Raw genomic sequence first — 110928 nt, forward strand, 5'->3', positions numbered from 1 at the left:
GAGGAGGACCAGAACATCTCGCTCGCCATCCTGATAGGCTCGGTTTTCGTTGCGCTTTCCATCATCATTGCGGCCGTGATCCTGTCGTGAGCGAGACGCCTTCGCCGCGTCTGCGCGAAGTTTGGCTGCTGGCGGCGACATTCCTGATCGCGGTGGCCGGCCTGATCTATGAGCTGATCGCGGCCACCGTTTCGAGCTATCTTCTGGGCGACTCCGTTAGGCAGTTCAGCATCGTGATTGGCGTTTTCCTCAGCTCGATGGGGCTGGGGGCGTGGCTGTCGCGATACATCGAAGAGGCGATCCGTGGCTTTTCATGGGCACAGATCGCGCTGGGCGTTGTTGGCGGCTTCATGGCGCCAGCCTTGTTCTTTGCCTACGCATGGCTTGGCGAAGTCGCGATGCCGCTATATGCCATGCTGATCGCGGTCGGCGTATTGTCCGGGATGGAAATTCCGTTGATCGCCCGAGTATTGAAAAGCATCGGCGTGCCGGATTTCAGGTTTGAAAACGTTCTGACCGTTGACTATGTGGGCGCACTGGCAGCCTCGCTGGCGTTTCCGCTGCTGATTATCCCGCACCTTGGCCTGATGTCCGCGAGCCTTGTCTTTGGCTGCCTCAATCTTTTGGTTGCTGGCCTGTCGCTGTACCTGTTCCGCGAATTCGCAAGCCGCACGCAATGGGCGGCCTGGGCGGTGGCGTTGCTTTGTTCGGTCGCTGCACTGATCGGGGCCGAACGCTTGGTCTCGGTGGCCGAAACGCAGTTGTTCGAGGATGACGTCATCCTGTCGGAGACCACGCCCTATCAGCAGATCACCGTGACCCAGTTTCGGGGCCGTACGCGGCTTTTCCTCGACTATTCGATCCAGTTCGATTCGATGGATGAATACCGGTATCACGAAATGCTGGTGCATCCGGCGCTGGGGCTGGCGCCGCGCGTTGCAAACATCCTGATTCTTGGCGGCGGTGACGGTATGGCAACGCGCGAAGTGCTGCGGCATGCCGGGGTCGAACATGTGACGCTGGTCGATCTGGATCCGCGCGTGACTGAACTTTTCCGGGAACGCCCCGAATTGGCGGCTTTGAACAAAGGCGCTTTCTCAGATCCGCGCGTGACGATCATCAACCGTGACGGCTGGCAGTTCATCGAAAACTCGGATGAGACATTTGACGTGATCATTCTGGATTTGCCCGACCCAAAGAACATCGCCCTGTCCAAGCTCTACTCGCGGCAATTCTACACCCTTGTAGCCGAACGGCTTTCCGCAACCGGGTTGATCGTGACCCAAGCCGGATCGCCATTGTTTGCCCGCCAGGCTTTTTGGTCGATCGCTCATACCTTTACGGAAACCCGCAATCCGCTGGCCCCCGGCGAAGGTCTGTCGATCCTGCCCTACCATGTCTATGTCCCCAGTTTTGGCGACTGGGGTTTTGTCATGGCCAGCTTCGCCCCCTTGGCGCCGCGGACACCTGATCTGCCCGAAGATTTGTCGTATCTGACCGCGCAAACTTGGCAAAAGGCGCAGGTGTTCGGTACCGACACCCAAGAGATCGCAGCCGAGGTCAACGACATACAGTCCCACGCTCTGGTCGGCTATTATCTGGATGGCTGGGACAGGTGGTTTCGATAACTAGGAATCCTGCCGCGCGATTTCGGTGATCAACACGTCGCTGACGATATCGCCAAGCACGGGCCGGGCCGCCTCCAGCAAGGAACTGCGAAGATCGTCCATCCGGTTGCCCGTGGTGAAATTGCCTTTGAAACCGCCCACATTGGCGTGATCGAACATCACCTGCAGAAAGACATCGCGCAGCTTTGGCTCTCTGGCATAGACGGTTTCGGTGGACCCGGTGGTGACCTCAACGCTGAGCGAAGCCACCACCAGAGCCGTCACCTTGTCCGAGCCGACCACCGGAATGACAAACTGGTTGTTCAGTTTGACGTACTCTCTTGTGGAGGGCTCGGCTTCGGCTTCGGCCGGGGTATGGGCCTCGGCAGCGTGGTCCTGCGGCGGGGCGCATTCGACGGCCGCGCCGTCCGCATGTTCCTCTGCTGCGGGCGGCATAAGGAAGAGCCCCGCGCCAACGCCTGCGCCTGTGCCGATCAGGGCCAGTAAAATGGGCAATAGCTTGCGCATGGCTGATTCCTCAGAAAGGCAGGACCGCGTCCAGCACCTGCTGGCCGATCCGGGGTTGCTGCATGTCGCTGATCTGACCGCGACCGCCATAGGAAATGCGGGCCGAGGCGATCTTGTCGTAGGTGATTTCGTTTTGCCGGGAGATGTCCTCGGGCCGTACATACCCGGTCACCAGAAGTTCGCGCAGCTCAAAGTTCACGCGCACCTCTTGAGAACCTTCGATAGCCAGAACGCCGTTTGGCAGCACATCGACAATGGTCGCAGCGACCCGCAACGTCAGTTGTTCGCTGCGTTTGACACTGCCATCACCCCGGGACTGACTGGAACTGTTGAGCGATACCGCGCTGTCGAGGCTGGCACCATCAGTGATGCCTTGGTTGACCCGCTCCGGAATGCCAAACAAGTCCGGGATACCCAGGTTTTCCGAACCCGAACGCGACCGGGCCGTGCTGTTTGAAATGGCGGCTTTCTCTTTGATATCAATCACAACGGTCAGGATATCGCCGCGCTTGATGGCCCGACGATCGCCCAAAAGCGACCCCTGTCCGCCACTCCAAAGCGAAGCGCGCTCAGTGTTTTGCTGAGACAAGGGAATATTCGGAATGCCCTGCGCGATCATCGCCACCCTTTCGGGGCTTTGCGTCGTCGGCGTGAAATCGGGCTCTTTACCAATGTGCTTGGCACGCTCGCAGGCGGAGGTGAGCAAAATCAAAGCGATAAGACAGGATTGGCGCAGCATATTCTTCCTCATTTGGTGACCAGCACAGTGCCATCGGGGGCGATCAGCCCGAAAAGGACCGTCCGAGAGCCGGTATTCATAACGCGAATTCGTTCGCCGACGCCGCCCCGGGCAAGGGCGCGTCCTTCGGCGGCGATTCGAAGACCGCCGCGTGCGTAAATAAGTTCGACCATCTGGTTGCGATCGATCAGGGCCGGTTCTCCTACCGAGCCCTGCATGACCACCCGGCCAGCATAAAGCGCGATGCGGGCTTCTTGCCCGATCACTTCGTCCAGGCTTTGATGTGCCCCATCGACATTGGCCGGATCTATGCGGACATCGCCCGCCGAGATCAGCTCTTGTGGCCGGATGGTACGGGTGGCGATTACCGTATCGGCAAAACCTGGTCCCGCGATAAGGGCGATCATGACTGCGAGCGCACGCATCAGCGGATCTGGCTCGTGGCGGCCAACATCTGGTCAGCGGCGGAAATGACCTTGGAGTTTAGTTCATAGCCGCGCTGAGCCTCGATCAGATCGGTGATTTCCTTGACCGGATCGACGGAGCTTTCTTCAAGGAAACCCTGCCGAAGTGTTCCGAGGCCATCCAGACCTGCCGTGGTTTGCAGCGCCGCGCCCGAGGCCTCGGTTTCAACAAAGAGGTTCGAGCCGATGGCCTCAAGACCCTTGGCGTTGGTGAAGCCGACCATTGTGAATTGGCCCAAAAGCTGTGCCTCGGCGGTGCCAGTGAAATAGGCATAGACCTCGCCATCTGGATTGATCGAAATGCTGCGTGCATCGTCTGGGATCGTAATTTCGGGCGACACAGGATAGCCTTCGGAATTGACGATCAGGCCTTCTCCGGTGCGCTTCAGGGCCCCGTCGCGAGTATAAGCCGCCTGACCTGAGGGCAGGGTAACCTCGAGGTAACCGGAACCTTCGATCGCCACATCCAGATCCCCGCCGGTCGCTGCCAAGGCGCCTTGCGACAGCATGACCGAGACCGAAGACGGGCGCACGCCCAGACCAAGTTGCACGCCGGTTGGCAGCACCGTGCCGTCCGAAGCGTTGACCGTGCCGGGGCGGGCGGCTTGCTGATAATGCAGGTCGGCAAATTCCGCCCGGCGGGCGTTATAGCCTGTGGTGCTCATGTTCGACAGGTTGTTCGAGATCACCTCGACCCGCGTTTGCTGGGCGCTCATACCCGTGGCGGCGATTTGAAGGGCGCGCATGGCTGCCTCCTGTTATTTGATGAATGCCTTGATGGCGGATCTGATGCGTTCGTCTTCTTTATCGAGAAAGCTTTGACCCAACTCGTAGGCGCGCTGCACCTCGACCATCCGCGAAATCTGCAGGATCGGATTGACGTTAGATGCTTCGACAAAACCCTGCATCACACGCGGTTCATCGGTCGGCTCAAAGCCTGCGTCGGCCTTGAACAAGACGCTGCCTTCCCGAACCATCTGCGACGGCTCCAGCGGGCGCACGACACCTATCTGACCGATCGGACGGCCTTGTGTGCTGATCGTGCCGTCGCGCCCGATCGAAAGATCCGTCGCGTCGGGCGGCACAAAGACCGGCGCACCGCCGTTGTCCAGAACCTGATAACCATCGGGCGTGACCAGCGTGCCAGCATTGTCGGGCGTGAAGGACCCGGCGCGCGTCAGGCGCTGACCGTTTGGCGTCGCGATCAGGAAAAAGCCATCGCCTTCGATCGCCATGTCAAAGGTGCCGTTCGTCTGCTCCAGCGTGCCCTGCGCAAAAGAGGTGTTGCGCACCCGTGCGGCGGACATTGCGACCGAAGCCCCGGCATCAGCCTCTCGAATGTACTCCGAGAAGATGATCCCTTGCTGGCGAAAACCGGTGGTGTTCGCGTTGGCGATATTGTTTGCAATTACCTGCATTTCCCGCTTCAGCCCCGAAAGGCGCGAAAGCGCGGCATACCCTGCGGATTCCATGTCAGCCTCCGGTGATGATGGGAATAATCTGGTCCTGAAAAAATTCGACCAGAGTGCGTGTCATAAAGCTCATCGACATCCAGAAGACGACGATGATGGCCATGAGTTTCGGCACGAAGGTCAGCGTCATTTCCTGGATCGAGGTCAGCGCCTGAAACAAGCCGACACCAACACCCGCAATCAGCGCGGCACTGAGAATCGGGATTGAGGTGACCGTGGCGATCCAAAGACCTTGCCGCAGCGTGTCGAAAAAGATGGCTTCTGTCATCATGGGATCAGACCGGCATCCGCAGGATTTCCTGATAGGCCTCGACCACCTTGTTGCGTACTGCAACAACGGTCTCGACGGCCAGTTCAGATTGCGCCAATGCCTCGACCAGCGCATGTGGGTCGGCATCGCCGGACATACTGGCCTGTGCGGTCTGCTCGGCCTCGCGAAGTGTGCCGACAAAATCCTGCGCGGCTTGGGCAAAGCTGCCCTGAAGGCTGGGGTCTTTGATAGCGTCGGGCTCCATTGCGGGGCGCGAGGCTGCGTATTTTTGTGCTGCATATAGCGATCGGACGTCCATTCTGGTCTCCTTTCACGAGTTTCGGAATTTTAGCGTCTGAGAAGTTCCATCAGCCCGGACGACATTTGGCGGGTCTGGTCGAACATCTTGAGGTTGGCCTCGTAACTGCGTTGCGCTTCGCGCGCGTCGGCAATTTCGATCACCAGATCGACGTTCGACCCTCGGTAATTGCCCGTGGCATCGGCAAGCGGATGAGAGGGATCGTAAATCTGCTCCAGTTCGGAACGATCAAGCCGGACCCGGCCGGTTTCAACGCGCGAAAGAACGGTATCGCTTCGGTCAAGTTCAAAGGGAACCGACTTGCGGTGATAACCCGGAGTATCCATGTTTGCGATGTTTTCTGAGACCAGGCGCAGGCGCGTGGCCTGCGCCTTTAGTCCGCTGGCGGTGACACTTAGCGCGTCGGAAAAAGCACTCATTCCTTAGCTCCTTTAGCTGCGGCCAAGACTTGCCCGAATGACGGACAGGCTGTTTCTGTAAATGGCGAGGGCGCGGTCGTGCTCGCGTTTGGCATCGACGGCCTCTAGCATTTCGAGTTCGAGGGAAACCGTGTTGCCATTAGGGTCCATCGCATCGCGGCGCTCGCGCACTTCAACCGAACGCTCTGCCTGCCCGTTAAGATGGCCTGCACGAGTCGCGCGCTGCCCTATCAGAGACCCGCGCAGGGTTTCTTGAAACTCTGGCAGCTGTTTTGCGCGATACCCTGGGGTATCGGCGTTTGCGATATTCTGGGCGCTGATCGCTTGCTTATGGCCTGCGTGCTTGGCCATCGCCATCGCCGTTCTGAAGACGTCCAAATTCTGGAACATCGGGGCTTCTCCCTCGATTGCTTAAATCAAGGCTTAACTCCGATTCCTTTAGAAACGGTTTGCAGAAAACTGAACGGAGCGTTCGATGGACAATAACGACATTGCGGGGCTGAGAGCGCGAATCGCGCAAATGCAACCGGTGCGGAACGTTGGTCGGGTTCGATCCGTTGATGGTACAACGATCTGGGTTACCGGACTGGCTCATACGGCTTGTATCGGTGACCGCTTGCGCCTGTTTCATCCCGGCGGAGTACTAGAGGGGGAAGTGCTTCGGATTCGTGATGAATTGGTGGCCATGCTTCCAGACGAGGCCCCTGAGGGGGTTTCTCAGGGCGACCGGGTGGCTGTAATGGGCGCCCCGGTTCTAGCGCCCTGCGATTCGTGGATCGGCCGGGTCATTGACCCGTATGGACGCCCTTTGGACGGAGCGCCGTTGGTCCCGGGTCCACAACGCCGGCCCTTCCGGGCGAGCCCGCCGCCCGCCGCCGCGCGGCGCAGTCTTGGCGCACGGTTGAACACCGGGCTATGCGTCTTCGACACTCTGCTTCCAATCGTTCAGGGGCAAAGAATCGGGCTGTTTGCCGGCTCTGGCGTTGGAAAATCGCGCCTGCTTTCGCAATTGGCGCAGGGAATGCAGGCCGATGTCGTGGTTCTGGCCCTTGTGGGAGAGCGCGGGCGCGAGGTGCAGGAATTCGTGCGCAACGTTCTCGGTCCGGAAGGCATGGCGCGCAGTGTTGTCGTTGCCGCCACATCTGATCGTTCGCCGATGGAGCGGCGCCGGTGCCCCCTAGCGGCAATGACAATAGCCGAGCATTTCCGCGATCAGGGGAAGCATGTTCTCTATCTTGCGGACTCGATCACGCGATTTGCCGAAGCTCACCGGGAGGTTGCCATCGCATCGGGGGAATTGCCTGCCTTGCGCGGCCATCCGCCCTCGGTCGCGCACCAGATCATGCGACTTGCGGAACGCGCCGGCCCCGGTCTGGCGAATGGCGGAGATATTACGGCCGTGTTCAGCGTTCTCGTGGCTGGCTCTGACATGGATGAACCCGTTGCGGATATCCTGCGCGGCGTTCTCGATGGACATGTGGTCATGGATCGTCAAATTGCCGAGCGCGGGAGATTCCCGGCCATCGATCTGCTGCGGTCGGTTTCAAGGAGCCTGCCCGAAGCGGCAAGCGCACATGAGAACGATCTGATAGCCAAGGTTCGGCAATTGCTGGGTGCCTATTCGCGATCCGAGACTATGGTTCGCGCCGGGCTTTACCGAGACGGCGAAGATCCCGTATTGGATCAAGCGATTCGAGCATGGGACGATCTGGATCGCTTTTTGGCCGAAGAATCTGCGGGGGGACCCGTCAATGCTTTCAATAAGCTGGAGCTGTTGCTGCGCCGTGCCGGAGCGACAACAAATTCATCCGTAACAGCGCAGCCGGGGCGTCGCGCACAAAATTCCGGCGGTCCGGCCGGTGTTCGTTCAAATGGGCCAAATCGCGGATCGTCTTTTCCGGCAAGATAGGGAAACCGTTTCCTGTACGCTGCTTGCCTAGCTCAGGACCCATGGCCAATAGATGACGGTCGCAGCGAATTCGATGTCTGCGAGGAAGACCTTCGGGCACCGGTAATCGCGCGTGGCGACCCGTTGCCAATCCTTGCGCCTGCCAAACATGATCTCGATCATTGTCCGGCAGGGCATTGCATAGCTATGTCACGAAGGGGCAGTTTCGGCGTTTCTGGTGTCGCTTGTCGTACTTTACCGGCGCTTTTCGATGTTTCCTACCGGGGTTACATTCGCATATTTCCTTGTCTTTAAGGGCGTTCCGGATCCAGTCGACATCTGGCCGGCTGTCGTAAAGCACCCGCACTCTGATGTCGACGCTGTGCCGCTGCCCGGCAGGCGATGCCTTCATCGCCGAGAGGGGTTTGCTGCCGTTAAGTACAGGTAAAGTGAACCCCCTGCTGTCGAAGATGGCATGTAATATTCTGTTTCTGTTTCCCTTGGTGCGTCCGATCAGCCGACCAAGCTCCGCTTTTTGACGCCCAGACTGGACGCCGGTTCGAGGGCGTTCGGGAACGTGGCGACGATCATGACCGTCTTTTCCTCGCTGCGAAGGCCAAAGATTCCTCGTAAACGATCGGACCGTAAGGAAGCATTTTACCTAATACTATTCGTCAACTTGAGAAAAACAGCCCGGTTTCAAAGTCTTGGCGCCACGCCTAACCCAAAATTGAAGTCCGCGGGATCGATTGAAGTAAAGAAAGCGCAACCATCCCAGAACCTGATTGAGAAAACTGTTGAACCTGAGTTTGCAACAAGTAGGACTGAACGACCTTTTCCATGATCTCCGGGTCGGCGACTTCGCTTACTTCTGAAACGCCGAAGCGGCTTTGAACCTTGTCGCGGAACACTTCCAGTTGCTGATCAATATCTAGTTGGCCAAAGCCGGTCGGTAAACCAAGCGCGGTTTCAAATACGGTGCGAAGCGCGGTCGTGCCCATAACCCGAAACCAATTGGTGTCCCCACTACTGCCAGAACCGCCGATTTCTGGTAGCGCTCTATGGAAGTTCAGCGCGATGCGCAGGGTATCATCTTGTTCACCAACGGCGACCTCGAAGGATTGTTGGCGATATTTCGAAACGATCTCCTCTCCGAAAAAGCTTAGTTGAGTACGAGCTCCGACCGGGGAATCAAAAGCAAACGCTGACGCCAGTGCCTTGTATCGATCATCTGACATTTTGTTGGCGAGGCTATCGGAAGCAGCTCCGCCTTCCTCCAGAATTTTCTGGATGAAGAACTTGTTGTCGATATCATCCTGTAGGCCAAAAGCCCCAAGGGCAACGCGTCGTAACCTGCGATCCGATACCAGATCCTCTGCTGTTTTGACGTTGCCGATGTTCTTTTTGAAGTAGTCTGTGTCGCGCACCAAATCCGTAGATTTGTCAAAGACAGCGCGCTGCGTGTCCTGTGTGGCCTTTAGAAACTGCCATCCGACCAGTCCGGTGCCGACAATGATGGGTTGAAAGCTCATTGCTGCGACGCGGCAAGAAGCCGGTCCTCACGTGGGATAAGAGCGCGCAGTGCCTTGAGACATTGATAGAATTGCTCGGTCAACAATGCGTTGCTGGCTTGTGCCAAAAGCCTGCGGCTGTCAGGGTCGATCAAGATGTGGCTCAGCTCTTCGATGCGCGGTAGTAACTGCCTTTTCGCGTCGCTTGGTTCAGCGTCACCAGTCAAGATGAGCTGCGCCGTATAGCAAAGGCGGCGTACAGGTGTTTGGGCCTCATCAGGATGGATTGCATCTCGCAATCGCAGCACATTGGCATTTGGTGTTACGATGGATAGTCGGCTTCGGCGATCACCGTTTTCAATCACCGCTCCATTGATCAAAACGCGCTCGCGCGGACCAAGTTTCAGAACCAAACCGCTCATTTGGGTGTCCTCCGGCTGCCCAATCCGCGCAGGATGGCAGCGTTGATTTCCAGAAGTGGCGTGATCCGCTCTTTTTTCATCAAGACCTTGGTGGTGTGCTGCTGCACAAATTCCGCCAAGTAAAAAATGCGGGCCCGAAGGTCTTGTGGCAAGCCGTTGTCATCATCGGCAACGTCAACGGCGAGCATTGTCCAAAGACGTTGATTATCGGAAAGTGCCTCGACTAGTCTTGGATAGGCCAAGGGCCCGGCTTCTGCGGCTGACTTAATGCGATGTGTCACGCGAGCGATCAGCTCATATTCAGTGCCTCGGGCGGTTTTTGTTGTCCGGGCAGTCTGGGAATAGGCGTGCTGGGCAAGGGATTGGGCGTTCACTGCAAAACCTTCTGGTTGTGACGACTATGTATGAATGGCGATCGGAGGCCGGTTTTCCGGCCTCCGACTATGGCCATTAACGGAACAGCGACAGGAGCTGCTGCGGCGCCTGGTTGGCGATCGACAGAGCCTGAACACCCAGCTGCTGCTGGACCTGAAGGGCCTGAAGACGCGCCGAGGCCGCTTCCATATCGGCGTCGACAAGAGTGCCGATGCCGGACTTCAGAGCATCGGTCAGACCGGTGATAAAGTCGGTTTGGGTTTCGATACGGCCCTGGGCCGAACCAAAGTTGGCTGCGGAGTCGATCGAAATCTGGATCAGACCTTCGATTTCCTCCAACGCGGCATCCGCGCCGTCCTGCGTGGTTACGTTGATGTCGCTCAGCCCAGCCAGGCGGCCACCGATTGTGCCATCATTCTCCGACCCATCCAAAGCAGACTGCTGCACGTCAGTTGCGGCAAAGGCGGCGAAGTTGGTGCCGGTGTTGTTGGTGACCGAAATTTCGCCTGCGTTGGTACCAGCAGCAAAGGTGGCATCAACTCCGTCTTCTACTGCCTGCTTGTTCAGAGCATCGACCATACCCGTCACAACGTCTGCCAAGGTGTCACCGTCGCGGGCGACATAGGCCACGTCCGCAGAGAAACCCAACTTGGTCGAACCGGCAGCCTGAACTTCGTAGGAGTTACCAGCGGTGATGCCGCCAGCAGTGTCTTCCTGCAAAGTTGCCATGACGCCGGACGCGCCGGTGGCAACGGTGTTGGTCGAGCCAGCGTTAACCGAAACAGTACCGGCAGAAGACGCGCTGGTGCCGAGGTCTTGCTTGGCAACATTGATGTCGGACGCGGTTACGCCGGTGCCCGAACGGTCAAGAGAAGCCAGAACATTGATGCTGCCCGAGCCGGCAGTGTTGTCGGTGTTGGACAGCAGGTTCAAGCCGTTGAACTGGGCTGCACCTACAACCGCGCCAATCTGATCGCGCAGGGCGTTGATGTCGGTCTGGATCTTTTCCCGGTCGACGTTCTCTTCCTGTGCAGCGACGATCTTGCCTTTGATGTCGGTCAGCAATTCGGTGGTCGTTTCAGCGGCCTGGCGGGCAACTGCAACGGTCGACTGACCAAGGTTAAGACTGTCGGAGATGCCTTTGAAGCCTTTCACGTCGGCTTCCATCACCTTGGAGATCGCCCAAACGGCAGAGTTGTCCTTGGCGCTGGACACGCGCTTGCCAGTCGAGATTTCCGACTGGGTTTGAGCCAAGCCCGAGTTGATCGACTTAAGGGTCTGAAGCGCCACCATGGCGCCGTTGTTCGTCAGGATGCTAGACATGCATTTTGTCCTTGCTTTGATGGCGCTTTTGCGCCGGTTTCATTTGCCGGTTAAGGCATCTCTGACGTCTTTCTGACGTGTGCAGCCAGGATTTGCGGGACTGCGCCACCCTTTCGAGTGCAGCGCCAACATGGGTTTCGAATCCTAACGTTGCGCTAATTCCGTTTTCGCTATTTCCGCGAATTTGAATCGAATGGTCACGCTCGGTGCTCCAGCTTCTTTTCTTCCGGCCCATTAAGGGTCGTCCTGCGACCTTTTTCGTCATATGTATCAAGAGATTTTCGCAGCCGGTTCAAATGACCCAGACGGTTCGCCACGTTGCGCAGACCTGCCAGAGCCTGATCGAAAAGTTCTTGATTCCGGCGCAGCCCATCGCGAAGCGGGGCAACGTCTTCCTCATTGGTGGCCGTCTCGCTAAGCCCAAAGGCCAAATCTTGTTTTTCTTCCATGAGTTCGGCGATTCTTTCGAAATCACCTTCCAGAAGCGCTTTGCGCTCGGCTGCAATCAATTCCTTGAGGCGATCTAAGGTATTAGTATTGTTCATCTAATTTCTCCTTCATTGACTGATAAAGTGTTTCGGCCAGGCCGATTCCGCCTTTGGCCGCCATCGCTCGGGCTTGTTCCTGAACCAGAAAGGACGAGAATTGGTCCTCGCCTGCGCCGCCGCCGAATCCCCCGGGCGTTTTGCCGACGCCTGCGGATTCAAGCATTTCCGCAAGAAAGCTGGCTTCAAGTTCCTGAGCGGCCTTAGCCAGGGCTTTGTTCTGAATTTGACCAGAACTGCCATTAATTGACGGTATGTCCATCCGGATATCTCCAATTCGACTCACTTGAACCAGTTTTCTGCGAAGGCGGTAAAGAACCGGTAAGGATGTTCGATCTACAAAGCGGAGACGGAAGAAATCCCGAGGCAAGCGAATGCTTACACAACTGACCGGTCTATTTGGTTTTGCCCCAAGGGCTGAAACAGCAGACATGACGAAATCTGCGCGACAAGGTTCAGATTTTTCGTCCGTGTTCGAAAATCTTGCCGAGCATGACGTCGAAAAAGACGAGACTTCCCGCGGTTTGCCTACTGAAGAGGAAAATGCGGAAGCCACTGTTCAGGTCGAAGAGGCGGAGGATGGTTTCAGAGACGAGGCGGCCGACGGGGCTGAGGCGGATCTGGAGTCGTTGAACACGCCTGATGGACCAAAGTTGTTTCAAGACGAAGCAACAGACCCTTGGTCGTCAACCGCTTCGGCCAATGATCTCCCGGTTGGGCGGTGTGTTACGGATAGTCAGCCTTTCGCTCATGACTGGGATGCGACCCCAATCAAGGTGCCGGAAAATGCCGTAAATTCGGATCTCAGCACCATGTTCAATCGGTCCGACCCGTCGCAGGGGCCTGTATTGGAGACGGGAAGGAAACCTCCGTTTCCGACCGGAACAGCTCTGAATCATGCGCGCCCTTCAATGGCAAGTGGCGATAGGCAAACGATGATCGACACACCGGTTAGGTTTTCGGAGAAGACCGCTGGTCAAGCCATGCAGGCGCTTCTGACCGAAGTCTCAGAGGGTGGATCCGAACCGCCAACCCTCAGCGATGCCCCCATCGCGTTTACGGGTAGCAAAAGTGTTTTTTCCGGTTCCGAGCAAACCTTGTCGCAAAAAATTGCATCTCATTCAGAAGGAACCGCGCCTATCGTTACCACGGGCAACACAGAAATTGCCCAACCGGGGGCAAAATTTGTGCCTGGGATATCGCAGACGAACCAGACAGGAGTACGTGTTGGTCAGTCCGGTGGAACGGTGGAAGCAGAACAGGAAATCCTTGGTGATGCAGAAAGAGCAGTCACAACGGCGCGGACTCCGCCTTCAGATTTCAGCATTCCAGACAATGGCGCAGCGGACGGCCCGCAAGCTTTTCTCACACAGTTTGGGACACATCAGAGAAGCAGTGTGATTGCGGAACACAAAGGCTCGCCCAACCCTCTGACAGTCGCAACTTCTTCAACGCTTGAGCCACAACCGTCGCACCGCACGGAGGCCATTACCGCAGGGCCGGAATCAGCGCCGCGGTTCAACGGAGATTCGGTTGGCACATTGGATGGACCATCAGATATCCTATCAGGTCAAACAATTGCCAAGCATGGAACCGAGGCAAACGCGCATGGATCAAGCAAGCTGAAGCCGGTTGATTTTCCTATCTTTTTGGGGTCCGAAAACTCCGAAAAACATGATGTGCGAGTGTCATTCACTCCTGGACAATCGGTGACCAACGACAACAAATTGGGGCTGGACCATCCGAAGATGCCCGCTTCGGCGCCCAAGCTTGGCGATCTGGCCAACGCCAAACTTGATATGTTTGGCAAAGCCGCTGTGGAGATTGCTTCTGATCCTTCGGTCAAGGACGTGGCTTCAGAAATTGGGATTGGCCCAAGGCGTGACCGGGTCGCAGCGACGCCCACGTTTTCGGCGGCCCCTTCGCTTGGCGACAGGGCGCAATCAGGGTTTACGGCAGAACCGAAAGAGATCCAAACCGGGCATTTGTCCGGGGGTGAGGTTCGGATGGCAACTCGGAACAATGAGCTATCGGAAAATGCCGATCCTGCGCAAGCTTCTGACAAAGCGATCGAAAAACCGAACGCAGCCAGCACTTTTCTGAGCGCCCCGACAATTGGTCGTGAACAGCCGGCTTCAATCAACCCCTTCAAAGGCAACGAACGATCTGCGCAACCGGAAATAACGAGCTTGCCGGATAGGAATAGGCAAACTGACCGTGGTCTGCGAATTGAGGAGTCGCGTACTTCTATGCACCCGACTTCAGTTCCAATGCGTACGCCTACTCCGGCTCAACTTGCTTACCCACCCGCAATGCGACTGGCCGCTGCGCAGGTTACAAATCCGTCGCTGATGGAGCCAAGTGACTCCTCTTTCGATCCCGAACCGGTCGAGTTTTTTGCGGTCACCTCAGGCGGTGAACCCCGGATGCAGGGCCTTCTCAACCACGGCGGTGATCGCGGCCTCAATAACGCGCGGACCCACGCTGAAGCGGTTATGCGGCAGGTTTCGGACAAACTACCGCGCTTGGCCGAAGGGACGATCGATATCCGACTCGACCCGGAAGAATTGGGCAAGGTTCGCATGCGTTTGATCACTGCCGAGCACGGCATGACCGTACATATTCAAGCTGATCGCCCTGAAACGATAGATTTGCTCCGGCGAAACGTGGATCAACTTGCGCGAGACTTGGCAGACGCCGGGTTTGAGGCTTCTGGTTTCAGCTTTGGCGATGAGCGGGCGCAGAACAATTCCGAAGACGGCGAGCCTGACAGCAACCCAGTTGCCACAAAAGTCGCATCGGCAGAGGCGCGGCAAAGTCCCGGAATCGTCGACAAAAATAGTCCAACCGCCCCGATTGGCGGGTTGGATATCAGGATATGAGGTACCAGAATGGTTGAAGTCAGCTCGGCAACATCGACAGCGGGGATTCAAAACCGCACAACAACCTCCAGTGAAGGTGAAAACGCGGCAAAAACCGCACTCAGTTCGGATTTTGAAACCTTCCTGCGCATGTTGACTGTGCAGGTCCAAAATCAGGATCCATTGAACCCGGTAGATTCGACAGACTACGCAACGCAGCTCGCGACATTCTCGTCGGTCGAGCAGCAGGTTCTGACCAACGATTTGTTAAAGGACATGGCCACGCAGTTGGGCGGCAACGGGTTGCAACAAGCCGGACAATGGATCGGGATGGAGGCTTTGGCTCGCGCGCCGGTATGGTTCAATGACAGCCCGATATCGATCAGGCCTGAATACAACGAAAACACGGATCGCGCTGAATTGTTGGTCCGGAATTCGGCGGGCGAGGTTGTGCAAACCTTTGCTTTGGATGAACTGCCTGAGGATATCGTCTGGACCGGCACGGATGAAGACGGCGCATTGCTGCCAGTTGATGTCTACAGCTTCCAGATCGAACAGTATGAGGGCGAAACCCTTTTGGAAACGTCTACACCATTGAGCTACAACCGCATTGTCGAAGTGCGGGCGGATGGCTCGGACGTTTTGGTAAGGCTGTCCGACGGGACCGAGCTTCCATCGTCAATGGTGACGGGGCTGCGGACGCCCACGATTTGATCCGGATGGCAAACAGGGCTGGCCGTCAGATAAATTGCCAAAGCATCACGCCAGCGACTCCGATTGCCAATCCAAGCGCTAGAAAAAGCAACCGGGATGGCCAACGGGATTCGGGGCGCTTCGCCGGCTCTTTTGATTGGCGGATAAGGGCAGCCTCAACCAGACCGGGGAGGCGCGGACCAAAGCGTGATATGACGCGCAGGGTCTGGCCCAGATCACGCGCAATTGCACGCGGCCCGATCGACTGTTTTATATAGTCTTCAACGACCGGCTGGGCGACCTTCCAGATGTTCATATGTGGGTTGAGCGACCGCGCAACGCCCTCGACCACAACCATGGTGCGTTGCAACAGGATCAGCTCGGTCCGTGTCTCCATGCCAAACCGTTCGGTCACCTCGAACAGATAGGCCAGCAGTTTTCCCATAGAGATTCCGCTGGCGTCCATTCCGAAGATGGGTTCGCCGACGGCGCGCAGAGCGCGTGCGAATTCATCGACGTCACGGTCAGCTGGAACATATCCAGCCTCGAAATGCACTTCGGCCACACGCTGATAGTCGCGCCGGATGAAGCCATATAGGATCTCGGCATAGACGCGGCGCGTGTATTCGTCGATATGCCCCATGATGCCAAAGTCATAGGCAATGATGTCGCCATTTGCCGCGACTTTCAGGTTGCCCTGATGCATGTCCGCGTGAAAAAAACCGTCGCGCAGGGCGTGGTTCAGGAACAGTTGCAAAACGCGTTCGGACAGGAGCACGCGGTCGTGCCCGGCAGCATCCAAAGCGTCATTGTCGCCCAAGGGCAGGCCATCGGCCCAGCCCAGTGTCATCACCCGGCGCCCAGAATGTTGCCATTTGATTTCAGGCAGTTGAAAGCCTTCGTCCCCACCCGTGTTGGCGGCGAACTCACTTGCGGCCGCGCTTTCAAGGCGCAGGTCCAATTCGCCCATGACGACTCCTTCGAAGTGGGCGATCACCTCGGTCGGGCGCAAACGGCGAGAGGCTGGGGACAGCAGTTCGATCACTGACGCCGAGAAGTAGAAGGCGTCGATGTCGCGCCGAAACTTACGCTCAATCCCCGGGCGCAGGATTTTGACGGCGACGATCTCTCCGGTTTCGGCAAGGCGCGCCTTATGGACCTGGGCGATGGAGGCGGCGGCGACGGGATCCGAAAATTCGGAAAAGATTTCGTCAATGGGACGGCCAAGTTCTGCTTCGACGGCGGCTTTGGCCTGATCCACCGAGAAAGGCGGCAGTTTGTCTTGAAGAATGCGCAGCTCTTGCGCCATCTCATCACCAACAACGTCCGGTCGGGTCGAAAGGATTTGGCCGAATTTGATGTAGGCCGGGCCCAATGCGTTCAGCGCACGGACAGGTGCAGGCATCGCGGGATCGCCCTTTTCACCCAGCCATTTGAACGGCCAGCCAAGAACGCGGGCGGCGATACGGAGCGATGCTGGCGCTTCCATCGCATCCAGAACGGCACGCATGGCGCCGGTGCGTTCCATTGTGGCGCCGGTCTGGATCAGACGCCAAATGTTATGAGGGCCGCGCACCTAAATCTTCCAACCCGAATGCAAACAGGCGACGCCCATCGTAAGGTTGCGATATTTGGCGTTTTCAAAACCAGCCGCCCGCACCATCCCCAAAAAGGTTTCTTGATCGGGAAATTTGCGTATTGATTCAACAAGGTACTGATAGCTGTCGCGGTCGTTGGCGATCATCTGGCCCAACCGAGGAATGATGTTGAAGGAATACAGGTCATAGGCCTTTTGCATCAGATCGTTGGGGATCTGGCTGAATTCCAGCACCATCAGGCGGCCGCCGGGTCTGAGCACGCGATAGGCTTCGTTCAGAGCCTCTTGGGGGCGGGTGACATTCCGGATGCCAAAGGAAATCGTGTAAACGTCAAAGCTGTTGTCGGCAAAGGGCAGGGCCATCGCATCGCCAACCACCCAATCGAGCTGTTCGGCCATGGCATCCGCTTCGGCGCGTTTGCGGCCTTCGACCAGCATCGGCTCGGTCAGGTCGAGAACGGTGGCATGGCCGTGGCCTGCGCGCTTGAGAAACCGAAAGGAAATGTCGCCGGTGCCACCCGCGACATCCAGCAATTGCTGACCGGGGCGCGGAGCCAACCAGTCCATCATGGCATCTTTCCAAATCCGGTGGATGCCGAGCGACATGGCGTCGTTCATCACGTCGTATTTCGAGGCAACCGAGTTGAATACGCCCTGCACGCGGCCGGCCTTTTCGCCCTCGGGGACGTCCTGAAACCCGAAATGGGTCGTTTTTTCATCCGGTTCAGTCATGCAATGGGTCCGATCCAGCCATCCTGCGGTCGTATTTGTGCTTAAACTCATGACTGTCAAAGGACAAACGGTCAAATCCGCGCAAATGATGGAGAAGATTACTAAATGACCATGCTGCTGTCGTATTGCATCCTTGCGTTTTTCGCTGTGCCGTTCATGCGCTTTGCCATGTTTCGCAGGTTAATCGGGTTCAAAGACATGCGAAAAGGGGTCAAGATCTTCTTGTCCGAAGAGGCTGGAGATGCACGCACAATCTATAAGGCGGGAACCAAGAAGGGCCCGAAGCAGATCGGCGGCCTGTCGCTGTTCGAGGCGACGTGGGGTGTCAAGTACCTGCCACCCTTGCTGATCGCCTGGATCGTTGTCCTGATCTTCCAGTTGGGGGAAATGCGAAGTGGTTCGGACTGGATTGCGCTGATCGTCTTTCTTGCGGGCAGCGCCTACCTGTGCGCCCTCAATTACCGGATGCGCATCGTTCTGGACGGCAACGAAATGCACAAACTGGATTGGCTTTTCCGGCACCAGACCTATGATCTTGCCGAGCTTGTCCGGGCAGAGCAGGATAGCTCCGAGTCCTACAGACTCGAATTCGAGGATGGGCGCTCGGCCTATGTCCTGCGATGGATAACCGGTCACGAGATGTTCAAGGACTGCATTCTGAAGGCGCTTGAAATCAACAAGAGGTAGCATGCCCGAACTCCCCGAGGTTGAAACCGTCCGCCGCGGCCTTGCCCCCGCGATGGAGGGGCAGGTGATCACGCGTGCGCAGGTGAATCGTCCTGATCTGCGCTGGCCTTTTCCGACAGATATGGCCAAGCGGCTGACTGGCGCGCGCGTTTTGGGGCTTCGGCGGCGGTCCAAGTATATTCTTGCCGATCTCGACCGGGGCGAAAGCTTGCTGATCCATCTGGGAATGTCCGGACGCATGTTGGTGTCCGGCGACCCCTTGGGCCAATTCGTGCATGATCATCCCGCGGCGGAAAAACATGACCATGTGGTGCTGGATATGGAGAACGGCGCACGCATCACCTTTAATGACCCGCGCCGCTTTGGAGCGATGGACCTTTTGGCAACCACCACGGCCGAAGCGCATCCGCTTTTGGCTTCGATCGGGCCCGAGCCTTTAGGGAATGTGTTCAGCGAATCTCATCTGGTTGCGGCGCTGAAAGGGCGCGGGATGCCGATCAAATCGGCACTTTTGGACCAGAAGATTGTCGCCGGATTGGGCAATATCTACGTTTGCGAAACGCTTTACCGTGGCCGAATTCACCCAGCACGCCGCGTCACTCGGATATCCGAGCGGCGCATTGCCGCGCTTGTTCCCATCATCCGCGAGGTGCTGTCAGAGGCAATCGAAGCGGGCGGATCAAGCCTGCGAGATTTCCGGCAAGCTGATGGGGAACTTGGATATTTTCAGCACAGCTTTGACGTCTATGGCCGCGAGGGGGAGCCCTGCAAGACCCCCGGTTGCAGCGACCACATTCGCCGAATCGTGCAGTCCGGGCGATCATCTTTCTACTGCCCCACCTGTCAAAGATAGCTTGAACCGATGCGCGATGATGGTAAGCGTTAGCGCCTGACGGAAATGGACCGGAGCCGAGCAATATGGCCTATGAGACGATCATCGTCGAAGTCGAAGACCACGTTTGCACAATCAAACTGAACCGCCCCGACGCGCTGAACGCCCTGAACTCGCACCTTTTGGGTGAATTGGCCGAAGCGCTGGTTGACGCGGACAAGAACGACAAGGTGCGCTGCATCATTGTGACCGGTTCGGCAAAGGCCTTTGCTGCCGGTGCAGACATCAAGGAGATGTCTGAGAAAAGTTACGTCGACATGTTCCTGTCGGATTTCTTTGGCCGTGAAGGCGAAACGATCTGCCGGACCCGAAAGCCCATCATCGCGGCGGTTGCAGGCTATGCGCTTGGCGGCGGATGTGAACTGGCGATGATGTGCGACTTTATAATCGCGGCCGATTCGGCCAAGTTTGGCCAGCCCGAGATCAACCTCGGTGTGATCCCTGGCATTGGCGGCACCCAGCGCCTGACGCGCTATGTCGGAAAATCCAAGGCGATGGAAATGAACCTGACTGGCCGTTTCATGGATGCCGAAGAGGCCGAGCGCGCCGGGCTGGTGAGCCGTGTCGTCCCAGCCAAACAACTGATGGAAGACGCAAGGGCCACCGCAGAAAAGATCGCGGAAAAGTCGATGCTGACGACCATCGCGGTCAAAGAGGCTGTGAACCGCGCCTATGAGACCACGCTTTCCGAGGGTCTGCTTTATGAGCGCCGCCTGTTCCACTCGCTCTTTTCGACCGAGGACCAAAAAGAAGGCATGGCTGCCTTCACGGAAAAGCGGAGCGCGCAATTCCGGGACCGGTAAGACCGACCGGTAAGTCAATAGGCCACCATGGCAAAACGACCCGGGCTTGATCGCCCGGGTTTTTAATATCGCGGCGGTGCGTCAGCCCTGATTTGGGCCGCGCAATTTGCGGATCGCGGATTGTACACGCCGCCAGACCTCAGCCTCTTCCAGATTTCCGGCTTTCTTGCATGCGCGGTGCCGTTGGGCGGCCTCTGCTTCGGCCTTGCCGCCGCGCACTCGGTAAAGGGCGTGGGCGTATTCGGAGACCCGTATTGCATCAAGCATCTTGATCCTCCCATTTCTCCGTTCTGGTCGGAAACATCCGTCCCGACCGGGGACCCCTTATACTAAAATATGCAGATTCGATCCAGTTCCTGCTGGCTTTGGTCGCTAAGGGCTTTGCAAAGCTGGTGAAAGCCGGTATAGACGCCAGTCATACATGCGTGTGATGCCCGCTAGGCAAGAATCGGTCCGAGGTACGTTCGGGTCTCGTAGGCATTGCGCACTCGAAATTCAGACACGAAAAACCAGGACAGATCATCATGGCAAATTCGCCCCAAGCAAAAAAACGCGCTCGTCAGAACGAGAAGCGTTTTGCAGTCAACAAAGCCCGTCGTTCGCGAATCCGCACCTTCCTGCGCAATGTCGAAGAGGCCATTGCCTCGGGTGACAAAGATGCCGCTACGGCAGCTCTTCGCGCGGCTCAGCCGGAATTGATGCGCGGCGTGACCAAGGGAGTTTTCCACAAGAACACCGCATCCCGCAAAATGTCGCGGTTGTCGGCACGTGTGAAGGCTCTGGGCTGATATACCCACACCATCTTGTGTTACTTTTTGAGCGGCGCCACTATATGTGGCGCCGTTTGTCTATTTGGCAACTATTTGACAGCCAAAGAGATTCTTTTCCACAAATGCCGAGTCAAGATACGAAGATCAGTTGCCCGAAGGACGGCAAGCTTGCTAATTTCACCAAGCGAGTCACATCGCAGGGGGGACAGGTTGCAGGGTTCGAGTCGAAGATTAATCGGTTTCGTATCTGAATGCTGATCATCGCCACGTTGGTAGGTGACAGTTTCGGGAAAGTCCCGGCCATGTCCAAAGACAAAACTTGGGTCGTATTGGCCTTTGCTCTAGCTGCCGCCAGAGCTGCCAGAATGTAAGATCTGGGCCCTAGGCTGATCTCATGCCCGTATGGCATGGGCTGGTCGTGTTTTGTCCGACGTGAAGTGACCGCCGCCGGGTTTGGGTCCGGTGCGGGCGATGGCAGTGAAGACACGGAACGGGGACAGATGACTGACGAACAATGGGGCGCTTTGCAGAGTAATATTTGTAAAACGGTAGGTGACAACAATTACAAGACGTGGATCAAACCACTCAAGTTTTGTGGCCTTGATGGGGGTGTCGCGCAATTTCATGCTCCGACGAATTTTTTCGGGAATTACGTGTCTCAGAATTTTGGAGATTTCCTGATCTCGCAGATTGCAGGGGTGAACCCGAGCGTCAGGCGCCTTGCTTTCAAAGTCGCCGATGCAGCAAATTCCGCAGCGGAACCGCATGCGAGCAAGCCCGAGGTCGCGCCTCAGCCGGCCCGCGAAGAATTGCCCGGTGCGCCTTTGGACAGCCGGTTTACCTTTGACAGCTTTGTCGTGGGAAAGCCAAACGAGCTGGCCCATGCCGCCGCGAAACGCGTGGCCGAAGGCGGACCTGTGACCTTCAATCCGCTGTTTCTTTATGGCGGTGTTGGGCTTGGTAAAACGCACTTGATGCATGCGATCGCTTGGGAATTGCGCGCCCGCAATCCCAATCTTGTCGTACTGTACCTGTCCGCGGAACAGTTCATGTACCGCTTTGTGCAGGCCCTGCGTGAACGCCGGATGATGGACTTCAAGGAAATGTTCCGCAGTGTTGATGTGCTGATGGTCGATGACGTCCAGTTCATCGCTGGCAAGGATTCGACTCAGGAAGAGTTCTTTCACACGTTCAACGCCTTGGTGGATCAGAACAAACAGATCATCATTTCAGCAGACCGCGCCCCGGATGAAATCAAGGATCTTGAGAACCGCATTCGTTCGCGTTTGCAGTCTGGACTAGTCGTTGATCTGCACCCAACAGATTACGAATTGCGCTTGGGCATTCTGCAAACCAAGGCCGAAATGTACCGCGCCCATTATCCAGGCCTGCAGATCGACGACGGCGTTTTGGAGTTTCTTGCTCAGCGGATCAGCACCAACGTTCGTGTGCTCGAAGGGGCGTTGACCCGGTTGTTCGCCTTTGCTTCGCTGGTGGGCAAGCCGATCAACATGGATCTGGTGCATGATAGCCTTGCGGACGTCTTGCGCGCCTCCGAGCGCAAGATCTCGATCGACGAGATCCAGCGCAAGGTGGCGGATCACTACAACATTCGGCTGTCGGACATCGTTGGCCCGAAACGTGTACGCACCTTTGCGCGACCGCGTCAGGTTGCGATGTATCTGTGCAAGCAGTTGACCTCGCGATCCTTGCCCGAAATCGGGCGCCGCTTTGGCGGGCGCGACCACACGACCGTGATGCATGGCGTGCGCCGCATCGAGGAGCTGCGCCAGCAGGACGGGCAGATCGAGGAAGATATCGAGATGCTGCGCCGCGCGCTTGAGGCGTAAAATCGGGCGACTCTGAGTCCTTGGCACAACAGGTTTACAGCGGGGCGGTCTTTGGATCGCCCCTTTGCCTTGACGTCCTTTGACAACCGTTGAACAAATCGCGAAAACGGGCTTGGAGTACGCGCATCCCCGGGCTAGGGTGCGCCTCCGGCTTTGCAGAGGGTAGGGCAATGAAAATCAGCATTGAACGGGCGACGCTGCTGCGCGCCGTGGCGCAGGCACAATCGGTTGTGGAGCGGCGCAATACCATTCCGATCTTGGCAAACGTGCTGATTGAGGCGGAAGGTGACACCGCGACCTTCCGGGCAACCGATTTGGACATCGAGGTGCTGGACAAGGCACCTGCACAAGTCGAACGCGCAGGCGGGACGACGGTGTCTGCTGTCACCTTGCACGAAATCGTACGCAAGCTGCCGGACGGGGCGCTGGTCTCGCTGAACGAGGAACCTGGTACAGGTCGGCTGACGGTTGCTGCCGGGCGATCGAACTTTTCCCTGGCGACCCTGCCCAAAGATGATTTTCCGGTCATGGCGACCTCGGAATATGCGTCGAACTTTACGGCAAAGGCCGCAGTCCTGCGCCGCCTGTTCGACAAGTCAAAGTTCGCGATTTCCACTGAAGAGACACGCTATTATCTGAACGGCGTCTACATGCATGTGGCCGAGTCCGATGGCAGCAAAGTTCTGCGCTGCGTGGCGACTGATGGCCACCGTCTGGCCCGCATCGACGCGCCGCTGCCCGACGGCGCCGGTGACATGCCCGGCGTGATTGTCCCGCGCAAGACAGTTGGCGAGATGCGCAAGCTGCTGGATGACGACGATATGGACATCGCGGTGTCGGTTTCCGAGACCAAGGTGCGATTTGCGACGCCTGAAATCACGCTGACCTCCAAGGTGATCGACGGGACCTTCCCGGATTACACGCGCGTCATCCCGCAGGGGAATACCCGCCGGTTGGAAGTGGACGCGAGCGAGTTTGCCAAAGCCGTGGACCGGGTGGCGACAGTGTCTTCCGAACGCTCGCGCGCAGTCAAGTTGCAGCTGGATGAGGATCGGTTGATCCTTTCCGTGAACGCCCCCGACAGCGGCGCCGCCGAGGAAGAATTGGCCGTGGCTTACGGTGATGAGCACCTCGAGATCGGCTTCAACGCCAAGTACCTGCTTGAGATTGCGTCTCAGGTGGATCGCGAGAACGCTGTTTTCATGTTCAACTCGTCCGGGGATCCGACCCTGATGCGTGAGGGCAATGACACCAGCGCAGTCTATGTCGTCATGCCGATGCGTGTGTAACGCCGAGACGATTTTCCGCGAATAAACAGGCCTCCGCCTCGGGGTGTCTCGGTCTAGATGAAGAAAGGAAGAGGTGCGTAGATGTATCTGTCGCACCTGTCCTTGTCGCATTTCCGGTCGCATCGTTTGGCGCGGCTGGATGTGGATGCGCGCCCGGTCGCGATTTATGGGCCAAACGGGGCCGGTAAGACAAATCTGATCGAAGCAGTGTCGTTGTTTTCGCCGGGGCGGGGGCTGCGGCGGGCCTCGGCGCAGGACATGGCGCGCCGACCCGAAGCTTTGGGCTGGAAAATCACCGGAACATTTCACGGGCCGGATGGGGTGCACGAGATTGCCTTTACATCCGAGAATGGCGCGGCGCGGCAGGTTCAGATTGATGACAAGTCGGCATCTCAGGTCGCCTTGGGTCGCTTGGCGCGCGTCGTTTGGTTGATCCCTGCGATGGACCGCCTTTGGATTGAGGGCGCCGACGGGCGGCGCCGTTTCATTGATCGCATGACCCTGTCCTTTTTTCCCGAACATGCTCAGTCCGTTCTGGACTACGAAAAGGCTATGCGAGAGCGCAATCGCCTGCTGAAAGAGCAGGTGCGCGACGCGCATTGGTATGTCGCGCTCGAAGCTCAGATGGCCAAGGCCGGTGCGGCGTTGCATGCGAACCGCGTCGCGACGGTCGAGCGACTGGCTCTGTCGCAGCAGGAGGCCGAGACACGGTTTCCCGTCGCGAATCTGCAGTTGATGCAGTCTGAGGGTGAGATGCCCCAGGACGAAGGCGATCTGCGAACAGCTTTGGCCGACAGCAGGGGCCGGGATATGGCGGCGGGCCGAACCTTGGTCGGGCCGCATAGGACCGACCTGTATGGTGTTTTTGCAGCCAAAGATGTACCCGCGTCCGAGTGTTCAACGGGCGAGCAAAAAGCGCTGCTGATTTCGCTGATCCTGGCCAACGCACGCGCGCTTTCGCACGATCTTGGAGCGCCGCCCATAGTACTGCTGGACGAGGTCGCAGCGCATTTGGATTCTGGTCGCCGCGCCGCTTTGTATGATGAGATCTGCGCCCTTGGGGCGCAGGCGTGGATGACCGGAACGGGGCCGGAACTGTTCGCCGATCTTGGCGATCGGGCGCAGTATCTTGAAGTCAACGAAGAGGGCGCCGAATCTCTCGTGGCGCGTCTGGCGAATTGATACCAAATCTTGTGTCCAAGACGTGACATTACCCCTTGGGATCGCTATAAATCCGCTCAACATAACAAAGGAAGACGGCATGTCCGACGCTGCAGGCGCCCCCGAAGAGTATGGCGCGGATTCCATTAAGGTTCTCAGAGGCTTGGAGGCTGTTCGCAAGCGTCCCGGCATGTATATCGGGGATACTGATGACGGCTCTGGCCTGCATCACATGGTCTATGAGGTCGTCGATAACGGTATCGACGAGGCGCTGGCCAAGCATGCCGACTATGTTCATGTGAAAATCCACGCAGACAACAGCGTTTCCGTGCGTGATAACGGGCGCGGAATTCCTGTCGATCTGCACGCCGAAGAGGGCGTTTCCGCCGCCGAGGTCATCATGACCCAGTTGCATGCGGGCGGTAAGTTCGACAGCAACTCTTACAAGGTATCCGGCGGTCTGCACGGCGTCGGCGTGTCCGTTGTGAACGCGCTGTCTGTCTGGTTGGAGCTGCGCGTCTGGCGCAAGGGCAAAGAGCATTTTGCCCGGTTTGAACATGGCGAGACAGCCGAGCATCTGCGTGTCGTTGGCGATGCCAATGGTGAAACCGGTACCGAGGTGCGTTTTCTGGCCTCGACGGACACCTTCAGCAACCTCGACTACAGCTTTGAGACGTTGGAAAAGCGCTTGCGCGAACTGGCCTTCCTTAACTCCGGCGTTCGGATCATCCTTGAGGATGAGCGCCCCGCCGAGCCGCTCAAGACAGAGCTGTTCTACGAAGGCGGCGTTAAGGAATTCGTCAAATATCTCGACCGGCACAAGCAGGCTGTGATGGACGAGCCAGTTTATATGATGGGCGAAAAGGATGACATTGGCGTGGAAATCGCCATGTGGTGGAACGACAGCTATCACGAGAACGTCCTGCCCTTTACCAACAATATTCCGCAGCGCGATGGTGGTACGCACCTTGCTGGTTTCCGGGGGGCACTGACCCGGACCATCCAGAAATACGCGCAGGAAACCGGGATCGCGAAACGGGAAAAAGTCACCTTCACTGGCGACGATGCCCGCGAGGGGCTGACAGCGGTGCTATCGGTCAAGGTGCCAGACCCGAAGTTCAGCTCTCAGACCAAGGACAAGCTGGTCTCCTCCGAGGTGCGCCCGGCGGTCGAAAGCATGATGAATGAAAAGCTGCAGGAGTGGTTTGAAGAGAACCCGGCGCAGGCCAAGCAGATCATCAGCAAGATCATCGAGGCGGCTTTTGCGCGCGAAGCGGCCCGCAAGGCTCGCGAGCTGACGCGGCGCAAGACCGCCATGGACGTAAGCTTTAACGCCGCCAAGCTGAAGGATTGTTCGGAAAAGGATCCGGCACTGACCGAATTGTTCCTGGTGGAGGGCGATTCAGCCGGCGGATCGGCGCAGACGGGGCGCAACCGCGCCACGCAAGCGATCCTTCCGCTCAAGGGTAAGATCCTGAACGTGGAACGTGCCCGGTTTGACCGGATGCTGAACAGTCAGGAAATTGGCAACCTCGTGATGGCGCTTGGCACCGGGATTGGCCGGGATGAATTCAACATCGACAAACTTCGGTATCACAAGATCATTCTGATGACCGACGCCGACGTGGACGGTGCGCACATCCGCACTCTGCTGCTGACTTTCTTTTACCGGCAGATGCCAGCGCTGATCGAACGCGGACACCTCTATATCGCCCAGCCGCCCCTGTATAAGGTCGCGCGCGGCAAGTCCGAGGTTTATCTCAAGGATCAGGCGGCGCTGGACGACTATCTCATCCAGCAGGGGATCGAGGGTGCCGGGCTCAAGCTGGGTTCGGGCGAAGTGATTGTCGGGCAGGATCTGGTCCGGGTCATCGACGAGGCGCGTCAACTGCGCCGTGTTCTCGATGCCTTTCCAACGCACTACCCGCGTCACATTCTGGAACAGGCGGCGATTGCCGGGGCCTTTGTGCCCGGTGCCGTGGATGCGGACCTTCAGGGTGTCGCGGACAAGGTTGCGGCCCGGCTCAACCTGATCGCGCTTGAATATGAACGCGGTTGGCAAGGTCGGATCACTCAGGACATGGGCATTCGCCTGGCGCGCATCTTGCGCGGCGTTGAAGAAGTCCGGACAATGGACGGGCCAATGCTGCGCTCGGGCGAAGCGCGCAAGACCGGCAGCTTTACGCAAAGCCTTCAGACAGTATACGACACGCCCGCAATGCTGGAACGTAAGGATCGCCGCCAGTTGATCCACGGTCCGCTTGAGCTGTTGAAGGCCATTCTGGATGAAGGCGAAAAGGGTCTGACGCTTCAGCGTTACAAGGGACTGGGCGAAATGAACCCCGGCCAGCTGTGGGAAACCACACTGGACCCGGATGCCCGCACCCTGCTGCGTGTCACAATCGACGATATGGCCGAGGCGGACGATCTGTTCACCAAACTGATGGGGGATGTGGTCGAACCGCGACGCGAATTCATTCAGGACAATGCCCTGAGCGTCGCGAATCTGGACTTCTGAGCAGATGGAGGATTACGCATAAGGCTGCGTTTGCGCAAAGCGCTGCGCAGTTAGCACAAAGGTTTTCGCGGTGCGTCAGGATGATTGATGGCCCATGCCTCCGCCTAACTTTCCTGCCCTCCACTGATCACGTTTCGCTATTGGTGGGAAGGACCCGACGTTCCGCATCCTACCCGTTTGTCCCGTCCTGAAGCTTGTTAAGAATGGGTTTCACGCGGTGCGTCGGCGGCACCGGGGGCTGTAATCTGGCACTGCCCAGTTCAGCACGGCCAACCCCAAAAGGCTTTCTACGAAGCCAGTCGTTTGCCGCAAGGCATACCGAACACCACTTTCAAGGCTAGGCATGCTTGTATCGCAGCATCGCTGAACTGCAGCTGACGACCGGACTTGCCGTTCGGCCACAGTACCCAGGCCATCTCAGGGTCAAACCAGATCTAAAGAGATCCGCGCTGCTACAACGCTGTGTTATACGAAGCGCCGTTTTTGGTCTTGTACTTCGTCGGGGTCGAACTGCTCAAGCAGTTCAGCCATCACTCTGGATTAAGCCACTGAATCCAAGTCGGAATTTTTGCTACAAAGCCAGATCGAACTCTAAGATTGTGGATGCAATTGCGTGCCCCACTGTGGGCCGTACGCTCGATTTCGGCGCCCTAAAGGACGAGCATGGGTTCATCGGTCGCCACGGTTTTCCGGCCTGTCTTAACCCTGCAGCGACAGACCTTTGCGCAGGGCGGCCAGATCCAGATCCCCCGCGACAAAGACTGCGCCTGCTTCGATTGCCTGGTCTCGGACCTCTTCAGACAGAGTCAGTATGCCCGGCGGCACACCCGCAGCGCGAATACGGCGGATAGAGTCCAGCACGGCCTTGGTGACCTCGGGATGGTTCGGTTCACCCGGATAGCCAAGCGATGCGGCCAAATCGGCGGGACCAACAAAGACACCATCAATGCCGTCAACGGCGGCGATAGACTCGATGTTGTCCATCGCTTCCTTTGTTTCGACCTGCACGATCAGGCAAATCTCATCCCTTGCGCGTTTGTGATAGCCGGGGATTTTGCCGAATTGGGTCGCACGGGTCAGGCCTGCCACGCCGCGAATGCCTGCGGGCGGATAGGTCACTGCCGCAACGGCCTGAGCGGCCTCTTCCGAGTTTTGCACGTAGGGCACCAGAATGGTTTGGGCGCCAATATCCAGCAGCTTTTTGATTTCGGCGGCGTTCAGGCAGGTGGGACGGACAATCGGCGTGACCGGATAGGGCGCCACGGCCTGCAGCAACGGGAGCAGTCCCACCGGGTCCATCGGCGAATGCTCGGTGTCGAACATCATCCAGTCAAATCCGCAGTCGGCCATCATCTCGGCGGCAAGCTGATCACTCATGGTGCACCAAAGTCCGCGTTGCAGTTCCATCCGCTGAAGTGCGGCTTTGAAAGTGTTGGTTTTCAGCTCGGCCATGGCATTTGCTTTCCTAACAGCGCGACAGGTCAATCGCCGATACCACGGCGCTGACCGCCCTGTCCATGCGCCTGCGCTGCGCGCTATAGTTGACGCCTTGGCGCTGTGCGGTCACGCTCTATCCCATTTACAGTAAATGCCAAAAAATGAGGGTAGGTGTTATGCTTTTCCATCTAATGCGAGCAGTTCCACGCGATGGGCCTGCATTCTCAGAAAGGCCTGGTAGTCGATGTCGAACCGGGCCCGAGCTGCAGGGTTGGGGGAAAAAATCGCAGGCTCGTTTGCCATGGCACGGGCAATCCGCCCCAGTTCGTCGGTATCAGTGAGGCAAGCAAAAGCCAGGGTTGCGGTGCCCATAAGCACAGCGTCTTGCCCTTGATGGCGCAAAATGCGCCGTCCGGTTACATCGGAAAACAGTTGAGTCAGAAGATCGCTTTGAACCAGACCGCCGACGATGGCCAGATCACGGGCTTCCTTGGGATTACCCCCGATGTGTGAGATGATCTGCCGAACCCCCAGCGCCAGCGACAGGGCCGCGCGCCAGTAAAGTGCACAAAGTCCGTCAAAGCTGCGATCAAGGGTCAAACCGCTAATCACGCCCTTGGCCATCGGGTCCGACAACGGAGAGCGATTGCCATTGAAGTCGGGCAGAACATGAATGTGCGCGGCGAAATTCGGGCCATGTTCGGCGATCAGAACGTCCAGTCTGGCTATCACGTCTGAATGTGTCGGATGGTGCCCGTTGCGGTTACCCGGCCAACTGTCGAGGATGTAATCCAACAGGGCCCCGGCAGCGGATTGCCCGCCTTCACTCACCCAGCGTTCGGGCAAGATGGCGTCCCGGTAGGGACCCCAAAGACCAGTTCGAAAGACAGGGTCCCGGCTGACCGACATGATGCAATTCGAGGTTCCCGTAATCAGTGTCTGTTGCGACTCTGGCACCATAGTTTCTGGGAACAGCCCATGAGTGCCCAGAGCGCCCGCAAATGCGTCAATCATCCCGGTCGCCACCTTTGTGCCGGGGCCGAGGTCAAGCTCCTCAGCGGTTTGTGGCGTCAGGGTGCCCGCCATCTTGCCGACGGACTGCGGTGCATCGGGCAGATCGGCCTTGGTCCGAAGATCGCCAAGGCCGACGGCCTCCAAAAAATCCTGCTGCCAGCCACCCGAAGCCGGAAGGTAAGGCCATTTGGCTGCGGTGGTACAGGCCGACCGAACGGGATTCCCGGTGCTGCGAAGGACCAGAAAATCGCTCAGATCGCCTGCGTAGCCCAAGGCATCCCAGATTTCGGGGCGATGACGCTTGAGCCACATCAGTTTGGGCGTCTGCATTTCGGGGGACATGGCGTTGCCAAGGTGGCGGATCAGCGGATGGCCGGTATCTGTGCAAATCGCAGCCTCGGCCACGGCGCGATGATCAAACCACGCGATGGTGTTTCGACCATCCGGGCCAAGTGGAAGCGGCCTGTGTTCGTGGTCAAGAAGAACCAGAGAACAGGTGGCATCAAAAGCCAAAGCGCCGATGTCTGTCGCAGCTACCCCGCTTGTCGCAACGCTGGCTTTGACTGCAGCACAGACCGCCTGCCAAATCTGTTCAGATGAATATTCACCGAATTTTCCGTTGCCTTGAAAGACGTTAAACTCGGCGACCTCGCGTGACAGCATCCGCCCGTCCGCTGCAAAGACTCCGGCGCGAGCGCTTAGCGTTCCGACATCCACGGCGCAGACATAGCTTGTCATCTAGTCACCGAGCGTCAGGTCAACTGGTGGATAAGGGGCGGAAGGTCTCGCATGTTTGATATGATTGCCATCGGCGCGAGTTTTGCAACCTTTTCACGCAGATTGGCGGGTTTGGCATGGCCACCTCCCACGAAGGCGACGACCTTCATTCCCGCTGCCTTGGCAGCCCGGATGCCAGCGGGGCTGTCTTCGACCACAACACAATTTTCGGGTGCAACGCCAATTTTTTCCGCCGCATGCAGGAACAGATCTGGCGCGGGCTTGCCGCGTTTGACCATGGTTGCGCTGAAGATATTGGGGTCGAACAATGACAGCTGACCGGTCAGCTCCAACGACAGGCGAATGCGCTCGGGTTGGCTGGAGGAGGCGACGCATGTCAACCATGGCAGCGCGGCGACGCTGTCCGCCACTCCAGAAATCGGCTGCAAGTCTTGATGGAAACGGGCGTAAAGCCGTTGTCGCATGTCGGCCAGACGGGCTTCGGTCAGGTCCATGCCGTGGGTGCGATGCAGCCAGTCAGCGATGGTCGTCAGGGACCGCCCCAGCAGGTGGTCATACCCGTCCTGAACGGTCATCGGGCAATCGGCCTCGGCCAGAATATCCAACATGACAGCCAGCGAAATCGGCTCACTATCGACAAGCACCCCGTCGCAATCGAAAATGACCAAACCGTCTTTAATGGGACCGCCCACAGAGTAATCAGCTTTCCAGATAGCGGCGCAGAACATCCTCGGTCCCATCGGCCCAAAGAGCGTTCAGCCAATGGGCAAAACGTTCGGCAAAAGCACTGTCCTGCGCCAGATCACCGTAAACGGCTTCTTGTTCAAGCCATGCCTGCGGGCGCGTCTTGGCCGCTTGCGCGATAGAGACCAGCTCATCCCAATTCGGATCGTTCGGTGCTATTTCGGCACTACTGTCCGTGGTTCCGGCGCAATAGCGGCACCAAAGCGCGCATTCCAGCGCCAGCCCGTCGAATGCGCTGCCCGCTGCCCGCGCGTCGCGCAGCGCCGGGATCACGAATTTCGGCTGCCGGTTTGAGCCGTCAAGACAGAGGCGACGAATGGTGTCGCCGATTTTCGGGTTCGAGAACCGCTCTTCGATCTTGTCGAAATAGGTGTTGGTGTCCGTGTCGGGCACCGGCGGAATATGCGGGATGATCTCGGTTTCTTCGATCTTGCGAAGAAACGCGCGGATCACCGGGTGTTCCATCGCTTCATGAACGAAATGGATATCCATCAGCCCAGCGGGATACGCGATGATGGCATGGCCCGCGTTGAGGATGCGCAGCTTCATCAATTCGAAGGGGGTCACATCCTCGGCAAATTGAACACCGACTTTTTCAAGCGGCGGGCGGCCGAGCGGGAAGTTGTCCTCAAGAACCCATTGCGTGAAATCCTCACAGAAGACAGGCCAGCCGTCCTCGATTCCGAACTCGTCCAACAGAATGCCGCGTTCGCGGTCTGTTGTGCCGGGTGTGATACGGTCGACCATGGCATTGGGGAAGGCCACATTGGCCTCGATCCATGTCGCAAAATCCGGATCTGACAGACGCGCCAGCCCGGTGAGCGTGCGCCGAGTGACCGAGCCATTGTGCGGAATGTTGTCGCAACACATGATCGTAAAGGGCGCCATCCCCGCGTCGCGGCGCGCGCGAAGGGCACACAGAAGCATGCCAAAAGCAGTCTTCGGCGTTTCAGGGTTGGCCGCGTCGTGCTGGATGTCTGGTCGCGACGGGTCGAAATTGTCCTTCGCGTCAAGGAAATAGCCGCCCTCGGTGATGGTCATCGAAACGATGCGGATATCCGGCTGCGACATCCGCGCAATGATCGCTGCGGCATTGGCAGGCTCGATATAATCGATCATCGAACCTATGACGCGGGCCTCGCTTTTGCCTGCTTCCTGTTCGACCAGCGTTGTCAGCCAGTCTTGCGCTTGCAGGATCTCGCGCCCACGCCTTTCGCCTTCAAAGACACCCGCCCCAACCAAGGCCCAATCTTTGGCCTCGCCCATGTTCATCAGGCTATCAAGGTATGTCGCCTGATGCGCTCGGTGAAAGTTGCCGACTCCAAAGTGCAGGATACCTGCCGACAGGGCCGCCCGATCATAAGAAGGGCGCCCTACCGTTTCCGGAAGCTTGGCGAGAGTGTCATTTGAGAGCTTGAGGGTCATGGGGTCCACCAATATGCGCGTTTCAGGCGATGCGAAGGCCGTTGGCGTCGAAGCGGTGGATCTTGTCCGCTTCGGGCGTCAGCCAGACGTCGTCGCCGTGATGAGCGTTGAATTCGCCGCCGACACGGACGGTCATGGTCTCGGCCAGGCCGGTTCCATGAACGTGCAGGAAGGTGTCAGAGCCTAGGTGCTCGGAAACGCCGACGGTGCCTTTCCATTCGCCGCCTTCCAAGGAGGCCGCAATATGCTCGGGGCGGATTCCAATGGCATGGGCGTTGTGTTTGGCGGCTTCCGGGCCTTCAAAGATGTTCATCTTGGGCGACCCGATAAAGCCGGCGACAAAGCGGTTGCGCGGTGTGTGATACAGTTCAAGCGGGCTGCCCACCTGTTCGATCACACCGGCTTGCAAGACAACGATCTTGTCTGCCATGGTCATGGCTTCGACCTGATCGTGCGTCACGTAGACCATCGTGGTGGCCAGTTTCTTGTGCAGTTCCGAGATCTCCATCCGCATGCCGACACGCAGCGCCGCATCAAGGTTCGAAAGCGGTTCGTCGAACAGGAAGGCGGCGGGTTCGCGCACAATGGCACGTCCGATGGCAACACGCTGGCGCTGACCACCGGACAGTTGGCCGGGGCGGCGATCAAGGTAGTCGGTCAGGTTCAGTGCCTTGGCGGCTGCCGCGATGCGCTTGTCCTGCTCGGCTTGATCAACGCCCGCCATCTTCATCGGAAAGGCAATGTTCTTGCGCACCGACATATGCGGATACAAGGCATAGCTCTGGAACACCATGGCCAGTCCACGCTTGGCGGGGGGCAGGCCGGTGGCGTCCTTGTCGTCGATTTCGATATTGCCCGAGGTGGTGTCCTCGAGCCCGGCGATCAGGCGCAGGAGGGTGGATTTACCGCAACCCGAAGGCCCGACAAAAACCACGAACTCACCATCTTCGATCTGCAGGTCCAGTGGCGGAATGACCATCACTTCACCAAAAGATTTCGTGACCTGCTTAAGCTGAATACGTCCCATTAGTCGTTCCTCACTTCACAGCGCCGAAGGTCAGGCCCCGGACGAGTTGTTTCTGGCTGAACCAGCCAAGGATTAGGATTGGCGCGATAGCCATCGTCGAAGCCGCGCTGAGTTTTGCGTAAAACAGGCCCTCGGGGCTTGAGTAGCTGGCGATAAAGGCTGTCAGCGGCGCGGCCGTTGCAGCGGTCAGGTTGAGCGTCCAGAACGCTTCGTTCCAGGCGAGGATGAAGTTCAACAGAAGGGTCGAGGCGATGCCCGGCACGGCCATTGGCGTCAACACGTAAAGGATCTCGTCTTTCAGCGAAGCCCCGTCCATCCGCGATGCTTCAAGGATTTCGCCCGGAATTTCGCGGAAGTAGGTGTACAGCATCCAGATAATGATCGGCAGGTTGATCAGCATCAGAACAATGGTCAGGCCAAGTCGGGTGTCCAAAAGCCCAAGTTTGATGAACATCAGGTAGATCGGATACAGAACCCCAACCGCAGGAAGCATCTTGGTTGAGAGCATCCACAAAAGGATGTCCTTGGTCCGCTTCGAGGGCACAAAGGCCATCGACCAGGCCGCCGGCACCGCGATGATCAGGCCAAGGATCGTCGATCCGCCCGCGATGAATATCGAGTTCCACAGGTAGCGCATGTAGTTGGAGCGCTCTTGTACAACACCGTAGTTCTCAAGCGTCCAGTCAAAGAACAGGAAGACCGGTGGATCGCTGATGGCCTGCGCTTCTGTCTTGAAGCTGGTCAGGATGGTCCAGAGGATCGGGAAAAAGATCAGAAACCCGATGGTCCATGCGATGGCGGTATTCAGCGCTTTGCGATTGTTCGTAACAGCTCGTGCCATGTCTTGTCCCTCACGCGTCCAGATTTTTGCCGACGATGCGCATCAAGAAGATCGCAACGATATTGGCAAGTATGATGGCATAGACCCCGCCCGCAGATCCCAGGCCGACATTCTGGCTTTCGAGCACACGCTGGAAAATCAGGTACGACAGGGTCTTGGTTCCAAAGGCACCGCCCGTGGTGACGAAGATTTCGGCAAAGATCGACAGAAGAAAGATCGTCTGGATCAGCAACACGATGGTGATCGCCCGTGCCAGGTGCGGCAGGATGATATACCAGAACCGCTTGATGAATGGCGCGCCATCCATTTCGGCGGCTTCCAGCTGTTCACTGTCAAGAGATTGAACGGCGGTCAGCAGGATCAGCGTCGCAAAGGGCAGCCACTGCCAACTGACGATCATGATGATCGACTGCATCGACGCCTGGCTCAGCCATTCAACAGGGGCGGCCCCGAAGAATTTCCAAAGATGCGCCAGCAGACCATTCACCGGGTCCATGAACATGTTTTTCCAGACCAGTGCAGAGACGGTCGGCATGACAAAGAACGGCGCGATGACCAGAATTCTGACAATACCCTGACCCCACATCGGTTGGTCAAGCAGCAGAGCAAGGATGACACCCAGAACGATTGTGATGACCAAAACGCCGCCCACAATAACGAGGGTTGCCTGGATACTGGGCCAAAAGGCACTTGATCCGACAAAGCGGACGTAGTTGTCGAAGCCGGCCCATCCGAGATCCCCACCGCGCAGCGGCAGATAATTTCTGAATGAGAACCATAGGGTCATGATCAAAGGGACAAGCATCCAACCCAAGAGCAGGATAACTGCCGGGGCCATCATGAATCTGGCGGCTGATCGTGATTGCTGGGTCGCCATTTTGCATTCCTTCTCTGTTGGCGGACTCGTCCGCCTCAGATGTCAGATCGTAATGTCTTGAAGAAACTTGAAACTCGTGGGGCGGTCAACGCCGCCCCACGAGCAGGGAGGATGCTTTAGTAGCCAGCGGCTTCCATTGCATCGGTCGTGATGGCCTGCGCCTTGGCAAGGGCCTCATCCACGGTCTGCTGGCCCGCATAGACAGCCGAGAATTCCTGGCTGACGTCGGTTGCGATGCCCGCGAATTCCGGGATGGCGGCAAACTGGATGCCCACGTAGGGAACCGGCTTGACCGTCGGGTTGTTCGGATCGGCCGCCAGAATGCTGTCCAGCGTCATCTGAGCAAAGGGAACCGCCTGGTAGTTGGGGTTCTCATAAAGCGAGGTCCGCGCACCCGGAGGGACGTTGGCCCAGCCTTCGTTCGCCGCGACCAGCTCGATATAGTCTTTCGAGGTTGCCCATTCGATGAACTGCTTTGCAGCCGCTTCTTTCTGGGTCCCGGCCGGAATGCCCAGCGCCCATGCCCAAAGCCAGTTGGCGCGCTTCTCGACACCCTCGTGGTTCGGAGCCAAGGCGAAACCAACATGTTCAGCAACGGTCGATTCGTTGGGGTTGGTCACAAAAGATGCCGCCACGGTGGCGTCAATCCACATGCCGCATTTGCCTTGCTGGAACAGCGACAGGTTTTCGTTGAAACCGTTGGTCGCATAGCCTGCGGGGCCGGACTCAGCCATCATTTCGGAGAAGAAGGTCAGAGCGGCTTTCCACTCGGGCTGATCGAACTGAGCATTCCAATCTTCGTCGAACCAACGTGCGCCGAAGGAGTTTGCAGTCACGGTGATGATCCCGCCGCCTTCGCCCCAGCCGGCTTTGCCGCGCAGGCAGATGCCGTTGATGTCGGCGTCACGGTCGGTCATCGCTGCTGCCGCTTCGCGGATGAATTCCCAGGTCGGTGCCTTTGGCATTTCCAGGCCGGCTTTTTCCATCAGGTCGGTGCGGTACATGACCATCGAGCTTTCGCCGTAGAACGGTGCCGCGTAAAGCGTGCCGTCGTGCGACAGACCATTGCGCATGGCGGGCAGCAGGTCGTCAACGTCGTACTCTGCCGACAGATCGTTCAGCGGAACGAGCCAGCCATTTGCGCCCCAGATCGGGGTTTCGTACATGCCGATGGTCATCAGGTCGAACTGACCACCTTTGGTGGAGATGTCCGTGGTGACGCGCTGGCGCAGCACGTTTTCTTCCAGTGTGACCCACTCGACTTCGTGGCCGGTTTTGGCGGTGAAGTCATCGGTCAGACCCTGCATACGGATCATGTCGCCGTTGTTCACGGTCGCGATGGTGATGGTATCGGCCGACGCCGCGAATGCGGTTGCCGTCAACGCGGTTGCACTCAGGAGAGTGCGGATCGTAGTGGACATAAATTTCCTCCCAATTGTGAGCGAATGCCAAGCTCGTGGGCAATTACTCACATTTTTTAACCTTTAGTCAACCAAATTCGTCGCTGCACCGCGGCGACTGACCAGCAACCCAAACGTAAGCATCTGCAAAATAGGTAAAAATAATTGCCTAAGCCGTGGGCAATTGATCGCCACCACGTATGTCGACATCATCTATCGCAAAAACCGGACGCGAAAAGAGAATCAATTGGCCTCAAAATACACGCTATACGCGAGTCATGAAGTTTGCAATTGTCGTGCACCAACGGCGCTGATCGCAACCATCAAGGCAGCGGTCGCAAGGCAAAGCGGCAGCCCGCCGAGTTGATAGCTTGCGCCGGACAACACTGTCCCAAGCAGTCGTCCGGCGGCGTTGGCCATGTAGTAGAATCCGACGTCCATGGTGACGCGGCTATCCTCGGTGAACGCGAGGATCAGATAGGAGTGCAGGGCGGAATTGACCGCAAAGATCGCTCCAAAGACCAAAAGGCCAATGATCAGCGACACGGTCAACCAGGGCGCGGGTTCAGATGCTGTCCAGACCAACGTCGCCAGTGCCGCTGGCACAGTGACCAACACCCCCGCCCAGGTTTGTGCCTGCGCGATGATTTCGGCGGCGCTGCGGCTTTTGGCGCGCAACAGACGCGGCGCGTTTGCCTGCACGATACCGTACAGAATGACCCAGAAGGCCATAAAGGTGCCGATGGTGAAGAACGTGGCGCGGTTGCCTGACTCTGTACCGTCCGAAAGCACCGCGTAAAAGTAAATCGGGATTCCAACCACGAACCAGACGTCCCGCGCGCCAAACAGGAAGATCCGAGAGAAACTGAGCCAGTTGATATTGCGATTCTTGGAAAAGACCTCGTGGAACTTTGCGCCTTTTCTTCCCCGTGGCAGGCCCGCTGGCATTTTCAGGATCACAGCGACAAGGATCAGGGCAAGAACCGCTGCCATGAACAGCAACGCCTTGGTAAATCCTACCGTCGCCAACAGCGCTGCGCCCAGCAGAAATCCAAGGCCCTTCACGGCGTTTTTGGAACCGGTCAGCACGGCGACCCAACGGAACAGTCCGTCGCCGTCCTTGGGGGCCAGTAGTTTGACGGCTGATTTCGAAGACATCTTGGCCAAGTCCTTGGCCACACCCGATGCCCCTTGCACCAGCATCACGAAGCTGACCGAAACCGCGATGCTCCAATCAGGGTTCAACTGCGTCAGCGCCAAAAGCGCCAGTACCTGAAGGCCAAGCCCTGCATACAGCGTCGAGGTCAGCCCATAGCGCGCGGCAATCCAACCTGCGGACAGGTTTGTGACCACCCCGGCGATCTCGTACAGGACAAAGAGATAGGCCAACTGCACCGGCGAAAATCCAAGCGCATGAAAGTGCAGCAGCACCAGCATCCGCAACGCACCGTCGGTCAGCATAAAGGCCCAGTAGGCCGCCGTGACTGAGATATAGGCAGGCAGGCCCTCTTGTTTCACAAAGCGGCTCCGACCATCAGGGCGACGTCCACCAAACGGTTGGCATAGCCCCATTCGTTGTCATACCAGGCATAGATCTTCACCTGCGTGCCATTGATCACCATCGTCGAGGGCGCGTCGATGATCGATGAGCGCGGATCGTTGGTGTAATCGGTCGAGACCAGGGGGCGGGTTTCGTAACCGAGGATTCCCTTGAGCGGGCCTTCTGCGGCTGCCTTGAACAGGGCGTTCACCTCTTCGGCGGTGGTCTCGCGGGCTACTTCGAACACACAATCGGTCAGCGAAGCGTTTAGCAGCGGAACGCGCACCGCATGGCCGTTCAGCTTGCCCTTCAGTTCCGGGTAGATCAGCGTGATGGCGGTGGCGCTGCCCGTGGTTGTGGGGATCAGCGAATTCAGCGCCGACCTCGCGCGGCGCAGGTCTTTGGCGGGGCGATCAACGATCGTCTGCGTATTGGTCACATCATGGATCGTGGTGATCGAGCCATGTTTGATCCCGATCGCCTCGTGGATGACCTTGACCACGGGCGCAAGACAATTGGTCGTGCAACTTGCCGCCGTAACGATCTGGTGCGCAACGGGGTCGTAAACGTCGGAATTCACGCCATAGACGATATTCGCGGTTGGGCCGTCCTTTACCGGGGCCGAGACGACGACCTTCTTCACACCGGCGGCGAAATAGGGGGCAAGCTTGGCTTCGGTCTTGAAAGCGCCGGTGCAATCAATGACCACGTCCACACCTTCAAGAGGAAGCTCTTCCAACTTTTTGGTATTGTGGATCGGCAGCCGCGTCCCGTTGATGGAAATCGTGCTTTCATCAAAGGCAAACGCGGCATCCCAACGACCATGAACCGTGTCGAATTCCAGCAAATGCGCGTGCATCTCCGGATCACCTACGGCTTCGTTGATCCATGCGATTTTCGCGCCACGTTCCAAAAGCGGGCGCAGGGCAAGCTTGCCCATTCTGCCAAGGCCATTCAGTGCATATACGGTCATTGTCTTCCGCGTCTTTCAGTGTCCACTGGCATGTCTCGTGCCTGCATTATGTGACACGCGTGTGACAAGCCGGAAATCAGGCCGACGGCATCCCCTTGACCTTTCCCTGACGTTTCTGAGCCGCGATACGGAAAGGGGCATTCGGAGCGCCAAAGCCGGAATAGCCACCGACCCTTTGTATGATCTCAAAGAACAAGCCGCCTGCGAAGGCCTTGGAATAGACTTGAAAGAACTCGCCACCGTCGTCGCGATCATAAAGGATGTTCAGCCCCTGCATCCGCTCCATCAATCCCGGCGGGAAGTCAAAGCGGGCGGCAAGGTCGTCATAATAGTTTTGCGGCATGGGCAGGGGTTCAAACCCCTTGGCGATCAGCGCCTCGAGCGTCGAGAAAACGTCGTCGGTGGCCAGCGCGATGTGCTGCACCGGCGCGCCAAAGCTGTCGGAAAGGAACCGCCCGGCCAGCGTGCGATGCGTGTCTGCGCCGTTCAAGGTGATGCGTAGAGCGCCATCCGGGGCCTCGACCACCTGCGAGCGGACCAGCCCATCCGGGTCTATCACGTCGACCATCGGGCTTTTCTTCATGTCGAAGATGGTGCTGTAAAACAGGGTCCAGCTCAGCATGTCCTCATAGCTCATGGTCTGGGCCAGATGGTCGATCCGCGACAGACCAACCCCTTTGGGACTGTCGGTGGCGCCGAACTCGGCTTCCCAAACGCGTTCCAGCCCGCTGGTTGAATCGAGCAGATGCAGCACGCTGCCGGACAGCCCGCGGATCGCGGGAATGTCCAGTTCGCCGGGGCCGATGGGCTGCGAAAAGGGTTCGACCCCCAGCGCGGCAGCCCGGACAGCGGCATCCTTGGCGGACGAAACCTGAAGGCCAATGTCACAAACCGAGGTGCCACGCGCATTCCAGCTGTGATCGGCGTGGCCTTCGGTTTCCTCGTTCAACACGATGCGAATATCACCTTGCTGCCAAAGGGTGACCGCCTTGTTGCGGTGCTGCTCCGCCTTTTCAAAGCCAAGCGTCGCAAGGGTTTGCTCCAGCGCACGGGCCTCGGCGCCGCGCGTAGCAAATTCGACAAATGAAACGCCCTCGGTCCTCACTCGGGAGGGCAGGGCGGGCATGTCGATGTTCAAAGCAGGTTCCGCCCGCGCGACATCATCCATTAGCGAAATCAGCGAACGATAGCCGTCGCGCGCAATTCCGCGCGTTGACCCGCTCCGGAATTGATCGTTGAAAATCTCAAGGCTGATCGGCCCCTCATAGCCGGTGGCCATGACAGCCCGCATGAAGCCGGTCAAATCCAGATCGCCTTCGCCCGGCATGTTTCGGAAATGGCGAGACCAGTACAGAAGGTCCATTTCGATCAGGGGCGCGTCGGCCAGTTGCACGAAAAAGATCTTGTCGCCGGGGATGCGGCGGATGGTGTCGGGGTCAATCTTGCGGGCAAGGGTGTGAAAGCTGTCGACAACCAATCCGATGTTCGGATGTTCGGCGCGGCGCACGATCTCCCATGCGTCACGATGGTCGTTCACATAGCGACCCCAGGCCAGCGCCTCATAGCCGACGCGCAAACCTCGTTTGGCGGCGCGTTCGCCCAGTTCATGGAAATCCGCCGCCGCGCGATCAATGCCGCCAATGGCTTGCTTGTGGCAGGACGAACACACCAGCACAAGCTCGGGTCCCAGTGCCTGCATCAGATCGAACTTGCGCTCGGCCCGGTCAAAGGCCTTGGCGCGCAGCGGTTCTGGCAGGCCTTCGAAATCGCGGAAGGGCTGGAACAGCATGATCTCAAGTCCGTGATCGCGGACCATGCGACCAACGTCCTCGGGGCTGCCGTCGAAGGCGACGAAGTCCTGCTCGAAAATCTCGATCCCGTCATATCCGGCGGCGGCGATTGCCTCTAGTTTGCTGCGGAAGTCACCGGATATCGAGACAGTGGCGATGCCGGTTTTCATGCTGCGGGTTCCTTGTCGAAGGCGGAAAAGGTTGCCCGCATGACGTCCACGTCAGGGGTTTGCCCGGTAAAAAGCTGGAACGCCCGGACCGCTTGGTACAAAGCCATGCTGCCGCCGTTCATGACGAGGCACCCCTTGGCCTTGGCTTCGCGCAATAGCTGGGTTTCGATCGGAAAATAGACGATATCGGCCACCCACTGATCCGCGCGGATCATACTGGTCGGGATGGCCGTTCCGGGCAGTTTGGCCATACCCATCGGGGTCGCGTTGACGATGCCATTGGCCTGCGCCGCGGCGGTTTCAAGGTCTGTCGCCACGCGGCCACCCGTTTGCCCGGCCAGTTCCTGCGCGCCTTCGGGCGAAATATCGTGGATCAGCAGATTCCGCACGCCCATATCCTTGAGCGCATGGGCGACCGCTCCACCGGCCCCGCCTGCACCCAGCAACAAGACGCAATCCATGTCCGCCTTTGGCAAGCCCTGCCGCATCCCTTCGGCAAAGCCCCAGAAATCGGTGTTGTGCCCAAAACGTTTGCCATCCCGGAACACCACCGTGTTCACCGCGCCAACCTTGCGCGCCGCGTCCGAAAGGACGTCGAGATGCTGCATCACGGCCTTTTTGTAGGGAAAGGTAATGTTAAGCCCGGCAAAGCCGCTTGCCTCGGCTTTGCCCAGCATTTGGGGCAGCGTTGGGGGGCTGTCCATTTGCTCGGGGTCGATCAGGTCATAGCGATAATCCAGCCCAATCGCTCGGCCCGCCTGAACATGCATGGCCGGTGTGCGGGACAGCTGAATACCATGACCGATCAGGCCAACCTGAACATGTTTTTTGTCGGTTGATTCTGGCATCTGAAGACTCCGAAGAAGGATCGCTTTGTAGCATCTGGGTCTTCTGAGTCAATCAATTTGTACCGCGAGGTTAAATACGCGGGTGGCGCGATAGATCATGAAAGCGCAGGTTGAGAACAGCGCAAATCCTTCGGAAGGATAAGGTGTAAGCAGGGGCAAGAAGCAGTTTGCAGAGATTTTTCCGGCGTGTCGGTCTTTGGCGCGCTAAATTCTGTGCGCCGCTCGGCGATGCCGGGCAATCACTGCAATGCAAGGGTTGGCTCTGTCCTATGCCCGTAGTTGACGCATGGCGGCAGGCAGGTCGTTCAGGCGGCCACCGTTACCCAAATCCAGCGCCGCAAACCAGACGGTTTTGGCGCGCAGTGCGGGCGTGCTTCTAGGGGTGCCGCCAATCGGCATGGCGCAGTCCCAAGCCGCCTCTGGCAGATCGCGCCATTCAACATTCAGGTGCACTTCGGTGTGGTGGAAAAGATGCCGCAAGGCGCGGGCGGGCAGGTTGGCGCCGAGCGCAATCTCTTTCGCGCTTGCCTCGAACCGAGGCTCCTCGGGCCAATGGCCGGTGCGCGCACCCGCCATCATTACGGCCAAGGCGCGGGCATCATAGCTTACCGTCGCGATGATCCGACGCCTGTCGCGGGTGTCCAGTTCGCTGTCTGACAGTTCGTTCAGTTTGCGGGCAAAATAGGCTGTACCGCGTCGCGCCAGAAGCAGATCGTCGGCAGGGGCGTTCGGCGCATCATAGCGTGCACCTGCCCCCTGCCGCGCTTTTAGTGCGGCAAGCGCATCGCTCATTCCTGCCCCTCAACAGCGGTCCGCATGAAATTCAGTTTTTCCATGATCGGAGCATCGGAAAAGCGGAACAGATCGAATTCCGTCTCGGCCTGCAGCGACCATGGAACCCACGAGGGGATCACGAACATATCGCCTTTTTCCAGATTGTGCGTCTGCCCGTTCAGCACCACCGCACCTGCGCCGTCAAAGACCTGAAACACGGTCGATCCGACCTCGCGGCGCGTCGGCGTTTCACAACCGGCCCGCAAGCGGTGAAATTCGCAGCGGATCGTCGGCATGACGTCGCCGCCAGTGGTCGGGTTCACGTATCGGATCGCGGCATGGCCTTGTTCCACGGTCGCCGGTTGTCCCTCGTCTTCAAGCAACAATTGTTGCGTCAATGCTTGATCAGTGAACTCCCAGCGATAGGCACCGATGGGCGAGGCAACGGTGTCCTGCAACTGCGACAGCGGGCGCAAACCGGGATGGCACCACAGCCGTTCCCCGCGAGAGAAATTCGGCGTGGCATAATCCGTTACGCGGTCGCTGCCGAATTCGAAAAAGCCAACGTCGTTGTGCTGGCTGAACGGTATGTCGAGCCCGTCGATCCACGCCATCGGCTTGTCCGTGTCGTTGTGGTGGCCGTGAAAGCACCAGCCCGGGGTCAACAGAAGATCGCCCCGCGACATCCGCACAGGATCACCGTTTACCACGGTCCAGACACCTTCACCCTCGACCACGAAACGAAAGGCGTTTTGCGAATGGCGATGCTCGGGAGCGGTCTCGCGCGGGCCAAGATACTGAATCGCGGCCCACAACGTCGGCGACACATAGGCTTTGCCGCCCAGACCCGGGTTTGCCAGGCCGATGGCCCGCCGCTCGCCTCCGCGACCTACCGGAACCAGATCGCCAGAGCGTTCAGCCAAAGGAAGCAGCGTGGACCATTTCCAGATATGGGCCACGGCCTTGGGCTTGGGGTGCATGGGCATCAGATCGCCGGTCTGTGTCCAGAGTGGGTTCAGATGGTTGTCCTTGAACCCCTGATAAAGCGCCCGCAGCTCTGGGCTGTCATCCGGCGTCATCGCATGTTCCACGCTGTCGTGATCAAGGTCTTCGTTCATTTCATCCTCCTCCGAGCCTCATTTTCACCTAAGACTGAGCCTATTCGGCGTCTGGCTGGTTGGGCGGCGCGGCCCGTACAAAGGCCTCGTGCTTGTCCAGCGCGGCAAAGATGCGCGCGATGGTTGGCCAGGTCTGCAGGTCGATGCCAAACCGCTTGTTGTTCCAGACCTGCGCGTAAAGGCACAGATCCGCAAAACCCGGTGTATCGCCATGGCAGTAAAGACCTGTCGCGGGCGATCCGGCCAGAGTGGATTCCAAGGCATCGAAAGTTTCGCTGACCCAATGGGTGAACCACGCTTTCTGCGCTTCGGCATCAGCGCCGAATTCCTTGCCGATGTATTGCAAGACCCGCAGATTGTTCAGCGGATGAATTTCGCAGGCGATCATATAGCCCAAGGCCCGCACCCGTGCCCGTTCCTCATGCGAGGCGGGCAGTAGCGGCGGTTCCGGATATGCCTCGTCCAGCCATTCGATGATGGCCAGAGATTGCGGTATCATCGCGCCGCTTTCAAGCTCGAGCACCGGCACCAGACCGGCGGGGTTCTTGGCCAGAAACTCGGGGGTTTTGTGTGCCTTGTCCTTCAGCGCATAGGCGACATAGTCATAGTCCAACCCCTTCAGGTTCAACGCCGCGCGCAGCCGGGTCGAGGTCGAGGACCGAAAGTAGTTGTGCAGGATCAGGGTCATGCCGGATCGCCTATCGTCACCGTCGCGTCGCCCAGCCCTTCGACCGATGCGGTGCAGACGTCACCGAGCACCAGTTTGCCGACGCCCGCCGGGGTACCCGACATGATCAGATCGCCGGGTTTCAGCTCAACCGAGCGGGACAGGATCGAGATCACCTCGGGGATGGTCCAGATCAGCTCCTCAAGGTCGGCGTCCTGTTTGACTTCACCGTTCACCGTCAGTTTGATCGATCCGGTTGCAGGGTGCCCGACCTCGGAAACCGGATGCAAAGGCCCGATCACCGCCGAGCGGTCAAAGGCTTTGCCCCAATCCCATGGGCGGCCCATGTCCTTGGCCACCTGCTGCAGATCGCGGCGTGTCAGATCGTTGCCGGTTCCGTAGCCCCAGACGTGGGACAGTGCGTCCGCCTCCGAGATGTTTGACCCGCCAGTGCCGATGGCGACGATCATTTCAGCTTCGTAGTGAAAATTCTGGGTTTCGGGCGGATAGGGAATTGTCTGCCCATGGTCGACTACGGCATCGGCGGGTTTGGTGAAGAAGAACGGCGCCTCGCGATCAGGGTCCTTGCCCATTTCGCGCGCATGGGCGGCATAGTTTCGCCCGACGCAAAAGATGCGGCGGACGGGAAAGCGGTCTTCGCTGCCTGCAATGGCCACCGAGGGTGTGGGGGCCGGTTCAAATACAAAACCCATGGTCTGTCCTTTGTTCTGTTCGCAAAATTTCTATTTTTGATGCCATTCAAACCGTACAGCCTGTTCAGCTGATTGTACCAGCCCTCTGGGTGCATCCGACAGATTGCAGCCAATCCGACAAAACCGCCGCCAGTAACCAGGTTGGGAAGGTCCGACATGACGCCTCCTCTCGTCTGTCCGGCAATATAGATCGCATACTTACGATTAGCGGGCATACTATCGTTTCGCCAAGAGTTTTTGTAAGATCGGCTCAAACGCTTGAATGCAAAGGGGGCGGTGCGGTGTCAGAAAGCGAAAAGGCATTGGGGATCCACGCAATGGCGGGTCATCTGATTCGCCGCTTGCACCAGATTTCCACCCAAACGTTTCAGGCGCGGGCAAAGGCGTCCGGGGTGGACATGACCCCGGTGCAATACGCTGCGCTTGAGGCGATCGAGGTCAATCCCGGTGTCGATCAGGCGACCGTGGCGGCGCTGATTGCCTATGACCGGGCGACTATCGGCGGAGTGATTGACCGGCTTGAGGCCAAAGGCCTGATCCAGCGCAGGGTCAGCGAAACGGACCGCCGCGCGCGGGTTCTGACGCTGACCGAAGATGGCGCGCGGCAATTGCAGGTCTTCAGGCCAATCGTTGCAGAGCTGCAGACCACGATTCTGCAGGGACTCAACAAAAGCGAGCGTGAAATGTTTCTCACGCTCGCTCAAAAGGCAGCCTACGGGAAGGAAACCTAGGTCAGGCTGCGGCCCGGCGCATCCGACGCTTGTTGGTCCAATACCAGATGCGATAGGTCTCCAGCGCAATCAGTGGCGAGAATTGGATCAATGCGCCCAAGGGATGCCCCCAATTGTGCAGCGAAGCCCAGTGCAGAAGCGTCAGAACCGCTGCACCATAGGTCCAGCGCTGCAGGGTCTTCCAACGCGGCCCCATGATCCGAACGAAGTAATCCATCGAGGTCACGGCCAGCGGCACAAAGATCGCGAAGGCGACCCACCCGGTCCAGATGTAAAAGCGATCGATCTCGCCGATGACGCTGTCCAGCGATCCTTTGTCCATAACGTAGAAAAGCGTGTGCAGCGCCGCATACCCGAATGCCGCGACTCCGAAGTACCGTCGGTTCTTTTTCAGCCACTGCGGTCCGCGCCACCCTTTGAATAGCATCATAAGAGGCGTGGCCATCATCGTGATGATCAATAGCCGCGCGGCCCACTCGCCGGTGGGGTGTACCAGAATATGAATGATCCGCGCATTGTCCGCAGTCATCGCCTCGTAAGACCAAAGTGCGGGTGGCAGGGCCAATACCGCCCAAAGCAAGTAGGGGTTGAATCGAGACATTGAAAACCTGTCCTTTTTAACAGTCGACAAAGGTCTTACGACGCCGCGTAAAAAATCCGTCGCGCCCTTCTGAAATTTTTTCTGCGTGTGCGAAGTGCTTGCGTCGAAGGGGGTGCTATGGCTACTCCGGTACGAACATTCTCAGGAGCGACCCTTGGTCTTTGCCCGTCTTTTCCCGGTTTTGGCGTTTTGTCTGGCGCTCGTGCCTCTGCCGCTATGCGCAGGGCAGGTGACGGTCTTTGCCGCCTCAAGCCTCAAGACCGCACTGGATCAGATTGCCCCGGGGTTTGAGGCCGCAACAGGCCATGATCTGGCAGCGTCTTTGGCAGGGTCTTCCGTTCTGGCGCGGCAAATCGAATACGGCGCGCCCGCTGATGTCTTTATCTCGGCCAACCCCGACTGGATGGATGTGCTGGACGGGCAGGGGCTGATCCTGCCGGAAACGCGCGTTGATCTGCTTGGCAACCGGTTGGTCGTGATCGCGCCGGCCGGCCGCGCCGCTGATCTGCCGGATCTGAGCGTGATGACCGATAGCAACATTGCCATGGCCTTGGTCGATGCAGTGCCTGCGGGCATCTATGGCAAGGCGGCGTTGATTTCGTTGGGGTTGTGGCCGGTGTTCAAGGACCATGTGGTTCAAACCGACAATGTGCGCGCCGCGCTGGCCTTGGTCGCGCTGGACGAGGTTCCCCTTGGTATTGTCTACGCCACGGATGCAAAGGCCGAACCGCGTGTCGAAGTGGTGCAAGAAATCCCCGAGACAGCCCATCCCCCCATCCGCTACCCTGCCGCACGCCTGACCGACACCAAAGCCGCCCGCGCCTTTATCGACTACCTGCAAGGCCCGGAGGCCGCGCAGGTCTTTCAGGATCAGGGCTTTACCATCTTGCATGAGCCCAAGAGATGAGCTGGCTTGGCCCTGATGAGTGGCAGGCGGTTGCGCTGTCACTTCGCGTGGCGTTCTGGGCGGTTCTGGTGTCGCTGCCGATCGGCCTGTTCACCGCTTACGCCTTGGCGCGCTGGCAGTTTCCGGGCAAGCAGATCGTCAACGGGTTGGTGCATTTGCCGCTGATCCTGCCGCCGGTCGTGACTGGCTATTTGTTGCTACTGACCTTTGGCACCCGAGCGCCGTTGGGCGCTGCGCTTCAGGACATCGGCATCGTCTTTGCCTTTCGCTGGACAGGCGCCGCGTTGGCCGCGGCCGTCATGGCATTTCCCCTGATGGTGCGCGCAATGCGCCTGTCCATCGAGGCGGTTGACCCCAAGCTGGAACAGGCCGCGGCCACGCTTGGCGCGTCTCGGGTTTGGGTGTTTCTCACCGTTACCCTGCCGCTGACGTTGCCAGGGATCATCGCGGGCGCGATCCTTGCTTTTGCGAAAGCCATGGGGGAATTCGGCGCAACGATCACCTTTGTTTCGAACATACCCGGACAGACACAGACCCTGCCCTCGGCGGTTTATGCGTTTTTGCAGGTGCCGGGGGGTGAAAGTTCGGCCATGCGGCTAGTTATCGTATCTGTCGTGATCGCCATGGGCGCGCTTTTGCTGTCAGAATGGCTGTCGCGCCGCGCCGCACGGCGGGTGGGCGGCGCATGACTCTGTCGGTTTGCCTCAAGCATCGATTCGCCGGTTTGGCGCTGGACGTGGATTTTCAAGCGCCTTCGGGGCTGACGGTGTTGTTCGGGCGCTCGGGGTCGGGGAAGACCACCATCGTGAACGCCGTCGCCGGACTGCTCAAGCCCGATGCTGGGCGGATTGCGGTAGAGGACCGCGTGCTGTTGGACACGCAGGCCGGGATCTGCCTTGCGCCCAACCAACGGCGGCTTGGCTATATCTTTCAGGAGGGGCGCCTGTTCCCGCATTTGACCGTGCGGCAGAACCTTGGCTACGGGCGCTGGTTTTCCCGTGCCCGGGGCGGAGCGGAGCCCGAACACGTAATCGAGATGCTTGGGTTGGGTGATCTGCTGGACCGTCGCCCCGGCGCGCTGTCCGGAGGTGAAAAGCAGCGCGTGGCCATCGGACGGGCGCTATTGGCCAACCCCGAGCTGATCCTCGCCGACGAACCGCTTGCGGCGCTGGACGAGGCTCGGAAAGCCGAGATCCTGCCCTATTTCGAACGACTCCGGGATGAGGCCGTGGTGCCGATCCTCTACGTCAGCCACGCCCCGGGCGAGGTTGCTCGGCTTGCCACCTCAGTTGTCGCCTTGCAGGACGGACGCGTTGCCCGTCAGGGGCCGGCGACGGAAGTCTTGGGCGATGCCTCGATCCTTCCGGCAGGTGTGCGCGGCGCGGGTGCGGTTCTCGAAGCGACCGTCGTGGCGCATCATGATGACGGGCTGAGCGAGTTGGACGCAGGGGGGCAGCGGCTGCATTTGCCGCGTGTGTCCAAATCTGTCGGCACGATCCTTCGCGTGCGCATCCCCGCGCAAGAGGTGATCCTGGCCCGCCAGCGCCCCGAAGGCTTGTCGGCGCTGAACATCATTCCCGGCCGGGTCGAGGCGATCCGCGAAGGCGGTGGGCCGGGGGCGATTGTCTCGCTCGCGACACCTGCGGGTACAATCTTAGCGCGCATAACCCGTCGCTCGGCACAAAGGCTTGGCCTTGCCGAAGGGGTGGAGTGCTTTGCCGTGCTAAAAACCGTTGCCATCGCGCCGCAAGATGTCGGCGGGGCTTGATACACTCAGCGCTGCCGCTAGTTCCTGCGCATGAAACGGGCGTTGATCATTGGCAGCAGTGGCGGCATCGGATCGGCGATGCAGGCCGTCTTGCAAGCGCGCGACGTCGATGTCATCGGACTGTCGCGCTCGGGTGATGGCTTGGACGTGACAAGCGAAGCCTCGGTCAAAGCGCATTTGCGTGCACTGGACGGGGCATTTGATCTGATCTTTGTCGCGACGGGCGCGCTCGAAATTTCGGGCGCTCAGCCGGAAAAATCGCTCAACACCCTGAATTGGCAGGCACTGATGGATCAATATGCGTTGAATGCCATCGGCCCGATGCTGGTCTTGAAACATGCAGTTCGGTTGTTGCCAAAAGATTGTCCGGCGGTTTTTGCAGCGCTGTCCGCCCGCGTCGGGAGTATTGGCGACAATCGTCTGGGCGGATGGTACGGCTACCGTGCCTCGAAGGCGGCGTTGAACCAGTTGATACACGGCGCGGCGATTGAACTGGCGCGCAGTCATCGGGAGTTGGCCTGTGTGTGCATGCATCCCGGAACGGTGGCGACAGACTTCACCGCCAAATACCTTGGTCGCCACCCAGCTGTGACGCGTGACCATGCGGCCGAGCGGCTTATCAAGGTGATTGAGGGTCTTGGCGCCGCCGACACCGGCAGGTTTATCGACTACGCTGGGCAAGACATTCCATGGTGAGGCGGTTTTCGGTCAAGTAACGCCATGGGCCATCAGTAGTGCGTTCAGGCGTTCGATAAACCGGGCCTCGGACAGTTCGGTCTCGGCAGTTTGTCTGGCGGCTTGGGACATGCGCTGACGCATTGCATCATCCGTCGCCAGCTTGCGCAGGGCGTTCGTGGCGCTGTCCGGGCGGGTCATGTCGATGACAAAGCCGTTCTGACCATCGGTCAGATAGCCCGCAGAGCCGCAGTCTGACGAAATCACCGGAACCGACCCATAGGCCATGGCTTCGATTGGCGAGGTGCCAAGCGGCTCTGCAAAGCTGGGCAGGATGCTGACATCGGCTGAGGCATGGATGTTTCCCATCTGGGGAAAGGGCACGTTCGGGTGCATGGTGATCCAATCGCGCGTGCTCAGGTCTGCCATCAATTGGGCCTGTTCGTACTGCCCGGGTTTATGTTCTTTGGGAGCCGTTCCGATCAGCGTCAGGTGATAAAGGGACTGAAGACCCGCAGCCTCCATCGCCTTGATCAACAGCGGCTGATTCTTGCGCGGCAACCCAAGCTTTCCGACGCAGACCAAGTGCAGCTTGCCCTTTGGCTTGGGCATCGGGTCCGGGCTGGGCAGGGCGGCCACGGGCCACGGCAGGTACATGGCCCATGGATCGTGCCCCACCTGTGGGGGCAAACCTGCCACCGGGGTTACACGGCGGCGCGGCAGGCCTTTCCAAAGCAGTTCGGCCTGCCTCAGGACAGAGGTGTTCTGGATTACTGGCAATTGGTTGTAGAGGAGCGCCGGAACACCTCGCCGCCGCGCTGCGCGGGCCGCGCGTCGTGACAGTGACCAAGCGTTACGGACAAAGACGAAGTCCGGTTTGAAGCTGTCAAAGGCGTCTTCGACAACTGCCATGGTTGGATATTTCCCGAGGGCTTGCGGCGTCAAAAGACTGTGATCTTCGCTGGGCGCGCAATGGTTGACAAGAAGGCAGACCTTGTGCCCCGCCGATTGCATGGCGCGTACGGCGAACCACAGGTTCGTGTGAAACCGCGGTATCGCAAAAAGGATATTAGCCATCAGTTTCCAGAGGCTGCGCCGTCGGTCCCTTGTTCTGCCGGATCGGCTGCCGCAGGCGTTGCGTCGTCACCTTCCTTGCGGGAAAGCGCGCCGTTGATCCATTCGCCGGTGGCCTGTTCGCCACTGGCATAGCGCATGGTGCCGGTGCCTTGCCGTTTGCCGTTGGTGAAAGTGCCTTCGTAGACATCGCCGTTGGCATAGGTTGCAACGCCTTGGCCGGAAATCTCGCCCTTGTTCCATTCGCCTTCGTAGCGAAAGCCGTTGGCCATCACGATGATGCCCTGACCATGGCGCTGACCGTCGCGGAACTGGCCCTCATAGACGGTGCCATCCGGATACGTGGCTTTGCCCGCACCGTGGCGCTGGCCGTTCTGCCAATCGCCTTCATAGCGATAACCGTCCGGATAGGTCATGATGCCAAAGCCCGAGTTCTTGGCGTTCTTGAAGCTGCCTTGGTAGATCAGCCCATTGGCATAGGTCGCGACGCCTTCGCCTTCGATCACGCCATCGACCCAGTCGCCTTCATAGGTCGAACCGTCCGGATAGGTGATCTTGCCCTTACCGTTGGCCAGATCGCCCTGAAACTGACCCTCATAGATCGACCCATCGGGATAAGTGACCTTTCCCTGTCCTTCGATCTGTCCGGTGACCCAATTGCCGGTATAGCGATAGCCGTCTTTGCCGATGAAGGTGCCGATTCCGTGGCGTTGATCGTTGTTGAACTCGCCCTCGTAGATGTCACCGTTGACGTAGGTCACCTTGCCCTGTCCTTCGCGGCGACCATCCACCAGCGCCCCTTGGTAGATATCGCCGTTCGGCTGGGTCAGCTTGCCTTGGCCGTCGATCTGGCCGTCGCGCCATGTGCCTTCGTAGATCAGGCCATCAGTCATGGTCAGCTTGCCGGTGCCTTCGCGTTCGCCGTCGGCAACCCGGCCTTCGTAGACCGAGCCGTCGGGGTAGGTGATCTTGGCCGCGCCCTCTTTGACGCCATTCACCCAGTCGCCCTCGTAGAGATAGCCATTGGGAGAGGTCATCACGCCCTTGCCGTGGTGCAGCGCATTGCGGAAAGCGCCTTCATAGCGCACGCCATTGGCATAGACTGCGACACCCTGACCGGTGATCTTGCCGTCCAGCCATGAGCCTTCATAGGTGCCGCCATCGGCAAAGACGATTTTGCCCATGCCCTCGGGTTTGCCCTTGACGAACTGGCCCTCATAGACCGACCCGTTGGGAAAGCGCGCAACACCCTCGCCCTTGATTTCGCCCTCGACCCAGTCGCCGGTGAACTCATAGCCATTGGGCAGCCGGTACGTGCCAGTGCCGTGCTGCAGTCCGTTCAGAAAGGTGCCTTCGTAGACCCCGCCATCATCGTATTGCTTGGTCAAGACCTCGCCGTTGTCCTGCGCCAAGGCCATAAAGCCGATGGTCGCTGCGAGGGTAAAGGTGATGCCTGCCAGCTTCATGCGCGTATTGCCCCAGTTGGTGCGAAAGGTCTCGTTTGCGTGCCCGGAACGTAAAGGAGCCGATGGGGCGGGGCAATCTCTTTTGGCCGGGTGCACTTCCCCCTGAGCGTGCATCTGCTATTTGGGCGGTATCAAGATCGAAAAGGACGGGTCATGGGTGATCATTTCCGCCTGACACTGGCACAGCTGAACCCCACCGTCGGGGACATCAAGGGCAACATCGCCAAGGCGCGCTCGGCCTGGGAAGAGGGTCGCAAGGCAGGCGCCGATCTGGTGGCTTTGCCGGAAATGTTCGCGGTGGGATATCAGACGCAGGATCTGATTCAAAAACCGGCTTTCGTACGCGACGCAGTAAACCAGATCGAGGCTTTGGCTGCAGACTGCGCCGATGGCCCGGCGCTGGGCATTGGCGGGCCGTGCCCCGGTGAGGATGGCAAGCTGCACAACAGCTATTACATCCTTCAGGGTGGTAAAGTCGCGGCGATCACGCACAAGTTCTTTCTCCCCAACTTCAACGTCTTTGACGAGGTGCGCCTGTTCTCGCGCGATCGAATGATGGGGCCGATCGCGGTGAATGGCGTGCGACTTGGCATCCCGATCTGCGAGGACGCCTGGTATCCGGATGTCTGCGAAGCGATGGCCGAAAGCGGCGCCGAGATATTTGTTGTCCCGAATGGCTCGCCCTATTTCCGCAACAAGTTCGAAACACGCCTGAATCATATGGTTGCGCGCGTGGTCGAGACTGGCTTGCCTCTGGCTTATCTGAACATGGTGGGCGGGCAGGACGATCAGGTGTTCGACGGAGGGTCGTTCGTTCTGAACCCGCACGGGCGCCCGGCGGTGCAGCTGCCCACCTGCGATGAAGACATCACCCATGTGGATTTCGAACGCACGCCCGAAGGCTGGCGCGCGCTGGACGGTGAGTTTGTTACCCACCCTGATGACTGGGAAATGGATTACCGCGTGATGGTGGAATCGCTGCGCGACTACTGCCGCAAGACCGGCTTTGGCAAGGTTTTGCTGGGCATGTCCGGCGGCATCGACTCGGCGCTTGTGGCGACAATCGCGGTGGATGCGCTGGGGGCCGAAAATGTGCGCTGTGTGATGCTGCCCTCTGAATATACCTCAAAGGCCTCACTTGAAGATGCCGAAGCCTGCGCCAAGGCGCTGGGCTGCCGGTATGACTATGTCCCGATTGCCGAGGGCCGGGCGGCCATCACGGCCACTTTGGCGCCGCTATTTCAAGGCACAAAACCGGACATCGCCGAGGAAAACATCCAGTCCCGCCTGCGTGGTCTGCTGTTGATGGCGCTGTCGAACAAGTTCGGCGAGATGTTGCTGACCACCGGCAACAAGTCCGAGGTGGCAGTGGGTTATGCGACGATCTACGGCGACATGTCGGGCGGCTATAACCCGATCAAGGATCTTTATAAGACCCGCGTGTTCGAAACCTGCCGCTGGCGCAACGCCAACCACCGGGTCTGGATGAACGGCCCCGAAAGCGCCGTGATCCCCGAGCGGATCATCACGAAACCGCCTTCGGCGGAGTTGCGCGAGGATCAAAAGGACAGCGACAGCCTGCCCGATTACCCGGTGCTGGACGGCATTCTGGACATGCTGGTGGATCAAGAGGCCTCGGTCTCTGATTGTATTGCGGCGGGCTATACCCGCGAAGATGTCAAACGGGTCGAACATCTGCTCTACATCAGCGAATACAAGCGCTTTCAGTCCGCGCCCGGGGCGCGCCTGACGCTCAAGGCGTTCTGGCTGGACCGCCGCTATCCAATTGTGAACCGCTGGCGCGACGAGCGGTGAACACCGTGCAGCGGGTGTGAAATGCGGTTGGTCCGATCACGCAATAGTTGCCTTGTTGAAGGGCAGCCCGGTCGCTAGGCTTTCCAGTGGGCGCTACTACAGAGAAACTTGAGAGGACTGACCGAATGGCTTGGACGAAAAGCATGAGTCTTGCCGCGATGGCGCTTTGTGTGTTCACGGTCGGGGCCTCGGCCCAGATGATGCATGGCATGCCTGGACACCAACACGGCGCTGACGGCACGGGCCACGACGAGGTGAACATGCCCGGCCTTCAGGGGTTGGACGCCACGCCTCAGGAAAGCGCCGAACTGGCCTTCATGTTCCGCAACTTTCCGTTGATAGAACGGACAGTCGAAAACCTGCCCAACGGCATTCGCACCGTTACCTTTTCGAAAGACCCCGAGCTTATGGATGTGCTGGTCAGTCATGCGGTGGGGATGATTGACCGGGTCGGACAAAAGCGCGATCCGCAGGTCTTTATTCAAAGCCCGACGCTGGACATCTTCTTTGCACGCGGCGAGGGCATCCAGTCCGAGGTCGAGGTCACGGACGAAGGGTTGGTGGTGATCCAGACTTCGACAGATCCGGAATTGGTCGAAGCGTTGCATGTCCATGCGGCCGAGGTCAGCGATATGGCCGAGCGCGGGATGCAGGCAGTGCACGAAATGATGATGAAGCGTGCCTCTCAGTAGTCCGGGGCGGCTACTCCCACCACCTGTCGATGCTCGCGATGTCATCATCCGACCAGCCAAAGTGGTGGGCGAATTCATGCACTGTCACGTGAGTGACCAGATCGCTTAGCTCCACATCGCCGCGCGCCCTCCACTCGGCAAGGATGGGCTTGCGAAACAGGGTAACCGTATCGGGGTAGGGTGACGGATAGGTGGCGGATTTATGTGTCATCGGAATGCCCGAATACAGCCCTGTCAGGTTCATCGGATTGTCGATCTGCATGTCGTGCAGCAAGGCCGCATCGGGCATGTCCTGAACGCGCAGCACAACGTCTTGAGCGCCGGCCCGAAAAGGTTCGGGGAGAGCGTCGACGGCGGCCTGGGCCATGTCCAGGAAAGCTTGGGTATCCGTATGTGTCATGGCAATGGATATGGGTGGCCGGGGCCCGCTGTGGAAGGGTCAACCGAGCGGATAAGTGGCCAGCGCCTCGTAGATCGCGCCGGTTTCGTGCAGCGTGGATTGGTACAGTCCAAAGCTGTGCACCGTGAAAGGCGCGATTTGCGCGGTCGACAAGGTGGCAAGGGCCGGGCCGGGATCGCCTTGGCCAGACATGCGGGCCAGCGTGACATGCGGGCGAAACCGGCGGCGTTCGATCTGCACGCCAGCGCCGCGCAGTCGGGCGCGGATGCGATCGTGCAGCTCGTGCAAGGGCGCTTCTCCCTCGGCTTCAAGGGCCAGTGCCTGACCGCGGTGCCCGCCATAAACCGCCACGCCACCAAGACCCAAGGTCAGTTTCGGAGCGCGCAAGGTCTCCAGCCCTTCATGGATCGCCTCGGTTGCCGCTTCGGTCTGATCGCCGAGAAAGGCCATGGTCAGGTGCATATTCTCGTCCGGGACAGGGCGCAGGCCCGCAGGCAGCCGGGCCTGCAAGGCGGTCAGCTGGGTCCGGGTTTCAGTTGGCAGATCTAGAGCAATGAAAAGACGCATGATTCCAGTGCTGCCACAGCTGGTTGAGGCGTACCAGTGCAATGCTGTCACTTCTGTGTTTCGTGAAGAGCTGTTGCTAAAGCCGCGTCAGTTTAGTCATAGGCAAAAGCCGGTCATAGTCCTTTGGCAGGCCAAGTTGCGTGCCCTCGCTCAGGACTGCAGCCGAGGCGGCAGCGGCGCCTTGGCGCAAGGACTCTTGCGGCGGCAGGCCATCGGCCAATCCCATCACGAAGCCGCCGACAAAGCTGTCTCCGGCACCGATTGCGCTGACCACGCCTTCGTTCGCGGCGGTCACATGCCATTGCCCGTTCGGGGCAGCCATGACTGAGCCATCTGCACCGCGCGCGATGATCACGGTTTCCCCGGCGCCGCGTTGGCGCAGGGTTTCGGCAAAACCCGCGCTTTCATCGCGAGAGTCGAGCGGCAGACCAGAGAGAGCCTGCGCCTCGTGGCTGTCCATGCGCAGCACATGTGGCGCCGGTTTTGGGCCTGTGGCCTGAACTTCGAGATGGGCGCCAGAGGTATCGACCACCACGCGGCGTGCACCAAGATGCGCGCAGACCTGCGGGATAAAGCCGGGTTTGGCCCCCGGAGGCATACTGCCAGACAGGACGACATAAGCATCGGGGGCGGCCTGCGCGTCGATCTGATCCAGCATATGGTCCAGTTGGTCTGCGCTCCACGTCGGACCTGTCAGGACAAAGCGGTACTGTGCGCCGGTGGCCTCATCGGTGACCGCAAAACTGTGGCGCGTTTCGCCCGGCGCGTCGATGCGCAGCACCTCAAGCCCGCGGTCTCTGAGCAGCGAGTCCAAGGCGTCTCCGGTTGGGCCGCCCAAGGCGACCAGAGCGCGGGCCTTGCCGCCCAATTGCGTGATAGCGCGGGCCACGTTGACGCCGCCGCCGCCGGGTTCGGCGGTTTCGGGGCCGCAGCGCAGCTTGCGATTGGGCACAACACCGGGCGTCGATGTCGCCAGATCAAGCGCAGGATTCAGGGTGACTGTCAGAATCTCGGTCATGGAAACCTCTTGGTTTCCGTTATGATGGCAATTGGCCCGGCTGGGCGAAAGGCTAAACTGGACAAATCGCCTTGGCTGTGAAAACACCCGCGCTGATCAGGAGGCCTGCCCATGACCGTCACTCGTTTCGCGCCCTCGCCCACTGGATACATCCACGTCGGCAATCTGCGCACCGCATTGTTCAACCACCTCATCGCCCGCAAGACTGGCGGGCAATTTGTTCTGCGTATCGACGATACCGATCCGGAGCGCTCGAAAGAGGAATATGTCGATGCCATCAAGCAGGATCTTGAGTGGCTGGGCCTGACTTGGGACCGGGTCGAACGTCAGTCGGAACGGCTGGACCGCTATGAAGCGGCCGCCGACAAGCTGCGCGAGATGGGGCGTTTTTACGAGGCCTTCGAGACGCCGACCGAGCTGGACCTGAAACGCAAGAAACAGCTGAACATGGGCAAGCCGCCGGTTTACGACCGCGCCGCCCTTGCGTTGTCGGACGAAGACAAGGCCAAACTGCGCGCCGAGCGCGGCGATGGCGTCTGGCGCTTCAAACTGGATCATGAACGGATCGTCTGGACCGACGGCATTCTTGGCGAGGTGTCGATTGACGCAGCCTCGTTGTCGGATCCGGTTCTGATCCGCGCGGATGGGCAGTTCCTGTACACGCTGGCTTCGGTTGTCGATGATATCGAAATGGGCATCACGCATGTCGTGCGCGGCAATGACCACGTGACCAACACCGCGACGCAGATCCAGATGATCCGCGCCCTTGGCGGCACGCCGCCGGAATTCGCGCACCATTCGTTGCTGACCGGCCCGCAGGGGGAATCGCTGTCGAAACGTCTGGGCACGCTGGCCCTGCGTGATCTGCGCGAAGCGGGCGTCGAGCCCGAGGCGCTGTTGTCTCTGATGGCGCGACTGGGATCCAGCCAGCCGATCGAGTTGCGTCTGTCGCTGGACGAGATCGCTGATGGTTTTGACCTGAACCAATTCGGTTCGGCGCCGACCAAGTTCGACGTCGAAGACCTGTACCCGCTGACTGCGAAAAAGCTGCATGAGATGCCATTCGAAGCGGTGGCGGAGGAAATTGCGGCGCTGGGCGTGCCGTCGGACAAGGCCGAACTGTTCTGGCAAGTCGTTAGTGAGAACGTCACCACCCGCAAGGATATACCCGGTTGGTGGACCTTGTTCCGCGACGGGGCCGAGCCGCTGATCGCCGACGAAGACCGCGACTTTATCGCCCAAGCCATGGGTTTGCTGCCCGAGCCCCCCTATACGGCTGACACCTGGGGCCAGTTCACCACCGCGGTGAAAGAGGCCACGGGTCGCAAGGGCAAGGGGCTGTTCATGCCGCTGCGCAAAGCGCTGACCGGGCAGGAACGCGGGCCTGAGATGGCGGATGTCATGCAACTTTTGCAAAAGGTTCCGGCGCGGGGATTGGCGGATTAATCCGCCAGCCCCACTTTTTCCCGGTCCGGTCCGACCGTGATACCAGACTGAGCTTGCTCGCGCACATAGGTCTTTTTCTCCTGTGCGGCTTTGGCCATCTCTGGCCAATCGTTCTTTGCCAACCGGTCCAGCGCTTTGTTGATCTGGGTAAGGATTTCGACACGCCCTGCGCCGTCGCGTGAAAGAACGTCAAAAGCATCGCCCAGAAGGTCCTCGGCCGAGACTTGCAAAGCGATCACCCGATCAAATCTGGGTGGATCGGTGTCAGGGCATTTGCACCCACTCAGCAGATTGAGAAGCCGGTGAATGACGTCGATTGCGGTTCCGGGGTCGTTGATCCCCGGCGACAAGGCGCGTGTGCCGATCTCGGCAAGAACCATCAGTCCGAACCGGGCGTCCTGCTCAAGCGAACGGGTCTTTCCAAAGGTAAAGTGCTTGGCAACCTTCTTTGCCAGATGATCGCCCTCGATGTTCAATAGCGCGATCCTGTCGCCTTTGACCACATAAGTGCCCGGCGCAGCCAAAAGCCACAGGCGCGCACCGGCTTCGGCCAGTTTTTCGTTCAGGCTCGGCATGTCGATGAATTGCACATAGCCCGAGTAGGGAGCGATGACCTCGACGGCATTCGGCGGCGCACGTTCGGCATGACTGTGGGGAACAGCGCCAAGAGCAGGATAGCTGGAGAGCGCCACCAAAGGTGCGCGCGCGGAGTCTTCGACCAGCGACAGGATGTGATCCATGCTGCCCAGTTTTGACAGGTGCCCGATCCAGCGCAGAATGGCGAGAATGATTGCTGCGATCACAAAGATCGTCATGGCGAAAATCACCACCGAAGACGCAGGCCCATAAATATCCGCCCGGAACATCACGATGGCGGTCAGAGAAAACAGAAAGGCACCGACAAATGTGGCCAGAACGGTTTGTGTCGTGCCGTCCTGCATCAGGATCCGGTAGGCGCGCGGGGTGGCCTGAGACGAGGCGCTTTGGAAAGCCTGCACCATGACGCCCAGCGAAAAGGTCGTTACCGCCAACATTGACGAAGCGAGGATGGTCAGAACGGGCAGGACAGCCTCTTGGCCCAGCCGGTCGATCAGCGCCTGCGGGATCAGGGGTTCAAACAGTGGCGTCAGAAAGACCGATGCCAGCGCAAGCAGCGTCATCAGCACGGCACGCACACCCAGACTGCGCGACATCCGCAACAGCTGCATCAGGCGTTTGGAAAGCATCAGACCAGAACCTTGCAACCAAGCGCGCGCAGGGTGTCATCGACAAAGGCGCGCTCGGCCGGATCAAGGCGCTGGGCGCGGGGATAGATCGGCTTGGCCCGGTCATCGAGAATTGGGGCGTCCCAACCGTCGGTGGTCGCGACAAAGCGGGTCGCGCCCTCTGTCCCGTACTCGCGCAGGTATCCTTGCAGGACTACGTCCAGATAGGACATCAGTACGGGATGATCTTCGTCCGGCATGTGCAAGCGATCAGGATGGATTGCATAGATGGCGATATCGGTGGCCTCCGCGTCATGCGTGACCTCATGCGCGGCGGGCAGGCGTTCATAGGCGTGTTCGCGCAGGTCCAGTGTGGCCCAACCCTCGGGCGGGACAGGGGCGATCAGACCGTCAATCTGGTGCCCCGGGGCGCGAATCGCCGTCAAGTAAGCCACCTTGCGATCCGGCGTGAAACGCCACGCCCGCCGCCAACCCTGCGCCGATGCACGGTGAACCGGGCTGTACCCGTGGGTCAAATCGTTGACCAAAGACCCGTAACCAAAGAAATATATGTCAGACATACTTCATAAATGACCGATGGTTGATGTAAGTCAAACCGCGTTTTGCCGGATCATGTATGCACTATGCATGAAAAGTTGACCAAGAAGGCAAGCTGATGCGGGTTACAAAACGAACAAATATCGCCATGCGCGTGCTGATGTTCTGTGCGGCGAACACCGGACGGCTTGTCACCAAGTCGGAAATTGCCAAGGCGTGCAACGCCTCGGAAAACCATCTGGCTCAGATCATCAATCAACTTGCGCAGCTGAATTACCTGCACACGCAGCGCGGCCGCAACGGCGGGATGGAGCTGGCGCGACCGGCAAGCCAGATCAAGATCGGCGATATTTTTCGCGCGCTCGAAGCGCCGGTGCCTTTGGCGGAATGCTTTGCAGATGTGGACAACACCTGCCCGCTGACCGAAGCCTGCCGTCTGCGCACGGCTTTGACCGACGCCGCGAACGCCTTTTACGCCACCCTTGATCCGATCACTTTGGATGCGTTGATTTGCGACAATGCTCCATTGATGGATATTCTTCAGCCAATTGGCGGGTGTCGCGGCGCGCAGCTCGCGCCTGATCTTGTCACTGCCGAATAGATAATCTAACGTCTAATCATCTTGATGGGAGAACCGGCTTGCCGGTGCCGAAGGAGCAACCGCCCCGGAAACTCTCAGGCTTCAGGACCGTCAAGACGAACTAAAAACTCTGGAGAGTGGCGCCCCGCGCGCCCGCCGAAGGGATAACGATCTCAGGCGAAAGGACAGAGGGGGCATTGTTGGTGCAAGTTGATTGCGCTGGAATGCCCGACCCATGCCAATTGCGCAGGTCCGGCACGTAATGACCGGAGGGCGCATGGCCGAGGAAAACCTGAAAAAGACAGTCCTGCACGAGTTGCATCTGGAGCTTGGCGCAAAGATGGTGCCTTTCGCCGGATATGACATGCCAGTGCAATATCCGATGGGCGTGCTCAAGGAACATCTGCATACACGCGAAAAGGCTGGGCTGTTCGATGTCTCGCACATGGGTCAAGTCATCCTGCGCGGACCTGATGCCGCCGAGGCGCTTGAGGCCATGGTGCCGGTTGATGTGATCGGTCTGGCTGAAGGGCGCCAGCGCTATGCGTTTTTCACCAATGAACGCGGCGGGATCGAGGATGATCTGATGATCACCAACCGCGGCGATCACCTGTTCGTTGTGGTAAATGCGGCGTGCAAAGACGCGGATGTGGCGCGGATGAAATCTGTGCTGGAGCCGCGCGGTCTGACGGTCGAGCTTCTGGAAACGCGCTCGCTTCTGGCGCTGCAGGGGCCGGGTGCCGAAGCGGCGCTGGCTGAGCTTTGCCCGGCGGTGCGCGACATGACGTTCATGGATGTGGCGACGGTCACAATCGTCGGGGCCGAGTGTTGGGTGTCGCGGTCGGGTTATACCGGCGAAGACGGCTTTGAGATTTCAGTTCCCAACGGCGCAGCCGTCGATCTGGCGCGCGCGTTGCTTGAGGATGAGATCGTCGCGCCGATTGGTCTGGGCGCACGGGATTCGCTGCGGCTCGAGGCCGGGCTGTGCCTGTATGGGCATGACATTTCCGACACGACGACGCCGGTCGAAGCGGCGCTTACCTGGGCGATTCAAAAAGTGCGCCGCGCTGGCGGCGCCCGCGCGGGCGGTTTTCCCGGCGCGGACCGCATCCTGACCGAACTTTCCGAGGGCGCGGGGACGCGACGCGTCGGGCTGGCCCCTGAAGGACGTGCGCCAATGCGCGAAGGCGTCGAGGTTTTCGACAGTGCCGAAGGTGGCGTCCCGGTGGGGCGTGTGACCTCGGGCGGGTTCGGGCCGACGCTTGGTGGCCCCGTGGCGATGGGGTACGTGCCAACGGCGCTCGCCACCCCTGGCACGCAGTTGTGGGGCGAAGTGCGCGGCAAACGCATGCCGGTTCAGGTTGCCAAGCTGCCCTTCGTTCCGGCAGGTTTCAAAAGATAGTCCAACAGGAGAACTGGGAATGAAATACACTGAAGAGCACGAGTGGCTGCTGGTCGAAGGCGATGTGGTTGTTGTGGGAATCACCGCGCACGCAGCCGAACAGCTGGGCGACGTGGTATTTGTCGAACTGCCAGAGCCCGGCGTCGAAGTGACCAAGGACGAAGAAGTCGTCGTGATCGAATCGGTCAAGGCTGCGTCGGACATCCTTGCGCCATTGGACGGAGAGATCGTCGAGGTGAATGATGCGATTGTCGAAAACCCCGGCAAGGTCAACGAAGATCCCGAAGGCGATGCGTGGTTCTTCAAGATGAAGGTCGAGGACATGAGCGCGCTGGACGATCTCATGGATGAAGCGGCCTACAAGGACTTTATCGGGGACTGATGCCTGAGGCGGGCTGGGGGCGCGGCCCCCGGCTCAGCCAGCCTCCCCCGAGATATTTTTGGACCAATGAAACAGCGTGCCTTGCGACAGGAGTGATGTGCCGTGGCCTATGAACCGATTGACTATCTGCCATATGATTTTGCCAACCGACGCCATATCGGCCCCTCACCAGACGAGATGGCGAATATGTTTGCCGAGCTGGGCGTGGCGGATCTGGACGAGTTGATCGGTCAAACCGTGCCGAAAGCCATCCGGCAGGAACGGGGTTTGGATTTTGGTAAGCCGCTGTCCGAGCGCGAGTTGATCCATCGGATGCGCGCAGTTGCCAGCAAGAACAAGGTTCTGACCAGCTTGATCGGTCAGGGGTATCACGGCACAGTCACTCCGCCCGCGATCCAGCGCAACATTCTTGAAAACCCGGCGTGGTACACCGCTTATACGCCGTACCAGCCCGAGATTTCGCAGGGTCGGCTTGAGGCGCTGTTGAACTTCCAGACCATGGTATGTGATCTGACCGGGTTGCAAGTGGCCAACGCCAGCCTGCTGGATGAGGCGACGGCCTGCGCCGAAGCAATGACCATGGCCCAGCGTCTGGCCAAGTCCAAGGCCAAGGCCTTTTTCGTCGATGAGAATTGCCACCCGCAGAACATCGCCGTGATGAAAACTCGTGCCGAGCCTTTGGGGATCGAAGTCATCGTTGGCGCGCCCGATGCGCTTGACGCCGAAAGCGTATTTGGCGCGATTTTCCAGTATCCGGGCACCCACGGTCATCTGCGCGACTTTACAGATGAGATGGAGGCGCTGCACGCCGCCAAGGCGATTGGCATCGTGACCGCTGACCCGATGGCGCTTTGCCTGCTCAAGGAGCCGGGCGCAATGGGGGCGGATATCGCTGTTGGATCGACGCAACGCTTTGGGGTGCCTGTGGGCTATGGCGGCCCGCACGCTGCCTATATGGCCTGCCGCGATGACTATAAGCGCGCGATGCCGGGGCGCATTGTCGGGGTGTCCATAGACAGCCACGGCAACCGCGCATATCGGCTTTCGCTGCAAACCCGCGAACAGCATATCCGTCGCGAAAAGGCGACGTCGAACGTATGCACGGCGCAGGCATTGTTGGCGGTCATGGCCGGGTTCTATGCGGTTTTTCACGGACCAAAAGGGCTGCGCGCGATTGCGCAACGAATTCATCGCAAGACAGTTCGTTTGGCCAAGGGCCTTGAGGCGGCGGGCTTTCCGATTGAGCCTGAAGCTTATTTCGACACGATCACTGTGGATGTCGGGCTGTTGCAACGCGGGGTTTTGCAAGCGGCTGTGCGCGAGGGGGTGAACCTGCGCCGCGTGGGGCGGACCAAGGTCGGAATAACCCTTGACGAACGCACCCGCCCAGAGACCATCGAAGCGGTTTGGCGCGCCTTTGGACTGTTGCGCAAGGATGAGGATTTTACACCCGAATACCACCTGCCCGAAGGCCTGATCCGTCGGTCGGAATACCTGCAACACGACGTGTTTCACATGAACCGCGCGGAGACCGAAATGATGCGCTACATGCGCCGGTTGGCTGACCGCGATCTGGCGCTGGACCGGGCGATGATCCCGCTGGGGTCGTGTACGATGAAACTGAACTCGGCCGCCGAGATGATGCCTGTCAGCTGGAGCGAGTTCTCTATGATCCACCCCTATGCGCCGAAAAATCAGGCGCTGGGTTATGCCGAGATGATCGAGGATCTTTCTGATAAGCTGTGCGAAATCACCGGCTATGACGCCTTTTCCATGCAGCCGAATTCGGGCGCGCAGGGGGAATACGCGGGACTTTTGACCATCCGTGACTGGCAATTGGCGCGCGGACAGGGGCATCGCAACGTTTGCCTCATCCCCGTCAACGCCCATGGCACCAACCCGGCAAGCGCACATATGGTTGGCTGGAAAGTCGTTGCGGTAAAATGCGACGATCTGGGCTCAATCGACTTGCAGGATTTCCGCGAGAAGGCGGAAAAATACTCTGGCGATCTGGCCGCCTGCATGATCACCTATCCTTCGACCCATGGTGTGTTCGAAGAAACGGTGAAGGAGGTCTGCGAGATCACCCATGAACATGGTGGCCAAGTCTATATCGACGGGGCCAACATGAACGCCATGGTGGGGCTGTCGCGGCCCGGCGATCTGGGCGGCGATGTCAGCCACCTGAACCTGCACAAGACCTTTTGCATTCCGCACGGTGGCGGTGGGCCGGGCATGGGGCCAATCGGCGTCAAGGACCATCTGGAGCCGCATCTGCCGGGCGATCCGCTGACCGCCAAGGCGGCTGGCCCGGTCAGTGCCGCGGCCTTTGGTTCGCCCTCTCTATTGCCGATTTCATGGGCCTACATCCTGATGATGGGCGGCGAAGGGCTGACACAGGCGACGCGTGTTGCGATCCTGAACGCCAACTATATCGCGAAACGGCTGGAGGGGGCCTATGACGTGCTTTATCGCGGCTCGAACGGCCGGGTTGCGCATGAGTGCATCCTTGATACCCGCCCCTTCGAGAAAAGCGCTGGTGTGACGGTCGAAGATATCGCGAAACGCCTCATGGATGCGGGGTTCCACGCACCAACGATGAGCTGGCCGGTTGCCGGAACGCTGATGGTCGAGCCGACAGAAAGCGAAACCAAGGCCGAGCTGGATCGCTTTTGCGATGCCATGCTGGCGATCCGCGAGGAAATTCGCGCCATCGAAGAGGGCCGGATTGACGCTGAAAACAACCCGCTGAAGAACGCGCCGCACACGATGGAGGATCTCGTGCGCGACTGGGATCGGCCTTACAGCCGCGAGCAGGGGTGTTTCCCTCCGGGGGCCTTCCGCGTGGACAAATACTGGCCGCCGGTTAACCGGGTCGACAACGTGTACGGTGACCGCCATCTGGTTTGCACCTGCCCGCCAATGAGCGATTACGCAGAAGCCGCAGAATAATCTGCCATCTCGAAACGCGTCATCGGCGCCGTCAGGCGTCGCTGTCCACCGCCTCTTCGCCGGGGAATGTGTTTCGCGCCGGGGCTTCGGTCTGTTCCGGTTCCGGCGCGTCGATCAGGAAATCAAAGACATCGCGCACGCGGCCCCATGTCTCGGCGTTGCAGGCCGCGAGTAGATAGCCTTTGCTAACGTCGCCGCGATACTCCGATCCGTCCAGCATCGCCACATGGCCGCCCGCACGCCGAATTGCGACCACGCCTGCGGGTTGGTCCCAAGGGGTCAGCTTGGCGAAGAGGACAAAATCCATATGCCCCTGCGCGACCATGCGCATTTCGTGACAGGCGCAGCGCAGCATGCCTGCGCGGGCAAACCGGGGCATTGTCGCAGCGAATTCCGACTGCTTGTCTTCGGGGATCAGGTTCAGCGGGAAAAAGCCCTTGAGCTCTTCTACCGGGCCCCCCTCCGAGGTGTGCAGCTTGCGGCGGATGCGGCGTGGCATGACCAGTTCCGCATCGCTGTCTGTATCAGCAATAATGAAATCGTTGAGGATCGGATCGTAGAGCAAGCCAAAGATCGGCTGGCCAAACCGCAGGATCGAAACCATCACACCAAATACGGCCAGACCATGCGCATAGTTCCAGGTGCCGTCCACCGGGTCGATGGTAAAACACAGCTCGGCCTCGGCGATCTGGTCAATGATCTCAGGATTGACCGAGGCGTGTTCCTCACCGACGATCAAGCCATGCGGAAACATCACTTGCAGCCCGCGCGTGATCATCGCCTCGGCCGCTTTGTCGGCTTCGGTTACAAGATCCTGAGGGCCGGACTTGGTGTCGATCTGATGGCTGCCAAGTTGACGAAAACGCGGCAGGATTTCCGCTTTGGCGGCGCGGCGGACAAGGTTGATCAACTGGGTGCGTTGAGCATTGGTCAGCGGGGCGGTAATCGTCATGGGCAGGGAATCGGTCATCGTCTCCGTCCGGGTTTTGCTGTGGTTGTGTTAGGAAGTGCCAGTGAAAAGCCGGGGTTTCAAGGTGACACAGCCGCCCGGTCTCCCTATTCGCGCGCTCTAAGAACCTGCGCTGGACGAACCGCGAGGGGCCGCAGCGCAAAGGCCAGACCTGCCAGGAGAGTTGCGATGATGCCGCCCACGACAATGCCAATGGCTGATGACCAAACCACTTCGAACTTGGTTTCCATGACGATGTCGCTGACCGCCCATCCGCCGGCAATGCCCGCGCCCAAGGCAACGATGCCGGCCCCGGCGCCAAGAAGAACGGAGCGCAGGGCAAAACTGCGCAGGATGCGTGTGCGGCTGGCGCCAAGGGTCTTGAGAATGGCCGCTTCGTAGGTCCGGGCGCTTTCGCCCGCCGCTGCCGCGCCGATCAGCACGAGGAAGCCGGTGAGCAATGTCGCCAAAGCCCCCCAGCGGATGGCCGAGCCTATCCCTTGCAGCAATTCGCTGACCCGGTCGATGGCATCGCGGACGCGAATAGCGGTGATGTTGGGGTATTTATCCGCCAGATCGCGCAAAATCCGCGCTTCGGCGGACTCGTCCGCGTATACTGTCGAGATGAAGGTATGCGGCGCGCCTTGCAGCGCGGCAGGATTCATCGTCATGACAAAGCCGATCCCGGCCGTTGAAAAATCAACCTCGCGGAATGAGGTGATGGTCGCGGTGATGTCGCGCCCAAGGATGTTCACGGTAATCTCATCGCCCAGCTTGAGACCAATTTCCTCGGCCTCTTCAGCGGCGAAACTGATTTGCGGCGGGCCGGTGTAATCTTCGGGCCACCATTCGCCTTCGGTCACGGTTGTACGGGCGTCGGGTTTTGCAGAATAGGTGATGCCGCGGTCGCCGCGCACAACCCAGTGGTCGCCTGCGACCTCTCTTGCCGGTTGGCCATTGATCCTGGTGAGGATGCCGCGCAGCATCGGCGCGCTGTCGATACGGCTTACGGCGGGATCGTTTTCCAGTCGCTCCAGATAACCCGACATCTGATCCTTTTGAATATCGACAAAGAAGTAAGACGGGGCAACATCAGGCAGATCGCGGGCAATGGCGCTGCGCAGGTTGCCATCGATCTGGCCGATCGCCGCCAGCACCGCCAGTCCCAGACCCAATGAAAGAACCACGGCTCCGGCGCTTTCGCCCGGACCGCCAATGGCGGCCAAGGCCCAGCGCAGAACCGGGCGACCTCGGGCGGCGTGCGTCGCACGGCGGGCCAGCCAGCGGATCGCCTGCGCCGCCAAAGCCAGCGTGATGAGTGCAGCCAGAATACCACCGGCGGCCCAAAGGGTCAGGCCGGGTCGGCCGGAAAAAGCCGCGGCTGTGCCGATCAACGCCGCAAGCAAAAGCGCGATGGCTATAAGATAGCGGACCGAGGGCAGCAGGCGCGCGCCTTCCAGTGCGTCGCGGAACAGTGTGGCGGCGCGCACCTCTTCTGCACGAGAAAGCGGCCAGAGCGTAAAGACCAAAGCCGTCAGAACGCCATAAAGCGCGGCTTCGCCCAAGGGACCGGGGTGCAGAGTGAAAATCGCCGGGACAGGCAGCGCAGAATTTATCAAAGGCCCAAGCAAAATGGGCACCAAAGCCCCGAGGGCAAGGCCGATGACGATGCCCACCAAGGCCAGCGCCCCGATTTGCAGGAAGTAGGTGAGAAAAATGATCCTTCGCGTCGCGCCGAGGGTGCGAAGGGTTGCGATCACGCTCGTCTTGCCTGCCAGATAGGCGCGTACGGCGGCCGAAACACCGATCCCTCCGACTGCCAGCCCAGAGAGACCGACCAGCACAAGAAAATCCCCCAAACGGTCGACAAAGCGCGCGATCCCCGGCGCGCCATTGCGGGCATCTCGCCATTTAAGCCCGTTGCCCTCGAACCGGGCGCGCGCCTCGGCGGCGGTTGCGTCAAGATCGGTGCCTTGGGGAAGCAGGAGACGGTATTCGGTATCAAACAGAGAGCCGGGTGCCAAAAGTCCCGAGCCTTCAAGGTCTGCGGTACGCACGATGGTGCGGGGGCCAAGGCCAAAGCCATCGCCCGCATCGTCAGGCTCGGTTTTGATCGTGGCTCGCAGGGTGAAATCCTGTTCACCCAGACGAAAGCCGTCGCCGGGGGCCAGACCCAACCGATCAGCAAGGACCGGAGCCATGACCGCGCCGTGATCTTCCAGTGCATGGCTCAGCGGCATCGCCGGAGAGAGGGCAATCTCGCCCAACAGTGGATAACCGCCATCGACAGATTTCACCTGGGTCAAACCACGCTCGGTCTGGCCTTGGCGGGTCACCGTGGCCATGGAGCGGAAATCGGTGACTTCGGACACTTCGGTCGCAACATCGGCCATCCACGCGCGCTCGGCCTCGGTGGCAAAGCGATAGGTAAATTCGACCTGAGCATCGCCGCCCAACAGAACCGCGCCCTGATCCTGAAGACCTGCCTCGATGGCCGCGCGGACCGATCCGACCCCGGCAATGGCAGCAACGCCAAGCGCCAAACAGGCAAGGAAGATGCGAAAGCCATGCAGGCCGCCGCGCAATTCGCGGCGGGCAAAACGGGCAGCGATGCGAAAGTTCATGCGCGGACCTTTTGGGCAGCGTCTTGCGGATCTTGCTCCATTTCACCGTCGCGCAGGCGCACCACCCGGTCGCAGCGCGCGGCCAAATTCGGGTCATGTGTGACCATGATCAGTGTCGCGCCATGTTTGTCGGACAGGCCAAGTAGCAGGTCCATGATCGCAGCCCCGTTTACGCCATCAAGGTTGCCGGTTGGCTCGTCCGCCAAAAGAATTCCGGGACGGGGGGCAAGGGCGCGAGCCAATGCGACGCGCTGTTGCTCGCCTCCGGACATCTGCGCGGGATAGTGATCGGCGCGGTGGGCAAGGCCGACGGTTTCCAACTCGGCTTTGGCGCGGTCAAAGGCGTCCTTATGACCGGCCAGCTCAAGCGGCGTCGCCACGTTTTCAAGCGCGGTCATGGTTGGAATGAGATGGAAGGACTGAAAAACCACGCCCATGTTGTCGCGCCTAAAACGGGCCAGCGCGTCTTCGTTCATCGCGGTCAGATCGTAGCCCATGGCGAATACGCTGCCCGAGGTCGCGCGCTCCAACCCGCCCATGACCATCAGCAGCGAGGACTTGCCCGAGCCGGACGGCCCGATCAGGCCGATCGTCTCGCCTTTCGTGACATCGAGCGAAATTCCATGCAGAATTTCAACCATGCCAGCATTGCCCTTCAGGCGAAGGGTCACATCTTTGAGGGTGAGAATTTGATCTGGCATATCAAGGAGACGTCCTTTTGATTGAACGCTTTACATATGGGCTGACCGGAGCGCGCAACAAGGCTTGTGCGGCAATCCTGGTTGCCATCGGGTTACCGGTTCAGGCGGCTGAGGTCGATATTCTGGCTTTGGGGGACAGTCTGACGCAGGGTTACGGGCTGATCGAGCAAGAAGGCTTTGTTCCGCAATTGCGCGCTTGGCTGGCGGCGCATGGCCATGATGTCAGGATTGTGAACGGGGGCGTGTCCGGAGATACAACTGCTGGTGGCTTGTCCCGTGTGGAGTGGTCACTGACGCCCGAGATTGACGCGATGATTGTCACCTTGGGGGGCAACGATCTGCTTCGTGGTGTCGCACCAGAGGTCGCCAGGTCGAACCTAGATGGCATTCTGAAAGTTGCAGCGGCCAAGGATCTTGAGGTTCTGTTGATTGGCATGCAGGCGCCGGGTAACTATGGACAGGAATATAAGGTTGCCTTTGATGCAATTTATCCGGAATTGGCCGAAGAGTACGGCACCCTATACCTGCCAAGTTTCTTTCAAGGTCTGATGACGGATGGCGCGTCGCCCTCGGATGTAGCGGAATTCATGCAACCCGACGGCATTCATCCGAACGGCAAGGGAGTTGCCCGAATTGTCGAGGCCATCGGCCCCAAGATTGAAGAACTGATTGCGCGGGTTTCAGAAAACCCTAGCTGAAAACCTGTCTAGGCCCATGATGATCTTGCTGTTGCCGCAGGCACCCGTTGGCAATGAGCAAGAGCCCCAGTCCAATTCCGGACCCTAGATAAATCGCCAGGGCTTGCAGGGCGGAAATATCCCAGAACAGCCATCCCAGAACTGCGGCAAACAGGCCGATAACGCTTCCGATTAGAAACCCAAAGATTGCCATGATTTGCCTCCTTGCCCCAGTTTGGCGGTGAATTCCTTAAAAAGTATTAAGATAGCTGAATTGAGGCGGAAAAGCGGCAGCGTCGCGGCCCGTAAACGGCGAATACTTCAATTTTCGCGCAATACCCGCAGGACAAACCCGGGCAGGCGGGTGGCCATATGGCGCATCAACGGGCCATACTCGGTCTCGCCCGACATCATCCGAAAGTATTCACCGCGCAGCGTTCGGGATGACCGGAAACTGCGCACGAAAGCTGGGCGCAGCCTTTCCCGGAACATGATGTTTCTCAACAGGCGCGCGTGGCGCAACGCCTTATGGATGGGGCGTAGTCCAGCGCAGTAAAGCTGCAAAGCCCGAGTGGGTTGATTGGTCGATAGCGCTTGGATCACGGCAAGCGCGGCCAATTCGCCGCTATGAAGCGCATGGCCGATGCCTTCGCCGGTAATCGGATCGACCAGCCCTGCCGCGTCTCCGGCAAGCAGAACACGGCCACGCCCGGGGACGTTTCGGAAGTCGCCGAACGGCAGGAACTGGCCTTTGACCGGCAGGTTGGAGGGCAGATTGAGGCGGTCGAGATAGCTGGCAAGCGCGGCTTTCATATCGGAATTGCGGGACATCACGCCGCCAAGCCCAACCGTCATTCCCGCAGCTTTGGGAAATCGCCAGCCATAGCCCCACTTTGCTGCCCCAAAGTCGATTCTCAGCGGCGCAGAAGGGTCGGGTTCGGGGTGTTCGACCTCAAGCGCAAAGCCGATCTTGTCACGATCAAAAGCCTGCCCAAACAACAGTTTGGCCGTCGGGCTGTTCACGCCATCCGCTGCAATGATCAGCGGAGCAACCAGCCGCGTTCCATTAAGGTCCAAAGCACCATTCTCAGGATCCAATGTGCCGTTTTGCCCGGTGAAATCCTGCGCGCCCGAAGCCAGTGCCTGTCGCACAAGCGCGGCATCAAGCGCATAGCGCATTCCTAGATAAAGCGGTGGAACGCCTTTGGTCAGGCCAAGATCTTCGCCAAAGGCAAAGAATGCGACCTCTTGGCAGCGCACCAAAGGGATGTCCGGCAGGCGGCCTTGAAAAATCCGCTGGTAATGACCGATGGCACGGCCCGTTATACCGCCGCCGCAGAGCTTTGCCCGCGGAAATTGGCGTTTATCGACAAGCGCCACACGTAAACCGGAAGCGGCGGCCGTCTGGGCCGCCGCAGCGCCGGCTGGGCCGGCACCAATTACAATCAGATCAAAGTGGCGCGTGTGCGCCCCAATTGCCGATGTCACAGAACGGTGACGGGGGTGCCTACTGGCACACGCTCATAAAGATCCATCACGTGCTCATTGATCATCCGGATACATCCGTTCGATACCGAGCGGCCAATCGAGCTGGGCGACGTCGTGCCATGGATGCGGAAGAACGTGTCGCGCCCGTTCTGGAACAGGTACAGCGCGCGTGCACCCAATGGGTTGCCCGGGCCACCAGGCTGGACATAGTCGTTGTCCTTGAATTTGCCGTAGTGGTTGGGCTCGCGCTCGATCATTTCGTTTGTGGGGCGCCAGGTCGGCCATTCTTTCTTGGCGCCAATTTTGGCGTTTCCGGTAAATTCCAGACCTGCTTTGCCCACGCCGACGCCGTAACGCATGGCAACACCGGGCGCTTCGACGAAATAGAGGAAATGCGCACGGGGCATGATCAGAATTTGCCCGGGCACCAAATCTGATTTGATGGCAACTTTTTGCGGACGAAAGATAGGATCGACTTCAAAGGCATAAGCGGGCATTGCGGCAGTTGCCGCAGCGGCGGCGACAAAAGTTCGACGTGTGATCATGGCAGCTACTCAATCCAATAAATTAGGTGGGGGAGATTTTGCGCAGGCTACCTCGAAAATCAATCCCGCGCGCAGGAATGACTTGTCACGATGGCGTGCACGACACATATATGATAATTGATATATGAATGGAGTGAGCCATGACTGCCCTCAAACTTGTCTGTCTTGACTGCGGTCAGACGAACCGCGTTCCTCAGAAAAAGCTGGCGCAAGGCGCGAAATGTGGAACTTGCGGAGCGGCTTTGCTGCCTACTAAACCCGTTGATGTTGATCCTGCGATCTTGGCCAAAGCCGCCAAAACGGACGAACTGCCTCTTTTGGCTGACTATTGGGCGCCGTGGTGCGGCCCGTGCCGCATGATGGCCCCGGAGTTTTCCAAAGCGGCGCAGACCCTGCACGGGCAAGCCCGACTGGTCAAAATCAACACGCAGGACCATGAGCAGGTCGGCGACAAATACGGAATCAGAGGTATCCCGACGATGATTCTCTTTGCGGGTGGCCGGGAACGAGACCGTCAATCCGGAGCAATGCCTGCACAACAGATCACGAGTTTCGTCGCCCAAGCCACGGGCAAAATCTGATCTAATTCTTGGGCACTTCCGCATTGCGACCGGCAAGAACGACGCTGATCGTATACGCGGCGCTTGGCGTCAGGCCAGCCATGATCGCCGCTGCTGCATCGGATCGCATACGGCCCAGAAAGCCTGCGGCGAATTCCGGGTCCATTTCTTCGAACAGGGCAGCAGCCTGTTTTGGCTTCATATTTGCATAAACGTCGGTAAGTCGGCTGATATCATCCTCAGCGGCGGTCTGGGCAAGCGCGAGCGTTCCGCGCAGCTTTTGTTCAGCCGCTTCAAGTTCGGCCATTTTGCGATCGATTTCCTGCTCTGCGAGGCTCAGCGCCTGCATACGTACGTCGATATCTGCTTCACGCTGCTTGATCCGCGCCTCTCGTTTGTTCAAGGCTTCGATCAATGGCATGATATCGGCCTCTGCGACCCGCTTGACCGGCGTGGAATGATCCCCGCCCCCCGGAGGATGAGAATCGGTTGCCAGAGCATGTGCATTTGCGGCCATTACATCGCCCTCGGAAGATGCCCCTGCGGCAAGGTTGGTTGCAGGTTCTTCCCGTGCGAAGGCCTCGCTGGCGCCCACCGCTGTGCGTAAGACGGCCGAGGCAATGAGAAGACCGCCAATCGCCGTCAACGCACCTCGCATCCTGCGGCGCGGCTTTTTCTTTACTGTCGGTACCGAAGGTTTGGATGTCTTTGCAATGGCCATGAGTAATCCTCAGTTCCGGGGGTGTCGGAAAAAGATGGTGTCCGGCTGCGCTTGTTTTGGCGGTTCCACGGGTTGCTGCGGCAGATCGTGCATTGAGGCGACCATCAATTCCAGCCGTCTCGCCACATCTTCAGCGCGTTCTGTCAATTCTTCTAGGGACTTAGAAGAGTGACCCGCGCTGGATTGCGCTGCGCTCAGCGTCTTTGTCAGGTCGTCAACCTGCGCAGAGAGTACTGCTACCGCGCCGCCAACGCCATTTTCCAAATCAGTGAAACGCGTCAATCGGCGCGCCAGAATAAAACAGTAGAATCCCGCTCCCAAAGCGCCCGCGACAAGCAAGATGTCAGCAATCACGTCCATTCCTTTCCCTTTCAGTTCAGTACGAATTCGAGAACGAGCAAATCTCTTATGCGGCCCTCTCCGGCCACCATGCTTACCCGTCTCAACATTTGCGCGCGCAGTTTAACAAGGACGCCAGGTTGCTCCAGCATGGCTGGATCAAGCGCACGGAGATAGCTGTTCATGACGTCCTGCACGCGTGGAAGAAGTCCCTCGACTTCGGTAGCGTATTGTTTTGGAACCTCAAGGCTGCCTCGAAACCTCAGGTGATCCGCCTGAGCAGTGGGTCCTAGGGAAATCAAAAGTTGAGGAACTTCGACAAAGGCGATGTCAGCCAAAGGCGCATTATCTACAGGAACCGAGTGGCTGTTGTCTTCGGCATGCGAATCGGCAGCCGCGTGATCGCCAGCACCACCACCCAGCATTCCGGAAGACGCGGCAAAGAAACCGCCTCCGCCACCGGCCAAAGCCAGGACAATACCGATAATCAAGGGCAGTTTGGAAGGCTTGCCCTTTTCGACTTCCACATTGTCTGCGGTGGTATCAGCCATTCTTAACCTCTTTTCCGATCTGAAACCGTTATAGGCGCAAAGGGGCTAACTGATTGTTAAGGCGAATAGGCGAACCTTGGCAGCAACCGAACAGAACGTTTGGAGCGGAGGTCGATCTTGCAGCAGATTTTATCAGTCTGGAACGCATTGAGCGGACGACAGAGAGTCGTCGTACTGGGCGCAACGGTCGCCATGATGCTGACAGTCATGGGCCTTGCGCGCATGGCATCGGCGCCAAACATGACACTGCTATACGCCGGTTTGGAAAACGGCGCGGCCGGTGAAGTTGTGCAGGCACTGGAAAGCCGCGGCGTTGAATATGACGTCCGGGGGGGCGCAATCTTTGTTCCTGATAGTGAACGCGATGCCCTGCGACTCACCCTGGCGAGCGAGGGTTTGCCCGCCAACAGTACCCAAGGCTATGAACTGCTGGATGGTTTGTCTGGATTTGGCACCACGTCCCAGATGTTCGATGCGGCCTACTGGCGGGCAAAAGAAGGCGAACTGGCGCGGACGATTGTCTCGAACCCGCAGATCGCGACCGCGCGGGTCCATATCGCCAACAGCAGCGCGAATCCTTTTCAGCGGGATGTAACCCCAACGGCTTCGATTTCCGTGACGACCACCGGAGGCGTGTTATCGCCCCAACAAGCGCGAGCGCTGAAATTCCTCATAGCGTCGGCGGTCCCGGGGCTAGAGCCGGAGAGCGTGGCAGTGATCGACGGCAAAGGTGGCTTGATTGGCGCCGAGGCCGATGCAGCAACCGGTCCGTCCGCAGATGACAAGGCCACGCAGTTGCGCGAGCGTGTGCAACGTTTGATGGAAGCCCGAGTCGGGACGGGAAATGCAGTAGTTGAGGTCAGCGTCGATACCGTAACCGAGGCCGAGTCGATTCGTGAGCGTGTCTTTGATCCCCAAGGTCGAGTCGTGATATCAACGGACACTGAAGAGCGAAGCGATAGTTCGGAAAACTCAGGCTCAGGGAATGTGAGCGTTGCTTCGAACTTGCCGGATGGGAACGCCGGTGGCGGCGACAATTCCTCGGCGAAGACCGCTGAAACCCGCGAACGCGTAAATTATGAAGTGTCCGAGACAATGCGCGAAGTAACGCGTGTACCCGGGGCTATCAAAAGACTCACTGTCGCGGTTTTGGTTAATGGCACCTATGAAACCGGACCAGATGGCGCACAGGTATTTGTTCCCCTGGCAGATACCGAGCTCCAGGCGCTTCAGGCGCTGGTTTCCTCGGCTGTCGGTTTTAATGCGGATCGCGGGGATGAAATCACGATTCGCTCGCTTCCGTTCGAGCGCCCCGAGGGTCTGGGCACCGGTCCGATTGAGCCGGGTCTGTTCAGCGGAACCATCGATACGATGCGGTTGATCCAATTTGGCGTTCTGGCCGTCGTCGCCTTGATACTGGGTCTATTCGTCGTGCGCCCGGTTCTTGCCAAGTCCCTGCCCGACGTTGGTGTCGCCGGGGCGCTACCTGCGCCTGAAGGCGGTAGTCCGATGGCGCTCGATGGTGAAATCGAGATGGACGGAGGGTTTGGGGACCTACCGGTGATGTCCAGTGGCGGTGACTTTGGCGGAATGGGGATGGTCGACTTCGATTCGCCCGCCTCAGAAGATCCCGTGGATCGCCTCAGAAATCTGATCGAAGAACGCAAAACCGAAACCGTGGAAATCTTGCGCAGTTGGCTTGAGGAAGACAAGGAGGAGGTCGGATGACAGCTCTGAGACGAATGTTCGAAGACTTCGGCAACGCAACACCCGCGTCGGCACCTGTGGAAGTGTCCGTAGAGTTCAACGAGGCGGACCTAGAAGGCCAGAGACTTGAGGCTTTTGAAAACGGCTTCAAGGCGGGGTGGGACGACGCCATCAAAGCGCAAGCGGATGATAAAACCCGGATTTCGAGCGCTTTCGGGCAGCACATGCAGGATTTGTCATTTACCTACCACGAAGCGTGCAGCCAAGTTCTGAATGCCATGACGCCGCTTTTGAACGAAATGGTGAACGTGCTGCTTCCCGGCATGGCTCGTGCAACCATCGGCGCCCACGTTGTTGAAAAGATTCAGGAATTGTCGCGAGAGATTGGCACTCTCGAAGTTCAAATTGCGGTATCTCCTGTAAACGTCGAAGCGGTTGCTGGCCTGCTCGATGTGGACTTTGGATTTCTGGTTCGGGTGATCGAAGATTCCACTCTCGCTGAAGAACAAGCCGACATTCGTTTTGGGCGTACGGAAAAACAAATCGATCTCGGGGACCTTGTGAATTCCGTCGCGGAGGCGGTGCAAGGGTTTGCCCATGAAAACCGGAGAAAAATCGCCAATGGATAATGCTCAAACCGCCACGAGAGGCGAGCAGACAACCCCATTTACCTCTGTTCCGATCGAGATCACTGTATCCGTTGGTCGTGCCAGACCCTTGATCCGAGAATTGTTGCAACTGGCGGAAGGCTCGGTTTTGACTCTGGACAAACGACTTGAGGACCCGGTCGAACTCTACGTCGGAGAGCGACTGATAGGCATCGGCGTATTGGAGGTTGTCGAAGGTGACGGGCATAGCCAGTTGGCCGTTCGTCTGACCGAAGTGGTCGATCTGCAGTCGCCTGCCTGATTATGCGCGCATTTTTCTGGTCTGTTTTTCTTGTGATCCTGCCTTTTGCAGCGCAGGCACAATCGGTCGCGATTGATCTGGGGGAAGGAGGCTCGGTCACGGCGACCAGCATTCAACTGATTGTCCTGATCACCCTGCTAAGCCTTGCACCGGGTATCGCCATAATGGTGACCTGTTTCCCCTTTATGGTGACCGTGCTGGGGATCCTTCGACAGGCCGTAGGGTTGCAGCAGTCCCCGCCCAATATGTTGATCGTCAGCCTCGCGCTCTTTCTGACCTATTTCGTAATGGAACCGGTCTTTACCCAAGCCTGGGAAACCGGCGTTCAGCCGCTTCTGGATGAGCAGATCGAAGTGGATGAGGCGATAGCTTTGACGCTGCAACCGTTTCGGGGTTTCATGGCTGGTCGCACAGATCCCGATACCTATCGAGCAATGGCAGACCTGCGACCGGACGCGGCTGAAACATCTCTGGCACTCGAGGCGCCGCTTTCGGTGCTTATCCCCAGCTTCATGCTGTCCGAAGTTGCACGCGCTTTTCAGGTTGGTTTTCTGATCTTTCTGCCTTTTCTGATCATCGATCTTGTTGTGGCCGCGGTTCTTATGTCGATGGGGATGATGATGGTGCCGCCCGCAATCGTGTCCTTGCCTTTCAAGCTGGCATTCTTCGTCATCGCGGATGGCTGGGCGCTGTTGGCGGGAAGTCTTGTGCGCGGGTATTTCTGAGGGCACCCGCGCCGAAAAAATCGGCGCGGGCGTTATCCCACGACGGGCTTATCCGAGGATTTCGGCCACGGCTTGAGCGGTCTTGCCGACGACCTCGTCCGCCTCTTTCCGGGTCAGGCAGAAGGGGGGCGCAAAGCCAAGAATGTCGCCCTGCGGCATGGCTCGGGCGATCACGCCGCGCGACAGAAGCGCCGCCGCAATCCGCGGCCCGACCTTTTCCGATGGATCGAAAAAGGCCCGACCGTCACGCGCCTTCACGAACTCGACCGCGCACATCATGCCTTCGCCGCGGACGTCGCCGACATGGACATGACCGCCAAGGGCATCGCGCATGGCTGCGTTGAAATAGCCTCCGGTTTCACCCGCGTTCTGAATAAGGTTCAACTCATCAATCAGCTTGAGGTTCGCAACGCCCGCTGCGGCGCCGATGGGGTGCGCGGAATAGGTCCAGCCGTGGCCGATGGGGCCGTTTTCATCCGTGCCTTGCTCCAGCACTTTCCACATTTTCTTGGAAACGATCGACCCGGACAGCGGGGCATAGGCCGAGGTCAGGCCCTTGGCGATGGTGATCAAATCGGGCTTCATTCCATAGTGATCGGATCCGAACATGGTTCCCAGACGCCCAAAGCCGGTAACAACTTCGTCTGCGACCAGCAGGATGTCGTGCTTGTCCAGAACGGCCTGAATGGCTGCCCAATAACCGGCGGGCGGCGGAACGATACCGCCTGTGCCAAGCACGGGTTCGCCAATAAAGGCGGCTATGGTGTCAGCGCCTTCGCGTTCAATCAGTGCCTCAAGCTCTGTCACGCAATGGGCAACAAAAGCGGCCTCGGACATATCCAGATCGGGGCGACGGAAGTAATAGGGCGCTTCGGTGTGGACCACCTGAGCCAGTGGCAAGTCGAATTTCTTGTGGAATAGATCAAGCCCGGTGAGCGAGCCTGTCATCAAGCCGGAACCGTGATAGCCGCGCCAGCGCGAGATGATCTTTTTCTTCTCGGGACGGCCAAGGATGTTGTTGTAATACCAGATCAGCTTGACGTTGGTTTCATTCGCATCCGAACCGGACAGACCGAAATAGACCTTGGACATATGATCGGGCGCGCGATCAAGGACCATCTTGGCCAAGGTGATCGAGGCTTCGGTGCCGTGGCCGACATAGGCGTGGTAATAGGCCAGCTCTTTTGCCTGCGCGGCGATTGCTTCGGCGATGTCTTGGCGACCATAACCCACGTTCACGCAATAAAGCCCGGCAAAGGCGTCCAGCAGACGGTTACCGTCACGGTCTTCGATGTGACACCCCTGCCCGCCGGTTATGATCCGTTGGGGGGTTTCACCGCGTGCAAACTCGGCCAGATGGGTCGAGGGGTGGAAAAAGTTTTCGCGGTCCCATTGGTCCAGCTGATCGTTCTTGAGCATCGGGTGCACTCCTTAGGAAAACAGGTAAAAGTTAAGCGCAGCATAGGCCCGAGTGCCCATGGGTGAAAGGGCAGCAGCGACATTCAGTTGCATACAACCGGCAGGATGCGCGATTTTCAATCTTTGGCGATGCGGATCGTGGTGCGCTGGCGGTACGGAACTTCTGGTGTGCAGAAGATCTCGCCAAACGCCGGTGTATTAAGCGTATTCGGGAAATCCTGTGCCTCTATGCAGAAACCAGCGAAAGGTCCGTGCGCCACCTCTGGATGTGGGGTGCCAAAGCTTTTGAGCATGTTTGATGTGTACAACTGCATCCCTTTGCGGTTCGTCCAGAGCGTCAACTTCATCCCGCTCGGCTCGGACACTTCGACCTTGGGGCCATCGCCGACGTCCAAAGAAAAGTTGAGGTCATAGCCTTCTCGGTTCGGGTCAACTTCTTTCAACACACGCGGTTGGCGCAGATCGTAGCGGGTGTCCTCGACGGGCAGGATTTCACCGGTGGGGATCAGTTCCGCGTCGGTCGGAGTATAGTGTGAGGCGGCAAGGCGAAAGCTGTGGTCGCGGATGGTGCCCTGACCGGCAAGGTTGAAGTAGACGTGCTGCGCCAAGTTGATCGGCGTCTTGCGATCCGGCGTACCGGTCATGTCCCAGGTCAGGGCAGGTCCGTCCAAAGTCAGCTTGACTTCAAAGTTGACGGCGCCGGGATAGCCTTGATCCAAATGCGGTGAATGCAGGCGCAATGTCACCGCGCGATCGCCCTGCGGCTCCATTTGCCAGTTTTGCCATCCGATACCGCCCGGCCCGCCGTGCAGGTGGTGGCGCCCGTTCTTCGAGGGCAGTTTCCAGATTTCGCCATCCATCTCGAACTGTGAGTTCGCAGTCCGGTTGGCGACCCGTCCGACGACAAGCCCCATGGAGGAAGGATTAACGCGATAGTCTTCGATATCTTCGTAGCCAAGAACCACCCGGCGCCCGCCGACACGCCAATCCTGAAGGGCGCAACCGATTGAAAGGATCGTGATTTCGGTATTCCCGTCTCGCAGGGTGTGCGTCTGGATCGTATCGTTCATTCTGGCCTCTTCGCGCTGATATTTTGGACCTATCAGAGGATCAATCTCCGGCATAGTGTGCAGGTCATGGAAACAGGAACGATCCTTGATGCCCGCTACAGTTGGGTTCGGTTGGGACTGACGCTACTGATTGCGGTGGTCGGCAACGTCGGCATGTGGGTGATCACCGTGGTCATGCCCGAGGTGCAGGCGGAATTCGCGGCGACACGGGCGCAGGCTTCGATGCCCTACGTCACGACGATGATCGGCTTTGCGCTGGGCAATATGTTCATTGGGCGAGCCGTGGATCGCTTTGGGATGAGCACGGCCCTGACCGGTGCGGGCGTTTTGATCGCGGTGGGCTATGGTCTGGCGGCTTTTGCGCCGTCGATCTGGGTGCTCAGCCTTGTGCAACTTGCCATCGGGTTTGGGACGGCCTCCTGTTTCGGGCCGTTGATTGCGGATATCTCCCAATGGTTCATGAAGCGGCGTGGCATAGCCGTGGCGATTGCGGCGTCCGGGAATTATTTGTCGGGCGCGATCTGGCCACCGCTTCTGAGCTGGGTCGGAGCGGATGCAGGCTGGCGCTGGGTTTACTCTGCCCTCGCCGTTGTGACGGTGTTGATCATGTTGCCGTTGGCGCAGTTGTTGCGGCGACGGGTGCCAGCCGAGGCATTGCTGCAGGCGGACGCGGTTTCATCCAGCCGCTCGGCGAAAACCGGGTTTTCGCCAAGGCAACTGCAGTGGATGCTGGGGGCGGCGGGGATTGGCTGCTGCGTAGCGATGTCGATGCCGCAAGTGCATATCGTGGCGCTGTGCGTCGACATGGGCTTTGGCGCGGCGGTCGGCGCCGAGATGTTGTCGCTGATGCTGCTGGGTGGCGTGGTGTCGCGCCTGATCTCGGGTGTCCTGGCTGACCGATTGGGCGGCGTGCGTACGCTGCTGATCGGCTCGACCCTGCAATGTATTGCTCTGTTTTTATATTTGCCCGCAGGCGGTTTGGTCAGTCTGTACAGCGTCAGCTTTGTTTTCGGATTGAGCCAAGGTGGGATCGTGCCGAGTTATGCGGTGATTGTCCGGGAATATCTGCCTGCGCGCGAGGCCGGCGCGCGGGTCGGATTTGTCATGATGATGACCATCATGGGCATGGCGCTGGGTGGTTGGCTGTCGGGCGCGATCTATGACTGGACCGGCAGTTACCAGTGGGCCTTTGTCAACGGGATCGTCTGGAACGGGGTCAACATCGCAATCATGATCGTGATCCTGACGCGCGGAAATCGCGCCAGAGGCGCGGCGTTGCAGGCGGCTTAACGGCGGTATTGGGGGCTCTGCCCGCGCGCCAAAGGCGCTCGCCCGGGATATTTTGGGACCAGTGACGCCTCAGTGGTCGTCGATGACATCTGCGTGCAGGTGGCGTTCGCCGCGCTGCGTGGCGAGGCCGATTTGTTTCTGGCGTTCGCGAAAGCGATCCTTGTCTTCGTCCGAGGTCTCGGTGATGCATTGATGGCAAGAGACGCCGTGTTCGTATTCGGCGCGCTTCTGATCTTCGGGCAGGATCGGGCGGCGGCAGGCGTGGCAGAGCAGGTGCGGGCCTTCTTTCAATCCATGTTCAACCGAGACACGGCCATCAAAAACAAAGCAGGCGCCGTTCCACGTGCTGTTCTCTTGCGGCACGTCTTCGAGGTATTTCAGGATGCCGCCCTTGAGGTGATAGACGTCTTCGACACCCTGGCTGAGAAGATAGTTCGTGGACTTTTCGCAACGGATGCCGCCGGTGCAGAACATGGCGATACGTTTGTTGTGGAAACGCTGTTTGTTCGCCTCCCACCACGCGGGGAATTCGCGGAAGGTATCTGTCTTGGGGTCGACTGCGCCTTCGAAGGTGCCAATGGCGACTTCGTAATCATTGCGCGTGTCGATCACGGCGACATCAGGCGAAAGGATGAGTTCGTTCCAGTCTTTCGGTTCGACGTAGTGGCCAACGCTGGCAAGCGGATCGACGTCCGGCTGCCCCATCGTCACGATCTCATTTTTCAGGCGAACCTTCATGCGGGCAAAAGGGCGCTCGGAGGCTGTGGACAGTTTCCATTCGACATTGGCGCAGCCAGGCAGTGTCTTGATATGGGCCAGCAGCGCGTCGATCCCGGTGCGAGGACCAGCGACGGTGCCGTTGATCCCTTCGGCCGCCAAAAGCAGCGTGCCGGTTATCTGATGTTCGCGGCACAGATCCAGTAACGGCGCACGCAGGGCGGCGTGGTCGGAGAAGCGGGTGAAGTGGTAGAGGGCGCAGACTGTAAACATGCGCGTCTGATAAGCAGGAAAAGGGGGATTCGCCAAGCGGATCAGATGCCGCATTGCGGTTGCAGCGCGGCTGGCCCCCGCCTAACCTTTCTCTGGCAACACCGGAGGTCACCCATGCACGCGCTTATCGTCATTGATGTTCAGAATGATTTCTGCCCGGGGGGCGCGCTGGCCGTGGCAGGCGGCGACGAGATCGTTCAGCCGATCAACGCCCTGATGGCCGAATTCGACGCCGTGGTTCTGACGCAGGATTGGCACCCCGCGGGCCATTCCTCATTTGCCTCGCAGCATGCCGGGGCTGCGCCGTTCAGCCTGACCGAAATGCCTTATGGTCCGCAGGTGCTCTGGCCAGATCACTGTGTTCAGGGCTCGCCCGGGGCAAATTTTCATATGGCGCTGGAAGCCGATCGGGCAGAGCTGATCATTCGCAAGGGGTTCCGCCGCGAGATCGACAGCTATTCGGCGTTTTTCGAAAATGACCATCAGACACCGACAGGGCTAGAAGGCTATTTGCGGACGCGCGGCGTGAGCAAGCTGACTTTGGTCGGGCTGGCGACGGATTTTTGCGTAAACTTCTCGGCGGTTGATGCCGCCAAACTGGGGTTCGAAGTCGTCGTTCGGCAGGATCTTTGCCGCGCCATTGATTTGGATGGCAGCCTGAAATCCGCTCAGGACGGCATGACGGCGGCCGGGGTGACTTTGATCTAAGATCAGAGCGAAACGAAAACGCCGAATATTCGCCATTTCTAAACTTACGACATGTAGACCGGGCAGTATGTCTGAGTGAGCTGCCATGTCGTTGCACGTCCAACCGGAAGAAATCGATGAAATCGATGCCTTTGAGGCGCGATATGGGCGGGCTGCCCTGTTTGATCGCTATGCCGTGGCACGCATTCGGCAGTTTTGGCTGCGGCAGGGCGTTGTAGCAATCGGCGCAGCCTATTTGTGGGTGTTTTTTTCCGCGACTGTCGCGTTTTCCGCATTGGCACTGGTGCTTGTGGGGGAAGGACTGGAACTGTTGGTTCTTTGGCGCGCCCAAAGCTGGCGTCGCGCGGATAAGGATATAGGCAAGATATTTTTCTGGACGACGGTCGCGGCGGGTGTTCAAGGCCTGACCGTTGCCGTCTGCATCTTGTTGTTGATTATCGGCGCACCGACTCAAGAGGTGGAGTTAATCGGCTTGTGCCTTTTGATGGCGGCCGCGGTAAATGCGGGGTTTTCACTGACACATCACCCGCCTGCCTCCCGAGCCAAACTGGTATTGTTCGGGCTCTGCGCCCTCGGGTTTGTAAGCTATGAAACATTGCTCGATGCCGGGTTCGATGTTCGCGAAATCACGCATGTACTTGAAGTTGCGTTGCTCGCATACATGACCCAGACCTTCGTTAGCTTTGCCGTGCGGTCGTGGCGACGGCGTTTGGCAAATGAGAGGGCTTTGATGGATGGCGCGGCGTGTTTGAACGCTGCCAACCGAGAACTGGCAGAACGACAACGCGAGACTCGCGAACTGTCACTGGTGGCGCGCTATGCAAACGACAGCGTGATCCTGTTCGATCCTGATATGACAATCACTTGGGTCAATGAGACCTTTACTCGTTTGACTGGCTATTCACGCGAGGAAGCCGTCGGACAAAAGCCTTGGAACTTTTTGAATGGTCCTGAAACCAGCGTGCAGGTTGGGCAGGAATTGTTGGAGTCGTTGCGGGACAACACGGCCTGTCAGGCGCGTTTGCTGAACTACTCCAAGGACGGACGCAAAATCTGGGTCGACATAAATCGGGTGCCGGTTTTTGGCCCTGACGGCAAGGTTGAAACGCTGATTTCGATCGAGCGGGACGTGACAGAGTTAGAGCGGCACGAACAAGTTCTGGCTCAGGCCCGGTTCCGCGCCGAAGAAGGTGCACGGGCAAAGTCGGTATTTCTTGCCACCATGAGCCATGAGATGCGCACGCCGTTGAATGCCATTGTCGGCATGGCAGATTTGCTTGCTGACAACGATCTGGGCGAAGAGCAGAATGAATTTGTCGGTACGATCCAAAACGCCTCGACATCGTTGCTTTCCATCATCAACGACGTTTTGGATTTTTCGCGCCTTGAAGCCGACAAGGTTGAGATCGAGCGGACCCCGGTCTCGCCGTCTCAGATCATCGTGGACGCGGCACGCATGCTGCAGGCTATGGCGCGGGAAAAAGGCCTGTATCTGGACGTTGAAACGGATGCGACATTGCCAGAAGTGGCCATGATCGACGGCGGACGATTGCGGCAGATCATGATCAACCTGATGGGCAACGCTGTAAAATTCACCGAGACAGGCGGCGTTACCGTAAGCGCGACAGCCTCGGAGGTCGAAGGCGGCTGGCAACTGCGCGTCGTGGTGCAGGACACGGGAATTGGTGTGCCGCCCGATCGTAGTGAACATATCTTCGGTGAATTTCAGCAGGCCGATGCGGCCACGACCCGGCGCTTTGGCGGGACCGGGCTTGGGCTACCGATCTCTCGGGCGTTGGCGCAGCGCATGGGGGGCGATATCGTTCTATTGCCACCGCCACAAGATTCGGGTTCGGCCTTTGAACTGACCGTTCGCCTGGAACGACCCGCCCTTGGGGATACCCTCTCGGTGATGGGTTCCGCGACAGATGACGACACCCTGACCCGGCCGCTCAAGGTTCTTTTGGCGGAGGACAATGCCACCAACCGGTTGCTCGTCGCGCGGTTTCTGAAGGGGCAGCCAATTGATCTGACAGAGGCCCGCAATGGCCGCGAGGCGTTGGAGCGGGTGATTGATGAACAGCCGGATGTTGTGTTCATGGACATGTCCATGCCCGAACTCGACGGGCTGGAAGTGACACGCATCATTCGCGAAATGGACATCCCCCAACCCTATATTGCGGCGCTTACCGCAAATGCTTTTGACTCGGACCGCGAGGCCTGCGCGGCCGCTGGAATGGATGATTTCGTGACCAAGCCATTGCGCCGCAAGCATTTGATCGCGGCCCTGATCCGGGCAGCCCGGGGGGAGAAACCGCTTTCAAAGTTCTGCGGAGATAGCGTATCACGTCCGGGCGCCGAGAGAGGGACGGAACCTTGGACATCGCCACCCGCGTCTGGAACCACAAATGGAAAATCGATCCGATCGTCCGGTCGCTGATCGATACGGATTTTTACAAGCTGCTGATGTGTCAGTCAGTGTTTCGCAACAAACGCGACACCAATGTCACCTTCAGCTTGATCAACCGGTCGAAACATGTCCCGCTAGCCAAGTTGATCGACGAAGGTGAGTTGCGCGAACAGCTTGATCACATTCGCAGTCTTCGCCTGACCCGCGGCGAAAGCACTTGGCTGCGCGGCAACACCTTTTACGGCAAACGGCAGATGTTCACGCCCGAATTCATGGAATGGTTCGAGAACCTGCAACTGCCGCCCTATCATCTTGAACGTGTCGGCGACCAATATGAACTGACCTTCGAGGGCAAATGGCCCGAGGTCATGCTGTGGGAAATCCCGGCTTTGGCAGTTCTGATGGAGTTGCGCGGACGTGCCGTGCTGAAAACCATGGGCCGGTTCGAGATTCAGGTTCTTTATGCCCGTGCCATGACCAAACTTTGGCAAAAGGTCGAACACCTGCGCGCGGAGCCCGGCGTGCGGATCGCCGATTTCGGGACTCGTCGGCGGCATTCTTTCCTGTGGCAGGACTGGTGCGTTCAGGCGATGCTGGAAGGGCTGGGGGGCAGCTTTGTCGGCACCTCAAATTGCCTGATCGCCAAGAACCGTGATCTTGAGGCCATCGGCACAAATGCTCACGAACTCCCTATGGTTTATGCTGCTTTGGCCAAGGACGACGCAGCCTTGGGTCAGGCCCCTTACGAAGTTCTGGCTGACTGGCATGAGGAACATGAGGGCAACCTGCGCATCATCTTGCCCGACACTTACGGAACCGAAGGCTTCCTGCGCAACGCGCCGGATTGGTTGGCGGGCTGGACGGGTATCCGTATAGACAGCGGTGATCCCGCGACAGGCGCCGAGACGGCCATTCGCTGGTGGAAAGAGCGCGGCGAAGACCCGACAAAAAAGCTGGTCATTTTTTCGGACGGCTTGGATGAGGCGAAAATTCTCGAATTGTATCGCCAGTTCGAGGGCCGGGTGCGTGTCTCTTTTGGTTGGGGCACCTTGCTGACCAATGATTTTCGGGGGCTTGCACCGGACGATGGGCTGGCCGCGTTTTCGCTTGTGTGTAAGGCAGTTAGCGCCAATGGAAAGCCCACGGTCAAGCTTTCCGACAACCCGAACAAGGCGATGGGCCCGGCGGATGAAATTGCCCGGTACAAGCGCGTCTTTGAAGTTGGCAAGCAGGACGCGCAGGACGTCATCGTCTAGGGCGGCGCGGTTTGGCGGTATCACCCTGCCGAGAAAGGCGTTTCGCGCTTTTCTTGGCCGCCGCGCGAGGGTAAGCACGTTTCCGCAAGGAGGCACCCCATGTCCAAGATCGAACCGCAGCCGGGTATCATGGAAATCGCGCTCTATGTCGGGGGGAAATCCCGCATTGAGGGTGTGACCAATGTCATCAAGCTCAGCTCGAACGAGAACCCTTTCGGCCCAAGCGACGCCGTGAAAGAGGCCGTCGCGCGTTCGGTGCACGAATTGCATCGCTATCCTTCGACCGATCATGCCGACCTGCGCGCCGCCATTGCCGCCGCACATGGGCTAGACGCCGACCGTATCATTTGCGGCGTCGGTTCGGACGAGGTTTTGCAGTTTCTCGCGCAGGCCTACGCCGGGCCGGGCGACGAGGTGATTTATACCGAGCACGGCTTCTCGATGTACAAGATCATGGCGCATTCGGTTGGCGCCACACCCGTCGAGGTGCCCGAGCAGGAGCGGGTGGTCGATGTGGACGCGATCCTGCGGGCCTGCACCGACCGGACGCGGCTGGTGTTCATCGCGAACCCCGGTAACCCGACAAGCACCATGATTGGCCTGTCCGAACTGGAACGACTGGCCGAAGGGCTGCCGCCACAAGCGATCCTTGTGTTGGACGGTGCCTATGCCGAGTTCGTCGAAGGCTATGACGGCGGGGCCAAGCTGGTCGAGATGCGCGACAACGTTGTGATGACCCGCACGTTCTCCAAGCTTTACGGTTTGGGCGGGATGCGTGTCGGATGGGGCTATGGTCCGCGCGAGATTGTGGATGTGCTGAACCGCGTTCGCCAGCCGTTCAACCTGTCGACGGTTGCGCTGGCCGCCGCCGAGGCCGCGGTGCGCGACACCGCCTATGCTGAACATTGTCGTGCCGAAAATGCCCGCCTGCGCGTCTGGCTGGCCGAGGCGTTGGGCGAACATGGCGTGCCATGCGACACCTCGATGGCGAACTTTGTGCTGGCTCGTTTTGGCAGCCAGGAGGAGGCCGAGGCTTGCGATGCCTATCTTCAGACCCAGGGCATTCTGGTGCGTCGGGTGGCGGGCTACGGCCTGCCAAGCGCGCTGCGGATCACCGTCGGGGACGAATCCGCCTGCCGCCGGGTGGCGCATTGCGTTGGGCTGTTCAAGGCAGGCGCGCGATGACGGTTCACTACGAAAAAGTCGCGCTTATCGGTCTTGGGCTGATTGCCTCGTCCATGTTCTGGGCCATGCGGCGCGGCCATATGGCGACGCGCGTCTCTGGCTATGCGCGCAGTGCTGAAACCCGCGAAACTGCGCGGCGCATCGGCCTGTGCGACGAGGTTTGCGAAAGCGCCGAAGAGGCGGTGCGCGACGCGGATCTTGTGGTTCTTGCCGTGCCCGTCGGCGTAATGGGCGCGGTGGCCGAAGCGATTTCGCCCTATCTCAAGCCTGGCGCGACGGTGACCGATGTCGGTTCCGTCAAGGGGACGGTGATCGAAACCGTCGGTCCGCATATTCCCGAAGGCGTGCATTTCGTTCCCGCGCATCCCATGGCCGGGACCGAACATTCAGGCCCCGAGGCGGGCTTTGCCTCGCTGTTCGACAATCGCTGGTGCTTGATCGTTCCGCCCGAGGATGCTGATGAAGCTGCAGTTGCGCGGATCGAAGTCTTTTGGCAGGCGCTTGGCTCCAATACCGAACGCATGGAGGTGGGGCATCACGATCTGGTTTGCGCCGTGGTCAGCCACGTGCCGCACCTGATTGCCTATACCATGGTTGGCGTGGCCGACGATCTGCGCCGCGTCAGCGATCAGGAGGTCATCAAGTTCTCGGCCGCGGGTTTCCGTGATTTCACGCGGATTGCCGCCTCTGATCCGACCATGTGGCGTGATGTCTTTCTGACAAACAAGGACGCCACGATCGAGATACTCGGCCGATTTACTGAAGAGCTCATGGCCCTGCAAAGGGCGATCCGCACCGGCGATGGTGAGCAGCTTCACGCCTATTTCACCCATACCCGCGCGATCCGGCGTGGCATTTTGGAGGCAGGGCAGGATACTGATGCTCCTGACTTTGGTCGCGTAAAGGTGGAACGGTGAGACTTTTGGGCCTGGCTGTATGTGCGCTTTTGGCGCTGAGCGCTTGTGGTGGCGGGCGCGAGACGTCCAAATCGAATAGCGATGTGAATGGCGTGCGAGGGTTTCTCAAGCAGGCCTTTTCAAGCGGCGGCGGCGCGCCTGAGGGCGGCGGACTTTGCGGCGATCCGACTTTGGTAGGCGAAGCCATTGGCTCTGTAGCCGGAAGCGGCGTTTGCGGGATCGAGAATGCGGTGCTCTTGCGGTCGGTTGACGGTGTTGCGTTGTCGCAACCTGCCAAGATCAATTGTGAAACCGCCCGTGCCTTGAAGACTTGGATTCAAACCGGCGCACGCCCCGCTGTGGGCAAGCGCGGCGGCGGTGTTGCGGAATTGAAGGTCGCGGCTTCTTATTCCTGCCGGACGCGCAACAACCAGCCGGGTGCAAAAATCAGCGAACATGGCAAGGGCCGCGCCATCGACATTGCTGCGGTCAGGCTGGCCGATGGTACCGAGCTGTCGGTCCTGCAGCACTGGGGGGGCGGCAAGAACGGCAGGGCGCTGAAAAAGATGCATGCGGCGGCTTGTGGGCCATTCGGAACAGTGCTCGGGCCGAAATCTGACCGGTTCCACAAGGACCATTTCCATTTTGACACGGCCAGCTATCGCAGCGGCTCATATTGCCGGTAAGGCGGGGGACGCCCGCCTTACAGTTTCTCAGCTCAAAGTGAGCCTATTCAGCGGCACTCTTGATGCCGTTATCTGGCGCGGGGGGCAGGCTTTTCCGCCTTGATTTTGTCGGCGTTTCGGTATGCATCATTGGTCGCTCCACGGAATGCCGCTCTGCGGGACGCATTGTTAGCTGCAGATACTTTTGATTCGTGCGGGATTGGGGGCCATGACTGATCCCCCCCCGACCAATCGGTGCAATTGTGGCAACGATTGGTGGTCATTCCGGAACAGACGATAGCTAAGCGCCGACATTGTTCTCGAAGCTGAGTGTAATTGGGCGAATGTGGCAGAAAAACGTTGTCCATTGCCCCGATTTCGCCCAAATCTACAAAGGTTGGTGGGGGCCAACGACCCGGAGCATATCATGCGCATCCTGATCTTTGTCCTCGCCCTGACTTCCCTGACCTTGTCGGTGGTGAGCCTGCCATTAAGTGTCAGTGAAGATGCTAAGGTCGTCGGCTCGTATAGATTGGCTCATGACGGCAAAGACGAAAGCCACGATGACAAGAAAAAGACCAAGACGTGGATTCGCCGGAAACGTACCGTCATCGTGTGAATGACTTAGGGTCAGCCAACTCTCTCTCTCTCTCTCTCTCTCTCTCTCTCTCTCTCTTTTAGCTCACGAAAAAGGGCGGCTCACTCCGGAGCCGCCCTTTCGCATTTCGACGCATCTGTGCGACTATCCGTCGGCACCGATCAACGTGCGCAGCACCGTCCGTGCCTCGTCCGAGGCCCAGTCGGCATCCCCCGTCAATCGCGCAACCTCCTGCCCCTCAGGGTTCAGGATCAACGTCACGGGCAAACCCAGGACGCCCATCTGTCGGGCCAGCGCCGATTTGGGGTCGCGGTGCAGGGGCAAGTTGTCGACCCCGATTTCAGCAAAAAAGGCCTTCATCTTCGGCGGCGGGTTGCGCGATGTCGCGATGGTCAGAACTTCAAAGCTGTCTCCGCCCAAATCCTGCTGCAATGAGGAGAGCATCGGCATTTCCTTGCGGCACGGCGCACACCATGTGGCCCAAAAGTTCACGAGCACCCATTTCCCCTGCCATTCTGACAGGTTCAGAGGGTCGCCTTCGAATGTCATGAAGTCTGCTGTCCCTGTTTCTTTCGGTTCGGAATGAAAGGTTAGTTTCTTCATGTCCCCGGCCCGCGCGGCTTCGGCGGCGGCGACATCGGCCAGCGCTGGATTTGCAAGCGCCATCGCGGCGGTATAGAGCAGCGCAAAGACAGAAGTTTTCATAATTCCTCCGAAGGACAGTGTGATGTCGGATAATTCCTCGAACCAGATGTGGGGCGGCCGCTTTGCCGCTGGGCCCGATGCGATCATGGAGGCAATTAATGCCTCGATCGGTTTCGACAAGCGGCTTGCGGCACAGGATATTGCCGGATCAAGGGCCCATGCCGCCATGCTGGCTGCCACAGGCATCATAAGTGATAGCGATGCAGAAGCGATCCGGGAAGGCTTGCTCACGGTCTTGTCAGAAATCGAGGGCGGCACCTTCGAATTTTCGACCGCGCTTGAAGACATCCATATGAATGTCGAGGCCCGCCTCAAAGAGGTGATCGGTGAACCCGCGGGCCGTTTGCACACTGGGCGGTCGCGTAACGATCAGGTGGCAACCGACTTTCGCCTTTGGGTGCGCGATCAAGTGGATGCCGCCGAGTCCGGTTTGCTGGCGCTGATCCGCGCGCTGCTGGTGCAGGCCGAGGCCGGGGCCGATTGGGTCATGCCGGGCTTTACCCATCTTCAGACCGCTCAGCCGGTGACCTGGGGCCACCATATGATGGCCTATGTCGAGATGTTTGGCCGCGATCTGTCCCGTATGCGCGACGCCCGCGCGCGGATGAATGAATCTCCGCTTGGTGCGGCGGCTTTGGCGGGCACGGGCTTTCCGATCGACCGGCACATGACCGCGCAGGCCCTGGGTTTCGATCGGCCCATGGCGAATAGTCTGGATGCCGTGTCGGACCGCGATTTCGCACTGGAGTTCCTCGGCGCTGCCTCGATTTGCGCCATGCACCTGAGCCGCTTTGCCGAAGAGTTGGTGATCTGGTCCTCGGCGCAGTTCCGGTTTGTGACGCTGTCGGATCGGTTTTCCACTGGGTCTTCGATCATGCCGCAAAAGAAAAACCCTGATGCCGCCGAGCTGATCCGCGCCAAGATCGGGCGGATTTTCGGGGCGAATGTCGCGCTGATGATGGTGATGAAGGGGCTTCCGCTGGCCTATTCGAAAGACATGCAGGAAGACAAGGAACAGGTCTTTGACGCCGCCGACAACCTCATGTTGGCCCTTGCTGCGATGGAGGGGATGGTTCGCGATATGTCAGGCAACAGGGCCCAGCTGGAGGCTGCTGCGGCGTCGGGCTTTTCAACGGCCACCGATCTTGCCGATTGGCTGGTGCGCGAAACCGGGCTACCTTTCCGTGATGCACACCATGTGACGGGTGCGCTGGTGGCGCTGGCCGAGAAAAAGGGCTGCGATCTGCCAGATCTGTCGCTGAGCGATATGCAGGCGGTGAACGCGAAAATCACCGAAGGCATTTTCGACGTTCTGACGGTACATAAATCGGTCGCCTCGCGCACAAGCTATGGCGGTACGGCACCCGAACAGGTGCGCAAGCAGGTGGCCCGCTGGAAGGAGATTTTGGCATGAGAATCGCTGTGGTTCTGGCTTTATTGGCCCTTGCGGGCTGCGGCGCGGATGGTGACCCGATCCGCCCCGGCGCGGAAGAAGCCGCACAATGAGCCTGCGTTACGTCTGGCTTGCCCTCGCGCTGTGGGGCGCGGTGCATCCGATGTATTATTTCATGACATACCTCTCCGAAAATGCATGGAGCTTCGGGGCGATGATTGATGCCTGGTACGTCAACGCCTCGACCACCGGACTGACTTGGGATCTGACCATATCGGCCATCACCCTGACCCTGTGGATTTTGGCCGAGGTCGCGGTGCGCCGCAACATTCTGGCCCTTCTGGCCATCCCGGCCACCTTCTGCATCGGCGTCAGCTGCGGCTTGCCATTGTATCTGTATTTCCGATCCAAGCCTGTCTGATCGGGCGGGGCTGGCCCCTTTCCTTGCGTTCAAAGCTGAGCTACATCGGCGCTGATTGAGCGCAGGAGGCGGCCTTGGACCATTTTCTTTATCGCGACGGGGCCCTCTTTGCAGAAGGCGTGCCTGTGGCCGAGATCGCAGCCGCTGTTGGCACGCCGTTTTATGTCTATTCCACAGCAACGCTTGTCCGACACTACCGCCTGTTCGACGAAGCCCTGAGCTGGGCGCCGCACCTTATCTGCTACGCAATGAAGGCTGCCAGCAATCAGGCCATTCTCAAAACGCTTGCGGCCGAAGGTGCAGGAATGGACGTGGTTTCGGGTGGCGAATATGCGCGGGCCAAGGCGGTCGGGGTGCCGGGTGACAGGATAGTATTTTCCGGCGTCGGCAAGACAAAGGGAGAGATCCGTCAGGTTCTGGAAGGTGGCATTCGCCAGTTCAACGTGGAAAGTGAGCCCGAGATGCGGGCGATTTCCGAGGTCGCCAGCGCCATGGGGGTGGTCGCGCCCATCACCATCCGTGTGAACCCGGATGTCGACGCCAAGACACATGCCAAGATCGCAACCGGCAAGTCCGAAAACAAGTTCGGAATTCCCATCGCCTGGGCGCGCGAGGTATACGCTGAAGCCGCGCGCTTGCCGGGTCTGAAGGTGATCGGGATCGACGTGCATATCGGCTCTCAACTGACCGATCTGGAGCCTTACGAGCTTGCCTATCAGAAGGTCGCGGAGCTGACCGAAGCTTTGCGCGCGGATGGACACGAGATCAGCCGCCTTGATCTGGGCGGCGGTCTGGGTATTCCTTACACCCGCTCGAACGAAGCGCCGCCGCTGCCAACAGACTATGGCACGCTCATTCAGCGGACCGTTGGCCACCTGGGGTGTGAGATCGAGATCGAGCCGGGGCGCTTTATCGCCGGCAACGCCGGTGTGCTGGTCAGTGGCGTAATTTACGTCAAACAGGGGGACGGGCGCAGCTTTCTGATCCTTGATGCGGCGATGAACGACCTGATCCGCCCCGCCATGTACGACGCTCATCACGAGATTGTGCCTGTTATTGAGGCAGAAGTCGGGGCCGAGCTTGCGCCCTACGATATCGTCGGTCCGGTCTGCGAATCTGGCGATACATTTGCCAAGGGGCGTCTCATGCCGCCGGTCAAACCCGGTGATCTTTTGGCATTTCGCAGCGCTGGCGCTTATGGCGCTGTTATGTCCAGCGAGTACAACACACGGCCCTTGGTCCCCGAGGTTCTGGTGCATGGCGATCAATTCGCTGTCATTCGCCCGCGACCAAGCTTTGACGATATCATAAATCGAGATACCATTCCTGAATGGCTGTAGGGTATCCTCCTTGCGGCAATTGATCCGCAAGGAGCACCACATGGCGTCCGGCAAGCCCGATAAGGACATCTTCAGCGAAATTCGCTGGCCCCTGCGATTGACGCAATGGGGGATGGTGGCCGAGCGCGTTGTGCGTTCATTCTGGCCTCTCTGGTCGGTGATTTTTGTGGCTTTGGCGCTGTTGATGCTGGGTGTGCAGGACTCGGTTGCCGTGGAATGGGTCTGGGGCGTGGGCGCTGTACTGGGTCTTGCCGCGATCTGGGCTTTGGCGCGCGGCGTCCGGCAATTCCATTGGCCCAGTCGCGAGGGGGCCTTGTCCCGACTTGATGGCACCCTGCGCGGTAATCCGATTCAGGCGACGATGGACAGGCAGGCGGTTGGCGCAAGCGACGCGGCTTCGCTGGCTGTCTGGAAGGCGCATCAAGATCGAATGCGCGCCAAACTGCGCGAGGCCCACGCGGTCGAGCCTGACTTGCGGGTGGCGCAAGCAGATCCCTTTGCGTTGCGCTATGTGGCGCTTGTGATGCTTTCCGTAGCGATCTTGTTCGGCTCTCTGATGCGCGTGCAATCTGTGACCGGCATGGGCGCGGGTGGCCCGGACCTGACGCAGGGGCCAAGTTGGGAAGGCTGGATGGCGCCTCCGGGGTACACGCGGATGCCGTCTGTTTACCTCAACGATATCACTGCGGCCTCGCTGGACGTACCTGAGGGCGCCCAGATCACGCTGCGGATGTATGGTGAAGTTGGCGCTTTGAAGGTGGATGAAACAATTTCGAACCGGCCTTTGCCAGAGGATGGCGTGCAGGACACGGCGCAGGATTTTGAAGTTGTTCGTTCGGGCCAACTGGCGATCGATGGCCCGGGCGGCCGCGTCTGGGAGATTGCGATGATCCCCGACAAGGCCCCTACAGTGACACGAGATGGCGACGTAGAGGTCAGCTATGAAGGGCAGGCGCAAATTCCATTCACCGCTACCGACGACCACGGGATCGAAGGCGGGGTTGCGGTGTTTACACTGGCGCTAGACGAGGTGGATCGTCGCTATGGACGCACGATCGAGCCCGAAGCCCGCGCTGCGCTTGAGGTGCCTTTGCCGATGCCGGTATCGGGAAGTCGCGCTGAATTCACCCAGAGCCTTGTTGAAAATTTCTCGCTTCACCCTTGGGCGAACTTGCCCGTCAAGCTTGAGATGCGCGTGACGGATGCGCGCGGTCAGACAGGTCTGTCGCAGCCCGAGGTGTTGAACCTGCCCGGGCGCCGTTTCTTTGATCCGGTTGCGGCGGCGGTGATTGAACAACGTCAGGCGCTTTTGTGGAACCGCAAGAATGCGGGTGAGACGTCGCAGATTTTGCGAGCGATTTCCAACAAGCCGGGCGGGTTATTCCGCAAGGAGATTCTGTATCTGCGGCTGCGTACTTTGCTTCAGCGGATCGAGGCCGTGTCGGCCTTTGGGATGAGCGACGAACAACAGGCCGAGATCGCTCAGGCGATGTGGGACCTGGCGCTGGAACTGGAAGAGGGCGATCTGGACGACGCCCGCGAGCGTTTGAAGCGGGCGCAGGACCGCTTGGCCGAAGCGATGAAAAATGGCGCATCGGACCAAGAGATTGCCGAGTTGATGCAGGAGTTGCGGGACGCAACGGCCGACTACATGCGCCAGCTGGCGCAGGAACAACGGCGGCAGGCCGAACAGAATCCAGACATGCAGCAAATGGACCCGAACAATACGATCGAGATGTCGCAAGACGACATCCAACGCATGATGGATCGGATTCAGGAGCTGATGGAAGAAGGGCGCATGGATGAGGCGATGGAGGCGATGCGCCAGCTTCAGCAAATGCTTGAGAACATGCAGATCACGCAGGGGCAGGGCCAAGGCGGGCAGTCGCCGGGAGAGCAGGCCATGGAGGGCCTGTCCGAGACCTTGCGCGATCAGCAAGAGCTTTCGGATGAGGCGTTCCGAGATCTGCAGGACCAGTTCAATCGCGGCGAAGGGCAGGAAGGCCAGCAAGACGGTCAACAGCCCGGACAACAGGGTCAGCAACAGCCTGGACAGCAGCCGGGGCAGGGCGAAGGCGATCAGCCCGGCCAGCAACCGGGGCAAGGACAGGGGCAGGGTCAGCAACAAGGGCAAAATGGCCAATCGCTGGAGCAAAGTCTTGCGGATCGTCAGCGCGCGTTGCGCGATGAGCTGAACCGCCAACGCCGCAATTTGCCCGGTCAGGGCACCGAAGGCGGCGACCGCGCCGCCGAGTCCCTCGGCCGGGCGGAGGATGCCATGGATGGCGCAGAAGAAGCGCTGCGCGGCGGTGATTTGGCCGAGGCGATCGACCAACAGTCCGAGGCAATGGAAGCGCTGCGCGAGGGGCTGCGCAATCTTGGTGAGGCCTTGGCCCAGCAACAGCAGCAGAATCAGGGCCAGCAGGGCTTTGCCGAGGGCGGTGATCCGCAAGAGCAGCGCGATCCCCTTGGAAGAAACCCCGGGAACAATGGTCAGGTCGGCAGTGAAGAAGGCATGTTGCAAGGCGAGGATGTGTATCGCCGTGCGCAAGAGCTTTTGGACGAATTGCGCCAGCGCTCAGGAGACGCTGAGCGGCCGCAGGCCGAGTTGGACTATTTGAAACGTTTGTTGGATCGGTTCTGAAGGCGCGCTCTCTTTCGCGACGGCGGCAAGGTGCTGTCTGTTTGCATACCGTGGGCCGACTGTTTGTCATGGCGATATGCCGGGAATGATTGTTTTGTCTGCTAGCCGGTTCAAGGTCGCGAGGATCATTTCCAGTTAACCAGATTGCCGGGGCGGGTCTGTTTCTCCTGAGCGCGTCCGTTCCAACGGAGTATTATTTTAAGATTTGCAGTGTTTCGGGCCAACAATCTGCGGATTGAGACGGACAAGCTGCTGGACGCGCGCAAATTGGTCTAAGCGCTGACGGCAATCCCGAAATCGTCCCGCATCGCTTTGGCGTGAAAAGCCGTGAGAAATGGCGTCTCAACAGGAATTTATCTGCCTGCGGTCATTACCCCATGCGCTTTAGGATCGGATACAGAGCACAGCCGGATTCGGTCGGTTCTTCGTGGTTTCCGACTGTGGCTTCGCCGGAGTGACGGGTGAGAACACCATTCTGTTCCGGATCTTTTGGCCGCCGTGAGAGCAAAGCGCTCGACATTCGGGGAAGCCCTTTACGAAGGTCTGCGCGGCCAAAGTTCGGGTGAAATGATTGGCTTGAAACGGTACTTTGCCAAAAGATTGTTGCGGCAATTCTCAAGGCGGCTCAGGCATTGGAGCTTGGCCAGCGCTCAGATGCAACGCATCTTTGGTCCATCGTTGGAAAACAACAAAGGCGCCCTCGGGCGCCTTGTTCTATTGGTCGGAGTGAGAGGATTCGAACCTCCGGCCCCTGCCTCCCGAAGACAGTGCTCTACCAGGCTGAGCTACACTCCGACCGTGCCGCGCGGCTTAGCCCAGCCTTGGGGGTTTGGCAAGGGTCAGTTTTCAGGTTTCCGCACGCGAAGGAACGGGGATATCCTGAAAGATGCACCATAGCCACGCGAGCGTGTTCGCAGAACCGGCGTTTGCGAAGCTGCGCCCTTCCCGCTTTCGCGTGCGACGATATATATACCTGATGCGATGATGATCGCCGCGCCTATGATCGTAGGGGTATCGACGCTTTCGCCAAAGATGAAATAGCCGTAGATCGTTGCCCAGATGATCTGGGAATACTGCATCGGCGCGACAATGGCGGCCTCACCGCGTTTGTAGGCCGAGATCAGGAACAGCCCGGCGACAAAGCCCATGAGCGAAATCAGCGCCGCACCGCCAAAGTCCGGTAGTGGCATCGGTTTGTAGACCGCGATCATCAACCCTCCGACCAGTATGAAATTGGCCGCCATGGGATAAAGCAACAGCACGACCGAGCGTTCTTCTCTCCCGACCTTGCGCACGATGATTGAGGCCGTCGCGCCAAAAACAGCCGAGGCCATCGCCGCGAAATGGCCTGAAGACAGCGGCGCCGATCCCGGACGCAGCACCACCATCACCCCGATCAGCCCGACGATCACGGCAACACCGCGGTGGATGCCGACCCGTTCGCCCAGCATCGGGATCGAAAGCAGGGTGATCAACAGGGGTGATGCAAAGAGAATCGCATAGGTCTGCGCCAAAGGCAGCACCGAAAAGGCGTAGAAGGCGCACATTCCGTTGATCACAGCGCAGGCAGTGCGCAAGGCCGTCCACCACGGATGCACTGGCCGCAAATTGCCCTGACTCGGGTCCCGGATCAGCATGAAGGTGACCAACGGGAAGGACATCAGGGTCGAGAAAAAGATGATCTGAAACGGCGAATAATTGGCGCCAAGGAACTTGATCACCACGTCATGCGTCGCGAATACCCCGAAGGCGAGCAAAGCAAAGCCCGCGCCCTGTGCGTTATTTCCCATAAGTCTGTGTCCTGTCGCTGCGTGCTCCGAACAAACAGCGCCAACAGGCAAGTGTAAAGATGGCGAGACGTGGATTAGCGGCAATGCCCTGCCGGATTTCGCGGCAGGGCACAGGATTTCAGCTTTCCGTCTTCCGGAACAGGCGTTTCAAACCGGCGAGGGGCAGCAGGAGCAGAAACCAGAACTTTTTCAACAGCAGCAATCCGGCGGCCAATAGTCCCGTTTTGGCCAGAACCTTGCCTGCAATCAGCCCGCCAATGCCGACTGCCGCAACCTTGTCGATCGAGGGGTCAAAATCCGCATATCGGTTGCCTTCGGTAAAGCTTGTCATCGCCAGCAAGGCCGGGGCCGCAGTGCGCACGGATTCGAGCATCGTCATATCGCCCACCACGTTCATCACCAGCACACCATGGCGGCCAAGCGCGCGGATGCCGTAGTTCAGCGTGTTGATCTCATCCGTTCCAAAGGCCAGTTCCTTGGCCCAATACAGCTTGCGCCCTTCCTTGTCGTAATGCGGAGTTTCGGCCCAGCCGATCAGTTCGATCGAATCGTATCCGTTCTGGACGCGATAGCTGTTCTCTTCAGCCACATCGGCCTTCATCTCTTTCAGTAGCACGTCATAGTCATAGCCATCCGCGTCCTCGTCCGAGACATAGCCGATGTCTTCAAAGGTCAGCACCATGCCCCAAGTGTCGTGCAGCGGCGTGGCTTCGATGGGAAAGACCATGCCGAGCACGGTGTCATCCTTGGGGTTGCCCCACAGCTCCTCCAAAACGTACTGCGCGTCCTTGGCGTTCAGGGTGTAAAAGCCCCCTTGCTGTGCGACTTCGGCGACGCCGCCGGGCAGGGTTACCGCGCCGGTCTGGTAATCCAGTTTGTCCAGCAGTGCGGTTTCTTGGGCATAATCGGCATTTCCGGCAATTTCGGGAAAAAGTTGCTGGAAGGTTTCTGCGTGGCTCAAGGACGGCGCGCAGAGCAGGCAAACAAAGGATAAGGTCCGAACAAAGGACATGAAAAAACGCTCCTGATTTTAGTCAGGAGCGTTTTAGCAAGGACATTTACGAAATGCTGTCGCTATTAAGCATCAGGTTGCCATTTTCAGTTTACAGCGACGCTTCGAGCGCCGCGACGATGGCATCACCCATCTGGCTGGTGGTGACAGGCTCTACGCCGTCTTCACCCAGCAGGTCAGCGGTGCGATAGCCGTCTGCCAAGACCTTTTCGATGGCGTCTTCAAGGCGGGTCGCCTCGTCGCCCTGATCGAAGGAATAGCGCAGCGCCATCGCAAAGCTCAGAACGCAGGCGATCGGGTTGGCCTTGCCCTGACCTGCGATGTCGGGGGCCGAACCATGCACCGGTTCATAGAGCGCTTTCGGACGGCCATTGGCCATCGGTGCGCCAAGGCTGGCCGAGGGCAACATGCCAAGGCTGCCGGTCAACATGGCGGCGGCGTCGGACAGCAGGTCACCGAACAGGTTGTCGGTCACGATCACGTCAAACTGCTTGGGCCAACGGCAAAGCTGCATGGCGCCGGCGTCGGCGTACATGTGGCTCAACTCGACCTCGGGGTAGTCTTTGGCCACCTCGGTCACGACTTCGCGCCACAGCACGCCCGATTCCATGACATTGGCCTTTTCCATCGAACACAGCTTCTTGCCGCGGCGCATCGCCAGTTCGAACGCCGAACGGGCCACACGGTCGATCTCCGACTCGGTATAGCGCTGGGTGTTGATGCCGACGCGCTCGTTGCCTTCTTCGAAGATGCCGCGCGGCTCACCGAAATAGATGCCCGAGGTCAATTCGCGCACGATCATGATGTCGAGCCCGGCGACCACGTCCTTTTTCAGAGAGGAGAAGTCTGCAAGCGCGTCAAAGCACTGCGCCGGGCGGAGGTTGGCGAACAGGTCCATTTCCTTGCGCAGGCGCAGCAAGCCGCGCTCGGGCTTTACGGAAAAGTCCAGCGCGTCGTATTTGGGGCCGCCCACGGCGCCCAGCAGAACCGCGTCCACCTCTTGCGCCTTGGCCATGGTTTCGTCGGTCAGGGGCGTGCCGTGCTTGTCATAGGCGCAGCCGCCGACCAGGTCTTCGCTGACGTCAAAGTTGAGGCCGCGCTTGGCGCCATACCAGTCGATTACTTTGCGCACTTCGGCCATGACTTCGGGGCCGATGCCGTCGCCGGGCAGGATAAGAAGCGAAGGGTTGGTCATTGAGGCAGTCCTTATGGGGAATAACTTGTGCAATCGCCTACCCAAGCCGCGCGCAATGGTCAAGAAAGGTGCGCTTGCAACCCCTCTGCCAATGCGTCCCAAACCCTGCGGATTCGCGGCGTGGTGCGCACGGCCTCATGCGCGGCCAGCCAGACGGGCAGGCCCGGTATGGGCGTGTCGGGGAACAGCCGTTCCACGGAGGGGTCACGGTCCCCCATGCAGACCTGCGCAAAGCCCGCTCCGCAGCCCGCCTTGATCAGCTCCCAATAGACGGCATGATGATCGCAGCGGGTGGCGAACCAGTCGCGCTGCGCCTCGATCCCGGTTTTTCGCAAGCCGCGCAGGATCAGATCGCTGCGATCATAGCCGACAAGATCCAACTCGAAGAAATCTTTGAACGTCGCCGGTCGTCCGACGCGGTCGAGATAGCTGCGCGCCGCAAAAATCCCGATTTCAAGCTCGCCCAGATGGCGGGTGACGATGTCCAACTGCTCGGTCCGGTACATGCGCACGGCGATATCCGCCTCTCGGTACAGCAAATTCTCGGACTGGTCCGATGGGACCAAGTCAATACTGATGTCCGGTTCGTCTCGGCGCAATTGGGCCAGGATGGGCGGAAGATGGTGATGTGCAGTAAAGACGCTGGCGGTGATGCGCACCGGCCCCGACAGCTTTTCCGCGCGTCCCGCGGCGGCCAGCGACAGCGCCCGTAGGTTGTTTGCCATGGCATGGGCATGCGGCAACAATGCGGTGCCCGTGTCCGTCAGCGCCAGTCCGCGGGCTTGCCGGGTGAACAGGGTCAGGTCCAGCTGCTCTTCGATCCGGGCGATCTGGCGTCCGGCAGTGGGCTGGGAAATCCCAAGCAACCGTGCCGCCTCGGAAAGGGAGCCGCGTTCGGCCACGGCAAGGAAGGTTTGAACCAAAGACCAGTCGAGTTTTGCGAAAGCATCCATTCACAAATGAATACATGCTCTGAAAATTCTGGCAATTCCCAGAATCTTATGAATATCGCAATTTCCCTCCATAGATTTGCGATGGAGGTTGCCATGACCGGCACGGCATTGATTTTAGGCGGGAGCGGGCGCTTTGGGCGTAACGCGGCCGAGGCTTTTTGGAACGCAGGGTGGCGCGTGACCCTGTTCAATCGCGCAACCGAGGACCTTACGCAGGCGGCACAGGGGGCGGATGTCATCGTCAACGGCTGGAACCCGGCTTATCCGGACTGGCAGGCGCAGCTTCCTGGTCTGACCTCTCAGGTAATTGCCGCAGCCAAAAGTTCGGGCGCGACGGTGATTTTGCCCGGTAATGTCTATGTCTACGGCAAAGATGCCCCGGCGGGCTTTGGCAAGGACACGCCCCACATTGCGACGAACCCCATGGGCCGACTTCGGATCGAGATGGAGCAAAGCTATCGCGCAGCAGGCGTTCCAACGATCATTCTGCGCGCGGGCGACTATCTGGATACCGACGCGTCAGGCAATTGGTTTGACCTCATGATGGCGCCCTCATTGAAACGCGGGAGGTTGACCTATCCCGGCCCTCTGGACCGCCCACACGCCTGGGCATTTTTGCCGGACGTGGCGCGGGCGGCGGTTGCGCTGGCCGAAATGCGCACGGATCTTCCGGACTTTTCTGACATCGCGTTCCCCGGCTACACGTTGACGGGGAATGAACTGGCGGCGCTTTGCGGTCAGGCTCTGGATCGCCCGGTCCGTGCCAGGCGCATGCTGTGGCTGCCGTTGCAGGTGGCAGCGCCGTTCTGGGCAACGGCGCGCTGCCTTCTTGAGATGCGGTATCTTTGGAGCAAACCGCATCACATGGAGGCATCGGCTTTCGACGGCCTTCTGCCCAAGTTTGCCGCCACGGATCCAGTCGATGCCTTGGCGCAGGCGATTGCACCGGTTCTTAATGGGGCATCTCCAGATCGACCCAGACAAGGCGATGCGGCCCGGCGTCCGGCTCCGGCGGGCTGATACCGGCGCCGCTCACCCGAAGGTCCGTGGACGGCAGCACATAGGACACCCGCATTTCTCCCACAGCGTCCCACGCCACAGTGGGGCGGTCTGGTAGCGGATCTTGCAACCGTGGATGTGCCAGCACACGTGCCGCTGCGTCGCGCAGCCCATCGCCACGATTGGGATCAAGGTTCAGGTTGCCAAGATAGACCACGGGGCTGCCTGGAGCTTGATCCAACTTGCCATCCAGATAGTGAAGCCAAAGCAAAATCTCGTCGCGATTGCGTCGTCCATTGCGATCTTCGGGGCCGTCAAAAACCGGCGGCGTGGCAGCTGCGGTCAATAGCGTGATCTTGCCAAGCGGATGGGCCACGGACACCGCCCAATGCGCGGAGGACGACAGCCTTTGCACGTCATGCGCCGGATCGCCTTGCTCCATGAGGGTTTCGGGTGCGTCGCGCCACAACATCCCCGAAAAATCCACCGTCAGTTCAAGCGGCCAGCGCGATAGGATTGCCTGCCCGCCTTGACCGGAATAATACCCAAAGCCCTGTGCATCGCGGGGGCCGCCGGTTCGACCATCGCCGTCAAGATCCAGCCCGGTCGCCATCCCCGAGTTTGGCCGACGCGAAAAGAGATAGGGCAGATCAAGCCCCTTATCCTTCAACCGCGTCCGTAGCGTCTTCAATGCGGCCTGACCCGCGTCATAGTCGATGTCGGTAAGCAAAACGATGTCGGGCGCGGCTTGCATGATCGTCACCAGCCCGGGTACAGGATCGTCCTTCAACAAATCGCGCAGCAGCAAGCCGGGGCCTTTGCGGCTGAAATCTCCGGCATAGGTGGCCAAACGTATTGGATCGGCCAAGGCCGGTAGTGCCATCAATGATAGAACGACAATCAGGCAGCCGCGTGCAATTCTGCCTGCGCATAGGCGCGGCGGCGCTTTTCCTCGATCAGGTCGGCGATGCGCATCAACGCGACGCCCCGCATGATCAGGCTTGCCGGCAAGAAGGCCCATGCGCTCATCGTCCAGATCAGTGTTTGCGGATCGGCCAGCGATACCTTGTAAGCATAGGCCGAGGCAGCCTGCAGAACCGCCGGAATAAGGAATGGCAGCAGAAACCCTAAGGCAACGTTAACGTGGCTATCACGCTTGAGGCGGTTCAGGATATCCCCGCCTGCGGTCGGGTCGAATAGCGGGAGGTTCACCCAGAAGTTAAAGGCGCCGTGACGGATGGGCCAGTTGAGCAGTCGCACGAAGGCAACGAACAGCAAAAGCGTCACCAGCGAGATCAGATAGGCCAGGCCCGCCGAGGTACGCAGCATATCAAGTTCCCGCGAACTGGTGCCTTCGGGAACCAGAAGCACCATGAGGCGCACGGGCGAGAAGGGAAAGTCCATCGCAACGCCGATCTTGCCGCCAATCAAGGTCAGAAAGTCGCTGAAATGCGTGTGGTAAACCTGTCCCCGGCTGATCGAGCACATCAGCAGAATGGTCACGAAGAGCGCAATAAAGCGCATCCGGTTGTAAGGTGCCGCGTCGCGGAATTCGATCAGCGAGGGATAGTCAGAGACGTATTCAACAAAGGTCAGCGCCGCAGCGACAAGCGACAACAGCGCCACCATCTGCGCGGTATCCGCAGTAACACCCGGAAGCATCATCGCTGGCATGGCGATCACCAATGCCACAAGGAACGCCCGTGCGCCTGCACTGACCATACGTTTTATCACTGACCTGCCCCTTCAGTTCGGACGGGGCCGATACGATGCCGCCCCCTTGTTCCTGACTGATGATCCCGCCGATTATGGCGGCTTGCCTCATTCTTGCCCAAGTTTTGCCCCTTTTCGCCCCATACGACAACATGCCCTTTCCATGTTCCTCATATTTCGGGCGATTTGGAGGAAACACTGGTGCCGGATTGCATCATCACAAAGGCAAGACTGTGGCAAGCCTATGTAATTCAACTATATATTGGGATGCTTGGGAGAAGTGCCACTAATCGGGCATCTCGGGCTGGCGTCAATGACCTAACGCGGCTGGGGAGTCGCCGCCCGGACAACCGGACGACGACGTTGCGAAATGAGGCCGGGACTCAGACCCAGGGGCGGGACTGCGCGGCTTTCTGCTCATAGCTGTCGATGGCTGCGACCTTCTCGAGCGAGAGCCCGATATCGTCCAGACCGTTCAGCAGGCAGTGCTTTTTGAAGGCGTCGACCTCAAAGGCGAACTCTTCGCCATCCGATGTCGTCACCACCTGATTTTCCAGATCGACCGTCATGCGCGCGTTCGATCCCTTTTCGGCGTCTTTCATCAACACGTCCACGGCCTCTTGCGGCAGTTTGATCGGCAGGATGCCATTCTTGAAGCAGTTGTTGAAAAAGATGTCAGCAAAGCTGGTCGAGATAACCGCCTTGATGCCGAAATCCTTCAGCGCCCAAGGGGCGTGTTCGCGCGACGAGCCGCAGCCAAAGTTGTCACCGGCAACGAGGATCTCGGTCTCGCGGTATTGCGGTTGGTTCAGGACGAAATCGGGGATCTCGTTGCCCTGACGGTCATAGCGCATCTCGTCAAAGAGGTTCACGCCAAGGCCGGAGCGCTTGATGGTCTTCAGAAAGACCTTGGGAATGATCATATCCGTGTCGATATTGACCAGCGGCATGGGCGCCGCGATCCCGGTGAGTTTTTCGAACTTTTCCATGTCTGATCCTTACGCGTTTTCTGCCATCATCTCGCGCACATCGGTCAGGTGACCGGTGATCGCGGCGGCGGCGGCCATGGCCGGGCTGACCAGATGGGTACGGCCCTTGTAGCCCTGACGTCCCTCAAAGTTGCGGTTCGAGGTCGAGGCACAGCGCTCGCCCTCGGACAGCTGATCGGGGTTCATGGCAAGGCACATCGAACAGCCCGCAAGGCGCCATTCGAAACCGGCCTCCTTGAAGATGTCGGCAAGGCCCTCTTCTTCGGCCTGTGCGCGGACAAGGCCCGAACCGGGCACGATCATGGCGCGCATGCCTTCCTTGATCTTCTTGCCTTTGAGGATCGCGGCAGCGGCGCGCAGATCTTCGATACGGCCATTGGTGCAGGAGCCGATGAAAACCGTGTCGATCTGAATGTCGGTCAGCTTCTGGCCGGGAGTCAGACCCATGTACTCAATCGCGCGCTTGGCGGCTTCGACCTTGCCGCCCTTGAAGGACTCGGGTGCGGGAACAACAGCCGAGATTGGCAGCACGTCCTCGGGCGAGGTGCCCCAGGTCACGACCGGCTCGATCTCTTCGCCCTTGAGCGTCACGACCTTGTCCCAATGGGCGTCGTCATCCGAGTACAGCGTTTTCCACCAGGCGAGCGCGGCCTCGAACTGGGCGCCTTTAGGGGCGTGGGGCCGGCCCTTGACGTATTCATAGGTCTTTTCGTCTGGGGCGATCAGGCCAGCGCGGGCGCCGCCTTCAATGGCCATGTTGCAGACGGTCATGCGGCCTTCCATCGAGAGGTCGCGGATCGCTTCGCCGCAATATTCGATGACATAGCCGGTGCCGCCAGCGGTGCCGGTTTCGCCGATCACGGCCAGGGTTATGTCCTTGGCGGTCACACCGGGGCGCAGTTTGCCGGTGATTTCGACCTTCATGTTCTTGGACTTCTGTTGGATCAGCGTTTGGGTGGCCAGAACATGCTCGACCTCAGAGGTGCCGATGCCATGGGCCAGCGCACCAAAGGCACCATGCGTGGCAGTGTGGCTGTCGCCGCAGACCACGGTCATGCCGGGCAACGTCCAACCCTGTTCGGGGCCGACGATGTGCACGATGCCCTGACGGACGTCGTTCACCGGATAATAGTGCACGCCGAATTCCTTGGCATTCTTGTCGAGCGCTTCGACCTGAATGCGGCTTTCTTCGTTTTCGATCACACCGGTGTTGCGTTCCAGCGTCGTGGGCACGTTGTGGTCCGGTACGGCGATGGTCTTTTCCGGCGCGCGGACTTTGCGGCCTGCCATGCGCAGACCTTCGAAAGCCTGCGGGCTGGTCACTTCGTGAACCAGATGGCGGTCGATATACAAAAGGCAGGTGCCGTCGGCGTCTTCCTGGACGACGTGGGCATCCCAGATTTTATCATAGAGCGTTTTGGGGGACATGGGTCCTCTCCCGTTCGGTTTGTGATGGGTGGTCATAGGGTAAGTCGCGCCGGGGCGCGTGTGCCGCCTTATAGGCTGGCAAGCACGGTGTGGGTTGCACCGTAGAACCGTTCGCGCAGACGGGCGCGGTCGCCGACATTGAAAACTTTTGCCATGAGGGCGAGATACGCGCTTTGACCGAGTCTATCAAGTGCGCGCTTCGCGGCGATGCGGCATGGCGATCCTTTGCACATGTCCAAGATGTCGCATTGAAGGAAAGGGCGGTCGTCCTTTCTTTACGCTGGTTCGACCAATCCGAGTTTTGAAATGCGCAGCCCGCTGAATTTCGTGAATGTCCTGTTGATCGCCATCCTCGCTGTGGCGGCGCTGACTGTGCATGCCGATCAGGGCGCGCCGGTAACGGCGCCAACGGTCAGTCTCTACTGACCCTTAACCCTTGTCTGCACGTCCGCGCGGTGTAAGTCTGAACCCAGACCAACCGGGGCGTGAATGGATCCTGACGTATCACCACTGACAAAGGCTTTGGGTCCGCTGGATGCAGAGATAAGCAGCCTCTTGGCGCAGGCCGAAGCTGTGTTGGGCAGTGTCTTGCGTCCCTGGATCGGGTATCAGCTTCTGATTGCCTTGGTGGTCTTTGTCGCCGTTCATTTGTCGGCCAAGATCCTGCGCCCAAAGGTCAGCGACTGGCTGCGCGCCCGCGAAGGCTGGCCCAAGTGGAAATTTCGGATCGGGCTGATTGTACAGCGCCGGTTGCGGATGATCCTCTTTGTCCTTTCCATGTGGACCGTCGTGCTGATCATGCGCGAGATCACATGGCCGTCGCGGTCTTACTTGCTGGCGATTATTGCAAACCTCGCCACAGCGTGGCTGTTCATCGCCTTTGCGACGCGCCTGATTGCCAACGGGTTGCTACGCGGGCTGGCGCGTTACGGTGCCTGGACCTGGGTGACCCTGTCCATTCTGGGCATCACGGCCGAAGCTCAGGGCGTGCTGGATTCGATCGCCTTTTCCATAGGCGAGACACGGCTTTCAGTTTGGCTGATCCTCAAGGCGTTGGTGCTGCTGGGCTTGCTGATCACGCTCGCGCGCTTTGCCTCCAGCGCCAGCGCCGCAAGCATCCGCAGCAACAAGGACATCAGCCCCTCGATGCAGGTGCTGGCGGTCAAGTTCCTGCAGGTCATGCTGTTCGGCAGCGCGTTTTTCATCGGGTTGAAACTGGTCGGAGTCGATCTGACGGGACTTGCGGTGCTGTCGGGTGCGATTGGTGTCGGCCTTGGCTTTGGTCTGCAAAAGGTCGTGTCGAACCTTGTGTCGGGGATCATCATCCTGCTCGACAAATCCATCAAGCCCGGCGACGTCATCAGCCTTGGCGAAACCTTTGGCTGGATCCAAAGCCTTGGCGCCCGCTACGTCAGCGTGGTGACCCGCGACGGCAAGGAATACCTGATCCCGAACGAAGACCTGATCACCGGGCAGGTGGTCAACTGGTCCCATTCCAACGACTACGTGCGGCTCGATATCTTTTTCGGCACGGCCTATGGCGATGACCCCCACAAGGTTCGCAAAATCGCCATCGAGGCGGCCAAGGGCGTCGATCGGGTGCTGACCTTCAAGCCGCCCGTCTGCCATATTGTCGGCTTTGGTGACAGCAGCGTGGACTATATCCTGCGCTTCTGGATCACTGACCCCACGGGCGGACTGACCAACATTCGCGGCAATGTCTATCTGGCGCTTTGGGATGCCTTCATGGCAAACGACATCTCGATCCCCTTCCCCCAGCGCGAGGTCAACATCCTGAACAAGGAACCCGTTACCAATCCACAGGAAAATTGAACGTGACAGCTGGTATCTTAAGGGTTTGGTAATCGGCATGGGGCAGTTTCGTCCCATGTCTCACTCCGAAGATAATTGGCGTGATCTGGCCCGTCGTCGTTACCACGATGGGCCAGGCCCCCACGTCCCGTCCCGCGGTCAGCGGCCATCAGCCGTGCCGCTTTTTATGGTGTTCAAACAGCTTGTCGGACGCTGGCCTCGACCCAGGGCCAAAAGTGCCCTTCCGATGTCTGTCATATCTCCCAAAGGTCGGTCGAGAGATACTTGAGACCGCTGTCGCAGATCACAATAGCGATACAGCCGCCCCGGTCGGGTCCGCGAAGAAGCGCGGTGGCGGCGCAAAGGTTCGCGCCCGAGGAATAGCCGCCAAAGATCCCTTCAAACCGCGCCAGCAGGCGGGTGTGGCTTTTGGCTTCATCGCCGCTGACGCTTAGATGCCCTGCAAGTGGCACATCGCGCAGATGCGCCAGATCCGCCATCATATAACCGCCCCCCTGAATGGGATGGTCCGGATGATCTGTGCGGTCGCCAGCAATGGCCTGCGCTCCGGCCGGTTCGACCGCATAGCTGCGTACACCCTGCTGTGCAAAATAGCGCGCCGCGCCGCCTAGGGTGCCGCCTGAACCTGCGAAATCGCAAAAACTGGTGACCGCGCCGTTTGACTGCGCCCATATTTCGGGGGCCGTTCCGACCTCATGGGCGATGGGATTACCCGGATGACCAAACTGATCGGCGCGGAATGCGTCCCGCTGTGTCGTGATCTCTTGGGCCCTAGCCTCGACCAAGGCCAGATCGGCGCCCGAAACTTGCCCCGCGACGCCGCCCGGCGCTTGCGGAACGATTACAACCTCGGCGCCCAGTGCCCGCATCATCCGCGCGCGCTCCACCGAGTTACCCGCGCTCATCACTGCAACAAAGGGGTGGCCCAGTACGCCGCAGACAATCGCCAGCCCGGTACCCATATTGCCCGACGTCAGCTCGACCACCGTCTGACCCGGCGCCAGCGTGCCATCGGCGAGAGCTGTCTCGATGATGACCTTGGCGGCACGGTCCTTTTTCGAAAAGCCGGGGTTGAGGTAATCCAGCTTGGCCAGAATCCGCCCGTCCAGCCCCAGATGCGCAGTCAGGCGCGACAGCTCGACCAAAGGCGTGTTGCCGATGGCATCGACGACTGAGGGCAGGATCATGAGGCGCTCCGAAGTGTTTGCGGCAGGCTGGGCGCGCTGCCGCAAACTGTCAAGTTAGCCGATCACCGCGCCGACCAGCATCTGCGGCGTCGTATTGGTGAAATTAGGAATGTCCTCCAGCAGCGGGCCCGCCTTGTTCATCGCCGCGTCAAAAGCCGCCTGATCGTGAAAGACGATGCTTGCGATGGCATACTGCCCCGGAGGCGTATCGGGACCCGCCGCCAGACCTTTGGTGACCAGAGTGCGGTCAATCAGCTCGCCCCAAACCTCGCCCACCAACGTCAAATGGGTTC

111 protein-coding genes, 1 tRNA gene, 2 pseudogenes and 1 riboswitch (2 of these 115 only partly in view) are annotated in these 110928 nt (G+C 59.2%); of the genes and pseudogenes, 45 read left to right on the plus strand and 69 right to left on the minus strand.

All coding sequences use genetic code 11. From position 1 onward, the window contains the following. Both ACOYQJ_RS08405 and ACOYQJ_RS08410 read left to right on the plus strand, forming a co-directional pair. On the plus strand, positions 1–90 hold the final stretch of the coding sequence (locus ACOYQJ_RS08405; protein WP_422905569.1) for a DUF350 domain-containing protein. The gene continues 135 nt to the left of window position 1, outside the view; 90 of the gene's 225 nt are visible here — the last part of the coding sequence; its start codon lies off the left edge, out of view; the stop codon is at positions 88–90. Beyond that, entirely contained in the window at positions 87–1628 is a 1542-nt protein-coding gene (locus ACOYQJ_RS08410; RefSeq protein WP_422905570.1) for a polyamine aminopropyltransferase, read from the plus strand. The genes ACOYQJ_RS08405 and ACOYQJ_RS08410 overlap by 4 nt, the downstream gene beginning before the upstream one ends. Here the strand turns inward: ACOYQJ_RS08410 and ACOYQJ_RS08415 are convergent, their stop codons facing one another. The 9 genes from ACOYQJ_RS08415 to ACOYQJ_RS08455 are packed head-to-tail and all read right to left on the minus strand — an operon-like array spanning position 1629 to position 6188. Continuing rightward, the gene (locus tag ACOYQJ_RS08415; protein WP_422905571.1) at positions 1629–2135 is read right to left on the minus strand and encodes a flagellar basal body-associated FliL family protein; all 507 of its coding nucleotides are present in this window, start codon (positions 2133–2135) and stop codon (positions 1629–1631) included. Positions 2136–2145: 10 nt separating this feature from the next. After that, positions 2146–2874, minus strand: a complete 729-nt coding sequence (flgH, locus tag ACOYQJ_RS08420; RefSeq protein WP_422905572.1) for a flagellar basal body L-ring protein FlgH — start codon at positions 2872–2874, stop codon at positions 2146–2148. Between the two features lie 8 nt (positions 2875–2882). After that, positions 2883–3299, minus strand: a complete 417-nt coding sequence (gene flgA / locus ACOYQJ_RS08425) for a flagellar basal body P-ring formation chaperone FlgA (RefSeq protein ID WP_422905573.1) — start codon at positions 3297–3299, stop codon at positions 2883–2885. After that, the gene (gene flgG / locus ACOYQJ_RS08430) at positions 3299–4084 is read right to left on the minus strand and encodes a flagellar basal-body rod protein FlgG (RefSeq protein ID WP_422905574.1); all 786 of its coding nucleotides are present in this window, start codon (positions 4082–4084) and stop codon (positions 3299–3301) included. The genes flgA and flgG overlap by 1 nt, the downstream gene beginning before the upstream one ends. Positions 4085–4096: 12 nt before the next feature. Beyond that, positions 4097–4810, minus strand: a complete 714-nt coding sequence (locus ACOYQJ_RS08435) for a flagellar hook-basal body complex protein (RefSeq protein ID WP_422905575.1) — start codon at positions 4808–4810, stop codon at positions 4097–4099. A 1-nt stretch (position 4811) separates the two neighbouring features. Next, positions 4812–5081: a flagellar biosynthetic protein FliQ gene (locus ACOYQJ_RS08440; RefSeq protein WP_422905576.1), complete on the minus strand. Its 270-nt coding sequence runs from the start codon at positions 5079–5081 to the stop codon at positions 4812–4814. A gap of 4 nt (positions 5082–5085) precedes the next feature. Then, complete coding sequence (gene fliE, locus ACOYQJ_RS08445; RefSeq protein ID WP_422905577.1) at positions 5086–5379, minus strand: flagellar hook-basal body complex protein FliE; 294 nt, start codon at positions 5377–5379, stop codon at positions 5086–5088. 29 nt (positions 5380–5408) lie between these two features. After that, on the minus strand, positions 5409–5798 hold the full coding sequence (flgC, locus tag ACOYQJ_RS08450; protein WP_422905578.1) for a flagellar basal body rod protein FlgC: 390 nt from the start codon (positions 5796–5798) through the stop codon (positions 5409–5411). A 12-nt stretch (positions 5799–5810) separates the two neighbouring features. Next, a complete protein-coding gene (locus ACOYQJ_RS08455; RefSeq protein ID WP_422905579.1) occupies positions 5811–6188 on the minus strand; it encodes a FlgB family protein in 378 nt (125 codons plus the stop codon). Between the two features lie 85 nt (positions 6189–6273). Between ACOYQJ_RS08455 and ACOYQJ_RS08460 the strand changes: the two genes are divergently transcribed. Continuing rightward, positions 6274–7707 carry a FliI/YscN family ATPase gene (locus ACOYQJ_RS08460; protein WP_422905580.1) on the plus strand — a complete coding sequence of 478 codons (1434 nt, stop codon included), beginning with the start codon at positions 6274–6276 and terminating at the stop codon, positions 7705–7707. A 27-nt stretch (positions 7708–7734) separates the two neighbouring features. Here ACOYQJ_RS08460 and ACOYQJ_RS08465 read toward each other — a convergent pair. From ACOYQJ_RS08465 to ACOYQJ_RS08495, 7 genes and pseudogenes are all read right to left on the minus strand, one after another. Further along, positions 7735–7966: pseudogene (locus ACOYQJ_RS08465) on the minus strand (hypothetical protein); the annotation flags it as partial. A 439-nt stretch (positions 7967–8405) separates the two neighbouring features. Next, the gene (locus ACOYQJ_RS08470) at positions 8406–9218 is read right to left on the minus strand and encodes a DUF1217 domain-containing protein (protein WP_422905581.1); all 813 of its coding nucleotides are present in this window, start codon (positions 9216–9218) and stop codon (positions 8406–8408) included. Further along, positions 9215–9619 (minus strand): flagellar biosynthesis repressor FlbT, encoded by a 405-nt coding sequence (gene flbT / locus ACOYQJ_RS08475; RefSeq protein ID WP_422905582.1) that lies wholly within the window; start codon positions 9617–9619, stop codon positions 9215–9217. The genes ACOYQJ_RS08470 and flbT overlap by 4 nt, the downstream gene beginning before the upstream one ends. Further along, a complete protein-coding gene (flaF, locus tag ACOYQJ_RS08480; RefSeq protein WP_422905583.1) occupies positions 9616–9993 on the minus strand; it encodes a flagellar biosynthesis regulator FlaF in 378 nt (125 codons plus the stop codon). Before flaF ends, flbT begins: the two co-directional genes overlap by 4 nt. Before the next feature lie 76 nt (positions 9994–10069). Next, positions 10070–11317, minus strand: a complete 1248-nt coding sequence (locus tag ACOYQJ_RS08485; RefSeq protein ID WP_422905584.1) for a flagellin N-terminal helical domain-containing protein — start codon at positions 11315–11317, stop codon at positions 10070–10072. A 197-nt stretch (positions 11318–11514) separates the two neighbouring features. Further along, a complete protein-coding gene (locus tag ACOYQJ_RS08490; RefSeq protein WP_422905585.1) occupies positions 11515–11862 on the minus strand; it encodes a flagellar protein FlgN in 348 nt (115 codons plus the stop codon). Next, positions 11849–12124, minus strand: coding sequence for a rod-binding protein (locus ACOYQJ_RS08495; RefSeq protein WP_422905586.1), 276 nt, complete (start codon positions 12122–12124; stop codon positions 11849–11851). Before ACOYQJ_RS08495 ends, ACOYQJ_RS08490 begins: the two co-directional genes overlap by 14 nt. Before the next feature lie 112 nt (positions 12125–12236). Here ACOYQJ_RS08495 and ACOYQJ_RS08500 point away from each other — a divergent pair, with 112 nt between their 5' ends. Further along, entirely contained in the window at positions 12237–14744 is a 2508-nt protein-coding gene (locus tag ACOYQJ_RS08500; protein ID WP_422905587.1) for a flagellar hook-length control protein FliK, read from the plus strand. A gap of 9 nt (positions 14745–14753) precedes the next feature. Further along, positions 14754–15437, plus strand: coding sequence for a flagellar hook capping FlgD N-terminal domain-containing protein (locus tag ACOYQJ_RS08505; RefSeq protein ID WP_422905588.1), 684 nt, complete (start codon positions 14754–14756; stop codon positions 15435–15437). 25 nt (positions 15438–15462) lie between these two features. On the opposite strand, the gene ubiB is transcribed toward ACOYQJ_RS08505, so the two are convergent. Together ubiB and ubiE are read right to left on the minus strand one after the other, a co-directional pair. Further along, complete coding sequence (gene ubiB, locus ACOYQJ_RS08510) at positions 15463–16992, minus strand: 2-polyprenylphenol 6-hydroxylase (RefSeq protein ID WP_422905589.1); 1530 nt, start codon at positions 16990–16992, stop codon at positions 15463–15465. After that, positions 16993–17745, minus strand: coding sequence for a bifunctional demethylmenaquinone methyltransferase/2-methoxy-6-polyprenyl-1,4-benzoquinol methylase UbiE (gene ubiE, locus ACOYQJ_RS08515; RefSeq protein ID WP_422905590.1), 753 nt, complete (start codon positions 17743–17745; stop codon positions 16993–16995). 105 nt (positions 17746–17850) lie between these two features. Between ubiE and ACOYQJ_RS08520 the strand changes: the two genes are divergently transcribed. The 3 genes from ACOYQJ_RS08520 (at position 17851) to ACOYQJ_RS08530 (ending at position 20127) form a co-directional block, all read left to right on the plus strand. Continuing rightward, positions 17851–18432 carry a hypothetical protein gene (locus ACOYQJ_RS08520; RefSeq protein WP_422905591.1) on the plus strand — a complete coding sequence of 194 codons (582 nt, stop codon included), beginning with the start codon at positions 17851–17853 and terminating at the stop codon, positions 18430–18432. Position 18433: 1 nt separating this feature from the next. Then, positions 18434–19285: a bifunctional DNA-formamidopyrimidine glycosylase/DNA-(apurinic or apyrimidinic site) lyase gene (gene mutM, locus ACOYQJ_RS08525; RefSeq protein ID WP_422905592.1), complete on the plus strand. Its 852-nt coding sequence runs from the start codon at positions 18434–18436 to the stop codon at positions 19283–19285. A 65-nt stretch (positions 19286–19350) separates the two neighbouring features. After that, the gene (locus tag ACOYQJ_RS08530) at positions 19351–20127 is read left to right on the plus strand and encodes an enoyl-CoA hydratase (protein WP_422905593.1); all 777 of its coding nucleotides are present in this window, start codon (positions 19351–19353) and stop codon (positions 20125–20127) included. 81 nt (positions 20128–20208) lie between these two features. On the opposite strand, the gene ACOYQJ_RS08535 is transcribed toward ACOYQJ_RS08530, so the two are convergent. Further along, on the minus strand, positions 20209–20394 hold the full coding sequence (locus ACOYQJ_RS08535) for a hypothetical protein (protein WP_422905594.1): 186 nt from the start codon (positions 20392–20394) through the stop codon (positions 20209–20211). A 257-nt stretch (positions 20395–20651) separates the two neighbouring features. On the opposite strand from ACOYQJ_RS08535, the gene rpsT reads away from it, so the two are divergent. After that, the gene (rpsT, locus tag ACOYQJ_RS08540) at positions 20652–20915 is read left to right on the plus strand and encodes a 30S ribosomal protein S20 (RefSeq protein WP_422905595.1); all 264 of its coding nucleotides are present in this window, start codon (positions 20652–20654) and stop codon (positions 20913–20915) included. A gap of 374 nt (positions 20916–21289) precedes the next feature. Here the strand turns inward: rpsT and ACOYQJ_RS08545 are convergent, their stop codons facing one another. Then, positions 21290–21517 (minus strand): hypothetical protein, encoded by a 228-nt coding sequence (locus ACOYQJ_RS08545; RefSeq protein ID WP_422905710.1) that lies wholly within the window; start codon positions 21515–21517, stop codon positions 21290–21292. Here ACOYQJ_RS08545 and dnaA point away from each other — a divergent pair. From dnaA to gyrB, 4 genes are all read left to right on the plus strand, one after another. Further along, positions 21422–22747: a chromosomal replication initiator protein DnaA gene (dnaA, locus tag ACOYQJ_RS08550; RefSeq protein WP_422905709.1), complete on the plus strand. Its 1326-nt coding sequence runs from the start codon at positions 21422–21424 to the stop codon at positions 22745–22747. The two genes, ACOYQJ_RS08545 and dnaA, sit on opposite strands and share 96 nt — an antisense overlap. A gap of 170 nt (positions 22748–22917) precedes the next feature. Next, positions 22918–24036 (plus strand): DNA polymerase III subunit beta, encoded by a 1119-nt coding sequence (gene dnaN, locus ACOYQJ_RS08555; protein ID WP_422905596.1) that lies wholly within the window; start codon positions 22918–22920, stop codon positions 24034–24036. A gap of 81 nt (positions 24037–24117) precedes the next feature. Further along, positions 24118–25218: a DNA replication/repair protein RecF gene (recF, locus tag ACOYQJ_RS08560; protein ID WP_422905597.1), complete on the plus strand. Its 1101-nt coding sequence runs from the start codon at positions 24118–24120 to the stop codon at positions 25216–25218. Between the two features lie 79 nt (positions 25219–25297). Further along, the gene (gene gyrB / locus ACOYQJ_RS08565; RefSeq protein WP_422905598.1) at positions 25298–27715 is read left to right on the plus strand and encodes a DNA topoisomerase (ATP-hydrolyzing) subunit B; all 2418 of its coding nucleotides are present in this window, start codon (positions 25298–25300) and stop codon (positions 27713–27715) included. A 219-nt stretch (positions 27716–27934) separates the two neighbouring features. On the opposite strand, the pseudogene ACOYQJ_RS08570 reads toward gyrB, so the two are convergent. From ACOYQJ_RS08570 to ACOYQJ_RS08650, 17 genes and pseudogenes are all read right to left on the minus strand, one after another. Then, positions 27935–28233: pseudogene (locus ACOYQJ_RS08570) on the minus strand (transposase); the annotation flags it as partial. A gap of 181 nt (positions 28234–28414) precedes the next feature. Then, on the minus strand, positions 28415–29167 hold the full coding sequence (locus ACOYQJ_RS08575) for an HpcH/HpaI aldolase family protein (protein ID WP_422905599.1): 753 nt from the start codon (positions 29165–29167) through the stop codon (positions 28415–28417). A gap of 159 nt (positions 29168–29326) precedes the next feature. Continuing rightward, positions 29327–30904 (minus strand): FGGY family pentulose kinase, encoded by a 1578-nt coding sequence (locus tag ACOYQJ_RS08580; RefSeq protein WP_422905600.1) that lies wholly within the window; start codon positions 30902–30904, stop codon positions 29327–29329. A gap of 14 nt (positions 30905–30918) precedes the next feature. Next, positions 30919–31596, minus strand: a complete 678-nt coding sequence (locus ACOYQJ_RS08585; RefSeq protein ID WP_422905601.1) for an HAD family hydrolase — start codon at positions 31594–31596, stop codon at positions 30919–30921. Between the two features lie 7 nt (positions 31597–31603). After that, positions 31604–33073, minus strand: coding sequence for a mannitol dehydrogenase family protein (locus ACOYQJ_RS08590; protein ID WP_422905602.1), 1470 nt, complete (start codon positions 33071–33073; stop codon positions 31604–31606). Positions 33074–33095: 22 nt separating this feature from the next. Then, the gene (locus ACOYQJ_RS08595) at positions 33096–34100 is read right to left on the minus strand and encodes an ABC transporter ATP-binding protein (RefSeq protein ID WP_422905603.1); all 1005 of its coding nucleotides are present in this window, start codon (positions 34098–34100) and stop codon (positions 33096–33098) included. 10 nt (positions 34101–34110) lie between these two features. Next, a complete protein-coding gene (locus ACOYQJ_RS08600) occupies positions 34111–34941 on the minus strand; it encodes a carbohydrate ABC transporter permease (RefSeq protein WP_422905604.1) in 831 nt (276 codons plus the stop codon). 10 nt (positions 34942–34951) lie between these two features. Then, positions 34952–35818 carry a carbohydrate ABC transporter permease gene (locus ACOYQJ_RS08605; RefSeq protein WP_422905605.1) on the minus strand — a complete coding sequence of 289 codons (867 nt, stop codon included), beginning with the start codon at positions 35816–35818 and terminating at the stop codon, positions 34952–34954. A gap of 116 nt (positions 35819–35934) precedes the next feature. Further along, a complete protein-coding gene (locus tag ACOYQJ_RS08610; protein ID WP_422905606.1) occupies positions 35935–37239 on the minus strand; it encodes an ABC transporter substrate-binding protein in 1305 nt (434 codons plus the stop codon). Positions 37240–37494: 255 nt separating this feature from the next. Then, a complete protein-coding gene (arsJ, locus tag ACOYQJ_RS08615; protein WP_422905607.1) occupies positions 37495–38736 on the minus strand; it encodes an organoarsenical effux MFS transporter ArsJ in 1242 nt (413 codons plus the stop codon). Further along, a complete protein-coding gene (locus ACOYQJ_RS08620) occupies positions 38733–39731 on the minus strand; it encodes an ArsJ-associated glyceraldehyde-3-phosphate dehydrogenase (protein ID WP_422905608.1) in 999 nt (332 codons plus the stop codon). Before ACOYQJ_RS08620 ends, arsJ begins: the two co-directional genes overlap by 4 nt. 76 nt (positions 39732–39807) lie before the next feature. Continuing rightward, positions 39808–41691, minus strand: coding sequence for a bifunctional sugar phosphate isomerase/epimerase/4-hydroxyphenylpyruvate dioxygenase family protein (locus ACOYQJ_RS08625; RefSeq protein WP_422905609.1), 1884 nt, complete (start codon positions 41689–41691; stop codon positions 39808–39810). Then, positions 41688–42539: a shikimate dehydrogenase gene (locus ACOYQJ_RS08630; RefSeq protein ID WP_422905610.1), complete on the minus strand. Its 852-nt coding sequence runs from the start codon at positions 42537–42539 to the stop codon at positions 41688–41690. The genes ACOYQJ_RS08625 and ACOYQJ_RS08630 overlap by 4 nt, the downstream gene beginning before the upstream one ends. Before the next feature lie 267 nt (positions 42540–42806). Further along, positions 42807–43331, minus strand: coding sequence for a DinB family protein (locus ACOYQJ_RS08635; protein WP_422905611.1), 525 nt, complete (start codon positions 43329–43331; stop codon positions 42807–42809). Then, entirely contained in the window at positions 43328–44431 is a 1104-nt protein-coding gene (locus tag ACOYQJ_RS08640; RefSeq protein ID WP_422905612.1) for a cupin domain-containing protein, read from the minus strand. Before ACOYQJ_RS08640 ends, ACOYQJ_RS08635 begins: the two co-directional genes overlap by 4 nt. Before the next feature lie 40 nt (positions 44432–44471). Continuing rightward, a complete protein-coding gene (maiA, locus tag ACOYQJ_RS08645) occupies positions 44472–45119 on the minus strand; it encodes a maleylacetoacetate isomerase (RefSeq protein WP_422905613.1) in 648 nt (215 codons plus the stop codon). Next, the gene (locus ACOYQJ_RS08650; protein WP_422905614.1) at positions 45116–45811 is read right to left on the minus strand and encodes a fumarylacetoacetate hydrolase family protein; all 696 of its coding nucleotides are present in this window, start codon (positions 45809–45811) and stop codon (positions 45116–45118) included. Before ACOYQJ_RS08650 ends, maiA begins: the two co-directional genes overlap by 4 nt. 317 nt (positions 45812–46128) lie before the next feature. Here ACOYQJ_RS08650 and ACOYQJ_RS08655 point away from each other — a divergent pair, with 317 nt between their 5' ends. Next, positions 46129–46542: a MarR family winged helix-turn-helix transcriptional regulator gene (locus tag ACOYQJ_RS08655; RefSeq protein WP_422905615.1), complete on the plus strand. Its 414-nt coding sequence runs from the start codon at positions 46129–46131 to the stop codon at positions 46540–46542. A 1-nt stretch (position 46543) separates the two neighbouring features. Here ACOYQJ_RS08655 and ACOYQJ_RS08660 read toward each other — a convergent pair whose 3' ends face one another. Further along, positions 46544–47143 (minus strand): protein-methionine-sulfoxide reductase heme-binding subunit MsrQ, encoded by a 600-nt coding sequence (locus tag ACOYQJ_RS08660; protein ID WP_422905616.1) that lies wholly within the window; start codon positions 47141–47143, stop codon positions 46544–46546. Between the two features lie 154 nt (positions 47144–47297). On the opposite strand from ACOYQJ_RS08660, the gene modA reads away from it, so the two are divergent. From modA to ACOYQJ_RS08680, 4 genes are read left to right on the plus strand one after another with little or no spacing between them, the layout of a single operon-like run. Next, on the plus strand, positions 47298–48050 hold the full coding sequence (gene modA, locus ACOYQJ_RS08665; protein ID WP_422905617.1) for a molybdate ABC transporter substrate-binding protein: 753 nt from the start codon (positions 47298–47300) through the stop codon (positions 48048–48050). Then, positions 48047–48739: a molybdate ABC transporter permease subunit gene (modB, locus tag ACOYQJ_RS08670; RefSeq protein ID WP_422905618.1), complete on the plus strand. Its 693-nt coding sequence runs from the start codon at positions 48047–48049 to the stop codon at positions 48737–48739. Before modA ends, modB begins: the two co-directional genes overlap by 4 nt. Beyond that, positions 48736–49818 carry a molybdenum ABC transporter ATP-binding protein gene (modC, locus tag ACOYQJ_RS08675; protein ID WP_422905619.1) on the plus strand — a complete coding sequence of 361 codons (1083 nt, stop codon included), beginning with the start codon at positions 48736–48738 and terminating at the stop codon, positions 49816–49818. Before modB ends, modC begins: the two co-directional genes overlap by 4 nt. A gap of 30 nt (positions 49819–49848) precedes the next feature. After that, the gene (locus ACOYQJ_RS08680) at positions 49849–50514 is read left to right on the plus strand and encodes an SDR family NAD(P)-dependent oxidoreductase (protein WP_422905620.1); all 666 of its coding nucleotides are present in this window, start codon (positions 49849–49851) and stop codon (positions 50512–50514) included. A 12-nt stretch (positions 50515–50526) separates the two neighbouring features. Here the strand turns inward: ACOYQJ_RS08680 and ACOYQJ_RS08685 are convergent, their stop codons facing one another. Continuing rightward, positions 50527–51405, minus strand: a complete 879-nt coding sequence (locus ACOYQJ_RS08685; protein ID WP_422905621.1) for a glycosyltransferase family 4 protein — start codon at positions 51403–51405, stop codon at positions 50527–50529. 164 nt (positions 51406–51569) lie between these two features. Then, positions 51570–53033, minus strand: a complete 1464-nt coding sequence (locus ACOYQJ_RS08690) for an MORN repeat-containing protein (protein ID WP_422905622.1) — start codon at positions 53031–53033, stop codon at positions 51570–51572. Positions 53034–53186: 153 nt separating this feature from the next. Between ACOYQJ_RS08690 and ACOYQJ_RS08695 the strand changes: the two genes are divergently transcribed. Both ACOYQJ_RS08695 and ACOYQJ_RS08700 read left to right on the plus strand, forming a co-directional pair. Beyond that, a complete protein-coding gene (locus tag ACOYQJ_RS08695) occupies positions 53187–54848 on the plus strand; it encodes an NAD+ synthase (protein ID WP_422905623.1) in 1662 nt (553 codons plus the stop codon). Positions 54849–54973: 125 nt separating this feature from the next. Then, positions 54974–55540: a hypothetical protein gene (locus ACOYQJ_RS08700; RefSeq protein ID WP_422905624.1), complete on the plus strand. Its 567-nt coding sequence runs from the start codon at positions 54974–54976 to the stop codon at positions 55538–55540. Positions 55541–55550: 10 nt separating this feature from the next. Here ACOYQJ_RS08700 and ACOYQJ_RS08705 read toward each other — a convergent pair whose 3' ends face one another. The 3 genes from ACOYQJ_RS08705 to ACOYQJ_RS08715 form a co-directional block, all read right to left on the minus strand. Then, on the minus strand, positions 55551–55940 hold the full coding sequence (locus tag ACOYQJ_RS08705) for a metallopeptidase family protein (protein ID WP_422905625.1): 390 nt from the start codon (positions 55938–55940) through the stop codon (positions 55551–55553). Between the two features lie 39 nt (positions 55941–55979). After that, complete coding sequence (thpR, locus tag ACOYQJ_RS08710) at positions 55980–56507, minus strand: RNA 2',3'-cyclic phosphodiesterase (protein ID WP_422905626.1); 528 nt, start codon at positions 56505–56507, stop codon at positions 55980–55982. A 76-nt stretch (positions 56508–56583) separates the two neighbouring features. After that, a complete protein-coding gene (locus tag ACOYQJ_RS08715) occupies positions 56584–57525 on the minus strand; it encodes a 1-phosphofructokinase family hexose kinase (RefSeq protein ID WP_422905627.1) in 942 nt (313 codons plus the stop codon). 111 nt (positions 57526–57636) lie between these two features. Between ACOYQJ_RS08715 and gltX the strand changes: the two genes are divergently transcribed. After that, positions 57637–58971, plus strand: a complete 1335-nt coding sequence (gltX, locus tag ACOYQJ_RS08720; RefSeq protein ID WP_422905628.1) for a glutamate--tRNA ligase — start codon at positions 57637–57639, stop codon at positions 58969–58971. Here gltX and ACOYQJ_RS08725 read toward each other — a convergent pair. Continuing rightward, positions 58968–60197 carry a DUF2254 domain-containing protein gene (locus ACOYQJ_RS08725; protein WP_422905629.1) on the minus strand — a complete coding sequence of 410 codons (1230 nt, stop codon included), beginning with the start codon at positions 60195–60197 and terminating at the stop codon, positions 58968–58970. The two genes, gltX and ACOYQJ_RS08725, sit on opposite strands and share 4 nt — an antisense overlap. Continuing rightward, the gene (locus ACOYQJ_RS08730) at positions 60197–60757 is read right to left on the minus strand and encodes a gamma-glutamylcyclotransferase family protein (RefSeq protein WP_422905630.1); all 561 of its coding nucleotides are present in this window, start codon (positions 60755–60757) and stop codon (positions 60197–60199) included. The genes ACOYQJ_RS08725 and ACOYQJ_RS08730 overlap by 1 nt, the downstream gene beginning before the upstream one ends. A gap of 95 nt (positions 60758–60852) precedes the next feature. On the opposite strand from ACOYQJ_RS08730, the gene ACOYQJ_RS08735 reads away from it, so the two are divergent. The 4 genes from ACOYQJ_RS08735 to gcvP all read left to right on the plus strand — a co-directional run bounded on the left by ACOYQJ_RS08735 (position 60853) and on the right by gcvP (position 66050). After that, a complete protein-coding gene (locus tag ACOYQJ_RS08735; protein WP_422905631.1) occupies positions 60853–61335 on the plus strand; it encodes an RrF2 family transcriptional regulator in 483 nt (160 codons plus the stop codon). A gap of 15 nt (positions 61336–61350) precedes the next feature. Beyond that, positions 61351–61435, plus strand: a riboswitch (glycine riboswitch). Positions 61436–61591: 156 nt separating this feature from the next. After that, positions 61592–62716 carry a glycine cleavage system aminomethyltransferase GcvT gene (gcvT, locus tag ACOYQJ_RS08740; protein ID WP_422905632.1) on the plus strand — a complete coding sequence of 375 codons (1125 nt, stop codon included), beginning with the start codon at positions 61592–61594 and terminating at the stop codon, positions 62714–62716. Positions 62717–62735: 19 nt separating this feature from the next. Further along, positions 62736–63098, plus strand: a complete 363-nt coding sequence (gene gcvH, locus ACOYQJ_RS08745; protein ID WP_422905633.1) for a glycine cleavage system protein GcvH — start codon at positions 62736–62738, stop codon at positions 63096–63098. Positions 63099–63200: 102 nt separating this feature from the next. After that, on the plus strand, positions 63201–66050 hold the full coding sequence (gene gcvP, locus ACOYQJ_RS08750; RefSeq protein WP_422905634.1) for an aminomethyl-transferring glycine dehydrogenase: 2850 nt from the start codon (positions 63201–63203) through the stop codon (positions 66048–66050). Between the two features lie 31 nt (positions 66051–66081). Here gcvP and ACOYQJ_RS08755 read toward each other — a convergent pair whose 3' ends face one another. From ACOYQJ_RS08755 to ACOYQJ_RS08765, 3 genes are all read right to left on the minus strand, one after another. Next, positions 66082–67020 (minus strand): inositol monophosphatase family protein, encoded by a 939-nt coding sequence (locus ACOYQJ_RS08755; protein WP_422905635.1) that lies wholly within the window; start codon positions 67018–67020, stop codon positions 66082–66084. 86 nt (positions 67021–67106) lie between these two features. Then, positions 67107–69623 (minus strand): ABC transporter permease, encoded by a 2517-nt coding sequence (locus tag ACOYQJ_RS08760; protein WP_422905636.1) that lies wholly within the window; start codon positions 69621–69623, stop codon positions 67107–67109. Next, entirely contained in the window at positions 69620–70324 is a 705-nt protein-coding gene (locus ACOYQJ_RS08765) for an ABC transporter ATP-binding protein (RefSeq protein ID WP_422905637.1), read from the minus strand. Before ACOYQJ_RS08765 ends, ACOYQJ_RS08760 begins: the two co-directional genes overlap by 4 nt. Before the next feature lie 17 nt (positions 70325–70341). On the opposite strand from ACOYQJ_RS08765, the gene ACOYQJ_RS08770 reads away from it, so the two are divergent. Then, positions 70342–71022 carry an arylesterase gene (locus ACOYQJ_RS08770; RefSeq protein WP_422905638.1) on the plus strand — a complete coding sequence of 227 codons (681 nt, stop codon included), beginning with the start codon at positions 70342–70344 and terminating at the stop codon, positions 71020–71022. Here ACOYQJ_RS08770 and ACOYQJ_RS08775 read toward each other — a convergent pair. From ACOYQJ_RS08775 to ACOYQJ_RS08785, 3 genes are all read right to left on the minus strand, one after another. Then, positions 71015–71215, minus strand: coding sequence for a hypothetical protein (locus ACOYQJ_RS08775; protein ID WP_422905639.1), 201 nt, complete (start codon positions 71213–71215; stop codon positions 71015–71017). The two genes, ACOYQJ_RS08770 and ACOYQJ_RS08775, sit on opposite strands and share 8 nt — an antisense overlap. A gap of 107 nt (positions 71216–71322) precedes the next feature. Next, complete coding sequence (locus tag ACOYQJ_RS08780) at positions 71323–72489, minus strand: geranylgeranyl reductase family protein (RefSeq protein ID WP_422905640.1); 1167 nt, start codon at positions 72487–72489, stop codon at positions 71323–71325. Then, on the minus strand, positions 72486–73034 hold the full coding sequence (locus ACOYQJ_RS08785; protein ID WP_422905641.1) for a L,D-transpeptidase: 549 nt from the start codon (positions 73032–73034) through the stop codon (positions 72486–72488). Before ACOYQJ_RS08785 ends, ACOYQJ_RS08780 begins: the two co-directional genes overlap by 4 nt. Positions 73035–73174: 140 nt before the next feature. On the opposite strand from ACOYQJ_RS08785, the gene trxC reads away from it, so the two are divergent. Beyond that, positions 73175–73615 (plus strand): thioredoxin TrxC, encoded by a 441-nt coding sequence (gene trxC, locus ACOYQJ_RS08790; protein WP_422905642.1) that lies wholly within the window; start codon positions 73175–73177, stop codon positions 73613–73615. A 1-nt stretch (position 73616) separates the two neighbouring features. On the opposite strand, the gene ACOYQJ_RS08795 is transcribed toward trxC, so the two are convergent. From ACOYQJ_RS08795 to ACOYQJ_RS08805, 3 genes are read right to left on the minus strand one after another with little or no spacing between them, the layout of a single operon-like run. After that, entirely contained in the window at positions 73617–74315 is a 699-nt protein-coding gene (locus tag ACOYQJ_RS08795) for a MotE family protein (protein WP_422905643.1), read from the minus strand. A 9-nt stretch (positions 74316–74324) separates the two neighbouring features. After that, positions 74325–74675, minus strand: a complete 351-nt coding sequence (locus ACOYQJ_RS08800) for a hypothetical protein (RefSeq protein WP_422905644.1) — start codon at positions 74673–74675, stop codon at positions 74325–74327. Positions 74676–74686: 11 nt separating this feature from the next. After that, entirely contained in the window at positions 74687–75205 is a 519-nt protein-coding gene (locus ACOYQJ_RS08805; RefSeq protein ID WP_422905645.1) for a flagellar basal body-associated FliL family protein, read from the minus strand. Positions 75206–75322: 117 nt separating this feature from the next. Between ACOYQJ_RS08805 and fliF the strand changes: the two genes are divergently transcribed. The 4 genes from fliF to fliP are packed head-to-tail and all read left to right on the plus strand — an operon-like array spanning position 75323 to position 78546. Continuing rightward, entirely contained in the window at positions 75323–76933 is a 1611-nt protein-coding gene (gene fliF, locus ACOYQJ_RS08810; RefSeq protein ID WP_422905646.1) for a flagellar basal-body MS-ring/collar protein FliF, read from the plus strand. Continuing rightward, positions 76930–77541 carry an ABC transporter ATP-binding protein gene (locus ACOYQJ_RS08815; RefSeq protein ID WP_422905647.1) on the plus strand — a complete coding sequence of 204 codons (612 nt, stop codon included), beginning with the start codon at positions 76930–76932 and terminating at the stop codon, positions 77539–77541. Before fliF ends, ACOYQJ_RS08815 begins: the two co-directional genes overlap by 4 nt. Next, a complete protein-coding gene (locus ACOYQJ_RS08820) occupies positions 77534–77821 on the plus strand; it encodes a FliM/FliN family flagellar motor switch protein (protein WP_422905648.1) in 288 nt (95 codons plus the stop codon). The genes ACOYQJ_RS08815 and ACOYQJ_RS08820 overlap by 8 nt, the downstream gene beginning before the upstream one ends. Before the next feature lie 2 nt (positions 77822–77823). After that, entirely contained in the window at positions 77824–78546 is a 723-nt protein-coding gene (gene fliP / locus ACOYQJ_RS08825; protein WP_422905649.1) for a flagellar type III secretion system pore protein FliP, read from the plus strand. A 48-nt stretch (positions 78547–78594) separates the two neighbouring features. Here fliP and ACOYQJ_RS08830 read toward each other — a convergent pair whose 3' ends face one another. Both ACOYQJ_RS08830 and ACOYQJ_RS08835 read right to left on the minus strand, forming a co-directional pair. Beyond that, the gene (locus ACOYQJ_RS08830; protein WP_422905650.1) at positions 78595–79965 is read right to left on the minus strand and encodes an aspartate aminotransferase family protein; all 1371 of its coding nucleotides are present in this window, start codon (positions 79963–79965) and stop codon (positions 78595–78597) included. 116 nt (positions 79966–80081) lie between these two features. Then, positions 80082–81035, minus strand: coding sequence for an aldose epimerase family protein (locus tag ACOYQJ_RS08835; protein WP_422905651.1), 954 nt, complete (start codon positions 81033–81035; stop codon positions 80082–80084). 66 nt (positions 81036–81101) lie between these two features. Between ACOYQJ_RS08835 and ACOYQJ_RS08840 the strand changes: the two genes are divergently transcribed. After that, entirely contained in the window at positions 81102–82325 is a 1224-nt protein-coding gene (locus ACOYQJ_RS08840; RefSeq protein ID WP_422905652.1) for an MFS transporter, read from the plus strand. 69 nt (positions 82326–82394) lie between these two features. On the opposite strand, the gene trhO is transcribed toward ACOYQJ_RS08840, so the two are convergent. Then, complete coding sequence (gene trhO, locus ACOYQJ_RS08845; protein ID WP_422905653.1) at positions 82395–83315, minus strand: oxygen-dependent tRNA uridine(34) hydroxylase TrhO; 921 nt, start codon at positions 83313–83315, stop codon at positions 82395–82397. Between the two features lie 114 nt (positions 83316–83429). On the opposite strand from trhO, the gene pncA reads away from it, so the two are divergent. From pncA to ACOYQJ_RS08880, 7 genes are all read left to right on the plus strand, one after another. After that, positions 83430–84023, plus strand: coding sequence for a bifunctional nicotinamidase/pyrazinamidase (gene pncA / locus ACOYQJ_RS08850; RefSeq protein WP_422905654.1), 594 nt, complete (start codon positions 83430–83432; stop codon positions 84021–84023). Positions 84024–84108: 85 nt separating this feature from the next. Next, positions 84109–86463 (plus strand): response regulator, encoded by a 2355-nt coding sequence (locus ACOYQJ_RS08855; RefSeq protein WP_422905655.1) that lies wholly within the window; start codon positions 84109–84111, stop codon positions 86461–86463. After that, complete coding sequence (gene pncB / locus ACOYQJ_RS08860; protein WP_422905656.1) at positions 86400–87689, plus strand: nicotinate phosphoribosyltransferase; 1290 nt, start codon at positions 86400–86402, stop codon at positions 87687–87689. The genes ACOYQJ_RS08855 and pncB overlap by 64 nt, the downstream gene beginning before the upstream one ends. A gap of 99 nt (positions 87690–87788) precedes the next feature. Further along, a complete protein-coding gene (gene hisC, locus ACOYQJ_RS08865) occupies positions 87789–88874 on the plus strand; it encodes a histidinol-phosphate transaminase (protein ID WP_422905657.1) in 1086 nt (361 codons plus the stop codon). Next, positions 88871–89791, plus strand: a complete 921-nt coding sequence (locus tag ACOYQJ_RS08870; protein WP_422905658.1) for a prephenate/arogenate dehydrogenase family protein — start codon at positions 88871–88873, stop codon at positions 89789–89791. The genes hisC and ACOYQJ_RS08870 overlap by 4 nt, the downstream gene beginning before the upstream one ends. Continuing rightward, positions 89788–90456, plus strand: a complete 669-nt coding sequence (locus ACOYQJ_RS08875; RefSeq protein ID WP_422905659.1) for an extensin-like domain-containing protein — start codon at positions 89788–89790, stop codon at positions 90454–90456. Before ACOYQJ_RS08870 ends, ACOYQJ_RS08875 begins: the two co-directional genes overlap by 4 nt. A 406-nt stretch (positions 90457–90862) precedes the next feature. After that, positions 90863–91054, plus strand: coding sequence for a hypothetical protein (locus tag ACOYQJ_RS08880; protein ID WP_422905660.1), 192 nt, complete (start codon positions 90863–90865; stop codon positions 91052–91054). Positions 91055–91177: 123 nt separating this feature from the next. On the opposite strand, the gene ACOYQJ_RS08885 is transcribed toward ACOYQJ_RS08880, so the two are convergent. Further along, the gene (locus tag ACOYQJ_RS08885; protein ID WP_422905661.1) at positions 91178–91738 is read right to left on the minus strand and encodes a TlpA disulfide reductase family protein; all 561 of its coding nucleotides are present in this window, start codon (positions 91736–91738) and stop codon (positions 91178–91180) included. 22 nt (positions 91739–91760) lie between these two features. On the opposite strand from ACOYQJ_RS08885, the gene argH reads away from it, so the two are divergent. The 4 genes from argH (at position 91761) to ACOYQJ_RS08905 (ending at position 97536) form a co-directional block, all read left to right on the plus strand. Next, the gene (gene argH, locus ACOYQJ_RS08890) at positions 91761–93152 is read left to right on the plus strand and encodes an argininosuccinate lyase (RefSeq protein WP_422905662.1); all 1392 of its coding nucleotides are present in this window, start codon (positions 91761–91763) and stop codon (positions 93150–93152) included. A gap of 88 nt (positions 93153–93240) precedes the next feature. Further along, entirely contained in the window at positions 93241–93552 is a 312-nt protein-coding gene (locus tag ACOYQJ_RS08895) for a DUF2834 domain-containing protein (RefSeq protein ID WP_422905663.1), read from the plus strand. Between the two features lie 74 nt (positions 93553–93626). Further along, positions 93627–94892 (plus strand): diaminopimelate decarboxylase, encoded by a 1266-nt coding sequence (gene lysA / locus ACOYQJ_RS08900; protein ID WP_422905664.1) that lies wholly within the window; start codon positions 93627–93629, stop codon positions 94890–94892. 40 nt (positions 94893–94932) lie between these two features. Continuing rightward, positions 94933–97536 carry a TIGR02302 family protein gene (locus ACOYQJ_RS08905; protein ID WP_422905665.1) on the plus strand — a complete coding sequence of 868 codons (2604 nt, stop codon included), beginning with the start codon at positions 94933–94935 and terminating at the stop codon, positions 97534–97536. Between the two features lie 718 nt (positions 97537–98254). Here the strand turns inward: ACOYQJ_RS08905 and ACOYQJ_RS08910 are convergent. The 5 genes from ACOYQJ_RS08910 to ACOYQJ_RS08930 form a co-directional block, all read right to left on the minus strand. After that, positions 98255–98331: transfer RNA gene (locus ACOYQJ_RS08910), tRNA-Pro, on the minus strand. Positions 98332–98375: 44 nt separating this feature from the next. Continuing rightward, a complete protein-coding gene (locus ACOYQJ_RS08915) occupies positions 98376–99326 on the minus strand; it encodes a DMT family transporter (RefSeq protein WP_422905666.1) in 951 nt (316 codons plus the stop codon). Positions 99327–99444: 118 nt separating this feature from the next. Continuing rightward, the gene (locus ACOYQJ_RS08920) at positions 99445–100338 is read right to left on the minus strand and encodes a DUF2167 domain-containing protein (protein WP_422905667.1); all 894 of its coding nucleotides are present in this window, start codon (positions 100336–100338) and stop codon (positions 99445–99447) included. Between the two features lie 91 nt (positions 100339–100429). Then, positions 100430–101533 carry a 3-isopropylmalate dehydrogenase gene (leuB, locus tag ACOYQJ_RS08925; RefSeq protein ID WP_422905668.1) on the minus strand — a complete coding sequence of 368 codons (1104 nt, stop codon included), beginning with the start codon at positions 101531–101533 and terminating at the stop codon, positions 100430–100432. Between the two features lie 59 nt (positions 101534–101592). Continuing rightward, the gene (locus ACOYQJ_RS08930) at positions 101593–102486 is read right to left on the minus strand and encodes a LysR family transcriptional regulator (protein ID WP_422905669.1); all 894 of its coding nucleotides are present in this window, start codon (positions 102484–102486) and stop codon (positions 101593–101595) included. A 93-nt stretch (positions 102487–102579) separates the two neighbouring features. On the opposite strand from ACOYQJ_RS08930, the gene ACOYQJ_RS08935 reads away from it, so the two are divergent. Further along, positions 102580–103506 (plus strand): Rossmann-fold NAD(P)-binding domain-containing protein, encoded by a 927-nt coding sequence (locus ACOYQJ_RS08935; RefSeq protein WP_422905670.1) that lies wholly within the window; start codon positions 102580–102582, stop codon positions 103504–103506. Here ACOYQJ_RS08935 and ACOYQJ_RS08940 read toward each other — a convergent pair. From ACOYQJ_RS08940 to leuC, 4 genes are all read right to left on the minus strand, one after another. Further along, positions 103439–104353, minus strand: coding sequence for an endonuclease/exonuclease/phosphatase family protein (locus ACOYQJ_RS08940; protein WP_422905671.1), 915 nt, complete (start codon positions 104351–104353; stop codon positions 103439–103441). The two genes, ACOYQJ_RS08935 and ACOYQJ_RS08940, sit on opposite strands and share 68 nt — an antisense overlap. A 32-nt stretch (positions 104354–104385) precedes the next feature. Then, on the minus strand, positions 104386–105219 hold the full coding sequence (locus ACOYQJ_RS08945) for a hypothetical protein (protein ID WP_422905672.1): 834 nt from the start codon (positions 105217–105219) through the stop codon (positions 104386–104388). A gap of 362 nt (positions 105220–105581) precedes the next feature. Further along, on the minus strand, positions 105582–106187 hold the full coding sequence (gene leuD / locus ACOYQJ_RS08950; RefSeq protein ID WP_422905673.1) for a 3-isopropylmalate dehydratase small subunit: 606 nt from the start codon (positions 106185–106187) through the stop codon (positions 105582–105584). A gap of 9 nt (positions 106188–106196) precedes the next feature. Further along, positions 106197–107615 (minus strand): 3-isopropylmalate dehydratase large subunit, encoded by a 1419-nt coding sequence (gene leuC, locus ACOYQJ_RS08955; protein WP_422905674.1) that lies wholly within the window; start codon positions 107613–107615, stop codon positions 106197–106199. Positions 107616–108104: 489 nt separating this feature from the next. Here leuC and ACOYQJ_RS08960 point away from each other — a divergent pair, with 489 nt between their 5' ends. Then, on the plus strand, positions 108105–109448 hold the full coding sequence (locus tag ACOYQJ_RS08960) for a mechanosensitive ion channel family protein (RefSeq protein WP_422905675.1): 1344 nt from the start codon (positions 108105–108107) through the stop codon (positions 109446–109448). 233 nt (positions 109449–109681) lie between these two features. Here ACOYQJ_RS08960 and ACOYQJ_RS08965 read toward each other — a convergent pair whose 3' ends face one another. Both ACOYQJ_RS08965 and ACOYQJ_RS08970 read right to left on the minus strand, forming a co-directional pair. Further along, positions 109682–110635, minus strand: coding sequence for a PLP-dependent cysteine synthase family protein (locus ACOYQJ_RS08965; protein WP_422905676.1), 954 nt, complete (start codon positions 110633–110635; stop codon positions 109682–109684). A gap of 54 nt (positions 110636–110689) precedes the next feature. Next, on the minus strand, positions 110690–110928 hold the 3' portion of the coding sequence (locus ACOYQJ_RS08970; RefSeq protein ID WP_422905677.1) for an EthD family reductase. 70 nt of this gene lie beyond the right edge of the window; 239 of the gene's 309 nt are visible here — the last part of the coding sequence; its start codon lies beyond the right edge, outside the window; the stop codon is at positions 110690–110692.

Origin of the sequence: Pacificoceanicola algae (genome assembly GCF_049341065.1) — a bacterium.
Classification (GTDB): domain Bacteria; phylum Pseudomonadota; class Alphaproteobacteria; order Rhodobacterales; family Rhodobacteraceae; genus Pacificoceanicola.

Excerpts from the sequence above, each read along its gene's own strand:
- ACOYQJ_RS08580 (WP_422905600.1), bottom strand. The coding sequence starts at position 30,904 with ATGACAAGCTATGTCTGCGCCGTGGATGTCGGAACGCTAAGCGCTCGC.
- gcvT (WP_422905632.1), top strand. The coding sequence starts at position 61,592 with ATGGCCGAGGAAAACCTGAAAAAGACAGTCCTGCACGAGTTGCATCTG.
- pncA (WP_422905654.1), top strand. The coding sequence starts at position 83,430 with ATGCACGCGCTTATCGTCATTGATGTTCAGAATGATTTCTGCCCGGGG.
- flgA (WP_422905573.1), bottom strand. The coding sequence starts at position 3,299 with ATGCGTGCGCTCGCAGTCATGATCGCCCTTATCGCGGGACCAGGTTTT.
- gcvH (WP_422905633.1), top strand. The coding sequence starts at position 62,736 with ATGAAATACACTGAAGAGCACGAGTGGCTGCTGGTCGAAGGCGATGTG.
- argH (WP_422905662.1), top strand. The coding sequence starts at position 91,761 with ATGTCGGATAATTCCTCGAACCAGATGTGGGGCGGCCGCTTTGCCGCT.
- ACOYQJ_RS08915 (WP_422905666.1), bottom strand. The coding sequence starts at position 99,326 with ATGGGAAATAACGCACAGGGCGCGGGCTTTGCTTTGCTCGCCTTCGGG.
- gltX (WP_422905628.1), top strand. The coding sequence starts at position 57,637 with ATGACCGTCACTCGTTTCGCGCCCTCGCCCACTGGATACATCCACGTC.
- ACOYQJ_RS08885 (WP_422905661.1), bottom strand. The coding sequence starts at position 91,738 with ATGAAAACTTCTGTCTTTGCGCTGCTCTATACCGCCGCGATGGCGCTT.
- ACOYQJ_RS08435 (WP_422905575.1), bottom strand. The coding sequence starts at position 4,810 with ATGGAATCCGCAGGGTATGCCGCGCTTTCGCGCCTTTCGGGGCTGAAG.
- flgG (WP_422905574.1), bottom strand. The coding sequence starts at position 4,084 with ATGCGCGCCCTTCAAATCGCCGCCACGGGTATGAGCGCCCAGCAAACG.
- ACOYQJ_RS08695 (WP_422905623.1), top strand. The coding sequence starts at position 53,187 with ATGGGTGATCATTTCCGCCTGACACTGGCACAGCTGAACCCCACCGTC.
- ACOYQJ_RS08960 (WP_422905675.1), top strand. The coding sequence starts at position 108,105 with ATGGATCCTGACGTATCACCACTGACAAAGGCTTTGGGTCCGCTGGAT.
- ACOYQJ_RS08725 (WP_422905629.1), bottom strand. The coding sequence starts at position 60,197 with ATGCTTTCCAAACGCCTGATGCAGCTGTTGCGGATGTCGCGCAGTCTG.
- ACOYQJ_RS08650 (WP_422905614.1), bottom strand. The coding sequence starts at position 45,811 with ATGGGTTTTGTATTTGAACCGGCCCCCACACCCTCGGTGGCCATTGCA.
- ACOYQJ_RS08715 (WP_422905627.1), bottom strand. The coding sequence starts at position 57,525 with ATGACCGAGATTCTGACAGTCACCCTGAATCCTGCGCTTGATCTGGCG.
- ACOYQJ_RS08775 (WP_422905639.1), bottom strand. The coding sequence starts at position 71,215 with ATGGCAATCTTTGGGTTTCTAATCGGAAGCGTTATCGGCCTGTTTGCC.
- ACOYQJ_RS08595 (WP_422905603.1), bottom strand. The coding sequence starts at position 34,100 with ATGGGACGTATTCAGCTTAAGCAGGTCACGAAATCTTTTGGTGAAGTG.
- ACOYQJ_RS08495 (WP_422905586.1), bottom strand. The coding sequence starts at position 12,124 with ATGGACATACCGTCAATTAATGGCAGTTCTGGTCAAATTCAGAACAAA.
- ACOYQJ_RS08485 (WP_422905584.1), bottom strand. The coding sequence starts at position 11,317 with ATGTCTAGCATCCTGACGAACAACGGCGCCATGGTGGCGCTTCAGACC.
- ACOYQJ_RS08625 (WP_422905609.1), bottom strand. The coding sequence starts at position 41,691 with ATGAAAACCGGCATCGCCACTGTCTCGATATCCGGTGACTTCCGCAGC.
- flgC (WP_422905578.1), bottom strand. The coding sequence starts at position 5,798 with ATGAGTGCTTTTTCCGACGCGCTAAGTGTCACCGCCAGCGGACTAAAG.
- modB (WP_422905618.1), top strand. The coding sequence starts at position 48,047 with ATGAGCTGGCTTGGCCCTGATGAGTGGCAGGCGGTTGCGCTGTCACTT.
- ACOYQJ_RS08795 (WP_422905643.1), bottom strand. The coding sequence starts at position 74,315 with ATGGCCATTGCAAAGACATCCAAACCTTCGGTACCGACAGTAAAGAAA.
- ACOYQJ_RS08880 (WP_422905660.1), top strand. The coding sequence starts at position 90,863 with ATGCGCATCCTGATCTTTGTCCTCGCCCTGACTTCCCTGACCTTGTCG.
- ACOYQJ_RS08600 (WP_422905604.1), bottom strand. The coding sequence starts at position 34,941 with ATGGCACGAGCTGTTACGAACAATCGCAAAGCGCTGAATACCGCCATC.
- ACOYQJ_RS08700 (WP_422905624.1), top strand. The coding sequence starts at position 54,974 with ATGGCTTGGACGAAAAGCATGAGTCTTGCCGCGATGGCGCTTTGTGTG.
- ACOYQJ_RS08500 (WP_422905587.1), top strand. The coding sequence starts at position 12,237 with ATGCTTACACAACTGACCGGTCTATTTGGTTTTGCCCCAAGGGCTGAA.
- ACOYQJ_RS08930 (WP_422905669.1), bottom strand. The coding sequence starts at position 102,486 with ATGGATGCTTTCGCAAAACTCGACTGGTCTTTGGTTCAAACCTTCCTT.
- ACOYQJ_RS08460 (WP_422905580.1), top strand. The coding sequence starts at position 6,274 with ATGGACAATAACGACATTGCGGGGCTGAGAGCGCGAATCGCGCAAATG.
- leuD (WP_422905673.1), bottom strand. The coding sequence starts at position 106,187 with ATGGAAAAGTTCGAAAAACTCACCGGGATCGCGGCGCCCATGCCGCTG.
- ACOYQJ_RS08610 (WP_422905606.1), bottom strand. The coding sequence starts at position 37,239 with ATGTCCACTACGATCCGCACTCTCCTGAGTGCAACCGCGTTGACGGCA.
- ACOYQJ_RS08755 (WP_422905635.1), bottom strand. The coding sequence starts at position 67,020 with ATGACCGATTCCCTGCCCATGACGATTACCGCCCCGCTGACCAATGCT.
- ACOYQJ_RS08655 (WP_422905615.1), top strand. The coding sequence starts at position 46,129 with ATGGCGGGTCATCTGATTCGCCGCTTGCACCAGATTTCCACCCAAACG.
- ACOYQJ_RS08815 (WP_422905647.1), top strand. The coding sequence starts at position 76,930 with ATGACAGCTCTGAGACGAATGTTCGAAGACTTCGGCAACGCAACACCC.
- flgH (WP_422905572.1), bottom strand. The coding sequence starts at position 2,874 with ATGCTGCGCCAATCCTGTCTTATCGCTTTGATTTTGCTCACCTCCGCC.
- modC (WP_422905619.1), top strand. The coding sequence starts at position 48,736 with ATGACTCTGTCGGTTTGCCTCAAGCATCGATTCGCCGGTTTGGCGCTG.
- maiA (WP_422905613.1), bottom strand. The coding sequence starts at position 45,119 with ATGACCCTGATCCTGCACAACTACTTTCGGTCCTCGACCTCGACCCGG.
- ACOYQJ_RS08760 (WP_422905636.1), bottom strand. The coding sequence starts at position 69,623 with ATGAACTTTCGCATCGCTGCCCGTTTTGCCCGCCGCGAATTGCGCGGC.
- fliP (WP_422905649.1), top strand. The coding sequence starts at position 77,824 with ATGCGCGCATTTTTCTGGTCTGTTTTTCTTGTGATCCTGCCTTTTGCA.
- ACOYQJ_RS08855 (WP_422905655.1), top strand. The coding sequence starts at position 84,109 with ATGTCGTTGCACGTCCAACCGGAAGAAATCGATGAAATCGATGCCTTT.
- recF (WP_422905597.1), top strand. The coding sequence starts at position 24,118 with ATGTATCTGTCGCACCTGTCCTTGTCGCATTTCCGGTCGCATCGTTTG.
- ACOYQJ_RS08490 (WP_422905585.1), bottom strand. The coding sequence starts at position 11,862 with ATGAACAATACTAATACCTTAGATCGCCTCAAGGAATTGATTGCAGCC.
- leuC (WP_422905674.1), bottom strand. The coding sequence starts at position 107,615 with ATGTCCCCCAAAACGCTCTATGATAAAATCTGGGATGCCCACGTCGTC.
- ubiE (WP_422905590.1), bottom strand. The coding sequence starts at position 17,745 with ATGACTGAACCGGATGAAAAAACGACCCATTTCGGGTTTCAGGACGTC.
- ACOYQJ_RS08835 (WP_422905651.1), bottom strand. The coding sequence starts at position 81,035 with ATGAACGATACGATCCAGACGCACACCCTGCGAGACGGGAATACCGAA.
- ACOYQJ_RS08935 (WP_422905670.1), top strand. The coding sequence starts at position 102,580 with ATGACCGGCACGGCATTGATTTTAGGCGGGAGCGGGCGCTTTGGGCGT.
- trhO (WP_422905653.1), bottom strand. The coding sequence starts at position 83,315 with ATGTTTACAGTCTGCGCCCTCTACCACTTCACCCGCTTCTCCGACCAC.
- rpsT (WP_422905595.1), top strand. The coding sequence starts at position 20,652 with ATGGCAAATTCGCCCCAAGCAAAAAAACGCGCTCGTCAGAACGAGAAG.
- ACOYQJ_RS08805 (WP_422905645.1), bottom strand. The coding sequence starts at position 75,205 with ATGGCTGATACCACCGCAGACAATGTGGAAGTCGAAAAGGGCAAGCCT.
- ACOYQJ_RS08440 (WP_422905576.1), bottom strand. The coding sequence starts at position 5,081 with ATGATGACAGAAGCCATCTTTTTCGACACGCTGCGGCAAGGTCTTTGG.
- ACOYQJ_RS08820 (WP_422905648.1), top strand. The coding sequence starts at position 77,534 with ATGGATAATGCTCAAACCGCCACGAGAGGCGAGCAGACAACCCCATTT.
- ACOYQJ_RS08765 (WP_422905637.1), bottom strand. The coding sequence starts at position 70,324 with ATGCCAGATCAAATTCTCACCCTCAAAGATGTGACCCTTCGCCTGAAG.
- ACOYQJ_RS08785 (WP_422905641.1), bottom strand. The coding sequence starts at position 73,034 with ATGATCACACGTCGAACTTTTGTCGCCGCCGCTGCGGCAACTGCCGCA.
- dnaN (WP_422905596.1), top strand. The coding sequence starts at position 22,918 with ATGAAAATCAGCATTGAACGGGCGACGCTGCTGCGCGCCGTGGCGCAG.
- trxC (WP_422905642.1), top strand. The coding sequence starts at position 73,175 with ATGACTGCCCTCAAACTTGTCTGTCTTGACTGCGGTCAGACGAACCGC.
- ACOYQJ_RS08660 (WP_422905616.1), bottom strand. The coding sequence starts at position 47,143 with ATGTCTCGATTCAACCCCTACTTGCTTTGGGCGGTATTGGCCCTGCCA.
- ACOYQJ_RS08680 (WP_422905620.1), top strand. The coding sequence starts at position 49,849 with ATGAAACGGGCGTTGATCATTGGCAGCAGTGGCGGCATCGGATCGGCG.
- hisC (WP_422905657.1), top strand. The coding sequence starts at position 87,789 with ATGTCCAAGATCGAACCGCAGCCGGGTATCATGGAAATCGCGCTCTAT.
- fliE (WP_422905577.1), bottom strand. The coding sequence starts at position 5,379 with ATGGACGTCCGATCGCTATATGCAGCACAAAAATACGCAGCCTCGCGC.
- ACOYQJ_RS08735 (WP_422905631.1), top strand. The coding sequence starts at position 60,853 with ATGCGGGTTACAAAACGAACAAATATCGCCATGCGCGTGCTGATGTTC.
- ACOYQJ_RS08530 (WP_422905593.1), top strand. The coding sequence starts at position 19,351 with ATGGCCTATGAGACGATCATCGTCGAAGTCGAAGACCACGTTTGCACA.
- thpR (WP_422905626.1), bottom strand. The coding sequence starts at position 56,507 with ATGCGTCTTTTCATTGCTCTAGATCTGCCAACTGAAACCCGGACCCAG.
- leuB (WP_422905668.1), bottom strand. The coding sequence starts at position 101,533 with ATGACCAACCCTTCGCTTCTTATCCTGCCCGGCGACGGCATCGGCCCC.
- ACOYQJ_RS08415 (WP_422905571.1), bottom strand. The coding sequence starts at position 2,135 with ATGCGCAAGCTATTGCCCATTTTACTGGCCCTGATCGGCACAGGCGCA.
- ACOYQJ_RS08840 (WP_422905652.1), top strand. The coding sequence starts at position 81,102 with ATGGAAACAGGAACGATCCTTGATGCCCGCTACAGTTGGGTTCGGTTG.
- ACOYQJ_RS08685 (WP_422905621.1), bottom strand. The coding sequence starts at position 51,405 with ATGGCAGTTGTCGAAGACGCCTTTGACAGCTTCAAACCGGACTTCGTC.
- ACOYQJ_RS08535 (WP_422905594.1), bottom strand. The coding sequence starts at position 20,394 with ATGCTTGATGCAATACGGGTCTCCGAATACGCCCACGCCCTTTACCGA.
- ACOYQJ_RS08575 (WP_422905599.1), bottom strand. The coding sequence starts at position 29,167 with ATGGCCGAGCTGAAAACCAACACTTTCAAAGCCGCACTTCAGCGGATG.
- ACOYQJ_RS08520 (WP_422905591.1), top strand. The coding sequence starts at position 17,851 with ATGACCATGCTGCTGTCGTATTGCATCCTTGCGTTTTTCGCTGTGCCG.
- ACOYQJ_RS08905 (WP_422905665.1), top strand. The coding sequence starts at position 94,933 with ATGGCGTCCGGCAAGCCCGATAAGGACATCTTCAGCGAAATTCGCTGG.
- flbT (WP_422905582.1), bottom strand. The coding sequence starts at position 9,619 with ATGAGCGGTTTGGTTCTGAAACTTGGTCCGCGCGAGCGCGTTTTGATC.
- ACOYQJ_RS08635 (WP_422905611.1), bottom strand. The coding sequence starts at position 43,331 with ATGAGCGATGCGCTTGCCGCACTAAAAGCGCGGCAGGGGGCAGGTGCA.
- ACOYQJ_RS08455 (WP_422905579.1), bottom strand. The coding sequence starts at position 6,188 with ATGTTCCAGAATTTGGACGTCTTCAGAACGGCGATGGCGATGGCCAAG.
- ACOYQJ_RS08705 (WP_422905625.1), bottom strand. The coding sequence starts at position 55,940 with ATGACACATACGGATACCCAAGCTTTCCTGGACATGGCCCAGGCCGCC.
- ACOYQJ_RS08505 (WP_422905588.1), top strand. The coding sequence starts at position 14,754 with ATGGTTGAAGTCAGCTCGGCAACATCGACAGCGGGGATTCAAAACCGC.
- ACOYQJ_RS08620 (WP_422905608.1), bottom strand. The coding sequence starts at position 39,731 with ATGACCGTATATGCACTGAATGGCCTTGGCAGAATGGGCAAGCTTGCC.
- ACOYQJ_RS08800 (WP_422905644.1), bottom strand. The coding sequence starts at position 74,675 with ATGGACGTGATTGCTGACATCTTGCTTGTCGCGGGCGCTTTGGGAGCG.
- ACOYQJ_RS08605 (WP_422905605.1), bottom strand. The coding sequence starts at position 35,818 with ATGGCGACCCAGCAATCACGATCAGCCGCCAGATTCATGATGGCCCCG.
- ACOYQJ_RS08590 (WP_422905602.1), bottom strand. The coding sequence starts at position 33,073 with ATGACCCTCAAGCTCTCAAATGACACTCTCGCCAAGCTTCCGGAAACG.
- ACOYQJ_RS08730 (WP_422905630.1), bottom strand. The coding sequence starts at position 60,757 with ATGTCTGACATATATTTCTTTGGTTACGGGTCTTTGGTCAACGATTTG.
- ACOYQJ_RS08895 (WP_422905663.1), top strand. The coding sequence starts at position 93,241 with ATGAGCCTGCGTTACGTCTGGCTTGCCCTCGCGCTGTGGGGCGCGGTG.
- ACOYQJ_RS08470 (WP_422905581.1), bottom strand. The coding sequence starts at position 9,218 with ATGAGCTTTCAACCCATCATTGTCGGCACCGGACTGGTCGGATGGCAG.
- ACOYQJ_RS08630 (WP_422905610.1), bottom strand. The coding sequence starts at position 42,539 with ATGCCAGAATCAACCGACAAAAAACATGTTCAGGTTGGCCTGATCGGT.
- ACOYQJ_RS08920 (WP_422905667.1), bottom strand. The coding sequence starts at position 100,338 with ATGTCCTTTGTTCGGACCTTATCCTTTGTTTGCCTGCTCTGCGCGCCG.
- ACOYQJ_RS08640 (WP_422905612.1), bottom strand. The coding sequence starts at position 44,431 with ATGAACGAAGACCTTGATCACGACAGCGTGGAACATGCGATGACGCCG.
- ACOYQJ_RS08965 (WP_422905676.1), bottom strand. The coding sequence starts at position 110,635 with ATGATCCTGCCCTCAGTCGTCGATGCCATCGGCAACACGCCTTTGGTC.
- ACOYQJ_RS08690 (WP_422905622.1), bottom strand. The coding sequence starts at position 53,033 with ATGAAGCTGGCAGGCATCACCTTTACCCTCGCAGCGACCATCGGCTTT.
- mutM (WP_422905592.1), top strand. The coding sequence starts at position 18,434 with ATGCCCGAACTCCCCGAGGTTGAAACCGTCCGCCGCGGCCTTGCCCCC.
- ACOYQJ_RS08870 (WP_422905658.1), top strand. The coding sequence starts at position 88,871 with ATGACGGTTCACTACGAAAAAGTCGCGCTTATCGGTCTTGGGCTGATT.
- ACOYQJ_RS08830 (WP_422905650.1), bottom strand. The coding sequence starts at position 79,965 with ATGCTCAAGAACGATCAGCTGGACCAATGGGACCGCGAAAACTTTTTC.
- gyrB (WP_422905598.1), top strand. The coding sequence starts at position 25,298 with ATGTCCGACGCTGCAGGCGCCCCCGAAGAGTATGGCGCGGATTCCATT.